91 protein-coding genes, 1 tRNA gene and 4 pseudogenes (3 of these 96 running past the window's edge) are annotated in these 115,343 nt (G+C 69.7%); 48 read left to right on the top strand and 48 right to left on the bottom strand.

Annotated features, from left to right (window positions below):
• The 4 genes from ACQPY0_RS20425 to ACQPY0_RS20410 form a co-directional block, all read right to left on the bottom strand.
• Positions 1-1,156, bottom strand: the 5' portion of a protein-coding gene (locus ACQPY0_RS20425; protein ID WP_432991145.1) for a hypothetical protein. The gene continues 83 nt to the left of window position 1, outside the view; 1,156 of the gene's 1,239 nt are visible here — the first part of the coding sequence; the start codon lies at positions 1,154-1,156; the stop codon falls past the left edge of the window.
• 140 nt (positions 1,157-1,296) lie between these two features.
• Complete coding sequence (locus ACQPY0_RS20420; RefSeq protein WP_432991142.1) at positions 1,297-2,745, bottom strand: EAL domain-containing protein; 1,449 nt, start codon at positions 2,743-2,745, stop codon at positions 1,297-1,299.
• 195 nt (positions 2,746-2,940) lie between these two features.
• Entirely contained in the window at positions 2,941-5,352 is a 2,412-nt protein-coding gene (locus ACQPY0_RS20415; protein ID WP_432991139.1) for a penicillin acylase family protein, read from the bottom strand.
• A 67-nt stretch (positions 5,353-5,419) separates the two neighbouring features.
• Entirely contained in the window at positions 5,420-6,583 is a 1,164-nt protein-coding gene (locus ACQPY0_RS20410) for a type III PLP-dependent enzyme (RefSeq protein WP_432991136.1), read from the bottom strand.
• 157 nt (positions 6,584-6,740) lie between these two features.
• On the opposite strand from ACQPY0_RS20410, the gene ACQPY0_RS20405 reads away from it, so the two are divergent.
• On the top strand, positions 6,741-7,283 hold the full coding sequence (locus ACQPY0_RS20405; protein ID WP_432991134.1) for a hypothetical protein: 543 nt from the start codon (positions 6,741-6,743) through the stop codon (positions 7,281-7,283).
• A 159-nt stretch (positions 7,284-7,442) separates the two neighbouring features.
• On the opposite strand, the gene ACQPY0_RS20400 is transcribed toward ACQPY0_RS20405, so the two are convergent.
• From ACQPY0_RS20400 to ACQPY0_RS20390, 3 genes are all read right to left on the bottom strand, one after another.
• Positions 7,443-8,057: a GNAT family N-acetyltransferase gene (locus tag ACQPY0_RS20400; RefSeq protein ID WP_432991131.1), complete on the bottom strand. Its 615-nt coding sequence runs from the start codon at positions 8,055-8,057 to the stop codon at positions 7,443-7,445.
• 66 nt (positions 8,058-8,123) lie between these two features.
• Complete coding sequence (locus ACQPY0_RS20395) at positions 8,124-9,650, bottom strand: APC family permease (RefSeq protein ID WP_432991129.1); 1,527 nt, start codon at positions 9,648-9,650, stop codon at positions 8,124-8,126.
• Positions 9,651-9,691: 41 nt separating this feature from the next.
• Complete coding sequence (locus tag ACQPY0_RS20390) at positions 9,692-10,330, bottom strand: GOLPH3/VPS74 family protein (RefSeq protein WP_432991126.1); 639 nt, start codon at positions 10,328-10,330, stop codon at positions 9,692-9,694.
• Positions 10,331-10,487: 157 nt separating this feature from the next.
• Here ACQPY0_RS20390 and ACQPY0_RS20385 point away from each other — a divergent pair, with 157 nt between their 5' ends.
• The 5 genes from ACQPY0_RS20385 (at position 10,488) to ACQPY0_RS20365 (ending at position 14,670) form a co-directional block, all read left to right on the top strand.
• Positions 10,488-11,378: a helix-turn-helix domain-containing protein gene (locus ACQPY0_RS20385; RefSeq protein WP_432991123.1), complete on the top strand. Its 891-nt coding sequence runs from the start codon at positions 10,488-10,490 to the stop codon at positions 11,376-11,378.
• Between the two features lie 38 nt (positions 11,379-11,416).
• Positions 11,417-11,629, top strand: a complete 213-nt coding sequence (locus ACQPY0_RS20380; protein WP_432991120.1) for a DUF397 domain-containing protein — start codon at positions 11,417-11,419, stop codon at positions 11,627-11,629.
• Between the two features lie 480 nt (positions 11,630-12,109).
• Positions 12,110-13,444 carry a condensation domain-containing protein gene (locus ACQPY0_RS20375; RefSeq protein WP_432991117.1) on the top strand — a complete coding sequence of 445 codons (1,335 nt, stop codon included), beginning with the start codon at positions 12,110-12,112 and terminating at the stop codon, positions 13,442-13,444.
• 123 nt (positions 13,445-13,567) lie between these two features.
• On the top strand, positions 13,568-14,320 hold the full coding sequence (locus tag ACQPY0_RS20370; RefSeq protein ID WP_432991114.1) for an SDR family NAD(P)-dependent oxidoreductase: 753 nt from the start codon (positions 13,568-13,570) through the stop codon (positions 14,318-14,320).
• A gap of 20 nt (positions 14,321-14,340) precedes the next feature.
• On the top strand, positions 14,341-14,670 hold the full coding sequence (locus ACQPY0_RS20365; RefSeq protein WP_432991112.1) for a hypothetical protein: 330 nt from the start codon (positions 14,341-14,343) through the stop codon (positions 14,668-14,670).
• Here ACQPY0_RS20365 and ACQPY0_RS20360 read toward each other — a convergent pair.
• Positions 14,660-15,157, bottom strand: a complete 498-nt coding sequence (locus ACQPY0_RS20360) for a DinB family protein (RefSeq protein WP_432991109.1) — start codon at positions 15,155-15,157, stop codon at positions 14,660-14,662. The two genes, ACQPY0_RS20365 and ACQPY0_RS20360, sit on opposite strands and share 11 nt — an antisense overlap.
• Before the next feature lie 15 nt (positions 15,158-15,172).
• Positions 15,173-15,727, bottom strand: a complete 555-nt coding sequence (locus tag ACQPY0_RS20355) for a class I SAM-dependent methyltransferase (RefSeq protein ID WP_432991107.1) — start codon at positions 15,725-15,727, stop codon at positions 15,173-15,175.
• Between the two features lie 109 nt (positions 15,728-15,836).
• On the opposite strand from ACQPY0_RS20355, the gene ACQPY0_RS20350 reads away from it, so the two are divergent.
• On the top strand, positions 15,837-16,412 hold the full coding sequence (locus ACQPY0_RS20350) for a TetR family transcriptional regulator (protein WP_432991105.1): 576 nt from the start codon (positions 15,837-15,839) through the stop codon (positions 16,410-16,412).
• Here the strand turns inward: ACQPY0_RS20350 and ACQPY0_RS20345 are convergent.
• A complete protein-coding gene (locus ACQPY0_RS20345) occupies positions 16,381-17,967 on the bottom strand; it encodes a methyl-accepting chemotaxis protein (RefSeq protein WP_432991102.1) in 1,587 nt (528 codons plus the stop codon). The genes ACQPY0_RS20350 and ACQPY0_RS20345 overlap by 32 nt on opposite strands.
• Before the next feature lie 127 nt (positions 17,968-18,094).
• Between ACQPY0_RS20345 and ACQPY0_RS20340 the strand changes: the two genes are divergently transcribed.
• The 3 genes from ACQPY0_RS20340 to ACQPY0_RS20330 all read left to right on the top strand — a co-directional run bounded on the left by ACQPY0_RS20340 (position 18,095) and on the right by ACQPY0_RS20330 (position 20,938).
• Positions 18,095-19,456: a ferredoxin reductase family protein gene (locus tag ACQPY0_RS20340; protein WP_432991099.1), complete on the top strand. Its 1,362-nt coding sequence runs from the start codon at positions 18,095-18,097 to the stop codon at positions 19,454-19,456.
• A 16-nt stretch (positions 19,457-19,472) separates the two neighbouring features.
• A complete protein-coding gene (locus tag ACQPY0_RS20335) occupies positions 19,473-19,961 on the top strand; it encodes an FMN-binding protein (RefSeq protein WP_432991097.1) in 489 nt (162 codons plus the stop codon).
• Positions 19,962-20,068: 107 nt separating this feature from the next.
• Positions 20,069-20,938: a type 1 glutamine amidotransferase gene (locus ACQPY0_RS20330; protein WP_432991095.1), complete on the top strand. Its 870-nt coding sequence runs from the start codon at positions 20,069-20,071 to the stop codon at positions 20,936-20,938.
• 103 nt (positions 20,939-21,041) lie between these two features.
• Here the strand turns inward: ACQPY0_RS20330 and ACQPY0_RS20325 are convergent, their stop codons facing one another.
• On the bottom strand, positions 21,042-23,270 hold the full coding sequence (locus ACQPY0_RS20325; protein WP_432991093.1) for an MMPL family transporter: 2,229 nt from the start codon (positions 23,268-23,270) through the stop codon (positions 21,042-21,044).
• 319 nt (positions 23,271-23,589) lie between these two features.
• Positions 23,590-24,765, bottom strand: coding sequence for an AbfB domain-containing protein (locus tag ACQPY0_RS20320; RefSeq protein ID WP_432991091.1), 1,176 nt, complete (start codon positions 24,763-24,765; stop codon positions 23,590-23,592).
• 244 nt (positions 24,766-25,009) lie between these two features.
• Here ACQPY0_RS20320 and ACQPY0_RS20315 point away from each other — a divergent pair, with 244 nt between their 5' ends.
• Positions 25,010-25,846, top strand: coding sequence for an LLM class flavin-dependent oxidoreductase (locus ACQPY0_RS20315; protein WP_432991089.1), 837 nt, complete (start codon positions 25,010-25,012; stop codon positions 25,844-25,846).
• Here ACQPY0_RS20315 and ACQPY0_RS20310 read toward each other — a convergent pair.
• Complete coding sequence (locus ACQPY0_RS20310; RefSeq protein WP_432991087.1) at positions 25,843-27,792, bottom strand: hypothetical protein; 1,950 nt, start codon at positions 27,790-27,792, stop codon at positions 25,843-25,845. The two genes, ACQPY0_RS20315 and ACQPY0_RS20310, sit on opposite strands and share 4 nt — an antisense overlap.
• A gap of 173 nt (positions 27,793-27,965) precedes the next feature.
• Here ACQPY0_RS20310 and ACQPY0_RS20305 point away from each other — a divergent pair, with 173 nt between their 5' ends.
• Entirely contained in the window at positions 27,966-29,075 is a 1,110-nt protein-coding gene (locus ACQPY0_RS20305) for an IS630 family transposase (RefSeq protein ID WP_432991084.1), read from the top strand.
• On the opposite strand, the gene ACQPY0_RS20300 is transcribed toward ACQPY0_RS20305, so the two are convergent.
• The 3 genes from ACQPY0_RS20300 to ACQPY0_RS20290 all read right to left on the bottom strand — a co-directional run bounded on the left by ACQPY0_RS20300 (position 29,072) and on the right by ACQPY0_RS20290 (position 31,608).
• The gene (locus ACQPY0_RS20300; RefSeq protein WP_432991082.1) at positions 29,072-29,269 is read right to left on the bottom strand and encodes a PfkB family carbohydrate kinase; all 198 of its coding nucleotides are present in this window, start codon (positions 29,267-29,269) and stop codon (positions 29,072-29,074) included. The two genes, ACQPY0_RS20305 and ACQPY0_RS20300, sit on opposite strands and share 4 nt — an antisense overlap.
• A gap of 60 nt (positions 29,270-29,329) precedes the next feature.
• Complete coding sequence (locus tag ACQPY0_RS20295; RefSeq protein WP_432991080.1) at positions 29,330-30,217, bottom strand: aminoglycoside phosphotransferase family protein; 888 nt, start codon at positions 30,215-30,217, stop codon at positions 29,330-29,332.
• Between the two features lie 209 nt (positions 30,218-30,426).
• Positions 30,427-31,608: an ROK family transcriptional regulator gene (locus tag ACQPY0_RS20290; protein ID WP_432991077.1), complete on the bottom strand. Its 1,182-nt coding sequence runs from the start codon at positions 31,606-31,608 to the stop codon at positions 30,427-30,429.
• A 348-nt stretch (positions 31,609-31,956) separates the two neighbouring features.
• On the opposite strand from ACQPY0_RS20290, the gene mmsA reads away from it, so the two are divergent.
• From mmsA to ACQPY0_RS20260, 6 genes are all read left to right on the top strand, one after another.
• Positions 31,957-33,504, top strand: a complete 1,548-nt coding sequence (gene mmsA, locus ACQPY0_RS20285; protein WP_432991075.1) for a multiple monosaccharide ABC transporter ATP-binding protein — start codon at positions 31,957-31,959, stop codon at positions 33,502-33,504.
• Positions 33,501-34,796 carry a multiple monosaccharide ABC transporter permease gene (gene mmsB / locus ACQPY0_RS20280; RefSeq protein WP_432991073.1) on the top strand — a complete coding sequence of 432 codons (1,296 nt, stop codon included), beginning with the start codon at positions 33,501-33,503 and terminating at the stop codon, positions 34,794-34,796. Before mmsA ends, mmsB begins: the two co-directional genes overlap by 4 nt.
• A 72-nt stretch (positions 34,797-34,868) precedes the next feature.
• Entirely contained in the window at positions 34,869-35,987 is a 1,119-nt protein-coding gene (locus tag ACQPY0_RS20275; protein ID WP_432991071.1) for a substrate-binding domain-containing protein, read from the top strand.
• Between the two features lie 77 nt (positions 35,988-36,064).
• The gene (locus ACQPY0_RS20270; protein ID WP_432991069.1) at positions 36,065-37,222 is read left to right on the top strand and encodes an ROK family protein; all 1,158 of its coding nucleotides are present in this window, start codon (positions 36,065-36,067) and stop codon (positions 37,220-37,222) included.
• A 118-nt stretch (positions 37,223-37,340) separates the two neighbouring features.
• Entirely contained in the window at positions 37,341-37,832 is a 492-nt protein-coding gene (locus tag ACQPY0_RS20265) for a SigE family RNA polymerase sigma factor (RefSeq protein ID WP_432991067.1), read from the top strand.
• Complete coding sequence (locus ACQPY0_RS20260) at positions 37,829-39,199, top strand: hypothetical protein (RefSeq protein ID WP_432991065.1); 1,371 nt, start codon at positions 37,829-37,831, stop codon at positions 39,197-39,199. Before ACQPY0_RS20265 ends, ACQPY0_RS20260 begins: the two co-directional genes overlap by 4 nt.
• Positions 39,200-39,213: 14 nt before the next feature.
• On the opposite strand, the gene ACQPY0_RS20255 is transcribed toward ACQPY0_RS20260, so the two are convergent.
• Positions 39,214-40,017, bottom strand: a complete 804-nt coding sequence (locus tag ACQPY0_RS20255) for a polysaccharide deacetylase family protein (RefSeq protein WP_432991063.1) — start codon at positions 40,015-40,017, stop codon at positions 39,214-39,216.
• 316 nt (positions 40,018-40,333) lie between these two features.
• Between ACQPY0_RS20255 and ACQPY0_RS20250 the strand changes: the two genes are divergently transcribed.
• From ACQPY0_RS20250 to ACQPY0_RS20240, 3 genes are all read left to right on the top strand, one after another.
• Positions 40,334-40,810: a Rieske (2Fe-2S) protein gene (locus ACQPY0_RS20250; RefSeq protein ID WP_432991061.1), complete on the top strand. Its 477-nt coding sequence runs from the start codon at positions 40,334-40,336 to the stop codon at positions 40,808-40,810.
• A gap of 94 nt (positions 40,811-40,904) precedes the next feature.
• On the top strand, positions 40,905-41,231 hold the full coding sequence (locus ACQPY0_RS20245; RefSeq protein WP_432995307.1) for a PadR family transcriptional regulator: 327 nt from the start codon (positions 40,905-40,907) through the stop codon (positions 41,229-41,231).
• Positions 41,231-42,313, top strand: coding sequence for a hypothetical protein (locus tag ACQPY0_RS20240; protein WP_432991059.1), 1,083 nt, complete (start codon positions 41,231-41,233; stop codon positions 42,311-42,313). Before ACQPY0_RS20245 ends, ACQPY0_RS20240 begins: the two co-directional genes overlap by 1 nt.
• Here ACQPY0_RS20240 and ACQPY0_RS20235 read toward each other — a convergent pair.
• Entirely contained in the window at positions 42,272-44,647 is a 2,376-nt protein-coding gene (locus ACQPY0_RS20235) for a putative bifunctional diguanylate cyclase/phosphodiesterase (RefSeq protein WP_432991057.1), read from the bottom strand. The two genes, ACQPY0_RS20240 and ACQPY0_RS20235, sit on opposite strands and share 42 nt — an antisense overlap.
• A 39-nt stretch (positions 44,648-44,686) precedes the next feature.
• On the opposite strand from ACQPY0_RS20235, the gene ACQPY0_RS20230 reads away from it, so the two are divergent.
• Together ACQPY0_RS20230 and ACQPY0_RS20225 are read left to right on the top strand one after the other, a co-directional pair.
• Positions 44,687-45,463 carry a hypothetical protein gene (locus ACQPY0_RS20230; protein ID WP_432991055.1) on the top strand — a complete coding sequence of 259 codons (777 nt, stop codon included), beginning with the start codon at positions 44,687-44,689 and terminating at the stop codon, positions 45,461-45,463.
• Between the two features lie 30 nt (positions 45,464-45,493).
• Positions 45,494-46,129: an acVLRF1 family peptidyl-tRNA hydrolase gene (locus ACQPY0_RS20225; RefSeq protein WP_432991053.1), complete on the top strand. Its 636-nt coding sequence runs from the start codon at positions 45,494-45,496 to the stop codon at positions 46,127-46,129.
• Positions 46,130-46,192: 63 nt separating this feature from the next.
• Here the strand turns inward: ACQPY0_RS20225 and ACQPY0_RS20220 are convergent, their stop codons facing one another.
• The 6 genes from ACQPY0_RS20220 to ACQPY0_RS20195 all read right to left on the bottom strand — a co-directional run bounded on the left by ACQPY0_RS20220 (position 46,193) and on the right by ACQPY0_RS20195 (position 53,476).
• Positions 46,193-48,823, bottom strand: a complete 2,631-nt coding sequence (locus ACQPY0_RS20220; RefSeq protein ID WP_432991051.1) for a discoidin domain-containing protein — start codon at positions 48,821-48,823, stop codon at positions 46,193-46,195.
• A 166-nt stretch (positions 48,824-48,989) separates the two neighbouring features.
• Entirely contained in the window at positions 48,990-51,203 is a 2,214-nt protein-coding gene (locus tag ACQPY0_RS20215) for a diguanylate cyclase domain-containing protein (RefSeq protein ID WP_432991049.1), read from the bottom strand.
• A 254-nt stretch (positions 51,204-51,457) separates the two neighbouring features.
• Positions 51,458-51,952, bottom strand: a complete 495-nt coding sequence (locus ACQPY0_RS20210; RefSeq protein WP_432991047.1) for a hypothetical protein — start codon at positions 51,950-51,952, stop codon at positions 51,458-51,460.
• Positions 51,943-52,758 carry a hypothetical protein gene (locus tag ACQPY0_RS20205; protein ID WP_432991045.1) on the bottom strand — a complete coding sequence of 272 codons (816 nt, stop codon included), beginning with the start codon at positions 52,756-52,758 and terminating at the stop codon, positions 51,943-51,945. The genes ACQPY0_RS20210 and ACQPY0_RS20205 overlap by 10 nt, the downstream gene beginning before the upstream one ends.
• Positions 52,755-53,015 (bottom strand): hypothetical protein, encoded by a 261-nt coding sequence (locus ACQPY0_RS20200; protein ID WP_432991043.1) that lies wholly within the window; start codon positions 53,013-53,015, stop codon positions 52,755-52,757. Before ACQPY0_RS20200 ends, ACQPY0_RS20205 begins: the two co-directional genes overlap by 4 nt.
• A gap of 65 nt (positions 53,016-53,080) precedes the next feature.
• Positions 53,081-53,476, bottom strand: coding sequence for a VOC family protein (locus ACQPY0_RS20195; protein WP_432991041.1), 396 nt, complete (start codon positions 53,474-53,476; stop codon positions 53,081-53,083).
• Between the two features lie 104 nt (positions 53,477-53,580).
• Between ACQPY0_RS20195 and ACQPY0_RS20190 the strand changes: the two genes are divergently transcribed.
• Positions 53,581-53,654: transfer RNA gene (locus ACQPY0_RS20190), tRNA-Pro, on the top strand.
• Between the two features lie 718 nt (positions 53,655-54,372).
• Here ACQPY0_RS20190 and ACQPY0_RS20185 read toward each other — a convergent pair.
• Complete coding sequence (locus ACQPY0_RS20185) at positions 54,373-55,392, bottom strand: XRE family transcriptional regulator (RefSeq protein ID WP_432991038.1); 1,020 nt, start codon at positions 55,390-55,392, stop codon at positions 54,373-54,375.
• A gap of 279 nt (positions 55,393-55,671) precedes the next feature.
• Here ACQPY0_RS20185 and ACQPY0_RS20180 point away from each other — a divergent pair, with 279 nt between their 5' ends.
• From ACQPY0_RS20180 to ACQPY0_RS20170, 3 genes are read left to right on the top strand one after another with little or no spacing between them, the layout of a single operon-like run.
• Positions 55,672-56,961, top strand: a complete 1,290-nt coding sequence (locus ACQPY0_RS20180; RefSeq protein WP_432991036.1) for a hypothetical protein — start codon at positions 55,672-55,674, stop codon at positions 56,959-56,961.
• 10 nt (positions 56,962-56,971) lie between these two features.
• Positions 56,972-59,515, top strand: a complete 2,544-nt coding sequence (locus ACQPY0_RS20175; RefSeq protein WP_432991033.1) for a ThiF family adenylyltransferase — start codon at positions 56,972-56,974, stop codon at positions 59,513-59,515.
• A complete protein-coding gene (locus ACQPY0_RS20170; RefSeq protein WP_432991031.1) occupies positions 59,512-60,588 on the top strand; it encodes a patatin-like phospholipase family protein in 1,077 nt (358 codons plus the stop codon). The genes ACQPY0_RS20175 and ACQPY0_RS20170 overlap by 4 nt, the downstream gene beginning before the upstream one ends.
• A gap of 776 nt (positions 60,589-61,364) precedes the next feature.
• Here the strand turns inward: ACQPY0_RS20170 and ACQPY0_RS20165 are convergent.
• Positions 61,365-61,601 (bottom strand): hypothetical protein, encoded by a 237-nt coding sequence (locus ACQPY0_RS20165; protein WP_432995956.1) that lies wholly within the window; start codon positions 61,599-61,601, stop codon positions 61,365-61,367.
• Here ACQPY0_RS20165 and ACQPY0_RS20160 point away from each other — a divergent pair.
• Positions 61,512-61,694 (top strand): annotated as a pseudogene (locus ACQPY0_RS20160) (IS6 family transposase); the annotation flags it as partial. The gene ACQPY0_RS20165 and the pseudogene ACQPY0_RS20160 sit on opposite strands and share 90 nt — an antisense overlap.
• 265 nt (positions 61,695-61,959) lie before the next feature.
• On the opposite strand, the gene ACQPY0_RS20155 reads toward ACQPY0_RS20160, so the two are convergent.
• On the bottom strand, positions 61,960-62,700 hold the full coding sequence (locus tag ACQPY0_RS20155) for a hypothetical protein (RefSeq protein WP_432991029.1): 741 nt from the start codon (positions 62,698-62,700) through the stop codon (positions 61,960-61,962).
• Entirely contained in the window at positions 62,688-63,041 is a 354-nt protein-coding gene (locus ACQPY0_RS20150) for a PadR family transcriptional regulator (RefSeq protein WP_432991027.1), read from the bottom strand. Before ACQPY0_RS20150 ends, ACQPY0_RS20155 begins: the two co-directional genes overlap by 13 nt.
• A gap of 265 nt (positions 63,042-63,306) precedes the next feature.
• Here ACQPY0_RS20150 and ACQPY0_RS20145 point away from each other — a divergent pair.
• The 3 genes and pseudogenes from ACQPY0_RS20145 to ACQPY0_RS20135 form a co-directional block, all read left to right on the top strand.
• A pseudogene (locus ACQPY0_RS20145) lies at positions 63,307-63,405 on the top strand (IS6 family transposase); the annotation flags it as partial.
• Between the two features lie 953 nt (positions 63,406-64,358).
• Positions 64,359-64,628, top strand: coding sequence for an integrase core domain-containing protein (locus ACQPY0_RS20140; protein WP_432991025.1), 270 nt, complete (start codon positions 64,359-64,361; stop codon positions 64,626-64,628).
• A gap of 61 nt (positions 64,629-64,689) precedes the next feature.
• A complete protein-coding gene (locus ACQPY0_RS20135; RefSeq protein WP_432991023.1) occupies positions 64,690-65,010 on the top strand; it encodes a hypothetical protein in 321 nt (106 codons plus the stop codon).
• A gap of 69 nt (positions 65,011-65,079) precedes the next feature.
• Here the strand turns inward: ACQPY0_RS20135 and ACQPY0_RS20130 are convergent, their stop codons facing one another.
• The 6 genes from ACQPY0_RS20130 to ACQPY0_RS20105 form a co-directional block, all read right to left on the bottom strand.
• Positions 65,080-65,637, bottom strand: coding sequence for a DeoR family transcriptional regulator (locus ACQPY0_RS20130; RefSeq protein WP_432991021.1), 558 nt, complete (start codon positions 65,635-65,637; stop codon positions 65,080-65,082).
• 65 nt (positions 65,638-65,702) lie between these two features.
• The gene (locus ACQPY0_RS20125) at positions 65,703-67,331 is read right to left on the bottom strand and encodes an RICIN domain-containing protein (RefSeq protein ID WP_432991019.1); all 1,629 of its coding nucleotides are present in this window, start codon (positions 67,329-67,331) and stop codon (positions 65,703-65,705) included.
• Positions 67,332-67,368: 37 nt separating this feature from the next.
• A complete protein-coding gene (locus ACQPY0_RS20120) occupies positions 67,369-68,205 on the bottom strand; it encodes a carbohydrate ABC transporter permease (RefSeq protein ID WP_432991017.1) in 837 nt (278 codons plus the stop codon).
• Positions 68,205-69,146, bottom strand: coding sequence for a carbohydrate ABC transporter permease (locus ACQPY0_RS20115; protein ID WP_432991015.1), 942 nt, complete (start codon positions 69,144-69,146; stop codon positions 68,205-68,207). The genes ACQPY0_RS20120 and ACQPY0_RS20115 overlap by 1 nt, the downstream gene beginning before the upstream one ends.
• A 68-nt stretch (positions 69,147-69,214) precedes the next feature.
• Entirely contained in the window at positions 69,215-70,546 is a 1,332-nt protein-coding gene (locus ACQPY0_RS20110; RefSeq protein ID WP_432991013.1) for an ABC transporter substrate-binding protein, read from the bottom strand.
• Between the two features lie 180 nt (positions 70,547-70,726).
• Positions 70,727-71,776 carry a LacI family DNA-binding transcriptional regulator gene (locus ACQPY0_RS20105; RefSeq protein WP_432991011.1) on the bottom strand — a complete coding sequence of 350 codons (1,050 nt, stop codon included), beginning with the start codon at positions 71,774-71,776 and terminating at the stop codon, positions 70,727-70,729.
• 133 nt (positions 71,777-71,909) lie between these two features.
• Here ACQPY0_RS20105 and ACQPY0_RS20100 point away from each other — a divergent pair, with 133 nt between their 5' ends.
• The 9 genes from ACQPY0_RS20100 to ACQPY0_RS20060 all read left to right on the top strand — a co-directional run bounded on the left by ACQPY0_RS20100 (position 71,910) and on the right by ACQPY0_RS20060 (position 80,392).
• Complete coding sequence (locus ACQPY0_RS20100) at positions 71,910-73,946, top strand: glycoside hydrolase family 2 protein (RefSeq protein ID WP_432991009.1); 2,037 nt, start codon at positions 71,910-71,912, stop codon at positions 73,944-73,946.
• Complete coding sequence (locus ACQPY0_RS20095) at positions 73,943-75,787, top strand: glycoside hydrolase family 2 protein (protein WP_432991006.1); 1,845 nt, start codon at positions 73,943-73,945, stop codon at positions 75,785-75,787. The genes ACQPY0_RS20100 and ACQPY0_RS20095 overlap by 4 nt, the downstream gene beginning before the upstream one ends.
• Positions 75,788-76,011: 224 nt before the next feature.
• Positions 76,012-76,278, top strand: a complete 267-nt coding sequence (locus tag ACQPY0_RS20090; protein WP_432991004.1) for a hypothetical protein — start codon at positions 76,012-76,014, stop codon at positions 76,276-76,278.
• A 166-nt stretch (positions 76,279-76,444) separates the two neighbouring features.
• Positions 76,445-76,900 (top strand): acyltransferase family protein, encoded by a 456-nt coding sequence (locus ACQPY0_RS20085; protein ID WP_432991002.1) that lies wholly within the window; start codon positions 76,445-76,447, stop codon positions 76,898-76,900.
• Positions 76,901-76,941: 41 nt separating this feature from the next.
• Positions 76,942-77,547: a hypothetical protein gene (locus ACQPY0_RS20080; RefSeq protein WP_432990999.1), complete on the top strand. Its 606-nt coding sequence runs from the start codon at positions 76,942-76,944 to the stop codon at positions 77,545-77,547.
• Positions 77,540-78,235: a TRM11 family SAM-dependent methyltransferase gene (locus tag ACQPY0_RS20075; RefSeq protein ID WP_432990997.1), complete on the top strand. Its 696-nt coding sequence runs from the start codon at positions 77,540-77,542 to the stop codon at positions 78,233-78,235. Before ACQPY0_RS20080 ends, ACQPY0_RS20075 begins: the two co-directional genes overlap by 8 nt.
• 23 nt (positions 78,236-78,258) lie before the next feature.
• Positions 78,259-78,555 carry a hypothetical protein gene (locus ACQPY0_RS20070; RefSeq protein WP_432990995.1) on the top strand — a complete coding sequence of 99 codons (297 nt, stop codon included), beginning with the start codon at positions 78,259-78,261 and terminating at the stop codon, positions 78,553-78,555.
• A 442-nt stretch (positions 78,556-78,997) separates the two neighbouring features.
• Positions 78,998-79,204 carry a helix-turn-helix transcriptional regulator gene (locus tag ACQPY0_RS20065; protein ID WP_432990992.1) on the top strand — a complete coding sequence of 69 codons (207 nt, stop codon included), beginning with the start codon at positions 78,998-79,000 and terminating at the stop codon, positions 79,202-79,204.
• A gap of 15 nt (positions 79,205-79,219) precedes the next feature.
• The gene (locus ACQPY0_RS20060; protein WP_432990990.1) at positions 79,220-80,392 is read left to right on the top strand and encodes a tyrosine-type recombinase/integrase; all 1,173 of its coding nucleotides are present in this window, start codon (positions 79,220-79,222) and stop codon (positions 80,390-80,392) included.
• A gap of 113 nt (positions 80,393-80,505) precedes the next feature.
• On the opposite strand, the gene ACQPY0_RS20055 is transcribed toward ACQPY0_RS20060, so the two are convergent.
• Both ACQPY0_RS20055 and ACQPY0_RS20050 read right to left on the bottom strand, forming a co-directional pair.
• A complete protein-coding gene (locus ACQPY0_RS20055) occupies positions 80,506-81,447 on the bottom strand; it encodes a hypothetical protein (RefSeq protein ID WP_432990988.1) in 942 nt (313 codons plus the stop codon).
• Positions 81,448-81,519: 72 nt separating this feature from the next.
• Positions 81,520-88,155 carry an RHS repeat-associated core domain-containing protein gene (locus ACQPY0_RS20050; protein ID WP_432990987.1) on the bottom strand — a complete coding sequence of 2,212 codons (6,636 nt, stop codon included), beginning with the start codon at positions 88,153-88,155 and terminating at the stop codon, positions 81,520-81,522.
• 501 nt (positions 88,156-88,656) lie between these two features.
• Here ACQPY0_RS20050 and ACQPY0_RS20045 point away from each other — a divergent pair.
• The 5 genes from ACQPY0_RS20045 to ACQPY0_RS20025 all read left to right on the top strand — a co-directional run bounded on the left by ACQPY0_RS20045 (position 88,657) and on the right by ACQPY0_RS20025 (position 97,611).
• Positions 88,657-92,853, top strand: a complete 4,197-nt coding sequence (locus ACQPY0_RS20045; protein ID WP_432990985.1) for a LamG-like jellyroll fold domain-containing protein — start codon at positions 88,657-88,659, stop codon at positions 92,851-92,853.
• Between the two features lie 1,265 nt (positions 92,854-94,118).
• Positions 94,119-94,379 (top strand): transposase domain-containing protein, encoded by a 261-nt coding sequence (locus ACQPY0_RS20040; protein WP_432990983.1) that lies wholly within the window; start codon positions 94,119-94,121, stop codon positions 94,377-94,379.
• On the top strand, positions 94,337-94,678 hold the full coding sequence (locus ACQPY0_RS20035; protein WP_432990981.1) for a hypothetical protein: 342 nt from the start codon (positions 94,337-94,339) through the stop codon (positions 94,676-94,678). The genes ACQPY0_RS20040 and ACQPY0_RS20035 overlap by 43 nt, the downstream gene beginning before the upstream one ends.
• Positions 94,679-94,694: 16 nt before the next feature.
• Positions 94,695-96,185: a DUF4365 domain-containing protein gene (locus ACQPY0_RS20030; RefSeq protein ID WP_432990979.1), complete on the top strand. Its 1,491-nt coding sequence runs from the start codon at positions 94,695-94,697 to the stop codon at positions 96,183-96,185.
• Positions 96,172-97,611 carry an argonaute/piwi family protein gene (locus tag ACQPY0_RS20025; protein WP_432990976.1) on the top strand — a complete coding sequence of 480 codons (1,440 nt, stop codon included), beginning with the start codon at positions 96,172-96,174 and terminating at the stop codon, positions 97,609-97,611. Before ACQPY0_RS20030 ends, ACQPY0_RS20025 begins: the two co-directional genes overlap by 14 nt.
• Before the next feature lie 104 nt (positions 97,612-97,715).
• On the opposite strand, the gene ACQPY0_RS20020 is transcribed toward ACQPY0_RS20025, so the two are convergent.
• A complete protein-coding gene (locus ACQPY0_RS20020; protein WP_432990974.1) occupies positions 97,716-98,084 on the bottom strand; it encodes a hypothetical protein in 369 nt (122 codons plus the stop codon).
• Positions 98,085-98,216: 132 nt separating this feature from the next.
• Here ACQPY0_RS20020 and ACQPY0_RS20015 point away from each other — a divergent pair, with 132 nt between their 5' ends.
• Positions 98,217-99,377: a hypothetical protein gene (locus tag ACQPY0_RS20015; protein WP_432990972.1), complete on the top strand. Its 1,161-nt coding sequence runs from the start codon at positions 98,217-98,219 to the stop codon at positions 99,375-99,377.
• Between the two features lie 96 nt (positions 99,378-99,473).
• Here ACQPY0_RS20015 and ACQPY0_RS20010 read toward each other — a convergent pair whose 3' ends face one another.
• The 6 genes and pseudogenes from ACQPY0_RS20010 to ACQPY0_RS19985 all read right to left on the bottom strand — a co-directional run bounded on the left by ACQPY0_RS20010 (position 99,474) and on the right by ACQPY0_RS19985 (position 112,795).
• On the bottom strand, positions 99,474-99,614 hold the full coding sequence (locus tag ACQPY0_RS20010; RefSeq protein ID WP_432990969.1) for a hypothetical protein: 141 nt from the start codon (positions 99,612-99,614) through the stop codon (positions 99,474-99,476).
• A gap of 58 nt (positions 99,615-99,672) precedes the next feature.
• On the bottom strand, positions 99,673-99,915 hold the full coding sequence (locus tag ACQPY0_RS20005) for a transposase (protein WP_432990967.1): 243 nt from the start codon (positions 99,913-99,915) through the stop codon (positions 99,673-99,675).
• Between the two features lie 208 nt (positions 99,916-100,123).
• Positions 100,124-101,382, bottom strand: a pseudogene (locus ACQPY0_RS20000) (ISNCY family transposase); the annotation flags it as partial.
• Positions 101,383-101,630: 248 nt separating this feature from the next.
• Positions 101,631-102,479, bottom strand: a complete 849-nt coding sequence (locus ACQPY0_RS19995; protein ID WP_432990964.1) for a hypothetical protein — start codon at positions 102,477-102,479, stop codon at positions 101,631-101,633.
• A gap of 122 nt (positions 102,480-102,601) precedes the next feature.
• Entirely contained in the window at positions 102,602-110,743 is an 8,142-nt protein-coding gene (locus ACQPY0_RS19990; RefSeq protein WP_432990962.1) for a discoidin domain-containing protein, read from the bottom strand.
• 957 nt (positions 110,744-111,700) lie between these two features.
• Positions 111,701-112,795 (bottom strand): IS630 family transposase, encoded by a 1,095-nt coding sequence (locus ACQPY0_RS19985; protein WP_432995305.1) that lies wholly within the window; start codon positions 112,793-112,795, stop codon positions 111,701-111,703.
• Between the two features lie 132 nt (positions 112,796-112,927).
• Between ACQPY0_RS19985 and ACQPY0_RS19980 the strand changes: the two genes are divergently transcribed.
• A complete protein-coding gene (locus ACQPY0_RS19980) occupies positions 112,928-113,272 on the top strand; it encodes a hypothetical protein (RefSeq protein WP_432995954.1) in 345 nt (114 codons plus the stop codon).
• Between the two features lie 97 nt (positions 113,273-113,369).
• On the opposite strand, the pseudogene ACQPY0_RS19975 reads toward ACQPY0_RS19980, so the two are convergent.
• From ACQPY0_RS19975 to ACQPY0_RS19965, 3 genes and pseudogenes are all read right to left on the bottom strand, one after another.
• Positions 113,370-113,594: pseudogene (locus ACQPY0_RS19975) on the bottom strand (site-specific integrase); the annotation flags it as partial.
• The gene (locus ACQPY0_RS19970) at positions 113,591-114,160 is read right to left on the bottom strand and encodes a hypothetical protein (protein ID WP_432990960.1); all 570 of its coding nucleotides are present in this window, start codon (positions 114,158-114,160) and stop codon (positions 113,591-113,593) included. The pseudogene ACQPY0_RS19975 and the gene ACQPY0_RS19970, both read right to left, overlap by 4 nt.
• Before the next feature lie 57 nt (positions 114,161-114,217).
• Positions 114,218-114,439: a hypothetical protein gene (locus ACQPY0_RS19965; RefSeq protein ID WP_432990958.1), complete on the bottom strand. Its 222-nt coding sequence runs from the start codon at positions 114,437-114,439 to the stop codon at positions 114,218-114,220.
• A 12-nt stretch (positions 114,440-114,451) separates the two neighbouring features.
• Between ACQPY0_RS19965 and ACQPY0_RS19960 the strand changes: the two genes are divergently transcribed.
• Positions 114,452-115,027, top strand: a complete 576-nt coding sequence (locus ACQPY0_RS19960) for a condensation domain-containing protein (RefSeq protein ID WP_432990956.1) — start codon at positions 114,452-114,454, stop codon at positions 115,025-115,027.
• A 10-nt stretch (positions 115,028-115,037) separates the two neighbouring features.
• Here ACQPY0_RS19960 and ACQPY0_RS19955 read toward each other — a convergent pair whose 3' ends face one another.
• A protein-coding gene (locus tag ACQPY0_RS19955; RefSeq protein ID WP_432990954.1) for a histidine phosphatase family protein crosses the window boundary here: on the bottom strand, positions 115,038-115,343 show its 3' portion. It continues 18 nt past the right edge of the window; the window shows 306 of its 324 coding nt (coding positions 19-324); its start codon lies beyond the right edge, outside the window; it ends in the stop codon at positions 115,038-115,040.
• On the bottom strand, positions 115,330-115,343 hold the 3' portion of the coding sequence (locus ACQPY0_RS19950) for a histidine phosphatase family protein (RefSeq protein ID WP_432990951.1). The gene runs 175 nt beyond the window's last position; the window shows 14 of its 189 coding nt (coding positions 176-189); its start codon lies beyond the right edge, outside the window; its stop codon occupies positions 115,330-115,332. Before ACQPY0_RS19950 ends, ACQPY0_RS19955 begins: the two co-directional genes overlap by 32 nt.

The raw sequence follows: 115,343 nt of genomic DNA, 5'->3' as shown, positions 1-115,343 counted from the left end.
CACCGTCCACATGGGACAGCATCCACAGCACGAGCGCGGCGAGGTCGCCCGAGTGCCAGAACGTGCGCAGCGGCAGGCCCTCGGCGGCGCGGCGCAGCGTCAGGTCGTCGGCCTGGCCGAACGCGGCCTGGCAGAACACGACCGGCGCGGCCACCCCGGCCCCGGGCAGCGCGGCCGCCACCCGCCGCAGGTCGCCCGGGTACGTGTTCTCGTACCCGTCGGAGGCCACGGCGATGACGTCGGGCGCCGCCGCGGCCGCGTCGAGCACGCCGCCGGCGAGGTCCGTGGCGCCGCCCGGGCGCCCGTCGGCGTCGCCGCCGGCCTGGACCACGACGAGCCGCGCGCAGACCCGCTCCAGCACCAGCCGCAGCGCGGCGACCTGCGACATGACGGCCCACTCGCGGTTGCCGTAGCCGCGCATCGACGCGGACGCGTCGACGACGAGCGCGACCCGCCCGTCGTAGCGCGGCATGCCGTCGACGAGCGCGCGCACGTGAGCGTCGGCGGCCGCGAGCAGTTCGGCGCTCGGCCCGCCGCGGTAGAGGTGCACGAGCGCGGCGGCGAGGTCGCCGCGGTTGGTGGCGGTGACGGTGCCGGGCCGCTCCCCGGTCAGGTCGAGGTCGAGCGCGGCGCCGGGCAGCGCGGCCGGGGCGGCGCCGCGCGGCTCGTACAGCGCGGTCGCGCCGCCGGCCGCATGCCGCCCGCGGGCGGTCGCCTTGCCCAGCGCGTGCTCGAAGCAGTCGACGGCCAGGCCGCGCCGCGCGGCGACGATCGCGGCCGCCTGCGGGTGCTCGAACAGCACGGCGAGCGTGGCGCGGGTGACGTGCTTGTGGTTGGCGCGCCGGCGCCGGGCCGCGAGCAGCACGGTGAGGACGTCGGCGGGCGGCAGCCCGAGTGCGAGGACCCGGGTGACGCGCCGCAGCGTGTCACGCACGTCCGGGGCGACGCCGGCCCACGAGGCGGTGAGCAGGCGCAGCAGGACGCGGGCACGCTGGGCCGGGCGCACGCCGGGCACGAGCGCGCACAGCGCGTAGGCGCAGGGGTCGGCGCGGTGCGCCGCGACGTGCAGCTCCTCGTCGTCCCAGACGACGGCGCCGGCCCGCGGCACCCGCAGCACCCCGTCGTGGTGCTGGAGATGATGCACGAAGGTGTTCACGCCACGACGTTAGGACCCGAAAAACCCGTGGAACGAACGCTTTTCGATGTGCTGATCTAGAGAGATTGACTCCGGTCCGTCGTGGGCACGACCATCGCTCCCGTCAGGCAGGCCAGGTCCGCCGTCCCAAGAACCACAACCTAGCGCGGCAGCTTCTGCAGGATGATGCGGGCCATCTCGGCGACGAGCGACGGATCCTGGGTGTACGCGAACTCCATGTCAGAGTGGGAGCCGCGCCCGCACACGGCGGCCCGGTAGCGCGGCGCCACGACGACGGCCGCGCACTCCTCGACCTCGGCGCCGGGTCCGAGGGCGAAGCGGACGCCGGGCGACACGGACGCCGGGTGCAGCGGCGCGACCAGCCCGACGAACGCGGCCAGCTCCGCGAGCCCGGTCAGCGACGGCAGCCACGACCGCGCCGTCGCCGCGTCGGTGCAGGAGGCGAGGACGACGGCCTCGGCGCCCGCACGCCGCAGCACGTGCTCCAGGTGCGCGCAGAACGCCTCGGGCGTGGCGGCCCGGGCCTTCCCGCGCGCGGCCGCCGCCTCGAACGCCGTGCCCGGCGGCAGGTGCAGGCCCGGCCGCGAGGCCCGCAGCAGCGCGGCCGCGTCGCCGAACGACGAGGACCCGCACTCCGCGATCGGCGCGGGTCCGCCGAAGAGCAGCCCCTGACCCCAGTGCGCGCCGAGCGCCCGCGCGTTGGCGAGGTCGTCCGGCGTCTCGATGCCCTCGGCCACGATCATCGCCCCGGTCCGCTCGGCGACGGCGCTGACGGCCGAGACCACCTCGACGGTCCGCGGCGCGTGCGGCGCCCGCAGCAGCGACAGGTCCAGCTTGACGACCTCGGGCTCCAGCAGCGGCAGGAACGCCAGGGACATCGGGTCGGCGCCGACGTCGTCGAGGGCCAGCCCGTGCCCGTGCGCCTGGACGGCGGCGGCCAGCTGCAGCAGCGCCGCCGGGCGGGCCGACAGCGCCCGCTCGGTGTACTCCAGCACGATCCGAAACGGCGGGTCGCCGCTCATCAGCTCCAGCAGCCGCGCCGACATCGCCCGGTCGACGACGGCCGGCTCGGCGTTGACGAACAGCAGCGGCGGCGGCGGTCCGGCCGCCCGCGCGGTCTCCAGGGCCCGCTCCGCGCAGAGCGCGTCGAGCTCGGCGAGCCGCCCGGCCGCGACGGCCGCCGCGAAGAGGTCCCGGGCCCGCCACAGCGGGCTGCCGGCGGGCCCGCGCGCGAGCGCCTCCAGCCCGACCGGCCGCAGCCGGCCCAGCTCCACGATCGGCTGGAACAGCGGCTCCACCGCGCGCTCGACGAGGACGCGCTCGATGCTCCAGCCCCCGCCCCGGCCCATCGATGCGAGCCTGACGGAACCGGCCTGCGCAGAGCCGAGCTCCGCGGAGCCGCCCATGACCGGGGGCAGCCCCAGCACGGCGGCGCGGGAGACGGCGGGCGAGTCGAACATCCCCAGCGGTGTCACCTCGACGGTATCGTCCTGCAGCCCGACCTCGCTCCCGGCCGGCGGCGAGGTGCGCCGGGCCCGCAGCGCCGCCCGGGTGACCCGGGACCGGAACGAGGACGGGCGCAGCGGCATGGGTATCGGCGTGGGCACGGAGGGTGAGCCATGGGCCGCGGCGGGCGGAACATTCGGCCGGTCCTGGGCCTGCATGCCAACCTCCCGGCTCGACACCGCCGCGTGCCACCTGGCGAAGACCCTAGCCCCTGACCCGCCCGGGAACCAGCCGGGCAGGTCAGGGACTCCAGATGGGCATGGATCAACCAGGTTGGATCAAGCCGTCGCGGCGACGACCTCGATCGACCTGGTGTCCGCGGAGATCGCCGAGTCCGAGTACCGGCAGTCCCGCAGCTTCTTCTGGGAGTACAGCTGCGTCTGGTCGGTGTAGTTCGACGACGCGCGGTCGCCGGACTCGCTGAAGGTGAGGATGCACTTGGCCGACGGGCCGCTGGTGGTGTAGGCGAGCGTCAGCAGGAAGCTGGTGCCGTAATTGACCACGTAGCCCTTGTCGGTCAGGTCGCTGCCGGGCACGAACGTCCCCGGGTCCATGAACGGCTCCAGCGACGAGCCGGGCAGTGGCTCGTACTGCGCCATGCTGGCGATGCCGATGTTCTCCGTGGAGCCGGGCACCGGGATCTTCTGGCCGTTCTTGACCGTGTACTGCACCTGCGACATCGCCACGTTGAGCGCCAGCCCGACGGCCCGCATCCGCTGCATGCCCCGGGCCAGGCCGGCCAGCAGCTCGCCGGGCGCGGCGGGCCCGCCGCGCGGGGTGCGGGTCGGGTCGGCCGGGTTGAACGCCACGCCGAACAGCGACCCGGCCTCGTCCAGCGCACCGGGGTTGGCCGCGACGACCGCGCCGACGGTCTCCCGCCACAGCACCGCGCCGCGGCTTGCCAGCTCGAACTGCTTGTCCCAGTTGGCCAGCACCGTGCAGCCGGGGCTGACGTCGACCGGCGTGCCGTCGACGACGACCGGTGTGGTGCCGCGGGCCCGGCAGGCGGCGACGGTGTACGCGGCCAGCTGCGCGGCGGTGTACGTGTCGCCGGACAGGATCGTGGTGCCCAGCCCCGCGAGGTCGAACTTGGCGGTGCTGTTGATGAGCTTCACGTTCTGCCTGGTCCGCACGGTCAGCGGCGTGCCCTCGGGGCCCTGCAGCGGCGTGAAGCCGGTCAGGAACTGGTTGGCGTTGGGCACCCAGTGGCTGTCGTTGGAGTTGAACACGTAGTCGCGGCGGGTCAGCTGCGGCTGCTGGGCGAAGGGCACCAGGCCCGGCGAGCGGGCGCCCGGCGCGACGACCCAGGCGTTGGCGCTGTTGCTGCCGTCGAGCAGGCCGAGCGGGTTGCCCGACCACTCGGCGATCGAGGCCGGCGAGAGGTTCGGCGTCGGCGAGGAGTCGACGTAGAAGGCGTTGCCGGAGGAGTCGGTGGCGATCGTGTTCACCCACGGGATGCCCTGGTCGCGGGCGATCGAGGCGCGCAGGCCCGACACGTCGGTGGCGCGGGCCATGTTCATCCAGACCCGCAGCAGCCGGTCGTTGTCGATGTTGGCGTCCCGGTACGTGATCGCGGAGTACTCGTTCCAGCCCAGCGACGGGTCGATGGCGGACAGGTCGAGCACCGGGCCGTAGCGCGTCGAGTACATGGTCCGGGTGACGTCGGCGAGGGACCCGTTGGCCTGCTTGACCTTGACCGTGACGACCTTGCCGCTCATCGCCTCGGGCACGCCGTCCACGTAGTACTTCGTCGGCTGGTTCGCCACCAGGTTGACCGAGTAGAACGTGTATCGCGACCCGGCCGCGATCGTGTGCGTCCACGCCACCTTGTCGGTGAAGCCGATCTGCACGCCGGGCAGGCCGCCGAGGCTCGCGCCGTAGACGTTGACGTTGCCCGGCACCGTCAGCTGGTTCTCCCAGAAGCGCAGCTCGCCCTCCCAGGGGAAGTGCGGGTTGCCCACGAGCATGCCCTTGCCGGTCTTCGACTTGTCGGCGCCGAGCGCCCAGCCGTTGCTCGACAGCGACTTGCTCTGGCCCGTCAGCTGCGCGACCCCGTCCTTGACCAGGCCGGGCGCGATGGCCGGTGCGGACGCGGCCGCGGACGGCGGGGTGGCCAGGGCGATCGGGGCGAGCAGCGCGCCGCCGCTGGCCAGCAGGGCGATGTCGCGCTGGTACGCCAGCAGGTCCACGGCGCCGATCGGCTTGACCCACGGCTGCCCGGCGCACCAGCCCGGCACCCGGGCGGCGCCCCTGGTGGCCAGGAACGCGTTGTAGCCACGCACGTAGCCGTTGACGATGTCGCGCTCGTCGGGCTGCAGCGTGGCCAGCTGGGCCTGAGCCCGCTCGACCACGCCGAGCGAGGCGTAGGCGAAGTCGGTGGCGAGGTTGGCGCCGTCGGCACCGGGCCCGAAGTAGCGGGAGCGCTCGCTGCGCACCTTGACGATCTGGTCGGCGAGGTCGCAGAAGCGGTCCTCGGCGTAGGCCCACGCCTGCCCGAAGGCGGCGGAGCCGAGGTTGGAGGCGCTGATGTGCGGCACTCCGTAGGAGGTGCGCTTGATGACGGCGGCGTATCCGCCGGCGGCGACCGCATCGGCGGCCGCGGCGGCCGGCCCGGCTGCGGTGGCGACGACGGCTGGGGTCAGAAGCGCCGCGGCGGCGAGTGCGGTGACAACCCGGCGGGTTGCGATCACGATTCCTCCGTTGGGACCTGGGCATGCGGCAGCAGACGGGGAAGCAACACCAAGGGAACTGAGCGCGTCAACCACAGTACGCAGCGTCATCACTGGTTTCAATGGCCACACCAGTAACACACCGGACCCGCGGGACATCGAAACCATTAAATCTCGATGCATAGACTGTGGTGTATGCTCCAGTGGAACCGAGGTACACCTCGTCGCCGGTGCGCAGGTCCGCCGACAGCTCGGCATCGAACATGATCGTGTCCTGGCTGTCGCACGTCGGCCCGGTCAGGCAGAACCGCTCGCGCCGGGCACTGCCCCGCGAGTCGGACACCGGAAACCGCAGCTGGTTGCCGGTCTCGAGGCTCTCCATGAGCCCGTTGAAGGCCCCGACGTCCAAGTGCGCCCAGCGCCGGCCGCCCCGCACGGCGGTGCCGATGACGGTCGCGCGCAGCCGCCCGGCCTCCGCCACGAGCGCCCGGCCGGGCTCACAGACGGCCGCCACGGGGTACGGAAGACCCGCCAGCCCGGCCGCGATCGCGGCGCCGTACTCGGCCGGCGGGGGCGTCTTCCCGGCGTACTTCGCGGGAAAACCGCCACCGAGGTTCACCATTTGCAAGAAGACATCTTCGGCGGCCAATTTGTACATGACGGTCCCGACGGCGCGTAGCGGCGCCCGCCACGCGTGCGGCAGCAGCATCTGCGAGCCGACGTGGAAGGCGGCCCCGTACGGGCGCAGGCCCCGCTCGCGCGCGGCCAGCATGAGCGTCACGGCGGTGTCGACGTCGACGCCGAACTTGCCCTCGCTGGGCACGCCGCTGCGGATCTGGTGCGCGGCCAGGCGCACCACGACGGCCGCGCCGGGGGCGGCCACGGCAAGCTTGTCCAGCTCGTCCTCGCAATCCACGGCGAAGCGCCAGACCCCGGCCGCGTGCTGGCGCACGATGTGCGCCAGCGGCTTGACCGGGTTACTGGAGAGCACCTGCGCCGGGTCGTGCCCGATCGCCGTCAGGGCGTCGAGCTCGGCGGCGGAGGCGATCTCGAACCGGCACCCGAGGGCCTGCAGCAGCGCGAGGATCTCGGGGTGCGGGTTGCATTTCATCGCATAGTGGACGGCCACGCCCGGCAGCGCACCGGTCAGCCCGCGGTAGGCGGCGGCGACGCGATCGAGGTCGATGACGAGCTCAGGGGTTGGTCCAGGGGTCGGCGACGAGGTCAGAGGAAGGCCGTCGAGGTGGTCCATGGACCCCTCCCGAGATCGCAGATGGCGACGGAATGTTGTCACCATATTGCACTCGGTGACTCTTGGACTACTCTCAATAACACCATCGATCGAGAAAAGTAGATCGACTTCTGGTAGTGCCGAACACGTGCCTAGCCGACGGCGATCGGAGTGCTGGATGAACGTCAAGATTGTCGACCAGGTGCAGGGCGAGCAGCGCGAGGAGGCGTGGACGCTCTACTCGGAGGCCTTCGCCGAACTCAACGCGCTGGCCGTGCAGCGCCACCTCATGTACCGCGACGAGTTCGACGGCGTGATGGAGGACCCCCGGGTCCACAAGTACCTGTGCATCGACGACGATGACACGGTTCGCGGCTTGTCGATCTACACCAACAACCTGCACGCGGTGCCGCTGATCTCACCGCCGTACTTCGAGCGCCGCTGGCCCGAGCACTACGCCGAACAGCGCATCTGGTACTGCGGCTTCGTGGCCACCCAGGCCGACGCCCGGGCGGCCACCGCCTTCGGCGAGCTCGTCACGGCGATGTACCTGACCGCCGCGGCACAGAACGGGCTCATCGCGCTGGACTTCTGCAACCGCACCGACGAGGTCCGCCACATGGCCCGCGTGGTCCGCCTCATGCTGCACCGCCTCTCGGGCGACGTGAAGGCGCAACGCATCGACGAACAACAGTACTGGCTCTACGAGTTTCCGCAATAACTCGCGGTCGCTTCGCCCCCTCCCCGGTGGGGGGCTCCGCCCACCCACACCCCCTGGCACACGTTGGTCGCGCTGGGAGTGCAAGGGGCCGGGTGCGTCGTGGTCGGGGCCTCGCTCGCTGTCCAGCTCCTACAACACCGGCTCGTTACAACATCGGCCCTACAGCAAGGGCTCGCGCCACATCGGCCAGACCGGCGGGCCGTCGGGCAGTAGCACCGGCGGCCTGCTTTCGTAGCCGTGGCGCAGGTACAGCTCGCGGTTGCGCGGATCGTTGGCCTCCAGATACGCCGGGAGGCCGGCGCGGTCCAGCCTGGCATGGTGCCGCGCCAGCAGCGAGCTGCCGATGCCGAGGTTCTGCCGATCGGGCCGCACCGCGACGAACGCCAGGTAGTGGTGCGGCACGAGCGGGTGCTCGGCCTCCAGCGCCGCGTCGAGCTCGCAGATGCGGTCGAACGCGGGGCCGGTGACCTCCTTGATCCGCCGGTCGTAGTCGACCGGCGGCGGGATGGCGCGCGTCAGCGGGAACCACAGCGCGACGCCGGAGAGCTTGCCGTCGATCGGGTCGACGCTGGCGTAGACCTCGCCGTGGCGCACCGCGTGCTCGGCGAAGATGGCGAAGTACTCCGGGCTGGACTCGCGGCGCAGCGCCGCGTCCGGCATCAGCCAGCGCGCGACCGCGCCGTCGCTCATCGCCGCGGTGAGCACCTCGGTGATCTCCTCGGTGCCGACCGGGTCCATGTCGCGGACGACCACGTCGGAAATGGCGTGCGTCATATGTTCCTCTCCCGAACGAGCCGCACGGGCTCCTAGCTGAGGCAACGGCCGGTGGACGGTGCCGGTTCAGGCCGCATGGTGTGCGACGTCGGCGGTGACCCGGTGCGGCCTCGTGGGCCGCCCGAAGACGCTCTCCGCCGCCACGAAGCCCTCGGTGCCGCGGCCGATCCCGGCGTAGGCATCCGGCCGCGAGCCGCGCATGATCGCGGCCCAGCCGACGCCGAAGAGGGCGCAGAGCGCGTAGACGGTGGGGAAAAGCCAGTTGAACGGCGAGTCGCCCGGCACCTGCAGCAGCTGGCCGAGGCCGATCACGGTCGCCGCGAGCACGACGGTGAGCAGCAGGAACGCGAGCATCGGGGCGATGCGGGCGCGCCAGACGTTCTCCCGGCGGCGGTTGCGCACGAAGAAGCCGACCACCGCGGCGGACGTGGCCCACATGAGGATCAGCACGCCGAGGCCGCCCACCACGGTCATCCACGCGAACAGGTGCACCAGCGGATCGGTCTTCGTCACCCAGTACACGATGAGGACCCCGAGCGCGAGCACGCTCTGGGTGATCGAACCCGCCATCGGCGCGCCGGTGCGGGGGTGCACGACGCCGTAGACGCGCGGCAGCACGCGCTCGCGCCCGAGGGCGAACTGGTAGCGGGTCACCGAGGTGTGGAAGGCCAGCATCGCCGCGAACACGCTGGTGAGGAACAGGATGTAGCCGGTGTTCACCAGCGCCTCGGGCACGTAGCCCTGGACCAGGTTGAAGACGAGGTCGGTCTGGTCGGCGCGGGCGGCGCCCACGATGTCGCCGGCGTTGACCGACATCGCCCACGCCGAGACGCCGCACAGCAGGCCCGGCAGGAACACCGCCCAGTGGGTGGCCCGGCCGATGGTCTTCTTCGGGTCCTTGGCCTCCTCGGAGAGCACGACGGTGGCCTCGAAGCCGACGAAGCCCGCGATCGCGAGCACCAGCATCGCGACCACCTCGGGCGTGGCCAGCTGCTGGGGGTTGAGCGGGCCGAAGTCGACCCGGCCGCCTGCGGGGTGGGCGAGCATCACGAAGTCGTAGATGAGCACGATGGCGATCTCGACGGTGAGCAGCACGGCGAGCACCTTGCCGCTGAGGTCGACCCAGAGCACGCCGAGGATCGCCACCAGGAACCAGCCGGCGACCGAGCAGACGAACCAGCTCACGTGGATCCCGCTGGCCGCGAGGATGCCCTTGGCCACCACCCCGAACAGGCCCAGCAGGCCGATCTGCATCGCGGCGTAGGCGGGCAGGGCGATGAACGCGGCGGCGACCCCGATCATGCGGCCCAGCCCGTGGCTGATGTAGCTGTAGAACGCCCCGGAGTTGACGATGTGCCGGCTCATGGCCACGAAGCCGACGGTGAACAGCGACAGGATGAGCGCGGCCACGAAGTAGACCAGCGGCACCGCGGTGTTGCCGACGACGGCGTAGATCGTCGAGATCGAGCCCAGGATCACCGTCAGCGGTGCGGCGCCGGCGACGCCGAAGAACACCACCGACGGCACGCCGAGCCGGTTGCTGGCCAGCCCGCGCGCGACGATGTCGGGCCCGGTCAGGGTCGAACGCGCCATGGTTTGCGTCTCTTTCTCACACGCGCAGCGAAGCGCTGGAATCAACGACGGCCGGCGGCCAGGGCGGAGCCCACCGCGGCCTCGGTGTACTGCACGAGCTGGACGAGGTCGTCCGGGAGCGAGCTGAGGATCCCCGGCATCGCCTGCATGCAGTCACGCTGCTGCTGGGGACTGAAGAACACGTAGCGCGTCAGGCCGGTCGCCACCACGAGCGCGACCAGTACCCGGTCGGAGAGGTTCATCGACCGGCGCCGACCGAGCGCCTCGGCGAGCCGGATCGACTCCCACGCCGCGGCGTTGCGCTGGTCCGGGCTGACGGGCATGTAGAGGGTCTGGGCACTCAGCAGCTTCCGCTTGGTCACCGGCTCGACCACGCCGGCCCGCAGCAGCCGCTCGCCGACCTGGTCCGCCGCCTCCTGGGAGAGGTAGGCGAGCCAGGTGCGGATCTCCTTGTGCTGGGGCTGGGCGACGAGCAGGTCGAGCAGCGTGTGGGCCAGGGAGTCGCCGGGCGGCTCGTGGCTGACGACGTAGAGGTCACCGGTCATGGCGCGCAGCCGGCCGAAGAGCATGAGCTCACCCAGCAGCCCCGCCGCGAGCCCGAGGCCGGTCGCCCTGGGGTGCAGCCGCGAACGTCCGGTCCGGTCGTCGTGCGCAATCAGGTAGTAGCTGTTGGCAAGCACCGCAAATCACGCTCCTCGGCACGGGGCGAAAGGAGATCATGAATGAATGAAGGTTCACCCTCGATGTCCCCAGCATCATGTACCAAGCACTACGCGTAGTGCAACGAGTACTAGACTCCTAGAATCAGCGAAGGGCGAATTGCATAGGATTCAGGGCGTGCAGACGGACACCACCAGGACACCCGAGGAGGCATCGGTGGCGGTCGACGAGGGGCCGACACTGCGCCGCCGCCGGCTGGCCGCCGAACTGAAGAAGTGCCGGGAGGAGGCGGGCCTGACCCAGGAGGCCGTCTCCCGCCGGTTCGAATGGCACTCGGCCAAGGTCACCCGCATCGAGAACGCGCGGGTGCCGGTCACCCCGCGGGACGTCAACGACCTCCTGACGCTCTACCGCGTGGCCGACAGCGAGTATCGCGACGCCCTGATGACCCTGGCCCGCCTGGCCCGCCAGCGTGGCTGGTGGACGGACTACAAGGACGTCATGCGGCCGGGCAACTTCGTGGGCATGGAGGCCGACGCCTCCTCTGCCAAGGTCTGGGAGCCGATCGTGCTGCCGGGGCTGCTGCAGAGCGAGCCGTACATGCGCGCCCTGTTCGGCAGCGGCCGCAGCCACGACCCGCAGGAGGCCAACGACCGCCGCGTGGAGCTGCGAAAGACCAGGCAGCGGCGGCTGAGGGGGCCGTCGCCGCTGACGCTGTGGGCGATCGTGGACGAGTCGGTGATCCGCCGGATGGTCGGCGGCCCGGACGTCATGGGCGACCAGTGGCACCGGCTCCTGGAGGTCGCCGGGCTGCCCAACGTCACGCTGCAGGTCCTGCCGTATTCGGCGGGCGAGCATGCGTTCCTCGGCGGTTCGGTCGCACTGCTGGAGTTCCCTGACGTCGCCCACTTGGACGTCGTGTACCTCGAAGGGCTTGCCGGGGACTACTACGAGGAGCAGCCTGCAGAGGTCAAGCGTTATCGGCTCGAGTTCGAGCGCCTCAGCACGCGGGCGCTCACGCCGGAGGCGTCGGCCGGGATGATCCAGGGCCTGCTCGACGGTCTCTGACGGCTGGGGAGCCCGCCAGGAAGGGAGGTGTGCTATGCATGGCAACGAGTTTCCAACATGCAGCCTGGCGTAAAAGCAGCCGCAGCAACGGTAACGGCGGCGCCAATTGTGTGGAGGTCGCGGTCACCGGCGCCAGAATCGGTGTCCGCGACAGCAAGAATCCCACCGGGCCGGTTCTGCAATTCACGACCACGGATTGGGAATCGTTCGTGGACGGCACGAAGCACGGACGCTTCGATTCCGCCCACTAACGACATGCTGGATCAGTGGCGGTGCTGCCGACACCGTCACTGAATTGTGCAGGAACATTTGCACGGGCACTTCGTCGTGCCACCTCGGGACCGATAACGCCTGACGGCGCGTTGCGGGGGGCCGGTGCGTGCAGCACCGGTCCTCCACAATGACGCCCGGTCCGGGTCGATCAGCGCGAAGCCACATCGAACCCAGGATGGGCGACGCATCGATGCTATTGCTCATCTTGGCCGATGCCCAGCACGTCGTTTCGCAGTATCTGCGATTTCTGCCGAACCCCCACCGGACCGGTCTCACAGGCCCAGACCCCCGCAGAGCCGACGACCGTGATCGATCTTCGCGCATGACGGAGCCAGTGGATCGCGGGTGCCCGGCCACCGGGTCGAACGGCGTCGTGCTCCGCCCCGGCCCGCACCCCGGATAGGTCGGCGGCCGGTATATGCCGCGTTGCCTGGCGTCGACAAGGCGCCCGCCGATCCGTGAGACTGCTCGGCGTGGAGTCGCGGATCGCCTTTGCCGGGGCCCGGTCGGGCACCGGGCCGGCCACCTGGGGTCAGAGCGCGATCTGGGACGTGGTGCGGCGGCTGGGCGACGACGCGGCGCGGTACAACGTCTCGGGCGGCCTGCCCCTGGACCCGCCGCTGCCGCTGCCGCGGTTGCACGAGGTGGTCCGGGCGCTGCTGCGGCGCCACGACTCGCTGCACACCACGCTGCGCACGCTCGACGACGGCCGCCTGGAGCAGGTCGTGCACGCCGGCGGCGAGGTCGAGCTGCACACCCGCGCCTGCGAGCCCGCCGACGTGCTCGAGACCGCGTACGCGTTCTACCACGAGCTGCAGGCGATCCCGTTCGACGCGGAGCGGCAGCTGCCCATCCGGGTCGGCGCCGTGCTCGCCGGCGGCAGCGTCGGGTACGTCATCCTGTCGCTGTCGCACACCGCCACCGACGGCTGGGGCCTGCGCGGCCTCCTCGCCGACTGCGCAGCCCTGTGCGCGGGCCGCGCCCTGCCGGACGACGAGCGCCAGCAGCCCCTGGAGGAGGCGGCGTACCAGACCTCCGACAAGGGCCGCCGCCGCGACGCCGCCGCCCGCCGCTCCTGGCTCGCCAAGCTCGCGAGCGGCCCGGCCAGCCAGTTCCCGCAGCGCGCCGGCCGCCCCGCCGCGCCCGCCTTCCCCAACGCGGTGCTCAACTCCCCCGCCCTGGCCCTGGCGCTGGACCGGGTCGCCGCCGGCCTGGAGGTCAACCAGGGCTCGGTCCTGCTCGCGGCCGCGGCCGCCGCGGCCGCGCGGCTCGGCGGCGCCCCCGACGCCGTCTTCCAGGTCGTGGTCAACAACCGCTTCCTGCCCGGCATGGCCGGCACGGTCAACACGATCGCCCAGGAGGGCCTGCTCCTGCTGCCCGACACCGCCGAGGACTTCGCCGCCCTGGTCCGCCGCACGTTCGGCGCCGCGCTGTCGGCGCAGCGGCACGCGTACTACGACAAACTCGCCCTGAACCGCGACATCGCCGGCCTGCGCGCCGCGTGCGACCACTCCTGTTTCATCAACGACACCCGCGGGCTGATGCCGGTCCTGGGCTACGCCAAGCCGGCCGACGAGCCCCTGGACTCCGCCCGCGAGCGCACCACGCTGTCGTGGCCGCTGGAGCACGCCCCGCGCCGCAACACGACGTTCGCGCTGGACGCCCAGGACGCGCCGGGCAGCCTGGAGCTGGCGATGACGGCCGACGCCGCGGTCCTGCCCCGCCCGGACATGGAGCGCTTCCTGTTCGGCATCGAGGACCTCGTCGTCACCCAGGCCCTGACCCTGCCGTGAGGCCCTGCGGGCCGTCGAGAAAAGTTCTGGAGAAGCTGACCGGGGACCGATGAGTTCCCGGGGAGGGTGGCGTTACACCTCGCGTCCACGGCACACGGCCGGGGTACCGAGGAGGAAACCACAGTGAACGTGATCATCTACGGCGGGGCGGGCAGCATCGGCAGCGCGGTCGCGGAGGCGTTCGCGCGTCAGGGCGCCACCGTGCACCTGACCGGGCGGACCCCGCAGACGCTGGAGGCGGTCGCCGCGCGGATCCGCGAGGCCAGCGGGAAGGCCGAGACCGCCGTCGTCGACGCGTTCGACGAGGCCGCGGTCGAGGCGCACGCGGACAGCGTCGGGCGGATCGACGTGTCGCTCAACCTGGTGCCGCGCGGTGACGTGCAGGGCATCCCGCTGGTCGGCATGAGCACCGAGGATCTCACCCGGGCGGTGACCCGCGGGCTGACCACGAACCACATCACCGCCAAGGCCGCGGCCAGGCGGATGGCCGGGCAGGGCGAGGGGCTCATCCTCGCGCTGGACAGCGGCTCGGCGCACAGCAGCCCGATGATGGGCAGCACCGGACCGGCCGACGCGGCGCTGGACACGTTCGTGCGCAACCTCGCGATGGAGGTCGGGCCCAGCGGGGTACGCGTGATGGGCATCTGGGTCGCCGGCATCCTGGAGACGCTGACCCTGGAGAAGCTGCGGGCCGTCAACGCCGCCATCGACGAGGGTGCCATCGCCGGCATCCACGCCAACCTCGACGCGCTGCGGATGCTGCGCCGCTCGCCGCGGCTGGCGGACCTCGCCGAGACGATCGTGTTCCTCGCCTCGCCGGCGGCGCGCGGCCTGACCGGCACATGGGTCAATGCGACGGGCATGTTCGTCAGCTGAATCCCGCTTAGAATCGGCGGATGGCGATGCGGCGCGAGGAGGGTTTCCGGACCGCGGTGTGGGTGCTGGCCGTGCTGTGGGTGGTCGTCTCGGCCGCCCTCATCGTCGGCTCGACGCTGTGGAAGGGCGCCCACCCCGTCGAGCTGCCCGGCACCGACCTGCGCCGCGTCGGGGCCCACCTGGTGCTCACGTTCGGCGTGCTGCTGCTGGCCGCCCCGCTGGCGATCGGCGTCGTCGCCGCGGCCGGCGGCCTGCACCGCGTCGCGCGCACCTATTTCGTCCTGGCGACCCTGGCGGCGCTGCCGGCGACCCTGATCGTCGAGGACAACCTGCGCATCCTCAACGGCTAGTCATCCGCCGGACGTCCATGAGGTGGTGCTCGCCCTCGTGGACGGTGTGCCGCCCGAGCCACAGCAGGGTGCGCGGGACGGGCTGCGGCCACGGGTAGAGCCCGACCCGCGCGAGCTGCTCCGGTCCCAGCGCGGCGAACGCGGCGCCGAGCACCTCGGCCGCGGCCCCGAGCGCCTCGAGCACCGCGCCGGGGTCCTGCCGGTTGTACGCCCCCGTCACCACGAGCTCCTCGCGCCCCATCGGCACGAACTGCGGCCCGTCGACGCGCAGCGCCAGGTCGAGCCGCTCCCGCTGGACCCGCAGCACGTCACGGACGTGGCAGGTGTACTCCAGCGCCGACCACACCGCCGGCGCCGGCCGCCGCCGGATGTCCGCGACCCCGGCGAGGGCCTCGGCGTATCGGGCGGCCAGCCCGCCGAGCCGCCCCGGCACCTCGCCCGCGGCGACGGCGTCGTAGCCGAATTCGCACTCCTCGCACCGATCCACGCGACAACGGTACGCCTAATAGATCAGCCTCCCCACGAGCCGGACCGGCAGCCGGCCGGTGCGCACCGCCTCCCGCCGCGACGGCACCCCGGGCACCTCCCCGCGCCGCAGCGCGACCCGGGCGTCGTAGATCCACATGCGCCCGCCGGGCCGCAGGACCCGCCGCAGCTCGTGGACCCCGGCGGCCGGGTCGGCCCAATGGTGCAGGCTCATCGTCGACACGACGAGGTCGAACGTGGCGTCCGCGAACGGCAGCGCGGCCACGTCCGCGACCGTGAACGTGACCCGGCCGGCCAGCCCGGCCGCCGCCGCGCCCCGGCGCGCCCGCTCGACCATGGCCGCGGACAGGTCCACGCCGTCGACGCGCAGCCCCGGCGCGGCCCGCGCGATCGCCAGCGGCACCAGGCCCGGCCCGGTGCCGGCGTCGAGGACCCGCGCCCCGTCGGCCAGCCCGGCCGCGGCGACGTCGGCGGCGACGCGCCCGTGCAGCTTCCCGAAGAACGGCCGGACCAGCCACTGGTACGCCCCGGCGTGGCCGGCCAGCCCGAACATGCGCTCATGCAGCGACATCAGCAACTCCTTTCCGAACACGATGTTCGGTTACGCTGGCCGGGACGGCGTTCGGTTCGGGACGGTCCGGCGAAACTGTCCGGGAAGTGGGGCGGCAATGGACCGGCGGGTGCGCCGGACGCGGCGGATCCTCGGCGAGGCGCTGCTGGAGCTGATCGTCGAGCAGGGCTACGAGCGCACGACCGTGCAGGACGTGCTCGACCGCGCCGACGTCGGCCGCTCCACCTTTTACGCACACTTCCGCGACAAGGACGCGCTGCTCATGGCCAGCTTCGAGGAGATGGCCGAGCGGCTGCGGGCCGACCTCGCCGCGATGGCGCCCGGGGTGCCGCCCGAGCCCGGGCAGCCGGTCCTGGGGCTGTTCACGCACGCGTTCCGCAACCAGCGCGTCTACACGGCCCTCTGCGGCCGCCGCGGCGGTCCCGCGTTCCGCCGGCACCTGCACGACCTCGTCGCCGGCCTGCTGCGTGAGCACCTGGCCCCGCACCTGGCGGCGGCGCGGGCGGACCTGCCGCTCGACGTCGTGGTCGAGTTCGCGACCGGCGCGGCGGTGGGGCTGCTGGTGTGGTGGGTCGACGACGACTTCCGCCTGCCGCCGCACAGGATGGCGTCGATGTACCAGCGCCTGGCCGCGCCCGGGATATCCGGTGTGCTCAGTACCGGAAGTTCGTCACCAGCGAGCTGAGCTCGGTCGACATCCGGGCCAGCTCGGCGGTGGCCTGCTGGGACTGGCTGACGCCCTCGCTGGTCAGCCGGGCCGCGTCGGCGACGCCGGTGATGGTGCCCGAGATCTCGCCGGTGCCGGTGGCGGCCTCGGCGACGCTGCGGCTCATCTCGGCCGTGGTCGCGGTCTGCTCCTCCACCGCCGAGGCGATCGTCGTCTGGTAGTCGCTGATGCGGGCGATGACCTGCGACACCTGCTCGATCGCGGCGACCGCGCCGGCGGTGTCGGCCTGGATGGCCTGGACCCGGCGGGCGATGTCCTCGGTGGCCCGCGCGGTCTCCTGGGCCAGGTCCTTGACCTCGGAGGCGACGACCGCGAAGCCCTTGCCGGCCTCCCCGGCGCGGGCCGCCTCGATGGTGGCGTTGAGGGCGAGCAGGTTGGTCTGCTCGGCGATCGAGGTGATGACCTTGACGACGTTGCCGATCTCGGCCGAGGACTCGCCGAGCTGGCTCATCGTGGCCGACGTCGCGCCGGTGAGCGCGACCGCTTCGCCGGCGACCCGGGCGGCCTCGGAGGCGTTCTGGGCGATCTCGTGGATCGAGGCGCCCATCTCCTCGCTGCCGGCGGAGACGGTGCCGACGCTGCGCGACACCTCGTCGGCGGCCGTCGCCACCGCCTGGGCCTGCGCGGAGGTCTCCTCGGCCGAGGAGGCGATCTGGGCGGCGACGCCGTTCATCTGCTCCGACGCGCCGGCGAGCGAGGTCGCGGAGTGGTCGATGGTGGACACAGCCCGCCGCAGGTTCGCCATCGCCGTGTCGAGGGCCCGGCCCATCCGGCCCGGCTCGTCGTTCGAGGCGAGCCCGGCGACGCGGGTGAGGTCGCCGGCGGCGAGGCCGTCGCAGACGTGCTGGACCCGGGCCAGCGAGCGCACGATGCCGCGGGCCACCAGCCAGCCGATGAGGAGGGACACGAGCAGCCCGACGACGAGCATCGAGACGGAGAGGGTCACGCTGCGCTGGTAGCCGCGCTTGGCGGAGGCGGCGGAGCCGGCCGCGGCGGCGGACTCGGCGGCGTAGAGCTTGTCGAGATTGTCGTTGATCTTGCTCAGCAGCGGCAGCAGCTGGGCGTCACGGACGTGCTGCCACGCGGTGAAGTCGCGCTCGCGGGCGCTGGCGATCTGCTTGTTCGTGGCGATGTCGACGTAGGAGTTCCACGAGGTCTCCAGGTCCTCGGCGATCGCCCTGGACCCGGCCGGGCTGCTGTTCTTGTACTCCTGCAGCGCGGAGCCGAACGCCCGCACGTCGCTGCTGAAGGTGTCGGCGTACTTCGCCGAGACCGCCGGATCGCTGGTGATCATCTGGTTGGCCAGGTCGAGGCGCGCCTGGACCGCCGTCACCCGCAGCCGGCCGAGGGCGTCGATGGTCGACAGGTTGCCACTGTAGATGAGCTGGGCGGAGTTGCTCGCGTCGCGCAGGGCGAGCTGCCCGGTGATCCCGATGGCCAGCGCCATCGCCGCGGCCACGATGATGGCCCCCAGGATCTTGACCCGGACACTCAGGTCGGACACCTTTGTCACCAGATCACGGTAGAACTCCTCACGTTTCGTCGGCGGATGTTTGCACACAGTCACGCAATTCCGGCTCACAGCGCTTTCCCAGGCTCCCCCCAGTGCGCCGGAAACCCGGACCCTGATAGTTGAGCGCATGACTAGCGATGCCGTGGCGGTCCGGCGTGCCGAAACGCCCTGGTGGTGGGCGGACACCGCCGGGATCGCCGCCGCCGCCAGCCTCGTCGTGGTCGCCGCGCTGTGGGTCAACGGCGGCGGGGTGAGCGAGATCGCCGGCGGCGGGTGGGCGGCGGTGACGGGCGCGGGCCGCCTGGCCGGGCTGCTCGCCGCCGACCTGATGCTGCTGCAGGTGCTGCTGCTGGCCCGGATCCCGGCGGTGGAGCGGGCATTCGGCCAGGACCGGCTGGCCCGCTGGCACCGGTGGACCGGGTTCACCTCCTTCAACCTGATGGCCGTACACATCGTGCTGATCGTGCTGGGCTACGCGGGCCAGGCGCACACCGGCGTGCCGGCGCAGCTGTGGGATCTCGTCACGCAGTACCCCGGCATGCTCCTGGCCACCGCCGGCACCGCCGCGCTGGTGCTGGTCACCGTGACGTCGCTGCGGGCGGCACGGCGGCGGCTGCGCTACGAGTCGTGGCATCTGCTGCACCTGTACGCGTACCTCGGCGTCGGCCTGGCCCTGCCGCACCAGCTGTGGACGGGCGCGGACTTCATCGGCTCCGCCGCCGCGCGCGCCTACTGGTGGACGCTCTACGCCGCGGCCGCAGGTGCCGTGCTGCTGTACCGCGTCGGGCTCCCGCTGTGGCGCAGCCACCGCCACGCGCTGAAGGTCGGCGAGGTGCGCACCGAGGGGCCGGGGCTCACGTCGGTGTACCTGCGCGGCCGCCACCTCGAGCAGTTGCCGGTCCGGGCCGGGCAGTTCTTCCTCTGGCGCTTCCTGGACGGCCCCGGCTGGTCGCGGGCCCACCCCTACTCGCTGTCCGGCCCGCCGCGCCCCGGCCTGCTGCGCATCACCGTCAAGGACCTCGGCGACGGCAGCGCCCGGGTGGCCACGCTGCGCCCCGGCACGCGCGTGCTCATCGAGGGCCCCTACGGCCGGCTCACCGGCGAGTCGTACCGCGGCGGCCCCGTCACGCTCGTGGCCTGCGGCGTCGGGGTTACCCCGCTGCTGGCGCTGCTGTGGGACCTGCCCTACCGCGACGGGGAGGCGACGCTGCTGTACCGCGCCCGCCACGAGGCCGACCTCGCCTTCCGCGACGAGCTGGCCTGGCTGGCGCGGCACCGCGGGGTCCGGGTGGTGCCGCTGCTCGGGCCGCGCGCGGAGGGCACCTGGCGGCCGCGCGCCCACGCCGGCGCGCCGCTGGCCGCGATCGTGCCCGGAATCCGGACGCATCAGGTGTACGTCTGCGGCCCGGACGACTGGACCGAGACGGTCGAGCGCGAGGCCCGCGCCGCCGGCGTCGAGCACCTGCACACCGAACGCTTCGCCTGGTGACCTGGAGGAATTTCTGATGCGCCGAATCCTGCTGTGGATGCTCTCCACGGTGGCCGCGGTGGTGCTGCTGTTCAGCTACCGGACCAGCACCATGGGCGCGAGCGGCGGCGGCAGCGCCCCGACGGCCGCCGCCGCCCCACCCGCCGCCGGCTCGGGCTCGGGTTCTTCAGGCTCGGGTTCTTCGGGCTCCGGCACCGGGGCTTCGGGCGGTGGGGCTTCGGGCGCTGGCAAGACCTACGACGGGTCGACCGCGCAGACGCGGTGGGGGCCGGTGCAGGTCCGCATCACCGTGGACGGCAGGAAGATCACCGACGTCACCGCCGTGACCTACCCGACGGCCAACCGCCGGGACCAGCAGATCAACGCGTACGCCCTGCCGCGGCTGCGCGCCGAGGTCCTCGCGGCCCAGAGCGCGAAGATCGACACGGTCTCCGGCGCGACCGTGACGAGCGAGGGGTACATCGAGTCGCTGCAGGCCGCCCTGGACGCGGCGAACATCGGGTGATCCGTTATCGGATATTTTGTGAGAACGGGCGTGCGGCGGCCGCACGATCGACAACAATCGTGCCCGACCGCTTGACACCTCACAGCTCACGGGGAGCGCTGCCCAGCATGACGGCCCACACCATCGACCACCGCACCGTCCGGCTCGCCGGCGCCCGGCGACCGCTGCACGTGCGCCAGCGGTGCCGCCTGCTCTTCCTCAACATGCAGGAGCAGGCGCCGGTGCTGCAGATGGGCCTCCCGCCGTACCGCGACTGGATCGCCGAGGTCACCCGGCTGGACCCCGACCAGATCCAGGTGCTCAACCTCGCCGACGGCGACGCGCTGCCGGACACGATCGAGGCCCACGGCATCATCGGCGGCGGCTCCGCGCACTCCTCCTACGAGCAGCTGCCGTGGGTCCGCCGGGCCAAGTCGTTCCTGGCCGAGGCCCAGCGCCGGGGCGTGCCGGAGCTGCACGTCTGCTTCTCCCACCAGGCCAAGTCCGAGGTCGCCGGCGCGGTGTGCAAGACCGGCCACCTGGGCCGCCGCTTCGGCATCGAGCGCCTCACCCTCACCCCGGCCGGCCGCCAGGACCCGCTGTTCCGCGGCCTGCCGGACTCGTTCGACACGTTCACGTCCCACGTCGACGCGGTGTACGACGTCCCGCCGGCCGGCGAGTTCGGCCCGATCACCGAACTGGCGTACGGCGCCTATCGCAACGAGTCCCTGGCCTTCGGCGCGACGGCCCGCACCCTGCAGATCCACCCGGAGATGACGGCGGGCATCACGGCCGCCCTGGCCCGGGTGAGGCGCCGGCAGCTCATCGCCGAGGGCCACCTGGGCCCGTCGGACGCGGACTACGCGGCGTTCCTGGAGTCGCTGGACTGGGCCGACCGCGACATCCGCGCGAGAATGCGAACACTGCTGGACAACTGGCTGCGCTACTACGTCGCCCCGGCCATGACGCCCCCGGTCGCCGCCGCCCTGCGCACCTGAGCAGCACACCCACCAGCCACGCCCGCCCGGGCGCGCACTACTCCCATACCCTCGCCCGGACCTCACCTCGAACGCCGCGCGGCCCCCTCGGACGCCGCGCGAACTAATCGACGGCGACCGGTTGCGGTGCGCGCGCCGGTGCCGGCTCCGGCAGCACGTATTCGCGCAGCCCGATGCGCTCGTGCAGCCGCTTCAGCGGCCCCGGAGCCCACCAGTTGAAGCGTCCGAGGAGCGTCATCGTCGCCGGTACGAGCAGGCAGCGCACCACGCTCGCGTCGATGACCACCGCGGTGAGCAGGCCGACGCCGACCTGCTCGATGGCGCCCAGGTCCGCGGCGGCGAAGCAGGCGAACACCACGATCATGAGCAGCGCCGCGGAGGTGATGATCCGCCCGGTGTGCTGCAGCCCGCGCCGCACGGCGGTGTCGGTGTCGTCGCCGCGCTCGACGTACTCCTTGATCCGCCCGAGCAGGAAGACCTCGTAGTCCATCGACAGCCCGAGCGCGAAGGCGAACACGATCACGACCACGAACGGGTCCAGCCCGCCGGCGGTCAGCGTGTGCAGCACACCCGAGCCCCAGCCGTGCTCGAACACGGCGACCATCACGCCGAACGTGGCACCGAGCGAGACGACGTTGGCCAGGACGGCTTTGACGGGTACGACCAATGAACCGGTCATGGCGAACAGCAGCAGGACCATCGCCGCCAGCGTGACGGCCACCGCCGCGGGCAGGTCGGCGGTGATGAGCCCGACGAGGTCGATGAGCGTCGCGGCGTCCCCGACGACCCAGGACTGCACGCCGGCCGGCCGGTCGGCCCGCAGCCGGTGCACCAGGTCCTGGGCGCCCTGGTCCTGGGATTCGCCGCGCAGCACCAGGTCCACGGTGGCCACGCCGTTGCCGACCGGCTTGGCCGGCTGCACGCCGGCGACGGCCGGGTCCGACGCCCACTTCGCGGCATACGCGTCCAGTGACGCGGCATCGGTACGGGCGACGACGGTCACCGCGGGCCGGTAGGCGCGCCCGTACTGCTGCGTGAGTTCGTCGGCGACCCGAGCCGCCTCGATGCTGCGCGGCACGCCCTCGAGCTTGGGCAGCTTGATCGTGGCCCCGAGCAGCGGCGCCCCGGCCCCGAGCAGCAGCGCGGCCGTCCCGGCCGCGACCAGGATCGGCCGTTTCTGGACAAATCGCGACAAACCCGCAAAGAAGCCGCGCTCGTCCCGGTCCGCGGCGTCGCCCCGGGCGTCCCCGGCGCGCCGAGCGCGTCTGGCCAGGGCCCGCTTCGACGGCCGGATCTGCTTGTGCAGCACGCCGATGAGCGCGGCGGTGAAGCTCAGCGCGGCCAGCATCGCCACGACCGCGATCGACACGCCCCCGGCCCCGAGCGCGCCGAGCTGGTGGATCGAGAACATCATGAGACCCGACAGCGCCGCGGCGACGGTGAGCGCGCTGAAGAAGATCGTCCGGCCCGCGGTCGCCCAGGCGCGGCCGATCGCCTCGGCGGGCTCGAAGCCGGCGGCGACCTCCTCGCGGTACCGCGCGACGAGCAGCAGCCCGTAGTCGATCGACAGCCTGAGGCCGAGCAGCGTGACCACGGTGACGACGTTCTGGTCGAGGTCGGTGACCCGGCTGAACACCCACAGCAGCGGCATGGCCGCGGCCACCGACACCACGGCCGCGAGCACCGGCAGGCCGGCCGCGACCAGGCCGCCGAACACGAACACGAGCACGACGAGGGTGAGCGGCAGCGAGATCAGCTCGGCGCGGCCGAGGTCGCCCTTCTGCGCGTCGCGCAGCTCGGCGTTGAGGATCGGGTTGCCGCCGACCTCGACCGTGGCCTGCGGTACGCCGGCCGCGGCCAGATCGCCGTCGACCTTGTGCAGGCGGTCGCGCAGCGTGGTGAGCACGCCGCCGCGCTCGGCGCGGTCGAGCTTGGCGAGGGTGACGACGATGAGCAGGCCGTGCCGGTCGGTGGCCAGGTACGCGGGCGCCTGGGCCGCGGGCACGGAGAACGGGGTGGCGACGCCGGTCACGCCGGCCGCGCGGCCGAGGTCGGCGGCCGCGGCCTCGACGGTGGCGCGGACCGCGGGGGCCTGCGGGTCGACGCCCGTGACGAGTCCGATGACGGTGCCGCTGGAGTCGTTGCCCGTCGCCACCGCATCCAGCCCGTCGATCGCCTCGACGTGCTTGGGGTTGCTCCCGTCCGCGATCGCTGCGAAGACGGGCCCGAACGCAAGCCCGCCGAGCACCACCACGACGAGCCAGAGCCCGATCACCGACCAGCGGTGCCGGAAGCAGAACCGGCCGATCCTCGCCACCACGCCGAGCGCCATGCCGACAGCCTCTCAAGGCCACCGGTGAAGATCCCCCGCACCCCCGAATGAAATCCGAACCGCTCGGCCCGGACCCGGCCGACGCGCGGTAGCAGGCCGTCGTCGGCGAGACGGCGGCGAAGCGGCGGGCGGCGCGCATCGGCCCGACGGTGTGCGAGGCCGACGGGCCGATGCTGCGGAAAGCCGGGACGCGGCGTCCCGGCTTTCCAGAGTCGACTCCGCGCGGCGGTATTCCGGGGAGGAGTTGCTCCTTCGGCGCCCTGACGGGACTCTCCCGACGCGCTTCGATCGGCGTATCCGGTTGTCGGGCCGACGTATCCTACGGGGCCCAGGGCGCGTTGACCGACCACGTGATGTCGGGGACCAGGCTCGCCGCGTTGTCCTGGGCCGCGGTGCCGCCGGGCGTGGCCAGCCACAGCTCGGCGTTGATGTGGCGCAGGTAGGACCCCGGGAAGTTCCACGACGCCAGCCGCACCCCGCCGGGCGCGGTCTTCGCGCACCAGGTCGCGTCGGCACGCATCAGCGCGGTGCCGTCGTCGGCGCTGATTCTCACCCGGCCGTTCTGGTGGCGCAGGTAGTAGGCCGGGTAGTTGCGCGACTGGAGGCTGTAGCAACCACCGGCCAGGCCCGCGACCACGCGCCAGGTCGCGTCCTGCTTGAGCAGCTGGTCGCTCCCGCTGGACACCACCTCGGTGTAGCCGAGACCGTTCTGATGCCGCACGTACCGCGTGGTGCAGCAGGCCGTCGTCGAGCGCAGCGAGACGTAGGAGTCGCTCGGCAGCGTGGTCGGCGCCCCGTCGTCGCCCGCCGATCCGGGCACGGCGGCCAGGGCCGAGGCCCAGCGGGCCGCCATCTTGTCGTACCCGGCCCGGCTCGGGTGCACCCCGTCGGCGAGGTCGGCCGTGGTGAGTGCGGCGTGCATGTCGACGAAGTGGACCTTGGCGCCCTTGCCGGCGACGATGCCGGGGAGGGTGGCGTTGAACGTGTTCGCGGCCGCCTCCCGCGCCGGGTCCGACAGCGGGATGATCGAGGCGACGAAGACGTCGGCGCCGGGCGCGGCCGCCCGCACGTGGTCGATCAGCGCCGACAGCCGCGTGGGGGCGCCCGCGAGGTCGTAGTTCTGGACCACGTCGTTCGTGCCCAGGTGGATCAGCACGCTGCGCGGCGCGGTTGAGGAGACCCAGCCGCTCGCGTTCGCGTCGACCTGGTCGATGCGCCAGCCCGGGTGGCCCTCGTGGTCGTGGTCGGGCAGGTCGGCGGGGCCGTTGAACTGGGAGCCGACGAAGTCGACCGGGTGGCCGGCGGCGGCGAGGGCGCGCCACAGGTTGATCCGGTACCCTCCCGGCACGTTGAACCCGTCGGTGATCGAGTCGCCGAGGGGCAGGATGCGCACGCCGCCGTTGGACTCGGCGTGCGCCGCGAGCGGGTTGATGAGTAAGAGCGCCGCGACGGTGGCGGCCGTCGCGGCGAGCGCGGTGAGCAGACGTCCTCGCATCGGTGCCTCCACCAGGTGAGCGAACGCGATGGATCTCGAAGATACGCGTTGGTTTCGCGGCTGTAAATGTTCGATCTTTGTGCGATCTTGCACCGGCGGGTGTGTGGCGTACGATCGGCGGCGGAACTCCGAATCCCCCCGCCCGGGAAACACGTCGCAGATGGGCGCGCGGGGACTCCGCAACGACCGCGGGGAGGAGGTGGCGACAGCACTGTTCGCTGCTCACCTCAGGGAGTCCTACAGCATGGAAATCGGTCTCGGCCTGCCCGTCAGCGACCCCGCGCGACTGCCCGAGTGGGCCGGACGCGCCGAGGCAGCCGGCTTCGCCACCCTCGCGCTGCTCGACCGGCTCGCCTACGACAACCCCGAGCCGCTCGTCGTCCTCGCCGCGCTGGCCGGCGCCACCACCCGCATCCGCCTGCAGACCGAGGTCCTGCTCGCGCCGCTGCGGGGCACCGCACTGCTGGCCAAGCAGGTCGCCACGCTGGACCGCCTCTGCGGCGGCCGGTTCACGCTCGGCGTCGGCGTCGGCGGGCGCGACGACGACCACGCGGCCGCGGGCGTGCCGATCGAGCGGCGCGGGGCGCTCATGGACGCGATGCTGACCGACCTGCGCTCGATCTGGAACGGGATGCCGTACCCGCGGACGCCGGTCGGCCCCGCCCCCGCCACGCCCGGCGGCCCGCCGATCCTCATCGGCGGCTTCGCCCCGGCCGCCCTGGCCCGCGTCGCCCGCTTCGGCGACGGGTTCCTGTGCGCCGCCCCGCTGCAGTGGGCCGGCGACCTGGTCGGCACGGTGCGGGAGCAGTGGGCCGCGGCCGGGCGAGCGGGCCGCCCGCGCCTGGTCTGCCAGATCAACGCCGCCGCCGGCTCCGCGGAGTCGGTCGAGCACGCGCGGCGCGCGGTCGCGGCGTACTACGCGTTCACGGGCCGTCCCGGCTGGGGCGACCCGGTCACGGACCCGATCCGGCTCGCCGACACCGTGGCCGCGTATCGCGACCTCGGCGCCGACGAGCTGGTGCTGTACTGCTACGGCGACGACCCCGCCCAGGTCGAACTTCTGGCCGAGGCCGTGCTCTAAGGCCTGTTGCAAACTCGGGTTTGGTGTCCGCGAGATGGAACAGTCCGGGTTGTGCGTCTCGTCGTTCCGGTGTGGTCCCGCATGTTGGGATGCGGGCCTGGTCCGGGGTTGTCGAGGGCGTCGTTCCGGCAGTTCGCCGAGCACGCCGGCACCAGCCATCCAGGATGGCTGGTGCTGCGCTGCGGCCGCCGCGGCCGGGCACCGGTTGGGTGCCGGTCGGGGCGGTGGTGTCCGATTGACTCGGGCAGGGCTCCTTGCAGCCCCTCACTGATGGCATCCACGCCGTGGGTGGCGAGGGTGGTCTGCGCGGCGACCCAATCCACCCGGGCGGTGCCGGGCACGGCCGGGTCGCTCAGCACGGTGTGCGCCCCGATGAGAGCCGCGACGAGGTCCCGGTCGCCGGTCAGGCCACACTGCGGGCAGGTGTGACGGCGGTGGTGGAGGTGTTTGGGGACGCGGGCGGCGCAGAGGCAGTGCTGGGTCCAGGCGGTGTGCCGGGTCCCGGCCCGGACCAACCCACCACCACCAGCCAGGGCGGCAACCTTGGCCGCTTCCCGATCGACGGCGGCCAGGAGCATGCCGGGAGTGAACGCGTGGATGCTACGGCCCCACCGCCGCGCCCACGCCCGCAGGTCACCGGCCTCGACGACCAGGTTCGGGCCGTGGGTGGCCACGATGCCGGCGGCGACGATCCGGGCGCGGGTACGCCCGGCCTGGGTACGGGCCGCGCCGTCAGCAGCCGCCTGGGCGCGCAGCCGCAGGTAGCCGGCCGAAAGCTGGTCGCGGCGGTAGGCCTGCACCGGAATACCCGCCGCGTTGGCCATGCGGGCGCCGCCCGGCACGGCGACCTGCACGGGGCGCAGGCCAGCGGTTCGGCGACGGTCGGCTCGCCGCTGCTGCCGGGCAGAGAGCCGGTATTGGCTGGGGTTGGTGGCGCGGCGGGAGCGTTGCAGGGCACGGTCACGCCGCCGCTGCCGCAACCGTTCCACCGCGAGCCGGTCCGCATCGGCGCCAGTCTTCGTGATCTGCGTGGCGCGCACCCCGCCACCACCGTCGATCGGGACGGAGACGACGGCAAGGTTGGACACGTTGACGTCCACGCCGCCGCGCCGGTGCAGGGCCGCAGCCGTCTGCCGGCGGGCCGTGACCGTGGGGGAGGTGTAGCCGGGGCCGAGGATCATCAGGTGCGCCTCGTACCGCCACCCACCCAGCGTCCCCGGGTCGCGATACCGCACGAGGTCGATCTTGTGCCAACGGCGCGGGTCGGCGAGGTAGTGCTCGAGTACCGGCTCACGGCCCGGGCCCTGCGGGAGGCGGACCGGCAGGACCAGGTCCCGGGCGCCGGTGCCGGTCAGCACGACGGCGAGGGCGCCGTCGTGGTCCCACCAGGACCGCACCGGCCGGCCACCCGCGGTGGGGGTGACGGCGGGCATCCGCCGCGGCTGCCACAACCGCCCGGCCCGGCCGAACACCGCGTCATGCCCGGCCAGGGTGCCGGCCAGGCGGAACGTCTCCCACTTCCGTGCCCTGGTATGCGACCGCGCCCGGCCCGGGATGCGGCTGAACGTCCACCAGCCGCCGACCTTCGGCCGGCCGTGCCGGCGTCCGGTCGCGTCGGGGAACAGGTGCCGATCGGCAGCCTGCCAGACACTGTCGGCGACGTGCATCGCCACCGCTTTCGTACAGTACCGGCGCAGATGCGGGGCACGATCCACATGCCGGTACGCGGCACGCTCCAACCCGGCCCGGGTCAACCTCAGCCGATCCCGGACCACAGCCGGACCGGCGACGGTACGCGCGCGATGTGCGGCCCAGTACGCGTCGACCTTGGCGCGGGCGTCACGCTGGACCGCCCGTCGTACCGCGAACACCGCCGCGAAGACCCGCTCCACATGCCGCCGCACCGCTGGGTCATGCACATCCAACGGCAGGCGCAACACCGACACCGGACCGTCGTACCGCCACGGCACCGCCTGGTTCGGTCCACGCCGCCGTATCGACCCCGCTGCCGCCACACCGACCAATATAGGGCCACACGGCCCCCGGCGCCATCGCTGTGCCGGAACTTTGCGACACGGCCTAGTGTCCTGAGTCGTTAATTCGTTGGTAGATTAGGGCTATGGGTGATGGTCGTGGTCCGAAGTTGGCGGTGCTGGAGCTGACCCAGGCCGAGCAGGACGTGCTGCAGGCGTGGGCGCGGCGAGGCAAGACCGCGCAGGCGTTGGCGGTCCGCGCTCGGATCGTGCTGGCGTGCGCCCGAGGGCTGTCCAACAGCGAGGTGTCCAGGCAGCTGGGTGTGTCATTGCCGACGGTGGGTAAGTGGCGGGCCCGGTTCGTTACCGATCGGCTGGACGGCCTGGGTGACGAGCCGCGGCCGGGGGCGCCGCGCACCGTCACCGACGAGCAGGTTGAGGCGGTGATCGTGAAGACGCTTGAGGAAGTACCGTCCAATCAGGACAGTCATTGGTCGACGCGGTCGATGGCGAGGGCCACCGGCATGTCGCAAAGCGCGATCTCGCGGATCTGGCGGGCGTTCGGTCTCAAGCCCCACCTGGTTGACACCTGGAAGTTGTCGACTGACCCGCTGTTCATTGACAAGGTCCGCGACGTGGTCGGCTTGTACCTCGACCCGCCGGACAAGGCGGTCGTTCTCGCGGTCGACGAGAAATCGCAGATACAGGCCCTCGATCGCACCGCGCCGATGCTGCCGATGATGCCCGGCGTACCGGGACGTCGCACGCACGACTACGTGCGCCACGGAACGACCAGCCTGTTCGCCGCCCTGGACATCGCTACCGGCAAGGTGATCGGCCAGCATCAGCGTCGGCACCGCCACCAGGAGTTCCTGCGCTTCCTCAAGACCATCGACAAGAACACGCCCAGTGATCTGGACCTGCACTTGATCTGTGACAACTACGCCACGCACAAGACCCCCGCGATCAAGACCTGGCTGGCCGCGCATCCCCGCTTCCACCTGCACTTCACGCCGACTTCCGGGAGCTGGCTCAACCTGGTCGAACGCTGGTTCGCCGAGCTGACCAACCGCAAGCTGCGCCGCAGCACCCACCGCAGCGTCAAAGAACTCGAAGACGACGTCAACGCCTGGATCGCGGCGTGGAACGAAGACCCGAAACCCTTTGTGTGGACCAAAACCGCCGACGAGATCCTCGACAACCTCGCCAACTACCGCACTCGAATCAATAAAGCTTTCAATGACTCAGGACACTAGCGCTGGACGCGGACGCCGGCCCCGGGCACCAGCGCGAGGGCGCCGTGGGCCGCGCCGTACTGGACCGCGGTCTTGAGGCTACCGGCCATCATCAGCCCATGGATGAGCCCCGAGGCGAAGCTGTCGCCCCCGCCGACCCGGTCCAGGATCTCCAGGCCCGGGCGGTGGGTGGCCGCGCCGCACCCGCGGGTCACCCTCCACAGTGGACGACGAGGCCGCGGCGGTGGCCGAGGCCTCGAGCGCGAGCCGCTTCCTCAAGCCGCGGACAGCACGCGCTCGAGCGCCGCCCGACCAGCCGGACCCCAGGTCCGTTTACCGCCGGGAAGACCCTGCTCCCACATCTGCCCGATCGTGATGAGGACCAGAGCACGCAGCACGGCCCATCCGCGGGCGCGCCGGATCATGGCGTCGTCCGCAATGCCATAGGCGTCGAGGAACCGTGGTGCCGTACCTGCGGGCAGCAGCACCCAGGCGGCCGCGAGGTCCGCGGCCGGATCCCCCGCGCACAGCTCGCCGAAGTCGATCACACCGCTCAGCGTCCCGTCCGCGACAACAACGTTCGCGGGATGAAGGTCGCCGTGAATCCAGGACGGCGCACGATCCCATTCCGGCGCCGCAACGGCGTCGTCCCAGACCCGTCGCGCGGCTGTGGCATGTTCATCGGAGGCGAGCACCGCCAGCCAACCCTCGATGCCGTTCGCATGCGTTTGCAGGGCGCCGCCGTGTGTCGGGTTGGCCGGGGCCTCGTCCGGCGCGGCGCGATGGAGCGCCCGAAGGAACTTCGCGAGGCTGTCGGCAGCATCCGGCCGGCTGATCGGTTCCTGGTCGGCCGGTACGCCGGCGACCCAGCTGGTGACCGTCCAGGTCTCCGGGAAGAGCGCGGACGGTTCGCCGACCCGTACCGGTGTCGGTACCGGCAGCGGTAGGTGCGGCGCCAGAGCCGGCAGCCAACGTTGTTCCGATCGCATCAGAGCCGGAGCACGCGTCAAACGGGGCAAACGCACCGCGAGCTCGTCCCCGAGACGCCACATCATGTTGTCCCAGCCGCCGTCCACCTCCCGGATCTCCAGCCCGGCAAGATCCGGATGCTGATCGTCCAGCAGCGACCGCACCAACTCCTGGTCGATCTTGATGTCATCCATGAGTACTCCACTTTACCTACCGTCCGCTACGGCGGGATCCCGTCGCAACGACGGCCGGCGCAGCCGGCAGCCCGGACGTGGTCACTGACACGGACTCGCTCGATGTCCTGACCCGCCGCGGCCGGCGTGGCGAGCGCACACCACCAACCCGGCCGCCCCAACGGCGATCAGACCGCGAGGCCCACGCCACCGCCGGCGCCTCGGGTGGCTCAGCCGGCGAGCAGGGCCGAGACCTGGGGTGAGTACGTCGCGTGCAGCACCAGCGCGGCCCCGCCGATCACCGCCGCGTCGTCGCCCAGTGGTGACAGCGCCACGTCCACCTGCCGGATTCGCCGCGCCATCGCCCGCTCCCCCAGTGCTCGGAGCACCGCCTGGCGGAACTGCGCCTCGACGTGCCGGATGCCGTGGCCGCCCAGGATGATCAACTCCACGTCGACGATGTTCACCACGTTGACGGCGACCGCGGCGAGGCGTTCGGCGGCCTCGCCGATGACCGCGCCGGCGAGGTCGTCACCCGCGGCCGCGGCCCGGCACAGGGCCGCGTGGTCCACAGTGGACGGCGCGCGCCGGAAGGCTCCGCTGAGAGCGCTCTCACCGCCGGAGGCCAGCCGGCGGTGCGCGTCGGCGACGAGCGCGGCCGGGTTGATGAGGCTTTCGAGGCAGCCGCGGTTGCCGCAGTAGCATTCGGGGCCACTGTCCGTAATCGAGGTGTGCCCGAACTCCGCGGCGTTCATGGAGCCGCCCCGGTGGACCTGGTGACCGAGCACGAGGCCGCCCCCGACGCCGGTGCCGAGGAAGAAGTACGCGAAGTTCGCCACCCCCCGGCCCGCACCTGCCCAGCGCTCCCCGATCGCCGCCGCCGTGGCGTCATTGTCCAGCGTGACCGGCAGGTTTGTGGCGTCGGCGACCATCTGCTTGAGCGGCACCCGCGTCCAGTGCGACAGCTGCGGCGGTGAGATGACCTCGCCCCGCGCCTGGTCGATCGGGCCCGGCGAGGCCAGCCCCAGGCCCAGCACCCGCTCGCGCTGCACCCCGGCCCGGGCCAGCACCTCGCCGACCAGGCCGGTCATCGCGGCCGTGACCTCGACCGGGTCCATGCCGGCCGGGGTCGGGCGGCGGGCCGTGACCAGCGGCCGGCCCAGCAGGTCGACCACCACGCAGGCGAGCTCGACCAGGTCGAAGTGCAGGCCGACGGCCCGCCCGGCGTCGGCGTTGATGCGCAGCACCGTGCGCGGCTTGCCGCCGCTGGACGAGCGCGCGCCGTCCTCGCGCACGATGCCCTCGTCGATCAGGCGGCGCACGATGCCCGAGACCGTCTGCGGCGTCAGGCCCGTGTGCTCGGCGATCTCCACGCGGCTGGTGCCGTCGGCGAGCTGGATCTGGTCAAGCACGACCGCCCGGTTGTATTGCCCAACCTTGGGGAGATTTGTCCCGACCTGCCGCACCCAGCCTCCCTCCTACGTACCGTTACCTACATGATGCCCCGTGTCGTTGACTTAGTAAAGCAATTGGATTTAGAGTCCGACACACGCAGCTAACCGGCGGGACATGAGAGAGCGCTTCCCCGGGCACTGCGGCGACCGCCCAGCCGCTAGATCATTGCCAGATTGTTACCGAGAAACGACGGCGGGGACTGGGCAGGATCGCCACACTGGAATAAGTTGGTCGTCACAACAAACCTGGCTGGCGGTAATGCCCCTCGGAGGCAACATGATGTCGGTGACAAGGCGGCTCGCGTCATGAGCAGCGCACCGATCCTGCTCGAGATGCGGTCGATCACCAAGGAGTTCCCGGGCGTCAAGGCGCTCAGCGACGTGAACCTGGTCGTACGCGAGGGCGAGATCCACGCGATCTGCGGCGAGAACGGCGCGGGCAAGTCGACGCTGATGAAGGTGCTCAGCGGCGTCTATCCCCACGGCTCCTACAGCGGCCAGATCTTCTACCAGGGTGCCGAGTGCCGCTTCGGCGACATCCGGGCCAGCGAGAAGGCCGGCATCGTGATCATCCACCAGGAGCTCGCCCTGGTGCCGCACATGTCCATCACGGAGAACCTGTTCCTCGGCAACGAGCCGACACGCAACGGGGCGTACGACTGGAAGGGCGCCAACCGCAAGGCGCTGGAGCTGCTGAACCAGGTCGGCCTGCGCGACGACCCGGACACGCTCATCAAGGACATCGGCGTCGGCAAGCAGCAGCTCGTCGAGATCGCCAAGGCGTTCGCCAAGGACGTCAAGCTGCTGATCCTCGACGAGCCCACCGCGGCGCTGAACGAGAACGACTCCAAGCACCTGCTCGAACTGCTGCGGGAGTTCAAGCGGCAGGGCATCACCTCGATCATGATCTCGCACAAGCTCAACGAGATCGGGGCGATCGCGGACTCCATCACGATCCTGCGGGACGGCAAGACGGTGGAGACCCTCGAGGTCGGCGCCGACGGCGTCAACGAGGACCGCATCGTGCGCGGCATGGTCGGCCGCGACCTGGAGAGCCGCTTCCCCGACCACACCCCGCACATCGGCGACGTGTTCTTCGAGGTGCGCGACTGGACGGTCCGCCACCCGATCTCGGCGGAGCGCCTGGTGTGCAAGAACTCGAACTTCGTCGTGCGCCGGGGCGAGATCGTCGGCTTCGCCGGCCTCATGGGCGCCGGGCGCACCGAGCTCGCGATGAGCGTCTTCGGCCGCTCCTACGGCGTGTGGCAGTCCGGCCAGATCTTCAAGGACGGCCAGGAGATCCAGCTCAAGTCGGTGGCCGAGGCGATCAAGCACGGCCTGGCGTATGTCAGCGAGGACCGCAAGTCCATCGGCCTCAACCTTCTCGACGACATCAAGACCTCGATGGTGGCCGCCAAGCTGTCGAAGATCACCCGCCACGGCGTGATCAACGAGGTCGAGGAGCACAAGGTCGCCGAGGAGTACCGCAAGGCGTTGCGGGTCAAGGCCCCCACGGTCGACGAGGGCGTCACCAAGCTCTCCGGCGGCAACCAGCAGAAGGTCGTCCTCGCCAAGTGGATGTTCACCGACCCCGACCTGCTGATCCTGGACGAGCCGACCCGCGGCATCGACGTCGGCGCGAAGTACGAGATCTACGGCATCATCCAGCGGCTCGCCGACGAGGGTAAGGGCGTCATCGTCATCTCCTCGGAGCTGCCCGAGCTGATCGGGCTGTGCGACCGCATCTACACGGTGTTCGAAGGCACCATCACCGGCGAGGTTCCCCACAGCGAGGCCAACCCGGAACTCCTCATGAAGCAGATGACCTCTACGAAGAAGATGCCCACGCGATGAGCCGATTCAAGGACCTCCAGAAGAACCTGTTCGGGGGCACGACCTCCAACGCCCGCCAGTTCACGATGATCTTCACGCTGGTGGGGATCATCGTGCTCTTCCAGATCCTCACGGACGGGCTGACCCTGCAGCCTTACAACCTGATCACGCTGACCCAGCAATACGCGTACATCTCGGTGCTGTCGGTCGGCATGCTCATGGTCATCGTGGCCGGCCACATCGATCTGTCGGTGGGCTCCGTCGCCGCGTTCGTCGGCATCGTCGTGGCGAAGGCCATCCAGGCCGGCCTGCCCTGGGAGCTCGGCATCGTCCTCGGCCTGGTGGTCGGCATGGTCATCGGTGCCTGGCAAGGCTTCTGGGTCGCCTACATCGGTGTACCCGCCTTCATCGTGACCCTGGCCGGCATGCTGCTCTTCCGCGGCGGCAACCAGTACATCGGCAACGCCGAGAGCATTCCGGTGCCGGCGGGCTTCAAGAACATCGGCGCCGGATACCTGCCCGAATGGGGCCCGCACACCGGATACAACAACTCGACGCTCGCGCTCGGCCTGATCGCCTGCCTCGCCGTGATCTGGCGGGAGATGCGGGCCCGCAAGACCCGCCGCGACATGGGCACGGATCCGATCCCGCCCTGGGTCGCCGGCGTGCGCCTGGTCATCATGGTCGGCGTCATCGTCTTCGCGACGCTGCGCTACGGCGGGGGCCCGCGCAGCACCAGCTTCCCGATCTCGGGCTGCATCCTGGTCGGGCTCGTGCTCCTGTACTCCTTCTACACCCGCAACACCCCCGGCGGCCGGCACATCTACGCCGTCGGCGGCAACGCCCGCGCCGCCGAGCTGTCCGGCGTGAAACTGCGCCGCACCAACTTCTTCGTCATGATGAACATGTCGGTCCTCGCCGCCCTGGCGGGTATGATCTTCGTGGCCCGCTCGGGCGCCTCCGGCCCGCAGGACGGCAACGGCTGGGAGCTCGACGCCATCGCGGCCGTCTTCGTCGGTGGCGCCGCGGTTTCCGGCGGCATCGGCACCGTCCTCGGCTCGATCGTCGGCGGCCTGGTGATGGCCGTGCTGAACAACGGCCTGCTGCTGATCGGCGTCAAGACCGACTGGATTCAGATCATCAAGGGCCTGTTCCTGCTGGCCGCCGTCGCGCTGGACGTCTACAACAAGAGCCAGGGACGGTTCTCGATCATCGGATCGATAATGCGACCCTTCCGCCGGCAGGCACCATCCGAGCCGGCCGCGCCGAACCAAGCCGGTCAGGATTCCATCAAGACCCCCGTCGCCGGCTGATCCACCCGCCGCAGACCGCGGCAGACGCCCCTATCCCCAGTAACATCCCCGAAAGAAAGGGCTTTCCAAGCCATGCGCAAGTTCCTCACCAGGAGCCTCGCGGTCAGCGCCGTCGCGCTGGTGGCGCTGAGCACCGCCGCGTGCGGCAGCAGCGACCGCGACGAGACCTCCAGCAGCCCGTCCGGCGCCGCCAAGGGCTTCGCCAAGGACGCGCTCATCGGCGTCGCCCTGCCGTCGAAGACCTCGGAGAACTGGGTCCTCGCCGGTGGTCTGTTCGAGTCGGGCCTCAAGGACGCCGGCTTCAAGTACGACGTGCAGTACGCGGGCGCCTCGACCACCGTCGCGGACCAGCAGTCGCAGATCTCCTCGATGGTCACCAAGGGCGCGAAGGTCATCGTCATCGGCGCGACCGACGCCGCGCAGCTGGGCACCCAGGTCAAGCAGGCCAAGGACGCCGGCGCCACGGTCATCGCCTACGACCGGCTCATCACCGGCACCGCGGACCTCGACTACTACGTCGCGTTCGACAACTTCAAGGTCGGCCAGCTGCAGGGTCAGGCCCTGCTGGACGGCATGAAGGCCAAGAAGGCGACCGGCCCGTGGACCATCGAGCTGTTCTCGGGCTCGCCGGACGACAACAACGCCGGTGTCTTCTTCAACGGCGCGATGGACGTGCTCAAGCCGCTCATCGACAAGGGTGACCTGGTCGTCGGCTCGGGCCAGAAGGACGTCAAGCAGACCGCCATCCAGGGCTGGAAGGCCGAGGGTGCGCAGTCGCGCATGGACGCCATCATGAACTCGACCTACGCCAAGGGCGACAAGACCCTCGACGGTGTCCTCTCCCCGAACGACACCCTGGCCCGCGCGATCATCACCTCGGTGAAGGCCGCCGGCAAGGCGGTTCCGGTCGTCACCGGCCAGGACTCCGAGGTTGAGTCGGTCAAGAGCATCATGAACGGCGAGCAGTACTCCACGATCAACAAGGACACCCGCAAGCTGGTTGCCCAGACGATCGAGATGGTCAAGAAGCTGCAGGCCGGCTCCGAGCCGGAGATCAACGACACCAAGTCGTACAACAACGGTGTCAAGGTCATCCCGGCGTACCTCCTCGCGCCGGTCATCGTGACCAAGGCGAACGCCGCCGAGGCCTACAAGGACGACCCGAAGCTGGCCCCGCTCACCAAGGGCTGATCAACACCGGTAACGACGTGGGTCCCCGGAGCTGTTTTCCGGGGGCCCACGCGCGTTTCGAGGCGAAGGGACCGCGCGTGTCCACCAGCCCACAGGAGTCGGTGCGCAGGCAGAACCTCGCGGCTCTGCTGCGCTACGTGCACGTCCGCGGGGCCACGTCCCGCGCCGAGCTGACCACCCGGCTCGGCCTGAACCGCAGCACCATCGGCGCGCTCACCGCCGACCTGGCCACCGCCGGGCTCATCGACGAGGGTGTACCCCACGAGACCGGCCGGGCCGGACGCCCCTCGATCGTCGTCACACCCCGCTCGTCGAGCGTCTACGGCTACGCGCTGAGCCTGGAGCTCGACCGCCTCCGAGCGGCCCGCATCGGCCTGGGCGGCAAGGTACTCGACACGCGTACGGCCGAACGCCCGCCCGGCCCCGACACCGCCCCCACCGTGCGAGCGCTGGCCGCCCTCGTCGCCGGCATGCACGCCACGGCCCCGGCCGGCGCGATGTTCGTGGGCTCGGCCATCGCCGTCTCCGCGTCCGTGCGCCACCATCTCGGCTGGACGGACGAAACGATCGCATCGCCGCTGGCCTCGGCACTCGCCCCGCACCTGGGCGCCCGCTCCCCCATCGTCGGCGGCCTGGCCGACCTCGCCGCCCTCGCCGAACACACGCGGGGCGCCGCGACCGGCGCCGACAACGTCATCTTCGTGCACGGCGACGCCGGCATCAGTGCCGGCATCATCGCCGGCGGCCGCCGCATCACCGGCTACGGCGGCCACGGCGGCGAGGTCGGCCACATGGTCGTCAACCCGGGCGGCCGGCTGTGCGGCTGCGGCTCGCGCGGCTGCTGGGAGGCCGAGATCGGCGAGCGCCCCCTGCTGCGCCTGGCCGGCCGCCCCGTGCCGACGGCCGGCGCCGCCGTGGTCACCGCCGTCCAGCACGCCCGCGGCGGCGACCCCGACGCCCTGGCCGCCGTGCTCCACGCCGCCGACTGGCTCGGTTTCGGCGTGGCCAACCTGGTCAACATCTTCAACCCGACGGTGGTCGTCTTCGGTGGCACGCTGCGGGAGCTGTACCTCATCGCTCCCGCCCCGGTTCACCGGCGCCTCGAGTCGATGGCGCTGGCGGCCTGCCGCGACCACGTCGCACTGCACACCCCGGACCTGGGCGACGACGCCCCCTTGGTCGGCGCCGCCGAACTGGCCTTCGAAAGCCTCCTGGCCGACCCCCTGTCCCGCTGACCCGGTACCGCCGGCCGGTCGCAACGCTCACCGTTGGCATCAACGATCCGCTCAACCTTTCCGGGGCGTGCGGCGTGCATGCTGTGACGGCGTCCGGAAACGGGAAGGCGGCGGCAACGTGCCGGATGAGGATTTCGAGCAGTTCGTCCGGATGCGGTACACCGAACTGCTGCACACCGCGTATCTGCTGACCGGCTCGGTCACGTCGGCCGAGGACCTGGTCCAGGCGTGCCTACTGAAGATCATGCCGCGGTTCGGGCGGATCGCCGAGCCGATGCCGTACCTGCGGCGGGCGATGGTGAACCAGCGCACCAGCTGGTGGCGGGCGCTGCGGCGCGAGCTGCTCAGCGCCTCGCCACCCGAGCGGGCCGCGCCGGACGACCCCGCCCGCGGGCTGGCGGAGCGCTCGGCGCTGGTCGCCGAGCTCGCCCGGCTGCCGGAGCGGATGCGGGCAGTGCTGGTGCTGCGGTACTGGGAGGACCTGTCCGAGGCCGAGACCGCCGAGGTCCTCGGCTGCTCGGTCGGCACGGTGAAGAGCCAGGCATCGCGCGGTCTGGCCCGGCTCCGCGACCTGCTGGAGAGCCAGAACGCACAGAGGAGCGCACGATGAGCACCCTGGAGGAGCGGCTCCGCGAGGAGATGGGGCGCTCGGTCGCCGCGGTCCGTCCCGCGCCCGACCCGTACGCGCGGCTGCTGCGCCGGCGCCGCCGGCGGGGCTGGCGGTGGGGCGGGGCGGGGGTCGTCGCGGCGGTCGTCGCCGGGCTGCTCGGCGCCCAGACGCTCGCGCTGACCAACGGGCCGTCGCCGGCGCCGAACCCCCAGCCGACGCTCACCGGGCAGCGCGCGCCGCTGAACCAGTGGACCCGCAAGATCCTGGCGGGGCCGGTGCGCGGGGAGGCGGCGGCCGACCCGGCGACGCTCAAGGCGCTCGAGTCCGCGTTGGAGCAGGGCCGCGGATTCTGGCAGATCGGGCCGGAGCTGGACCGGGCCAAGGTGCTGTTCATCGCCGACATCGACGGGGAGCGAAACTTCGGCGCGGCCTACTACAACGACACCGAGCTGGTGTACCTCTACTCGGCCGCGCCGCTCGGCACGTCCGCCACGGACCTCGTCGAGGCCAGGTACGGCGGCCAGACCGGCGGCCTCGACCCGTTCACGGTGTTCGGCAAGATGGGGCGGTACTCCATCTCGCTCGCGCCGCCCGGCTGCACCGTGGAGTCGGCCGCGACGAGCACCGTGCGTGGCGACGGGGTCCTCGAGCACACGTGGACCGGCGTGGGGGACTTCGCGGTGCTGCCGGCGGCGGTGCGGCTGTGGCGGGTCACCTGCGACGGGATCGTACGCCATGTCGAGCTCACCGACATGGTGGGCGGCGGGCGCCAGGCGGACGTGCCGGCGGCCGAACGCGGATCGGCCGACCCGGCGTCGGCCCGCGAGGCGGTGGCGAGCTGCCCCACCCTGCCGGGGCTGGATGTGCGGTCGTGGCGGGTGCTGTGGGGCGGCACCCCGCCCGGCGACGACCGGCCGGTCGTCGTCGCGCTCGGCATGCTCGACGGCGGGGCGGCGCAGGTGTGCGCGGTGACCGGCACGGGTCAATCCATGCTGGTGGACACCGCGCACGGCGTCGAGACGCCGGCGAACAGCCCGCAGTCCCCGCCGGCCCGGATGACCACGGCGGCGGCACCGTCCGATGCGCTCGTGACGGTACGGCTGCCGGCCCGGGACCGCGTCGAGCTCTCCGACCGCATGCTGGTGATCGCCCCGCCCGGCGCCACGGAGCTGCGCGTGACCGGCGGCCGGGCCACGCGGGTCCCGCTCACCGGCGGCGTCGGCGTCATCGAGGCGCCCGTGCCCGCGGTCCTGTCCATCCAGGCCGTCGACGCCGGCGGCAAGACCCTCGCCACGGCCCAGCCCGCCGAGGCGCAGGACGTCGAGCGGTCCGTGGCCGGCCAGGCGCTCGTGAACCGGTGGGAGTAGCGACGAGGGCGGGGTCAGGCGATGTAGTCCTCCAGCAGGGCCGGCGTGAGCCCCGCGTTCGCTATGGCCTGCAGGACGGCGAGGAAGTCATCGACGAACGCCGGGCGGAAGTGCATGAGCAGGATGTCGCCGGGCTTGACCGTCTGGCCCGTCTGGTAGCGCACGATGCCCTTGTCGGTCGTCTCGCGCCAGAAGAACGCCGCCTTCATCCCGCACTCGTGGACCACGCTCAGGGTCGTCGCGTCCTTGTCGCCGAACGGGGGGCGGAACAGCACGGGGCGGCGGCCGTAGAGGGTTGCCAGTTGGTCGGCGGAGCCGCAGATCTCGTGCTTCTGCACGGCGTACGACTTGCCCTTGAGCTCCGGGTGGCTGATCGTGTGCGCCTCGATGACCGCCCCGGCCTGCTCCAGCCGCGTGAAGTAGCCAGGGTCCGCCTTGATCGCGTTGATCTCCAGGAACAGGGTCACCGGCACGTGCGCGGCCTGCAGCAGCGGCAGCGCCTGCGGCACCCTGGTCCACCCGTCGTCGATGGTGATGAAGGCGACGGGCTGGTCGGTCGGGATCGCGCTGTACCACCCGGCCGAGCTCCCGGCGGGCACGGTGACCGGCTTCGGCGCGGGCCGCGCCGGGAAGTGCGGAATCCGGGCCAGCTGCGCCGCGCTGAGCCCGGATCCACCATCGGTCGTGAGCGTCCCCGAGGGCATCGCCGATGCACCCGGTCGCCCCGCCGCCGGCGCCCCCGGCTGCTTCCCGCCGCACCCGACGAGCATCGCGCAGACCAGCAGCACCCCACCAGGCGCGCGGAGTCGAGACCACATGTGCTTTCCGGCTCCGGTTCAACGCGGGGACGTTCACGACCGTCTCAGCGTGCCGCGTCCGCCCGGGGCCGCGACTCGGGGGCGCCCCGCAGCGCGGTTGCGGGTTTCCCGCAGCGGATCGGTGGTGATGGGAGTGATCTCGTGATAGCCATAGACGATCTTATATATCACGAGTACCATTGCCGAGCGCTCAACCACGGCCGCCTGCGGGGCGGCCGTCTTTCCGGCCGGAGCCGGTTCACCTTCGCGCGGCGCGCCACAGAGCGGTGGCGGAGCGTTGCGCGCCCCGGCTCGGCCGCCGTACGAAGGGAACATCGTGGCAATCGACGAAGCAACGGCGCAACCACCGGCGTGGTGCGCCCACCGGCGGGCCCTGCTGGCCGGACTCGGGGGGATCGGCGCCGCCGCCCTCCTGGCCGCCTGCGGTGACGACAGCACCACCACTCCCGCGGCCGCCGACTCCCCGGGCGCCGGCGCGTCCGGCGCCGCCTCGGGCGGCGCCGCGAAGACCCCCGTCGCCGACACCGCCCAGGTGCCCGTGGGCGGCGGGATCGTGGTCAACGGGCTGCTCGTGACCCAGCCGACCAGTGGAACTTTCATGCTGTTCGACGCCGCCTGCCCGCACAAGGGCATCCTGGTCTCGCCACCCCAGGACGGCGTCGTCACCTGCCCCGCGCACGCGTCGAAGTTCAAGCTCGCCGACGGCTCGAAGATCGACGGCCCGACCCCGACGGGCCTGAAGCTGCTCAAGAGCGCAGTGGACGGCACCGAGGTGGTCCGCCTGGAGCAATGATCCGGGGGCGGCCGTATCCGCAGCGGCCGCCCTTGGCCAACGCCCCGGTTGACCATAGCTTGATCAATTACTTATGCTCCCCGGCGTGCAGCCGATGCGGGAACCGACGTTCCTGATCCTGACCGCGCTCGCGGGGGCGCCCCGACACGGGTACGGCATCCTCCAGGAGGTCGCCGAGCTCTCCCACGGCCGGGTCAGCCTGCTCACCGGGACCCTCTACACCGCCCTGGACCGCCTCTGCGCCGAGGGCCTCGTCGAGCCCGACCGCGAGGAGATCGTCGACGGCCGGGCCCGCCGCTACTACCGCCTCACCGAGCAGGGCCTGACCGCGCTCACCCACGAGACCGGCCGGCTGCGCGAGCTCGCCACGGCCGCCGAACAGCGGCTGCGCACCGCATCCCGCCGGCCGAGGACCGCGTGATGACGGCCCTGCAGCGGCGGTACATCCGCCTCCTGCGCGCCTATCCGCCCGGCTATCCCCGCGAGGAACTGCTCGGCACCCTGCTGGCCGCCGCCCCGCCCGACCGCTCCCGGCCCCCGGCCCGCGAGGCCGCGAACCTGATCCGGCACGGTCTGCGCGCCCGGCTGGGCCGCCCGGCCAGCCGCACGGTGGTCTTCTGGGCCCTCGCCGCGACCGTCATCGGCGCACTGTTCGGCGCCGCGTTCGCCGTGCGGGCCGGCTGGGAGACCACTCCCCCGCTGCCCGGCCCCGAGCGGACCCGGGCGATGTCCATGGAGATCCTGCCGGACCTGGCGTGGACCGACGCCAGTGCGCCGCCACCCGCCCAGTTCATCATCTACGGCCAGCCGCTGGACTGGAGCATGGCCCGGGATCTGCTGCTCGGCGACGGCGGCGAGTACAGCCAGGCCGCCGTCGGCGCCTGGGTGCCCGGCGGCCCGCACGCCGAGCGGGACAAGGCGGTCGCCGACGCGCAGGCCAACCTGGAGGCGAAGGGCTGGGCCGTCTACCCGGTCAGGTACTCCGACGCCTACAGCTGCGGCGGCCCGCCCTGCGACCCCGCGAGCATCCCGCGGGACGCCACCCTGGCCGCGCGCCGCGGCGGCCTGTTCGTCACCGTCGAGGTCTTCGCCGAGTCCACAGCGGACACCACGTTCGTCGCCGCTTCCTTCCAGCGCACCACACCGGCCGCCGTCTGGCCCTGCGGCATCGCGGGCGGCCTGCTCGCCGGGCTGGCCGCGTTCGCGCTCTTCGCCTGGGCGAGCCGGCGCACCGACGGCGAGCGGCACCGGGCGCGCGGGGCGGTCAAGAAATTCTTCGGTACCGGGCTGTTGCTGTGGTGGGCGCCGACGCTGTTCGCGCTGCCGCTCATGGTCCTGCACCACATCCAGGAGCCGCACCCGTCGTGGCACCCGATGTGGGAGTGGTTCGGCCAGCCGACCTTCTCGCTGTTCTTCGTCGCCGGCGGCGGCTGCATCCTGCTCGCCCTCGCGCTGGCCGCCCTACCGCGCCGGCGCCCCGAAGCGTTCCCGGTCCCGGCCTAGCGCGGTGAGCTGCGCGGCCGGGGCCGGGCGGCCGTAGAGATAGCCCTGCGCGTAGTGGTAGCCCAGCGCGCGCAGGGCGACCGCCTGGGCCTCGGTCTCCACGCCCTCCGCGACCGCGCGCAGCTTCAGGCCGTCGGCGATGCCGATGAGCGCATCGGCGATGACCGAGTGCTCCCCGGCGGCGGTCACGTTGTCCACGAAGGACTTGTCGACCTTGAGCACGTCGACCGGGCAGGTGCGCAGCAGGCCCAGTGAGGAGTGGCCGGTGCCGAAGTCGTCCAGCGCCACCTGGACCCCGAGGCGCTTGACCTCGTGCAGTTCGTCGAGGCCCGAACCACCGTCGAAGACCGCCGTCTCGGTGACCTCGACCATGAGGCAGGCCGGGGCCAGGCCGGCCGCACGCAGCTCGTCGCGGACCCGGGTGGCGAAGCCGGTCTCGCGCAGCTGGCGCGGGGAGACGTTGACGGAGACGTAGGCGAGCGCGTCCGGCCCGAGCTCACGCCGCCACTGGGCCGCCTGCCGGCACGCCGTCGCCAGCACCCACTGCCCGAGCGGCACGATGAGCCCGGTGCGCTCGGCGGCCGGGATGAACAGGTCCGGGCGGATCATCCCGCGCTCCGGGTGCTCCCAGCGCACCAGCGCCTCGACGCCGACGACGCCGCCGTCGCCGAGGCGGACGATCGGCTGGTAGAAGACTCGCAGCTGCCCGGTGTCCAGGGCGGTGCGCAGTTCGGCGGCGATCCGGGCCTGCTCGGCGCCGCGCTGGTCCATCGCCGGGTCGTAGGCGACCTGGCGCCCCTTGCCCTGCTCCTTCGCCGCATACATCGCCACGTCCGCCCGGCGCAGCAGCTCGGCGGCGCCGAGGCCGGGCTCGCCGACGGCGATCCCGACGCTCGCCTCCACGACCAGCGCGTGCCCGGCCGCGTCGAGGGGGCGGCGCAGCCCGGCGGCGACCGCACCGAGGAAGCGCAGCGCGGCGGGCGCGTCGGCGGCCGGGAACACCAGCGCGTACTCGTCCCCGCCGAGCCGGGCCACCAGCGCCCCGCCGGCCAGCTCGCCGAGCCGCGCGGCGATCGCCGTGAGCAGCGCGTCGCCGGTGCCGTGGCCGAGGTCGTCGTTGATTTCCTTGAAGTCGTCGATGTCGACGAGCGCGACCGCGACCCGATCCCCATGTTCCAAGGCCTCCGAGGTGTACTGCGTGAGCAGCCGCCGGTTCGGGAGGTTCGTGAGCGCGTCGTGGGTGGCCTGCCAGGCGAGCGTTTCCTGGTACTCGACGACCTCGCGCAGCCGCCCGTCGAGGGAGTGCACCAGCTCCGCGTTGTCTCGCAACGCTGTCGCCTGGCGCGCGGCCACGAGCAGCACCAGCACGACGGTGCCGACGGCGACGCCGAGGATGTCGCCGCCGCTGAGGTCCGCGTCGACGAGCAGCAGCACGCAGGTGGCGGAGACGGCGACGTAGGGCACGCACCCGGGCCGCTTGCGCCGGGCCGGCACCGGCACCGGGACCCCGGCGGCGCGGCGCTGCCGGTCCGCGGCGAAGCACAGCACGAGGCAGGTGAGCGGCAGCACGATCGGGGTGCCGTTGAGCCAGGGGCGCCCGGCCAGCAGCGGCGACATCGCGCCGCCGAGGGCGCCCGCGCCGCCGGCCGAGGCGAGCAGGTACAACGCCCGCCGGTCCAGCGGCCCGGTGCCGGTGAACGCGACCTTCACGAACGCGAACGCGCACACCGCCCCGCACGTGCCCAGCGCCATCAGGGCCCGCGCGCCGGTCACGTTCCCGCCGGACCATTCGTGCCAGTTGCGCAGCACGAAGTGCCACGCGAACGTGAGGACGGCGACGACGACCGTCGCGGAGTCCAGCCCGAAGCGCAGCCACTCCCCGCGGCTGCGGCGGTGGCCGGGGATGCGCACCATGGCCCACAGCAGCATCGCGAGCCCGGCGATGTAGAAGCCGGCGGTGAGCGTGCCGATGTGCTGGGGCTTCACGATGCCGCGCCACGTGTCCACACCGTTGCTGACCGCGCCGAGGCCGATGAGGGACATGCCGAGCGCGACGTGCCACCAGAATCGGCCGGCGCCCGGGGCGATCCCCGGTGCACGGCTGGTCTGCACGCAGGCGGTCACGGCGAGCCCGATGGCGAACAGCATCGCCACCCAGCTGAGCATCGCGGGCGTCGGGCGCGCCAGCCCGACGGCGAACCACGCCTCGGCCAGCACCGCCACGAGTGATGCCCCCACGAGCAGCCGGGTCGAACGCAGGGCCCCCACCGTCTCCACGCCGCCGAGATCGGCACCGGCGCGCCGTTCATGAACCAAACGCGCGGGCTCCGTCATGATGACAGTGCACGGGGACGACCGGTGGAGGTTGTTGCCATGGGATACCTGGACCCGCAGACCGAGGGCCCGCGCCGGCCCAGCCCGCAGCAGTTGCAGCGGCCGGACGCCGGGGTGCTGTACCTGCGATCGTACCTGCTCATGCGGGCCGTCATCGGCTTCATCGGGCTCGCGCTGCCGTTCCTGCTCGTGCTGGGCGACTTCGCGCTGGAGGGCGGGAAGCTGCGCGGGTCGCTCAGCGAGTACTTCTACACCGGCCTGCGTGACGTCTTCGTCGGCGCGCTGTGCGGCACCGGGCTGTTCCTGGTGACGTACAAGGTGTTCGAGCACAACCTCGACAACCTGCTCAGCAACGTGGCCGGGGTCGCCGCGCTCGGCGTCGCGCTGTTCAGCACCGACCGGCCGAAGGGCGCCACGATCGCGCTCACCCCGCTGCAGGCGAAGCTCGGCGAGGCGCCGGTCGCCGCCGTGCACTACACCTGCGCGGCCGTGTTCATCGTCTGTCTCGGGGTCATCAGCCTGTACTTCGGCATCCGCGAGGGCAACCGCACGCAACTGCTCGGCCGGCGCTCGCCCGAGTTCTGGCGCCGCTTCCACTTCACGTGCGCGGCGGTCATCGGGGTGGCGGTCGTGTTCATCGCGGTCACCGAGATCAGCGGCTGGTTCGACGAGTACTCGCTCATCATCGGCGAGGCCCTCGCCATCTTCGGCTTCGGCACGTCCTGGCTGATGAAGGGGCTGGAGCTGCGGGTCCTGCGCGGACCCCGGCCGCCGGAGCGGGCGCTGCGGGCGCAGGAGGCCGCCACCGCCGGTTGACGCCCCGGGCGCCTGTGGCAGATTTGATCCATGGTGACGGCCAAGCCGGCCGCCGGTGGCGGGCGCTGGGTGGAGATCTCGCCGGAGCGCCTGCGCGGCTGGCTCGACGGGTTCTACGGGCGCCATCAGGGCGCCGACGAGGCCGGCCTGGTGCTGACCGGGTCGAACAACGGCGACACGGCGACCCTGCACCCGCCGCCGGGCCTCGACGGGGTCGCGGACATCGACGCGCTGCTCGCGGGGGTCGCCGCCGCACCCCGCATCGGGCTGCTGCTGGCCCGCAAGGGCGCGGTGGCGGCCGGGATCGCCGACGGCACCGCGATCACGGCCTCGAAGGTCGAGCGCTTCCACGTGCACGGCCGCACCGCGGCGGGCGGCTGGTCCCAGCAGCGCTACGCGCGCCGCCGCGACAACCAGTCCGACGCGGTCGCCGGCAAGTCCGCCGACATCGCCGAGCGGGTGCTGCTGCCGGAGGCCGGCTCACTCGCCGCGCTGGTCTGCGGCGGCGACCGCGGGCTCGTCGACGCGATCCTCGCCGACCGGCGCCTCGCGAGCCTGGCCGCGCTGCGCCATCCCCGGCTGCTGGAGGTCGCCGAGCCGCGGCTGAGCGTGCTGGAGGAGGCCGCGGTCACGGCGCGCAAGGTGCGCATTCACCTGGTGCCGTAACGGGACGGGCCGTCCGGCGTGCTGCCGGACGGCCCGCTGGTACCGGTACCGCTGAATCTGGGGTCAGGGGAAGTTGATGACGTTGTGCGGGACGACGCTGCTCGGCAGGGCCGCGTCGCCGGTGTCGTTGACGACATGGGTGATCGAACCCTTGCCCAGCGACACCGTCAGGATGTTGTGGAACTTGACGTTGGCGTTCACCGGCGTCTCGAACGAGTGGTAGGCGGCGATGGAATCGTCGCTGGTGAAGACGCAGTAGCTGCCCATGCCCCACGCTTCGTGGGAGGTGACGGTGTTGGCGACCTTGTAGGCGGCGTAGCCGGTGATGCCGTCGTGGGACCAGGCGGCGGCCGATGGCGGGTCGTAGGGTAGTTCGTTCTGGAAGAAGATGGTCTTGCCGCCGTTGCCGTTCCAGATGACGTTGTACTTCTGGAAGTGTTCGACGAACAGGCCGTAGGCGGTGACGTTCTGGCCGTTGACGATGAGGCCGGTGTCGGAGGGGTTGGAGGTCCAGCCGGCGCCGTCGCCGTGGTCAGCCCGCCAGGACCAGATGTGGTCGATGATGGTGTTGTTGTTGTTCACGACCAGGGCGTTGGTGACCTTCGCCGCTCCCGCGCCGCCGACGCGCAGGAACACGTCGGAGATGAGGTTCGGGGCGCCGGCGTGGTTGCCGGTGGCGCCGGTGGGGCCGACCTGCAGCAGGGCCGGGGAGTTCGTCGGGCCGGCGTCGAAGAGCAGGCTGGCGATCTTGACACCGTCGACGTCTCCGACGGCCATCGGCAGGGCGCCGTTGTCCGCGACGATCGTGGCGTAGCCCAGGCCGAGGACCACGGTGCCGGCCCGGTTGATGTTGACCGTCGAGTTGAGGTGGTACACACCGGGGGTGAACAACAGGTTCAGGCCCTGGGCCACCGCCTGGTTCAGCGTCGCCGCGCTCACGCCCGGCTTGGCCACGTAGAACTGGCTGATCGGGATCGACGTGCCCGGGGTCTGCCCGTTGATCCAGGTCGCGCCGCTGCTGTTCGTGCGCAGCGACGGCACGAACACCCGGTAGCCGGAGGCGTCGGCGTACAGGTACGGCTTCTCCTGCGTCACCGGCGAGGTGGCCAGGGTGGTGTACGGCGGGTTCGGGAAGCTGTTGGCCGGGGCGCCCTGCACACCCGAGAACACCATGTTCCACACGGAGCCGTTCCAGCTGCCGATCGTGGAGTCCCGGGTGAACCACTGCTGCTGCGAGCAGGGGTTGATGTTGCCGCTGACCCGCGAGTCGGCGATGTACCCGCCGGAGGCCCAGCCGCAGTTGGGTGAGGCGAGGGTCATGCCGCCGTGCACGTCGACGCGGCGGAACGGCGCGGCCTGGGCGACGGCCCACCGGTCGACACCGGAGACCGGATAGATCGACAGGTTCTCCGCCGAGCGCCAGAAGTTCTGGGTCGCGTTGCCGGCCATCCAGCCCGCGTCGACCGTGATGTCGCCGTGGATCTGCACGTCCTGCGGGTTCTGCCCCAGACCGTTGATCGACGTGTAGAACCCGATCTGCGCGTTCAGGCCACTGTACGAACCCGGCTTGAACAGCAACTGGTACCGCTCCGTGCCGAACTGGTTCTTCTCCTGCTGGGCGAAGATCTGATCCAGCCGGCCCTGGATCGTCGCCGCGGACTGGCCCGGGTCGAACACGACCACGTTCGAGCCGAGGTCACCGCCGCCCGGCAGCTGCGGGCCGGTCGGGGTCGGCGACGACGTGGTCGGGCCGGTGCCGCCGGTGTTGACGATGAGCTCCCAGATCGAGTAGCCGTAGCCGGTGCCGCGGGCGGTGCCGTAGACGCGGATCCAGCGGCCGGAGCCACTCAGGCCGCTGAGCACCTGGTTGCCGCCGGTGCCGCCGGTGACCGTCTTGATGGTCGTCCAGTTGGCGTTGTCGGTCGACGTCTGGATCTGGAAGTCCTTGCCGTACGCGGCCTCCCAGTTGATCGTCACCTGGCAGACCGACTGGACCGAGCCGAGGTCGACGCGCAGCCACTGCGGGTCGCTCGCGGCGCTGGACCAGCGGGTGCCGGTGTTGCCGTCGACGGCCGCGGAGGCCGGGGTGCCGCCGTTCTCGGTGCTGGAGGCGTCGGCCGTCCTGCCCTGCGCCGCGTTGGCGGTGGTGTCGCACGGGCCGCCGGTCGGGTTCGTGGTGCCGAACGAGCCGTACACCTGGAACTCGTACAGCGAGTAGCCGTAGCCGGTGGAGCGGACGGTGCCGTACATGCGCACGTAGCGGCCGCTGCCGGTGACGTTCAGCGTCTGCGTCCCGCCGGTGCCGGTCGCGGTCGAGTAGACGTCGGTCCAGGTGTTGGCGTCGGGCGAGGTCTGGATCTGGAAGGACTTCGCGTACGCGGCCTCCCAGTAGAGCTTGACCTGCGAGATGGTCGCCGTCTGGCCCAGGTCGACCTGGATCCACTGCGGGTCGCTGAACGCGCTGGACCAGCGGGTGCCGGTGGTGTTGCCGTCGAACGCGGCGGAGGCGGGCGTGCCCGCGTTCTCGTCCGACGACGACAGCGCCGGCTTGCCCTGCGAGATGAGGGAGTCGGCGGCCGAGGCGGTCAGGGTCGTGGTGACCACGTACGTCGCCAGAACCACGAGCGTGGCGATGGCGGCGAGGATCAGATTTCGGCGGCGGCGGTTCGCCGTTGGCGGTGCGGCGGTGTGCATGTCTGCTCCTGATTCAGGGCATGGCGGCGCCATCGCGGGGGTGCGATGGTGACAGTTGTGTTCCGGCCGACGGGGTGTCAGGTGCGATGGGAGAGCGCTCTCCCAAGGACGAGGGTCATCCCGCAAGGCCCCGGTGTCAAGAGGTCGCCGGTTCCGGAACTGAAATTTAGAGAGCGCTCTCCTGAAGCGAGCCCTCGGATCGAACCCTGTACTCGATCCCGGCATCCCCCGCGAACCGCGTCACGGCCTCCGAGAACGCCGCGTTTCGATCGCCTTCGGCGGCCCCGAACGCCGGGTCGGCGATGAGGACCGTGAACGGCAGGGCGGCGAGCAGGTCGAGCCGTATCGTGTCCGTGCCGGTGTGGTCCAGCGCGAGCCCGACCCCGGCCGCGCGCAGCTCCCCCATCGCCCGTCGCACCGCGTCGTCGTCGGCGAGCTGCGCCGCGGGCAGCGCGAGGGTGAGCCCGTCGGGCGCGACCCCGGCCTCGTCGAGCAGCCCCGCCAGCTCGGCGGCGAACCCGGGCGAGACGAGCGCGGCCCGCCCGACCTCGATGGTGCACGGCGGCCGGGCCGCAGCGATCGCCCGCCGCAGGTCCGACCCGCGCGACTCCGGCGTCATGAGCAAACCGCTCAGATCCGGGGTGTACCGCGCGTGCGTGCCCTTGCCCCGCTTCTTCGCCGCGTACATCGCGATGTCGGCGTGGCGGAGCAGGTCGAGGGCGTTCTCCCCGTCGGCGAGGGCCGCGACCCCGACGCTGGCCGTCACGGTGAGCACGTGCCCGTGACTGTGCACGGGCGCCGCCAGCTCGGCGAGAATCCGCGCCGCCACCGCGTCCAGCGGGTCGGCCACGCCCGCATCGCCGCTCTCCCACGCCCCCGCCGGCCCATCCATCGCCGCACGCTCGCGCTGCCGCGGGCTCGCACCGCCGCCCAGCCCGTCCACCGCCCCACGCTCACCCTGCCACGGACTCGCACCGCCGCCCAGCCCGTCCACCGCCCCACGCTCACCCTGCCACGGACTCGCACCGCCGCCCAGCCCGTCCACCGCCCCACGCTCACCCTGCCACGGACTCGCACCGCCGCCCAGCCCGTCCACCGCCCCACGCTCACCCTGCCACGGGCTCGCACCGCCGCCCAGCCCGTCCACCGCCGCGCCGATCAGCACCGCGAACTCGTCGCCGCCGAGGCGGGCGACCAGGTCGGCCGGGCGGACGGCGGCGCGCAGGCGGCGGCCGACCTCGGCCAGCAGGCCGTCGCCGACCGGGTGGCCCAGGGTGTCGTTGACCGCCTTGAAGTCGTCCAGGTCGACCAGGATCGCCGCGGTCGCCGTCGCCAGGCGCTCGTTGAACAGTGTCCGGTTCGGCAGCCCGGTGAGCGCGTCGTGCGTGGCCTGCTCGTGCAGCAGCCGCTGATGCTCCCGCAGCGAGCGCAGCAGCGCGTCGTTGTCGCGGAAGGCGAGCAGCTGCCGGGCGACCACCGCCCCGGTGGCCACCACGGCCCCGACGACCACCGGCAGGCTCCCGGTCCCATCCAGGACGACCGCGACGAGCAGGAGGTTGACGGCGGCGACGGCGAGGTAGGGCAGCACGGAGTACGAGCGCCGGCGCGGCAGCGGCACGGCGGGCGCCGGGCCCACCCGGCGCGACTGCAGCACCCCGGCGAGCGCGACCATCGCCGCCTCGCCCATCGTGATGATCCCGGAGACGCCGGCCAGCCGCGGGCTGGGCAGGACGGGCACCAGCGCGGACCCGATCGCCCCGACCAGGACCACGCCGCCGAGCGCCCACAGTGCCCGCACGTCGACGGCCTCGGCGCCGACGAGGATCAGCTTCACCACGGCCAGCACCGCGAGCAGGCACAGCACGCTCATCACGAGCAGGCCGAGCACCTTGGACAGCGGCGCGTCGGAGACGACCAGCGGGCGGAGCACGAAGTGCCACAGGAACGTCGCCGAGCACACCAGCACCGTGGCGGCGTCGAGCCCCAGCCGCAGCCAGTCGCCCCGGCTCCGGCTGCGCACCGGCAGGCGCAGCAGCGCCCAGAGCACCAGCAGCAGCGCCACGGCCAGCAGCAGTACGGCCGCGGTGAGCAGCGGCCCGGTCTTGCGCCCGCCGAGGCTCGCCTCGGTGAACGGGCCGGTCGCGGGTGCAATGAGCAGAGCGGCGATGGCGAGGTGGCGCCAGAACCGGCGCCCGGCGGGGGCGAGGCCGGGGGTGCGGGCGGCGTGCAGCAGGAACCCGCCGCCGATCGCGACCCCGATCGCCCCCGGCAGCCATCCGAATACGGTGAGGCCGTCGAACCCGGCGAGCCGGGCCAGCCCCCACGCGAGGGCGACGGCGAACAGCGGGGCGTACACGGCGAGGAGCCGGCCGGATCTCACCGCCAGTCATCACCGCCTTCGCCCTCGGCCGGGAGTCTCCGGCCGCCTTACCGTTGGCTGCTCCAGTGCTGAGATGAGCGGTCTCGCCCAATCTGCTGCGGGCGGTGCGGACAGGGTAGCGCCCCGTGCCCGACACGATCCAGTATGTCGGAAAAGTGGATCATTACTCAGTTTCCAGCATCATGACGTCGAGGGGCCTGCGGGAGGTCGCCGTTGTTGACGTCCTCGTCGCGCTGGTTCTCGCGCAGGTCCGGTCATGGGCGCCTCCGGTCGGGGGTGTCCCATGAAACGCCGGCATCCGAAGCAGCCGGAGTGCCCCGCGGTTGCCAGATCGTTCGTTTCAGCGCGAGGATCCGCGCGCCCTGGTCCCGCAGCAGTTCCTCCGCGGCCTCCTGCACCTTCCGCTCGGTCACGTCCCCCGCGATCTCCACCCGCCAGTCCCGCATCCCCGCCACCCGGACCGTGACCGCACCGTCCCGCGACCGTCCACACGCGACGATCGCCGCCCGCCGCCGCACGTACTCGGTGGCCCGCCACCCCATCGGCACCGGCTCGCGATCCGCCCCCGCCGCCTCCAGGAACGCCCGCGTCCGCGCCGCCCACAGCGCCCGGCCCAGCGCCTCCAGCCCGCGCGCGAGCCGCGCCCGGTCCCGCACGACGTCCGCCCGCAGCACGACCCGCACCCGCCGGTCGTCCTCGAGCGCCCCGGCGATCGCGCCGCCCAGCACCGAAGCCCGGATCATCGCCATCCGAACAGCTCCGGCCGGTCCGCCATGAGCCGCCCGGTCGTGCGCAGCGCCTCCCCCACGGCGTCGCACCGCTGCCGGACATGGCCCCGCAACTGGGCGATCGCCTCGCGTACCCGATCCACGACCTCGACGGGATCGTCGGCGCTGAACGACGTCCGCGGCGCCTCGGCCGGCCCGGTCGCCGCCATCACCTGGGCCACCGCCGCCACCGAGCCGGCCGCGAGCGACAGTCCCCCGGTCGCGGGCATCGCCGCCACGGCCGCCACCGAGGCGACGACGGTGAAGGTGACGCTCCATTCAGTACGCGTGCAGTCGCCGCAGGCCCGCACGGCGGCCAGCCCCTGCTCGGCGATCTGGTCCGCGTCCTGCCGGGCCCGCGCCCAGATCTCCTGTTGCGCCCGCAGCGCCGAGCGCAGCACCACCCCGGCGGTGTACTGGTTGCGCACCAGCGCCGGCCACGGCTCGAGGAACCCGTCCCGGAAGCGCTGCGCCGCCGGCCCCGTCCACGCCCGCAGCGCCACGCTCACGCCGGCGAACCGGGCGAGCTCGGGATTCGCCGGTACGGCCAGATCCGAGCCGTCCCCAGTGGACAGTCCACGAAGGACGTCCGTGACGCCGTCGATCCGCGCGTCGAAGCCAGCCGGGTCCGCGAACCCGGTCAGGGGCCGGAACGCGTCGGGCACGTCGGCGAACTCCCGCTCCACGGCCCGCCGTCGGCGCGGGTCCCCGTGCATCCCGGCCATGGCGACGGCGATTGCACTGCGCCGCATGTCCTCGGCGTGCTGCATCAGCTGGTCGTACGTCACCGCCGCAGCCCGTCCCGCGCCGCGGTGTCCGCCCACGCGTAGTTCGCCGTGACCGCACAGACCGCCGCGGCCGCCTCCTCGACCTGCCGCGCCGCCCCGGCGAGCACACTCACCAACTGCGCGCGAAGGGCACACCATTCGGCGTCGTCGTGCCGCACGGCATCCAGGTCCGCCACGGCCCGCGAGTACACCCCCGCGAGCGCCGGCAGCCCCACGCGCCCGGCCCGCGCCAACTCTTCCAGCTCCACACTCAACACGGCGAGGGACAGTAGGCATCCCCACGCCTTCCCGCCAGTCCGTTTTGGCGGCTTTTGTACGCTTTCTAAGCAGGTCCCAGCAGGTCCCACCGATTCCCAGCAATGTCACGGAACACCACAACCCGTCCGTACTCCTCCACACGCGGTGACCCCTCGAAGACCACACCGTGCCCGGCCATCCGCGCATAGGCAGCATCGAAGTCGTCGACCCACAGGAAGAACCCGACCCGCCCAGCCGCCTGCTCGCCAACCCCGGCCAGCTGCCGCTCCCCGTCCGCCTGAGCGAGCAGCAGCCCAGTCCCACCCCCGGGCGGCCGCACGACCACCCACCGCTTGGCCCGCCCACCGGCAGACATCACCGAGGGCGAGTCCTCGACGAGCTCGAACCCGAGCACGTCGAGGAAGAACGCGATCGCCGGGTCGTACGCCGCCACCACGATCGTGACCAGATCAAGCCGCATCGTGCGAGCTTAGGCCCCCTCACCCCGGGGTGGGGGATACTGCGTGGGCGAGGGCCGGGGGGATGCGCTACGCTGTAGCGGCTGCTCGCGGTAGTGGACAGCACCGGGACATAGCGCAGTTTGGTAGCGCACTTGACTGGGGGTCAAGGGGTCGTGGGTTCAAATCCCGCTGTCCCGACACGGAAGATGGCTTGAGCTGGAAAAACAGGCTCAAGCCATCAGTGTTTGCAGATGATCCAAGTGGGCACTCCCCATAAACCCCCCACTTTCAGTCTTACGACGGCCCGTCGATCAAGGACGGAGAGCCCGAGCAACGCCAGCAGCCTCCTAATCTGCGGGTTGTAGGTTCAAGTCCTACGCGGCGTCCCCTTCAATAAGGCCCCAACTGGAGTTATCCGGGAATCACCCACCCACCGCCAACGACAAGCGACCCTGCCGTCGAGGTGAACCGGCCAGCGCAGCGGCCAACGAGCCGGTGATCGCCAAGCACCTATGGGACTTGCCACGGCACAGACCTCGCCATTGAATCAGGGCGAGTCAGGCAGCCGCGGGCCAGGAATGCTGGATCGGGGATGCGTCGCGACCCATCCCCGGAGCGCTACGGGAGCAGCCTCCTCTTCGATACCCAGATGGCATGTCGCCACGACTCGACCTCTAGACCAACGGATTAAAAGTCCGAATTTCGAGCATTGAGCTAGTTTCGGACAGTTACGGACCGGCGTCCGTGTTCAGGTAACGATCGCCCTCACGCACCCGCCCTGGTCCGCACATTGCTAACGCTGCGTAGCGAGTCCCCGAGATGTCGCATCGGGGACTTTCCGTCCCATCCGCGTGCGTCCGTCCAGGGTGGCGAACATCCGAGCAACTATGGAGCAACCACGACCACCCCGGGAGGATTACGCGGCCGAGGCAATGCCGGCGACGATGTGGACTGGCAACTGCCTGCGCGCTTCTCGGCTTACCGAATCATCGAGGAAGTCGAGTAGCCGCTGGGGCTGTTCGGGTTCACCGAGAGGCAGCGGTTCAACGCGTCGCCAGCCGCGGGCGGAGGCCGCCTTGATGGCTGTCAGGTAGGTGTTCTCGCTCATGCGACCCAAGGTTCGCGCGCGCATGAGAAGTGCTGCAAGGGAGACCTGCCAGTACCGTTTCAGCTCGAAGAGCTTGGGCCAGTCCACGGTCGTCGGCAGTTGGTTGACGATCTCCTCGGCTGGCATCAGCAGCGCGGCGGCGAACCGGTGAGCCTGGTTCTCGACCGCCTTGACTCCCCAGATCTGCTCGCCGTGCAGCACGAGGTGCCCGAGTTCGTGGGCGCCATCGAAGCGCGACCGGGCGCGGTCGTTCTTGTCGGCGCCGAGGACCACAACCGGGTGGTCGGGGAATGGCAAGGAGAACGCGTCGACGTCGGCGCTGCCCAGCGGGAGGCGGATGACGACGACGCCGTGCTGCTCGAGGAGGTCAACGACGTTGTTGACCGGTCCGGCGGGCAGCTTCCACGTTTTGCGGGCCTGCCCGGCGATTCGCTCGATCTCGTCGATGCCAGCGTCGAGGCCGCTCACCGGGATGCGGGGCACGTCGTTGGCCGGGAATCGGCCAGCGGCAGCGGCGTAGCCGGCCAGGTCGCGCGCCACGTGGGCGATCGCGCGGGCACGGCGCCGGTCGGCAACCGCGGTACGGCGCAGGGAGCGGAAGAATCCCTCGTGCGTTTCGGTGATCGGCTCGGCGAAGAAGCCGGTCGGGACGTTGAGCGTGGTGCTGAAGCTGGCGATGGTGGCGGCGCCCGGGCGGGCCGCGCCGCTCTCGAATTGGCTGATCGCCGCCGGGGAGACGCCGACCTTGCCGGCGAGCTGGGTCTGGCTGAGCTTCGCCAACTCGCGAGCGACGCGTAGCCGCTCGCGCTCGAACGTCGCCGTGCCCATGTGCTCTCCCGACCCCGATCTTGTCCCCGCATTCTGGCCGATCCCACCGGTTTCACCGGTGTGACGCGTGGAACACTTACCCTTCGAGTGAAGAAGTACACACCGAATCACATGTCGTGATAGTAAGTGATCGTGAAAATGGCCCCTCGGGGCTCCCTGAGGGGCGCCGCGTGCGGGACGAAGCCGGGCCGTCGATCCTCCATATCGATTTACTCGGACCGATGGGCCCGAGATGCGCAGGCCACTGGTGGCCGGGAAGAAGCGGACGTGTACGAAGGCATGCCAGAGCGTGGTGTCGTGTTCTGGCCGGTCGGCACCGGCGACAGCAGCACGATCGTGGTTACCGAGGAGATCGTCGTGCAGGTGGATCTGCACGACATGGCGAAGGCGGACAATGACGACACGCCGGAGTACGCCGTAGTCGACCGGCTCGTCGAAGTCCTCCCGGTGGTGGACGGCGAGCCGTACCTCGCGGTGTTCGTGCTGACCCATGCCGACCAGGATCACTGCCGGGGTTTCGCCGATCTGCTCAGCAAGGTACGCATCGGCGAGTTGTGGGCCACGCCACGGCTGTGGCGCGAGCTCGACGACCCGGACTCGGTTCTCTGCGACGACGCGAAGGCGTTCCAGGAGGAGACCGAGCGGCGCGTGGCCGCGATCATGAAGGCGGTCGCCGACGGGGACCCCGTTGAGTCTGGTGACCGGGTGCTGGTCATCGGCTATGACACCGACCACGACAAGCATGCCTACGACGAACTGCCGGACGAGTACCTCGCTTACCCGGGGCAAGCGATCGCCCACCTCGACGGCCGCGATGTCACCGAGTTGTTCGAGGCGTTCCTACACGCGCCGTTCAAGGACGACTGCGGGAAGGCCCGCAACGAAACCTCGGTCGCGATGCAGGTGACGCTCACCGGCGAGGACGGCCAGACGGGACAGGTCCTGCTGTTCGGCGACCTCGCACACGACACAATCATGAAGATCTTCACCTACAGCGAGGACAACGAGCGGACCGAGCGGCTCGAGTGGAACGTGTTGCTCGCGCCGCACCACTGCTCGAAGAAGGTGATGTACGTCGTCAACGAGGACGGCAAGGAGGTCCTCGCGCAGGACATCCTCGACGCGTTCGAGCGGCACGCGCTCGACGGCGCGACCGTGGTGAGCAGCAGTTACCCGGTGCCCGCGAGCAACACTCCGGGGCAGAACCCGCCGCACGCGAAGGCGAAGGCCCGCTACGCCGAGATCGCCGACGAGTTCATCTGCACGATGGAGTACCCGAACACCGCGAGCCCGCAGCCGGTGGTGTTCGGCCTGACCGGCGACGGGTTCGTGCTCGTCGACCCGATCGACGTGGAGGAGTCGAAGTCGCTCGTGGAGACGTCGCGGTCCGGCAGGCGTCTAGCGCTGGTGGCCAGCGCGGCGACTCTGGCCGGCGCGGTCTACGCCGACCAGACCCAGCAGCGGGATGTCGCTGCGGCGAGCGGCCCTGCGCAGGTGCGGGAGGCGATAACGCAGGCTCGGGGGAACGAGTCGGCACCGGGCCACGTGACCGGGTTCGGCGGTCGGTGAACCGGTGAACATGACCGACGGACAGCAGTTGGCGTTGCGTCAGCTGCGCGACATGGCCGCGGCGCGGCCGGGCGCGATCGAGATCGTTGACGTCGTGGAACCGGCACGGCTCGGTGCCACGACGCGGATCGACCTGTCCCTGAACCTGGCGGGCTTCGCGCACGCTGCCGGCGGCGTGCGAGTACGTGGCCGCGAACGGTTCATCGTTGAGGTCGACGTCCGCTTCCCGTACGCGCCGCCGTCCGTGTGGGTGTCGCACCGACGGTGGGCCGGAACACCGCATGTCAACTGGGGCCGGTACCTGTGCCTGTATGCGGCACCGTCGGTCGAGTGGCAGCCCGGCGACGGGATGCGCGGCCTGCTCGAGCGGCTGCTGTTGTGGCTGGAGAAAGCGGCCATCGGTGACCTCGACCCCGACGACCGGCCGCGCCACCCCCCGGTGGCATACGTCGGCCAGGCGGACGAGTTGATAGTCGTCCGGGCGGACCTCGGCGATCGCGTGCCATGGTCGACTCCCGACCGCGGTACGGCATACCTGGTGGCCGTGTGTGAGCAACGCGGTGACCGCTTCGACGTGATCGGCTGGGAGACCGTAGAAGAGTTCGCCCAGCGCACACCGGCACTGCATCCACGACCCGGCGGTGATGACCGGGTTGTGGTCGGGGCGGCGGCGGTACTCGTCGGGGAGGAGCCGTTCTCCGAGTACCCCGATCGGGCTGAACGGCTCGTGGCGGGCCTTCGCGGCGCGGGCGTGGACCATGAGAAGTTCATGGAGCTGATCGCCGCCGTCGCCGCCACCAACGGCGTGACCGACATGACGACCGGCGGCTCGACCCCGCTCATCGTGTTGGTCGGCACCCCGAGCCGTAGCCTCGGACACGGGCCACGCCTGGCGCACCTGATCGCCTGGCGGCTCGACACGTTCACCGAGAAGGTCGCCGAGTTGCTCACCCGGGTCAACAGGCTCGACCTCCCCGACCTGCGCGCAGACGTGCTGGACCTGGGCCGGTCGTGGTTCAACCTGGCCTCGACCGACTGGCTACGGCTCTTCGAGGACCGCCCCGAGGTCACGGTCCGCCGTGACCATGCCAGCCCAGCCGCGTGGCTGGCCGGCAAACGGATCCTGATCCTCGGGTGCGGCGCAGTCGGCGGCCCAGTCGCCGACGCCTGCGTCCGCGCCCGCGCAACCTCCGTGACCGTCGTCGACAACGGCGTCGTCACCCCGGGCATCCTGGTCCGCCAGCAATACACCGACGCCGACATCGGCTCGTCCAAGGCGGTTGCGCTCACCGCCCGGCTGGAAGCCATCTCACGCACGACCACGGTGCGACCCATGGTCCGCGACGCGGTGTCGATGTTCACCGACGACGCTCTCTTATACCTCAACGTCGACCTCATCATCGACGCGACCGCCGACATCGGTGTCCGTGCGGCGATCGAGGCCGCCCGCAGCCGCAGCACCACCGCGTGGCCGACCGTCGTCACGATGCTCATCGGCCACCACGCCAGGCGCGGGCTGGTCGCCTTGGCCCGGTCGGAAGCCACCGGCGCCGGCCACGACATCTTTCGCCGGCTCGGCCTCGCGGTCACCGGCCCGCACCGCACGGCGTTCGCTGACGTGGCCGAGGACTTCTACCCGGACCCGCCCCGAACCGCGACCTTCCAGCCCGAGCCAGGCTGCTCGACGCCCACCTTCGTCGGCTCCGCCGTCGAGGTAACTGCCCTGGCCGCCGCGATGTTCAGCGCCGCCCTCGACGCCCTCGCCAACCCTCCCGTGCCGGACGCCTCGCAGCAGCCCATGGCGGTCGCCGCCGTGCGCCTCGACACCCGTGACGACCACCCGAGTGTCGGCTGCGGCGCCGCCTGGCTCGGTTGGCCCAACGACGTCGTTGTCACCGAACAGCGCGACAACCTGCAGGTCCGGATCTCCGCGACCGCGCTGGCGGAGATGCGGGCCGAGACCCGCCGCGGCGCGCGGGTCCGCGGCGACCGGATCGAGACCGGCGGCATGCTCATCGGCGCGCTCGACGAAGCCGCGATGTGCATCTACATCGACACCGCGTCCGGGCCGCCGCCCGACAGCCGCCTGTCCGACCTGCACTTCGAACACGGCACCGACGGCGCCCAGCAACTCATCGATCACCACCTCAAGCGCAGCCGCAAGGCCAGCGGCTTCATCGGCATGTGGCACACCCATCCCTACGGCGTCGCCGCACCAAGCCCGACCGACCGTGCCGGCATGGCCGGGCTCGTCACCCCGATCACTGGCGGCCCGACCCAGGCACTCATGCTCATCCTCGCCGGCGACGACACGACCTGGACGGCCTGGCGAAGCGACGCCACCCCACCACAACCTCCCAAGTTCTACGCCGCCCTCGTCCGCCGCACCAACACCGGCTCGACTCTGCCACCGATACCCGCACCGGAAGGGCTGACCTACTACCCCGGCGGATACCGCCAGTCGCTACCCGCTGCGGCCAATACGGCGCGCCGCCGATGGTGGCGGCTGTGGCACCGGCGCCCCGCATCACCGCGAAAGGTTGACCTGCGATGACCACACCACGGATCGGTCTGGCCATCTCCGGCGGCGGCTACCGCGCGACCGCGTTCGGACTCGGCTGCCTACGCGCCCTGCACGACCGCGGCATCCTCGACAACGTCACCGTCGTCTCAGGCATCAGCGGCGGCAGCCTCGCCGCAGCGCTCTGGGCCTACGGACCCGACCGCTTCGACGACTTCGACGCGCACACCGTCGGCCTCCTCCGCCGCGGCATCCAGCTCGACATCACCCGCCGCGCGTTCACCCCGGCGGCCGTCGGCCGCAACATGACCGCCCTGCTGCGGTCCTCGATGCCGACGCCGTTCAACGGTCAGCGCACCGCCAATCGGACCGACGCGCTCCGCGACACCCTCGCCGAACTCGCGTTCGGCGACACCCTCCTCGACAAGGTGACCCACCCCAGGCTCGCCACCGTCATCAGTGCCACCGACCTGCACACCACCCGAGCGGTGCGTTTCGGCAGCCAGCGGAGCTCCTGCTCCGTCCACGGCACCATTACCGACTCGATCACCGTCGCCCAAGCCGTCGCCGCCAGCGCCGCCTTCCCCCTGCTGCTGCCCGCGATCGAACGCACCTTCACATTCACGCGAAACGGCGAAACCACAGCCCATCGGGTCGCGCTCACCGACGGCGGGGTGTACGACAACCTCGGTCTCAGCGTCCTCGAACCGGGACGCTCATCCGCCTACACCGACCACGTCTACGACTTGGACTACATCATCGCCTGCGACGCCGGAGCCGGCGCCCCGAACCCCGCCCTCGGCCGTTTCCTGCCCACCCGGCTGTACCGCGCGTTCAACATCACCTACCGCAAGACCCAAGACGCCGGTCGAGCCCGCCTCCACGAAGCCGCTCGCACCGGACAACTGCGTGGTTTCGTCCACAGCTATCTCGGCATGCCCGACCACCGACTCCCCATTCCGGTACCAGACCTCATCGCCTGCGACCGCGTCCGCTCCTACGGCACCAACTTCAAGGGCATGAAGCCCGACGACCTGCACGCCATCAGCACCCGAGGAGAACAACTGACCCGAACCCTCATCGCGTACTACTGCCCTAACCTCTAGCTGGCAAGCATCCATCGATTCGGCTGTGTACCGCAGGCTCACGGAACTAAATCCGCTCCTTCTGCGTTAGTCCCAACCCTGGCGGGGCGTTCCTAATCAGCCTTTTCGCCACTGTGACGGTCGTCCGCGCATGCCGTGGTGCCAAGTGTCGCCCTGGCCACGGGCGTCGGCGAGGCGTTTCTCGTCTTGCTCGTACCGGTATTCGTGGCGCGGCTCAAGCGGGCTCCAGTTGCCGATGGATGGACGAAGGTCCTGACCTACTGCGATGGCTGGGTCGGGCTCGACGGGCAGACGGACATGTTCGCGATCGCCGAGCTGCTCGACGGGCCGGTGACTGAACAGGCATGGATCGTCCTGGAGGCTTTTGGCGAGGGCAGCGGCCGGCAGTTCCAGCTCTCCCGCGACCGGTACCTCGTCATCGGGGCAGCCGAGTCGAGTTTGAGCGTTGTCCTGCTCGACATCACAACGCCACCCCGGTCCGCTGGGTGTTGCAGGCGGGCTCAACCCGCACGCGGAAGAACGTCAAAGGCTCGACAGTCACGCAAAGTTTTTCTGCGTGCGCAAGTTGCACGAGCGAGGGGTCGCGGATCGGATCATCAGTGTGCTACAGCTGGCCACTCACGATGTTGGAGTATGCGAATGTGGCCTCGCTCCGGCATACCGGATCAGAAGGTTAGGGTTCGAGTCCCTTCGGGCGTGCAAGATTGAGAGGCGGTTTACCTGCGGAAACGCGAGCCGACCGCCTCGTTGTCTCTATCCGCTGTGGACGGTGGGTGTCACGCGGGTGCCACGGTGGTGTCGTCGGCTCCGTTGCCTTGAGCGTTGGCAAGATCGAGGCAGACTTGAGTGAAGCATCGATCCACCCACGCCCATGGCTGCCGCCGAAGTCGGCGTTCGCCGGCTTCCGGTTTCCACCGGAGGTGATCGTCGTCGCGGTGCGCTGGTATCTGCGGTACAACCTGTCCTACCGGGACGTGGAAAAACTGCTTGTCGAACGTGGCGTCGAGGTCCATCACGTCACGGTCTACCGGTGGGTGCAGCGGTTCACCCCGCTGCTGGCCGACGCCGCCCGATTCGCCCGCCGCTCCCCAGGCAATCGGTGGTGGCGCCGTTGCATTGAGCCATCGTCAAGATCAGTCGCCGCAGAAACTGTGACTTACGGACGATCATGGCCTCGCGTGGCCCGGTGGACGGTCTCATAAAGTACCGCATAGCGGTCGCCAGGGCTGTGCGATGCGGGTCAGGTGTCGACCCGTCAGCGATCTTTGTGGAGATTCTTCGGCGCTTGATCAGCGCGAAGCCTTAATGCAACAGCGCCCTTTGCCGTCAGCGACGGCTGGTGCAGCCGCAGCATTGTAATGCCAGCCTCGCTTAACTGTGTCGGGTCGCCGACGACGGCAGCCTCACCGCTGCCCGGAATGCGACGAGCGCGAACGCCAGCAGGATGACGCCGGTGACGGCGTGGTGGACGACCAGTGACCACAAGCCCGCGACGCCGTCATTGGCGGCGATGCTCAGGAAGAGTGCTGTCAGCACGGCGAACACGACGGTCAGCGGTCTGGCGACTGTGCGCCGGTGAGCGAAAGCGCCTCCGTTCCGCCTCGACAGGAACTGCACGATCGTCACCAGGCCGAGCACGGTGAGTCCGAGCGCGAGGGCGGTCAGGGTCACCGTCACCAACCCGAGCAGGACGCCGATGCTGTTGAATCCGCTCACATACACGGCGCAATCGCGATTGTCGCCGCTCAGTGGTGTGGTGCAGTCCGCGACGTACCGGCTGGACAGCGCGCGCGTGAAGGCGCCAAGGAAGCCGGCGATGCCGTAGCCGGCCAGGCTCACGCCGAGCACGGTCGCTGCCGTGGTCAATGGCCCGGTGGCACGAGCACCGGCTCGCTGGGTGACCTCGGGTGGGCCGAAGCGGGCGACCGCTTCGCGTTCGGCGGCGGTGGGGTCGAGTCCGCGGGCGCGGGCGTCGGCGGACGCGGAACGCAGATGGTCCTCGGTCTCGGTGAGCATGCGTCGTCCAGCCGCCCCGGTGCCGGCCAGGCGGTCGAACATGTCGTCCAGGTACGCGTCGACGGGTCCGGCGTCGCCCTCGTTCACAGCGCCCATCGGGGCCGCCCTTCCAAGAGTGGTGGGTCGATCGGTGCCAGGAGTGCCTGCACGCCCTTGGCGAAGCTGGCCCACTCGGCGCTCTTGCTCGCCTGTGCCGCCGCGCCGGCGGCGGTGACCCGGTAGACCCGGCGGCGCCGGGTCGAGGTCTCGTCCCAGCGGCTTTCGATGAGGCCGTCGCGCTCGAGTCGGTGCAGCGCCGGGTAGACGGTGCCCTCCGGTAGGTCGAACGCGCCGTCGGAGCCCTCGCGCAGGGCGGTGATCAGTGCGTAGCCGTGTGCGGAGCCGCTGCGGGTGAGCGCGGCGAGCAGGAGCAGGTCGAGATGTCCCCGCAGATCCATACCTAGGAGACTAGGCATAGGCACGCTAGGTGTCAACGGACTCGTGACGTCCGGCACCATGACCGCACCACCGGAGAGCCGTCGTCGGCATCGTTCCGCGCCTACGTCCAGAGCGCTTATCTCAGCAAGACCATGCATTACGCCGCTGACCATGCAGGCCCTGCTCGTCCCGAGCCCGTCCTGGCTCTGTTGCGTTCGCCGATAGGCAAGATCGAGGCAGACTTGAGCAGCGAAGTTTCCAAGCCGACGGCCGCCATCGCCATCGCAGCCCGCATTCGTCGGGTTCCGATTCTCGCCAAAGGTGATCATGGTGGCGGTCCGGTGGTACCTGCGGTACGGCCTCTCCTACCGCGATTTCGAAGAACGGCGCTGTTGCCTTGCCGGATCGATGGCCGCGTCGGGTCCGAGGTCAGATCGCCCGGGCGAGTTCGGTGAACGCAGCGTGTACCGTGCCAAAACTCGTCGCACATGGTGTGAGCTGCTGTTTCGCAACAGTAGCGCAGGATGGTAGGCGTGTTTGTTCGGCTGCTGCACCTGAGTGCGGTCCGGGTGTTCGGCTGGTTGCCGCAGGCCACGCGGAGCGAGTCCATGCTGGTCGCCGAACTGTTGGTGCTGCGCCACGAGGCGGCGGTACCGCGACGGCAGATCGGCCGGCCACGGCTGTCGTGGCCGGAACGGGCGGTGCCGTCCGCACTGGTCCGGGCTCTGCCGCGGAACTGTGGCAGCATCGGATCGTCACCCCGGCCACCCTGCTGGCCTGGCACCGCCGGCTGGCCCGCCGAAACTGGACCTACCCGAACCGGCCCGGCCGACCACCGATCAGCGCCGACATCCGTGACCTGATCCTGCGCCTGGCCAAGGAGAACCCCAGCTGGGGACACCGGCGCATCCAAGGCGAACTCGTCGGGCTCAGCCACCGCGTCAGCGCCGGCACCATCCGCCGCATCCCCGCCCGATCAAGGACGGCCCCGCCCCACGTGGGATCGACACGAGTTGGCGAACCTTCCTGCACGCACAGGCGTCCGGACTGCTGGCCACCGACTTCTTCCACATCGACACCATCACGTTGCGACGGCTGTATGTGCTGTTCGTCATGGAGATCACAACCCGGCGGGTGCACATCCTCGGCGTCACCGCCCACCCGACCGTTGCCTGGACCACCCAGCAGGCCCGCAACGGTCATGGACCTCCACGACGCCGGCACCACGGTGAAATACCTGATTCGGGACCGCGACAGCAAGTACGCGGCCCGCCTCCGACGCGGTCCTCGAGGACGAAGGCATCGCGATCACGAAGACGGGTGTCCGCGTACCGCGCATGAACGCGATCATGGAACGCTGGGTGCGCTCATGCAGAGCCGAACTCCTCGACCGGACCCTGATCGTGAATCAGGCCCACCTGCTGCACGCGCTCCACGACTACGAGACTTTCTACAACCAACATCGGACCCACCGCGCGCTGCACGCCGCAGCGCCCTTACGCCCCCTGCCCCAGCCGATCACCGAACCGGACCGGCTCGACCACCTCGACATCCGACGACGCGATCGACTCGGCGGCATCCTCCACGAGTACGAACACGCTGCCTGAGCTGCATAGACGAGGTTTTCGGCACGTACACGTCGGCGGGGAGGTCAGCATCGGCTTCTTCGTGGCCGTGCTCGTGTCGAACGTGCCCGAGAGTCTCTCGGCGACCGCCGACCTGCGCAGGACCCATTCCGCTGCCTGGATCTATCGGCTCTGGGCGGCAATCGTCGTCTGCTCCGGGCTGGCCGCCGTCCTCGGCTACGCCCTCGCGTCGCACCTTTCCAACGTGGACGGACGCTACGTGCAGGCGCTCGCCGCCGGCTCCGTGCTGACGATGCTCGCCGACTCGATGATGCCTGAGGCCTCCAGCCGGGGCGGTCGCCCGATCGCGCTGCTGACGGCGCTGGGATTCGCGGTCGCCGCCTTCCTCACGACGCTGGACTAAACGCGGCAGGCTAGTGCGGCGTTGGCGATGCGTGGCGCGCCTGGCGTCGGTGGCTTGGTGGTCGTGCGCTCACAGGAGCACGCGGCGGGCGGCGCGGCACAGGAGCGCATCGTCGGTCGCGGCGGCCAGGGCGTCGCCGGACGTCGTGGGCTCGACGAAGGCGATGTCCAGGTGCAGACCGTGCAGTGCGTCCTCGGCGAGGGGGCCCGCGTGGCTGCCGCTCGGCGTACGCACGCCGCCGATGACCACCAGGGTCGGGCCGCCGGCCCGGACCGCGCGGGCCACCGCCAGCATCGGTGTCACCACCGTCAGGTCCGGCACGTCCGCGATCAGGCCGGCCAGCGCGACGGCCCGGCGCCGCCCCGACAGACCGATCGCCATCCCGGCCTCGACGAGTGACGCGGCGGCCTGCAGTTCGGCGCCGGCCCGCCGGCCCGCCGGCGGCAAGGCCAGGGGCATGGCGCCGCCGTGGACGCGGCACAGCAGGCCGCATGCGGCCAGGACCGCCAGGTCCCGGCGGATCGTCGGGATCGAAACGCAGAAGCGGCTGCTCAGCTCCCGCAGACCGACCCCGCCGGACCGGCGGGCGATGGCCACGATCTCGGCCCGCCGCATCTCGATGACCATGTCATGACCTCCTCATGCAGGGCGGGCGCGGCCGCCCGGCGACTCCTCGCCGGGCGGCCACCGCGTCACGGCGCCGGTGTGAGGCGCCACCGCTGCGGGCGCGCCGAGTTGTCGTGGTACTGCTCGAGCGGGGTCGAGCTGGCCAGGCTGCCCCCGGTCACGTCGAGGTTCAGTCCGCTACCGGCGTTGCGGATCCGGTACAGCCCGGCACCGACGTAGTCGAAGAACCACCGCTGGCACGCGCAGCCCGTGTACGACCACTGGTCGACCTCGGCCCCGTCGGTACCGAGGTTGTTCTTGACCTCGAGGTACTTCCCGCTCTGCTGGTTGATGACGTAGTACGAGCCGTCCGGCTGCGCCGACAGCTGCCAGCTCTGCGGCGGCAGCCCGTTGGGCGGGTACTGCTGCACCACCGCACCGTCGTCGCCCGACCCGGCCCGGACGTCGACATTCTGCCCGCTGTGTTGCGCCGTGATCGTGTAGCGGCTGCCCGAGCTGATGGCCGGCGGGGCGTAGCCGGCGAAGGACCCGAACTTGACCTGGATGTTGTGGCCGCCGGTGCTGTGCAGCGGCGGGCGGCCGGCTGAGGTCACGGCGGCGATCTCGTCGATGCCGGTCTGGATCAGGGCGGGCCAAAGGTTGTCGGCGTCGGCGAGCGAGGCCCAGGGGTGCGTGTCGTCCTGATACCAGCTGGCGCCGTAGTCGCGGCTGATGGTGATCTCGTGGGTGTTGGAGGTCGCCACGAGCCGGCCGTCGCTGAGTGCGAGGATGAACGGCGCGCTGACCTGGAAGGGCAGGGTCGTGCCGAGGCCGCTGGGCCAGCTGACACCGTCGTTGGAGATCTTGTAGTGCCCGTTGCAGTTGTCGGTGCCGCACACCTCGAACACGACGATCCAGCGGCCGTCGGCCATGCGGGTCCACACCGGCATGCCCGGGCGCGCGGCCGAGTTGCCCGCGTCGCTGACGCTGTAGGACTCGCCGCCCCAGCTCGATCCGTTGTTGGTGGAAATGCGCTCGGAGATGACCTGCGCATACGACGGCGACTCGGTGACGTGCTTCTCGTTGGCGTACATGATGGCGACGCTGCCGTCGGGCAGCTGCTGCAGGTACGGCTCGTAGACGCCGCGGTCCGGGTTGCCGAGGCTGCCGGGGCTTCCCTCGTTGGCGTCGACGGCGCTCAGCCAGGTCCAGCCGGCGCCGTTGTTCGTGCTGCGGGACACCTCGATGCGGTACGACTCCTGCCAGCGCACCGAGCGGTAGGCGAGCAGCACGTCGCCGTTGGACAGCTGCAGGAGCTGTCCGTTGTCCAGGTCGCGGCCGGGATCGCTGAGCGTGCTCAGCACCGTCCAGTTCCGGCCGCTGTCGGTGCTGCGGGCGATCTGCAGCTGGTTGCCGCCGTTCGGGTCGTGCGTGTAGCCGTTGTTGGCGTAGATGGTGTAGACGACGAGCAGGTTCCCGTTCGCCAGCCGGGTCATGCGCGGGAACTGTGACCCGAAGGTGCCGGGGTGCTCGCCGCGGGCGTCGGTGCCGGCGTCGGTGAAGGGGGCGACGTTGTTGATCAATGTGGCCGAGCCCCACGACACCGCGGTGCTGTCGCCCGGTGGGTTTGCCGCTGCCGGTGCGGCGGGGCCGAGCAGGGCGGCGGCGAGCGTTGCCGGGCCCAGCCAGGCAAGCCGGCGGACGTGTCGGTTCATGTGCGTCTCCTCGAGTGGCGGACTCTTCGAGTGGCGGCTATTTGTTGCCGGTCGTGGCGATGCCCTGCACGAAGCTGCGTTGCACGAGCAGGAACATGAGGACGATCGGTGCGATGGCGAGGACCGAGCCGGTCATCAGCAGGCCGTACTCGACCGAATGCTGCCCGGTGAAGGTGGCGAGCCCGGCGGGAAGCGTGGCGTGGTCGGCGCCCTGGGTCATGATCAGCGGCCAGAGCAGGTCGTTCCAGTTGAACTGGAAATGGAACAGGGCGAGGGTGAGCAGGGCCGGTCGAGCCAGCGGCAGGATGACGCGCGCATAGATCCGCCACTCCGACGCGCCGTCGATGCGCGCCGCCTCGTCGATGTCGCGGGGCAGGGACAGGAAGAACTGCCGGAGGAAGAAGATGCCGAAGGCGTTGGTCAGCCGGGGCAGGACCAGGCCGGCGGTCGTGTTGACCAGGCCGAGATTGTTCATCAGGTCGTACAGCGGCACGAGGGTGACCTGGAACGGGATCGTCAGTCCGGCGATGATGACGCCGGCGACGATGCCCGCGCCCTTGAACCGCAGGCGGGCCAGTGCGTAGGCGGTCATCGAGTCGAACACCAGCGAGCAGACGGTGACGAGACCGGCGAAGACGATGGTGTTCCAGTAGAGGTGGGCGAACGGGATGCGCGACCACACGTCGACGTAGTGCGTCACCGTGAACGACCGGGGTAGCAGCGACGGCGGCGACATGGTGAGGTCCCGTTCCGGGCGCACGGATGCCAGGGCCATCCACACGATCGGCAGCAGGATGGACAGTCCGATGGCCAGCGCGGCGAGCGCGGTGGTGACCTTGAGCGCGAGCTGGAGCAGGCGGGTCGGTGGGCGCATCAATACTGCACCGCCCGACGGCGGAAGTAGGCGACCTGGCAGAGCGCGACCAGCAGGATCAGCCCGGTCAGCACCCACGAGATGGCGGCCGCGTAACCGAACTGCAGGTTGCTGAAGCCGCTGCGGTAGATCAGTGGCACGATCGTCTCGGTTTTGAAGAACGGGCCGCCCTGGGTCATCACGTAGATCTGGTCGAAGGCCTGGATGTTGGTGATGGTGGCGATGACGGTGATGAGCATGGTCTGGTTGGACAGCAACGGCCAGGTGATGGACCTGAAGCGCCGCAGCCGTCCCGCGCCGTCGACGCGGGCCGCCTCGTACATCTCGGCCGGGATGCCCTGCAGGCCGGCGAGATACATGAGCATGTAGAAGCCGACGTTCTTCCAGATGCCGACCGCGATCACGGCGGGCATCGCCCACTGCGGGTCGGTCAGCAGGCCCTGCTCGGTCACCAGGCCGAGGCCGTGCAGCCAGTCGCTGAGCATGCCCAGGTTCGGGTCGAGCAGGAAGCTCCACGCGATCGACACGATGCTCAGCGAGAGCACGAACGGCAGGAACACGGCCGTGCGCAGGAAGCCCCGCAATGGGATGCGGGTGTTGAGCATGACCGCAATGCCGAGCGCGAGGCCCACGCTCAGCGGCGTCGAGATGAGTGTGTAGACCGCGGTGTTGCGCAGGGCGTTGCGGGCCGCCTCGTCGTCGATCAGGCGCCGGTAGTTGGCGGTGCCGATCCAGTGGGCCGGTTGGAGCAGGGAGTAGTCCGTGAACGACAGGTACCCCGCCTGAATCATCGGCCAGAACAGAAAGACGGCCAGGACGACGAGGCTCGGCGTGAGAAACAGCCAGGCGGCGCGCTGCTCACCGCGCCGGACGTTGGATCGTCGCGATGGGCGGGTCGTCGCGGCCGGGCGGCCGGGCGGCGACTGTGTGATCGTGGACATTGCTACCTTCCGTCGGCTGGCCCGCGCCTTCGCGGCCGTCATCGGGCTGGAAGGCGCGGGCTGTCGAGTTACTGACCTTGGTCGATCAACGCCTGGGCCTGTTTGTTGGCCGCCGAGAATGTCGCGTCGATGTCGGCGCCGTTGAGCACCTTCTCGAGAGCGGGCACGAAGACCGTGTCGTTGACCTGCCCGCCGTTGGGCACGCCGGCCAGGTACACCCGGGCCGCGGAGGTGATCTTCGGGTCACCGAAGATCGCCGGGTACTTGTTGCTGCCGAGGTCGGCCGCGGACAGGTCGGTGCGGGTCGACGGGAAGCCGGTGCCCTCGGCGTAGACCTTCTGGTTGTCGCGGCCGAGCCAGAACGCGAAGAACTGGTAGGCGGCGTCCTTCTTCGCGGCGTCCGCCTTGGCGCTGAGCCCGAACGTGACCGTGTCGGCCAGCGGGGTGAGCCCGCTGGGCCCGCTGAACGGGGCCGTCACCCCGAAATTGATCTTCGCCTCTTCCGCCGTCGGCGCGATCCACGGGCCGACGAGCTCCATGGCCGCCTTGCCGCTGGTGAACATCTTGTCGGCGTCCGCACCGCCCGCGCCGAGCGGCGACACCTTCTTGTTGCGCACCGCGTTCACCCAGTACTTGATCCCGTTGAGGGTCCCCGGCGCGTCGAGGGTGGCGGTCCTACCGTCCTGGCTGACCACGCCGCCGCCGAAGTTCCACAGCTGCGGCTGCCAGATCGGCAGCGTGTCGTGGCTGGCCATGACGATGGCGTACTGCTCTGGCACGCCGTCCTTGTTGGCGTCGACGGTGAGCTTGTCCGCCATCGCGGTGAACTCGTCGAGGGTGGTCGGCGGGTGGTCGAGGCCGGCCTTGGCGAACAGGTCCTTGTTCCAGTACAGCATCTCGGTGGAGAGGTTCAGCGGCACTCCGTAGTTCTTGCCGCCGACCTTGCTGACGTCCACTGCGGGCTTCACCAGCACCGAGGTGTCCATGTACTTGGTGGACGAGTAGAAGTCGTCGGTCGGCTGCAGCGCCCCCTTCGCCGCGTACTGGGCGACGGTGATGCCGTTGAGGCTCATGATGTCCGGGCCGGTGCCGCTGGCGATGGCGGTCAGCAGCTTCTGACTCAGCACGTCCCCGGGCAGCCCGTTGCTGGTCACGTGAATCTTCGGGTGCGTGTCGTTGAACGTGGCGATCATCTTGTCGATGGTCGGCTTGTCGGATCCGGTGAGGAAGTTCCAGAACGACAGGTTCACCACGCCGTTGCTGTCGGTGCTGCCGTCGCTCTTGCTGCCCTGGCCGGCGCAGCCGCTGACGAGGCTCGCACCGGCAAGCAGTGCCAGCGACGCGGCCACGGCGCGACGGCCCGGCGGGCCGGCGGGATTCTTGGTCAAAAACTGCAGCACGGTTTCCTCCTGGGGAGACGTATGCGCCGGCGACGAGGGATCTCAGTCGTCGTGCTCGGCACCGGGGGTGTTGGCGATGCCAGGGATGACGATTTGCCTCGTTGCAAAGTAGAGCACCTTCGGTCCCGGCCCACAAGAGATCAATCAGCAACGAGGCGGAAACGTTCCGGCCATGCGGGGCTACCGGCCGCCGGTCGGCCGCTGCCGCGGGGCCGCCGACTGCGCCGCGCCCGAGCTCTCCCGCACGATGAGCTGGTAGTTCGCGCGCAGCTCGGCCGCGGGAGCGGTGTCGCCGTCGAGCCGGCGCTGCAGCATCTCGACCGCGAGCCGGGCGATCTGCCGGCGGTCCGGGCTGATCGTCGTGAGGGTGGGCCGGCTGTACCGGCCGTCCTCGATGTCGTCGAAGCCCACGACCGCCAGGTCGTCCGGGACGCGCACGCCTCGGTGCGCGGCCGCGTGCAGCACACCGAGCGCGAGCAGGTCGTTGTAGCAGAAGATGGCGTCCGGCGGCTGGGCCAGCGACATCAGCCGGTCCAGGGCCTGCACGCCGTCGGCGCGGTGCAGGTAGCGGGTGGCCACGATCAGCTCCGGGTCGACCGGCAGGCCGGCCGCGGTCAGGGCGGCGCGGTAGCCCTCCGTGCGCAGGTGCGCCGTGGTCGCGGGCCGGTTCCAGGACTCGCCGATCGCGGCGATGCGCCGGCGGCCGCTGCTGATCAGGTGCGCGGTCGCGTCGTGCGCCGCCGCGACGTTGTCGACCATCACGTGGTCGACTCCCCCGCCGGCGATGCGCTCGCCGATGAGGATCAGCGGTGCGGTGCTGCGCCGCGCCTTCAGGTCCGTGCTGGTCAACGAGACCGGGCTGGCGATCACCGCGTCGTACATGGCCGAACCCTGGCCACGGACGATGACCTCGCGTTCGCGGGCCAGCTCGCCGTCGGTCTGGTCGACCACGACGGTCAGCCCCAGGGCCCGCGCCTCGTGCAGCACCGCCCGCGACAGCTCCGCGAAGTAGGGCACGTCGAGTTCGGGAATGACCAGGCCGACCAGCCCGGACCGGCCCTGCCGCAGGCTGCGGGCCAGGGGGTTGGGCTGGTAGCCGAGCTCGTCGAGAGCCCGCTGCACGATCGCCCGCGTCTTCGGCGCGACATGCGGGTAGTCGTTGACGACGTTGGACACCGTCCGCACCGACACCCCGGCCCGCTCGGCGACCTCTCGCAACGTTGCAGCCATCCCCGCGTTCCTCTCGCCTACTTGCCACCGACGGACCGTCCGATCATACTCGTTTGCGTCGTTGCAAAGTACATTCGGAGCGGAATTGAATATCGATACGATCGAGCCCGGTCGCGGTGACCACCGCCGTGACGTGTCCTATCCGCGGCCGCACTTCGACCGCTCACACAGCTGGCGGCCGCTGGACGGCGCGTGGGAGTTTCGAGCCGACCCCACCGACGCCGGCCTGGCGAACCGATGGCAGCACGATCAGGCCCCCTGGCCGACGACCGCGGTCGTGCCCGCGCCGTGGGAGCATCCGATGTCCGGCGTCCAGGCCCACTGGCTGCCGGTCGGCTGGTACCGGCGGGAGCTCGCCGTGCCCGGCGCGTGGCACGCGGAACGGATCATCGCCCACTTCGGCGCGGTCTTCCACCGGGCCACGGTGTGGGTCAACGGGGTGCCGGTCGCCGAGCACACCGGCGGCTACGAGCCGTTCGAGGCCGACATCACCGATGCCCTCGCCGCCCGGCCGGACGCCGGCCCCGACGTGCTGTGCGTCCGGGTCGAGTCGCCGGACGACAAACGGTTCATCCCGCACGGCAAGCAGCGCAGCATTCCCGCCGACGACTACGACGGCTGCAGCTTCACCCCCTCCAGCGGCATCTGGCAGAGCGTCTGGCTCGAATCCCGGCCGCAGACCCACCTCGAACACGTCCGGCTCACCCCGGACGACGACCTGTCCGGGATCGTCGCCCGCATCACCATCGGCGGCGACCCCGCCGGCGCCGAGCTGCGGGCCACGATCCCCGGTGAACCGCCGGTGCCGGTGACCGTGACCGGCCACGTCGCCACCGTCCGCCTCCCCGTCCGCGAGCCCCGGCTGTGGTCACCGGCCGACCCGCACCTGTACTGGGTCGACATCGAGCTCGCCACCGCGAGCGGGGTCGACCGGGTGCGCTGCTACACCGGGCTGCGCCGCATCGAGTGGGGTGGCGGGCAGCTGCGGCTCAACGGCGAGCAGCTCTACCTGCGTGGGGTGCTCGACCAGGGCTACTGGCCCGAGAGCGGGCTCACGCCCCCCTCGGACGCCCACCTGCGGGCCGACATCGAACTGGCCGCCGAGGCCGGGTTCAACCTGGTCCGCAAGCACGTCAAGCTCGAAGACCCCCGCTGGCTCTACTGGGCCGACGTGCTCGGCATGCTGGTGTGGGCCGAGCCGCCGTCGCCCGGCCGATACACCGCCGAGTCGACCGCGGCGTTCCGGGCCGTCACCGAGGCGATGCTGCGACGCGACCACAACCATCCGAGCATCATCATGTGGGGCGCGTACAACGAGGAGTGGGGCCTGGACTGGCGGGTCGACCACGACGAGGCCAAGCAGGCCAGCGTCGCCGAGGCCTACGACCAGATCCGCAGCAACGACCCGAGCCGGCCGATCATCGACAACTCCGGGTGGTGCCACGTCCAGACCGACCTGCTGGACTGGCACTACTACGACCAGTCCCCCGCCGGCTTCGCCGAGGTCATCGCCGAGCTGCTCACCGGGCGCACCGACCGCCTGCCCATCGAGCTCAGCGCCGGCATCACGACACCCAAGCCGATCGCCGTGACCGCCGGCACCGACACCGGCCAGCCCATGCTCAACAGCGAGTACGGCGGCGGCTGGAACAGCCTGGAACGCGGCTGGCACCTGCGCTGGCAGACCCAGGAACTGCGCCGGTATCCGGCGAACATCGGCTACGTCTACACCGAGTTGTACGACATCGAGCACGAGACGGTGGGCATCTACACCTTCCACCGCGGGCGCAAGGACCTCGGCGGGACCGTGCCGCGCGACGTCCACGCCGACACCGTCATCATCCCCCTGCTCACGCCGCACACCCCCGGCATCGACGTCGTGGCCACCGGCGCCGACCTGCCGCTCGACGTGCAGGTCGCGCACCACGGCGGGCACCCGCTCACCGGAACGCTGCGCTGGCACTGGGACGACAGCACCGGCGGCGAGACCCACCTGGTGCCGCTCGAGCCCCACAGCGTCAGCGAGGCGCTGCACGCGGCGGTGACCATGCCCGGCGCCACGGGCCGGCACCGGCTGCACCTGAGGATCGTCGACACCGAGGGGCAGCAGCGCGCACAAACGTTCATCGATGTCTCCTACGCACCACTCCCGAGCGAGGACCAGCCATGACCACGCCGCCATCCCGGCCTCTGCCCCGCGCCGAGTACCCCCGGCCGCAACTCGTGCGGGACGAGTGGCTCAACCTCAACGGACCGTGGGAGTTCGAGATCGACCAGGGCGACAGCGGCCTGGAACGCGGCCTGGTGCACCGGCCGCTCAGCGGCACCATCGTCGTGCCGTTCGCCCCCGAGTCCGAGGCGTCCGGCGTTGCCGACACCGACTTCCTCGAGGCCGTCTGGTACCGCCGGACCGTGCCGCTGCCGCCGGAGTGGTCCGGCCACGACGTGCTGCTGCACTTCGGGGCCGTCGACTACGACACCACCGTCTGGGTCAACGGCACCGAGGTCGCCCGCCACCGCGGTGGATTCACCTCGTTCACCGCCGACCTGACCGGCGTCGTGCGGGGCGGCGAGGACGCGGTCATCGTGGTCCGCGCCCGCGACAGCCGACACGGCGTGCAGGCCCGCGGCAAGCAGGCCACCTGGTTCCACAACACCGAGGCGCTCTACACCCGCACCACCGGCATCTGGCAGACCGTCTGGCTGGAGCCGGTCCCCTCCCGCCGCATCGCCGGGCTCCGCACCCTGCCCGACGTCACGCGCGGCGAGGTCGCCAGCCACGTGACCCTGGCCGGACGCCGGGCCGGCACGCGGCTGCGCGCCACCCTCACCGCACAGGGCGACGTCGTCGCCGCCGACGAGATCACCGCCGACACGGACTTCACCCCGATGCTGCGCCTGTCCGTCCCGGCCGGGTCGCGCCGGCTCTGGAGCGTCCAGGACCCCTTCCTGTACGACCTGCGCGTCGAACTCCTCGACGCCTCGGGCACGGTCATCGACGCCGTCACCAGCTACACGGGGCTACGTTCGATCACCATCGACGGGCCGGCGGTCCTGCTCAACGGCGAACCGGTGTTCCAGCGCCTCGTGCTCGACCAGGGCTACTGGCCGCAGTCGCTGATGACCGCGCCGACGGACGCCGACCTGGTGCAGGACATCCGGCTGGCCCAGCGCGCCGGGTTCAACGGAGCCCGCCTGCACCAGCGGGTGGCCGAGGAACGGTACCTGTACCACGCCGACCGCCTCGGGTTCCTGCTGTGGGCCGAGTACGGCGACTGGGGCTGCTCCGGCACCGGACCCGCCGGCGACAACCAGCATCCGACATCGTCGTACATCGCCGAGTGGCTCGAGGCACTCGCCCGCGACATCAGCCACCCCAGCATCATCGGCTGGTGCCCGCTCAACGAGACCCACCAGCGCCTGCACGACCGCACCACCACCCTGGACGACGTCACCAAGGCCCTCTACGACGCGACCAAGGCCGCCGACCCGACCCGCCCGGTCATCGACGCCTCCGGGTACTCCCACCGGGTCCCCTACACCGACATCTGGGACGCCCACCTGTACGAGCAGGACCCCAAGACCTTCGCCGGCCAGCTCCAGGGCCTCGCCGAGGGCACCCCCTACGCCAACACCCACGCCGGAGACGACGCCGCCTTCTCCCTGCCGTACCGCGGGCAGCCTTACATGATCAGCGAGTACGGCGGCATCTGGTGGGAGTCCGCCACCACCGGCGCCGTCTCCGGCTCCGACACCGCCAACTCCTGGGGATACGGACAACGACCGCACACCGAGGACGAGTGGCACGAACGCTTCCAGGGCCTCACCGACACCCTCCTCGACAACCCCCGCATGTTCGGCTACTGCTACACCCAGCTCACCGACGTCTTCCAGGAACGCAACGGCATCTACCGGTTCGACCGCTCCGAAAAGCTCGACGTACGCCGGATACAGCAGGTGCAGCAACGACCGGCGGCGATCGAACACCCCTCGTCGCAACCGGACACCTGAACCCGTCCGCCCGCCGTGGGCGGGTGGGTGGACGGCGGCGCTGGACACTGACGTCAGCGTCGCCGTCGGACGACCGGAGCACCAGACCGGTCAGGCTCAGCAGTGGATGTCCACCCGCCTTCGGAGTTCGTGGTGACAGAGGCCAAAGGCGGTCCCGAATCGGCGGGTACGATGGCAGCGCGGAACGTGGAGCCGCGACATTCCTGATGGTCGAATGCGTCGACATGGCAGTCTCCGGGCCACACGCCGTCCCGACGCCGATGCTGCTGCTCTACGGTGCCGCGATCCACGCCCTCGTCGGCGCCGCGGCAGGCCTGATCTGGCGGCGGCACAGTGACCGGTTGCTGCGCCTGGCGGTGCACCTGCTGAAGGCTGGACCTCCCCAGCCGGCAACCACGCCGGTCTCGCCCGCCGATGACACGCTGCCGCTAGCGACCCGCTGGTTGACGGGCTGCGCCGCGGGTCGCGCTCCCCCGGCCGCGACCGCCTGACCGGATCCGCATCCCGCGCCTGACGTGCTCCGACGTCCGGTGTGACGCAACGCTGCGCCCGAACGGGCCGGTGCCGCGGACGGTCGGGTGGCCCGCCGTCCTCGCACCGCCGCGCTCGAGGCAGCACGGCGGCCCTTCCCGCGCGTCACCATCAACAGGAGCGTGCATGCCCGCGCCCACCTCGAAGGCCACCCGACATCGGTTCCGTAGCCACGGCACCCTCGACACGTACTACACCGGCCGTGACAACGGCATCGGCTTCATCCGGCTCACGCTCGCCGGCGCCGTCGTCGTGGCCCATGCCACGTCGCTTGGCTTCGGCTGGGAGGACCTCGGCCGGTCGCTCTTCCGGAAGCAGACGAACGTCGGTACCCTCGCCGTCTTCGGGTTCTTCGTGCTGTCCGGCCTGCTCATCACCCGCAGCGCGGCGCACACCCCGATCGGCCGGTTCGCCTGGCACCGCGCGTTGCGGATCCTGCCGGGCCTGTGGATGTGCCTGCTCGTCACCGCCTTCGTCGTCGCGCCCGCCGTGGCGCTGCACGAACGCGGCACCCTCGCCGGGTTCCTCGACGGGGACTGTAAATTTAACGGCGGATCTCGATCCTTGCGCTGTCCGAACTGATCGCGACCGGGGACATCGACGTCGTCCCCGGTGACCCGTCGGTGCCGATCGCAGTGTGGCGCGTCGCCGACGTCGACATCCGCTGGAGCCACCGCCGTGCCGACGCCTTGAGTCCGCGGCTGGCCGCGCTGGTGGTCGGCGTCCACACTCGCCCCGGCGACACGATCGTGTCGGTTGGCCACGACCTGGCCCTGGCCGGCGCGGCCGGCGCCGGCGGGCGCGGCTACCGCAGCGTGGCACACCCGAACCAGCTCGCCGGCCTCGACCAGGCCGCCGGCACGGTCGCGCTGATCGTGCTGCCCTGGCCCCCGGCCAACCAGCCCCGCGGGATGCGCCGGGAGAGCCTAATCGCCATCTTCGGCGCCTGCCGCCGGCTGATGAGCCCGGGTGGCTGCACCATCGTCGCCCTGGCCGGGCTACCTCCCGACCAGACGTTCGTCGAGCACAGCAGCGCACTCATCCCTGCGGCGCACCAGGCCGGCCTGGGCTGGCTGCAGCACATCGTCGCGATCACTGCCCCGATCGTCGGCCAGCGCATCACCTGGCGGACGGCACCGGCCGACCCCGCGATGCTGCGCGCCGCCGCTCACCTCAAGGTCCACCTGGATCTGTTCGTGTTCGTCGCTCGAGGTGGCCGCCGTGGCTGAGCGCACCGACCCGCATGTCGCAGCCCCCGCCATGACCGGCGCCCGCGTATCGCCCTGCTGCGGCGACACGCCGGCACCGGGCAACCCGTCACCGTTGCTGTCGGTGATCCTGGTCGGGCAGCGCAGCCTGGCCCGGCAGCGCCGCGGCCGGTTCATCGCTGGGTCCGGGGCGCATCCGGCCAGGATGGCACCGGACCTGGCCGCCGCCCTGATCCGCGACTACACCCAGCCCGGCGAGCTCGTCTTCGACCCCCTCGCCGGGACCGGCACCACCCTGGTCGAAGCCATCCACGCCGGCCGCAACGCTCTCGGCATGGAGTACGAACCCGGCTGGGCGGCCCTGGCCCGAGCCAACATCGACCTGGCCCGCCGCCAGGGCGGCACCGGCCACGCCCGGGTCCTGCACGGCGACGCCACCGGCCTGCCCCGCGGCGTGCCCGGGGAGCTGCGCGGCCAGATCAGCCTGGTGCTCACCTCACCGCCGTACGGCAAGACCATGCACGGGCGGGTCGAGCACCGCCGCGGGCCACTGACCCGCTTCCACAACACCTACACCCAGCACCCGCCCGGCACGGACCTCGAGAACACCGGCCGCACGGCGGCCGACCCGACCAACCTGGCCCATCGCGGGCGAGCCGCGCTGCTCGACGGCATCACCGCGTTCCGGCCGGTTGCGTCCCGCTGCTGAAACCCGGCGGGATCATCGCCGTGGTGGCCCGGCCCTGGCGGCGCGACCACTTCCTGGTCGACCTGCCCGGCCAGACCATCCAGGCCGGTCTGGCCGCCGGCCTGGACCTCATCGGGTGCCGCCGCGCGGTCCACGCCGCGGCCCGCGACGGCCGTCTCGTGGCCCGTCACTCGTTCTTCCAGCTGCACGTAGCCCGGGCCAGCCGCCGCAAAGGCATCCCGGTAAACCTCATCCAGCACGACGACATCGCGCTGTTCCAGACCCCGACGTCTCTGGTACCGAACGAACCACACTCCGCATTCGGGCCGGCCCTCCCATGACGGCCGCCCACCGCCCGCTGACCCATGCTGCCGGACACCAGACCGGCGTCTGCCGACACGACGACGTCCGGGCCACCGCACGCCGATGCACCCTTCGCCAATCACCAAGACCGGCCGGCGATACACCGCCATCCACAGCCATCAGCCGCCTCGCCGGCACCGCTTCCAACACAGGTCCTGGAGCCAACATGACCCAACACCTCCGCGCCGCAACGGCTCAACCCACGCAACCCTTGACTCCACCTCGGGGGACTCTGCCGAGCAACAGCCGTTGCCGCCCCACCATCCAAAGCCCGGTCTCGATCCGCTCGCCATTGCCGCGCGAGTCGCGCTACCGTCCCGCCCCGTCACAGCGCAGCAGCCAACGCGCGGACAGCCCTACACGCAACAGCACGAGGAGCCGCACGGGTGAACAGACCACGCACACACTGGCCGGGTCGCGATGACCGGCCCGCGCAGTGCTTCGCAGGAACCGGACCCGCTCTTGACCGTCGAGCAGGTCGCCCGCTGGCTCGGCAAGCCCAAAGCCACGCTGTACGCCTGGCGCAGCCGCCGACAGGGTCCCCACGCCATCCGTGTCGGCAACGTCCTGCGCTACCGGCGCAGCGAAGTCGAACGGTGGCTCGACGAACAGACCGATCCGCAGTGACCGCCCGAGGACACCATGGCTAGGCCACAACTGCCCGTCGGCACCTGGGGAACCATCCGCCGCGAACAGGTCGGTCCAAACCGGCACCGAGCCCGGGCACGCTTCCGCGACTACGACGGCGTCACCCGCGACGTGGAAGCCTGGGGAGCCAGCGGCGCCGCCGCCGAACGCGCACTGCGCGTCAAACTCCGAGACCGGTCCACCCCGAACCGCAACGAGATCAACCCCGACATGCGGATCAGCAGGCTCAGCGAACTGTGGATCGACGAACTCATCGCCGAAGCCCGCCTCGCCCCGCAAACCATCGACCGATACCGAACCTCCATCCGCGCGACCATCCTCCCAGCGGTGGGCAACCTGCGCATCCAGGAAACCACCGTCAGCCGGCTGGACCAATTCTTCAAAACCGTCGCCGCCACCCACCCCGGCAAGGCTCGCGCCGCGAAAGCCGCACTCGGACAGATGCTCGGCATGGCTGTCCGCCACGACGCACTGACCAGCAACCCGGTCTACGACGTCGCCCGCATCCGCAAACCCCGACGCGAGGTGCAAGCCCTCACCGTCACCGACCTCAACACCGTCCGCGACGCAATCCACCGCTGGCAAACCCCGACCACCAGAAAACCCGGCCCCCGCCACAACACCGATCTCGCCGACATTGTCGACCTGCTCCTCGCCACCGGCGCTCGCATCGGCGAACTCCTCGCCGTCCGATGGCAAGACCTCGACCTGTCATCCCCACGGCCAACGCTGACCATCAGCGGCACCCTCGTCAACGTCACCGGACGCGGGCTCTTCCGCCAACCATGGACCAAAAGCGAGGCCGGCTACCGCAACATATTCCTCCCCCAGTTCGCCGTCGACACATTGCTCCGACGCCAGCGCCACGCCGAACCCGACACCACCAGACCCGTCTTCCACACTCGGACGGGCACGTGGCTGTGGCCCAACAACGTCCGACGCCAGTGGCGCAACGCCCGACACGAAACCGGACTCGGCTGGGTCACCCCACACACCTTCCGCAAAACCGTCGCCACACTCCTCGACCGAGAAGCCACCACCAAAGCCGCCGCCCAACAACTCGGCCACACCAACGAATCCATCACCGAAGAGTTCTACATCGCCAAAGCCAAACAGGCGCCCGACGTCACCAACGTCCTCCAAGTCCTCGCACGCCAAGTTCCGTAGAACCGGCATGCGCTCCAAACCCGGGCCGCCGACCCTCGCACCGCAGCGTGTGGTCGAGGCCGGTGCAGCCCCACCGGCGGCAGTCCAGGACCCCAGCACGCCGTCGGCTCGAGTCAGCGCATGAACTCCGCGGGATCGCGGTCGGCCAGGACGTTCGGCGGGTACACATGCCCCCGGTCCGGTCGCCCCGGAGGCAGAGCCGGTGCGACAACCGTGAACACGCGTTCGGCGGCGGCCTGGTCGAACTCCTCGGGCGCCTGCGTCGCCCGGCACCAGTAGCCGCCACCGGCGAGGTGGTCGACCTCGACGAACGCGCCGCTGGCACGCAGCGCGTCGAGACCACCGAGCCGCTCACCGATCTCCTCCGGCAGGATCGTGACCCAGGCGTAGCTGCGCAGCGCCCACCGACCGTTCGGCAGGGTCCGCTGCGGGTACTGGTGCGTCGCCTCCTCGTAGACCGCCTGCGTGAAGGACGTACCCCAGGAAACCTCGCCGTGCACGGGGTTGCTGTGCTCAGCCACAGCCCGCAGCACACGCAGCAGGGCCGAACGTTGCGGCTCCGCGAGCGTCATATCCGCCGACCCGGCGATGTTGAACAGCAGCCACGTGCCGCCACTGTCGACCCGATCCAGCGTCAGGTTCAGCGACGGCCCGAGCACGTTCCCGGTGCTGTCGTTCTCCCGGCACTCCAGCGCCGCCAGCCAAGGCACTCGGCCCAGCGACAGCAGCCACTCCTCCCACGCCGGCTCAGAGTAGACCACGTCCGGCGTCTGGTCCTGCTCGTCAAGCATGGTCACCAGCTGGACGCTGATCGCGCCGGGCAGTTCCTGGAGGGCTCGCGTCGAGTTCGACACCACGGCCGGCAGCGGACCCGTGACCGCCCGACGGAACTGGCCCCCCATTTCCGCGAACCCCATCTCGAACCATCGCCGGGCAGCGCTCAGCGCCCGCGCGTAACCCTCGTCGACCGACACGCACAGTTGCGCGCGCAGCGACGTACGGCGCCCCCATAGCGCCTCGACCTGCGCCGGAGTGGGTCCCTGCAGTTCGTCCATAGCTCATTTCACCGTTGTCGTGCTCGAAAGCGTCGTGGCCGGTACCGATCATCGACACCGGCCACGACCGAATCATCCGACCGGAACTAGTGTCTCCGACTCCAGCCATGCTGCGACCGCGTCGGCGAGCGGGGTCAACGCCGGCTCTGCCACGACGGCGGCTTCCGCGGCACCGCCGCCCGCCGCCACGAGCGGACAGAGCACCATGCACGCAAAGACGATCCCTGCCACAAGAATTCCGCCCGTGATCGCGATGCCCCATCCGGTGACCGGGTCGTCCTTGACCGCACCCTGGGTCGACGGGTCACTGACCACACGTACGAAGTGAACGAATCTCTTCTGTTGTTTGTACAACTCGGCTTTTGCTGCCTCGGCTGCCTCGTCCCGCTTGTCGCCGCGCGGGATCCGATTGCCGGTATCGGTAACTTTGTAAAGTTCGAGTCCGGGAGTTCCCTTGGAGGATGACACGGTGACTTCCTGCCAGTCCATGAACGGTACAACCGCCGGCCCTCCATCTTCGTCGAATTTCGGGCCCGCCACGGCGTGCATGCCCCAACGTTTGACGAGTGGATCCTTGTTCAACTGATCGATGTACCCCTGCAGCTGTTTGATCTTCCTAGCGGAACCGTCCTGCGGCACCGTCGTGATCTCCCATACCCAGATCTCGGTCGGATCAGCCTTCTTGTCGCCCTGGGAAGCAGCGATTGCGGCACAGTTGTAGCAGACGAGGTCTGGCCCGCTCATGCCTCCGACACTGGCGCTGACGATCGCCCCAGGATACTTGGCCTCGATCTGCACGATACGCAGCGCAATAGCCATATCGTGCGCCTGCGGGCTGCCTCCCGTCGCCACTTCCTGTGCCTCGTCAGCGGCTTTCGAATTGCCCTGGGCCCCCGCCCAGTTGCTCAGGCAGGACCCCGTACAGTCGTCCGGCGGCGGTCGCAAGCCAGTCGGATCACTGAAACGTAGCGGGTTGTTCCGTGCGTAGCCGTAGCCGTTGACCTGCTGAGGATCCGCGCCGTCGAGAACCGGATCGACACTGATGAACTGTGCTGTGGCGGGATCGTATTCGCGCGCGCCGAGCCGAGTAAGGCCAGTGACGGTGCCGGCGGGAGCATTGAGGAATCCGTGGTTGTCCGGCCACGTGGCGGCGGTGCCGCGAGGCTCGCCGTACGGAGTGGTCTGCCGCCATGTGGCGTTTTGCAGGGTGCTGTCGAGGTAGAGGGTGGGTGTGCCGTGCTGGTCCGTGAATTCGAACTGATAATTGGTGCTGCTTCCGCTACGGATGGCGACGATGCCGCCCGGCAGCACGCAGTAGCGGGTTCCCGTGACGACGCCTGTGCTCGTGTTGAGGACGAGCTGCTCGCCTTCGAGGTAGAGCGTGGTAGATCCGGGGTCGCGTTGGATGAGCAGTTTGCCCTCGGCATCGTAGATGAAGGTGCTGGTCGATCCCGTAGTGGCGATCTTGGTGAGTCGGCCGGCGTCGTCCCACGTCAGCGTCTGGTTTCCTTGGCCTGCGTTGCGACTGACCATGTTGCCGGCAGTGTCGTAGCTGTAGCCGGTGCTGCTGCTGGCGCCACCGCTGCTGGTGGTGGACGTCAGGGTGTGGGGTTGGTGACCGCCGTTGCCGTCGTAGGTGTAGGCGGTCGTGGTGCCCGCTCCTGTGCCGAGGTTGTGCTGCGTCTGCGCCGTACGCTCGCCGAGGTCGTTGATGGTCCAGCTGGTCCAGTAGGCGCTCGTCGAGCCGAGGCTGTCGCCGACCATTGTGTGGTTGGTGTCGGAGGGGGTTGCGGCGCAGTTGTCTGTAGCGGTCCACGCCTGGGTGAGCCTGGCGAGATCGTCGTAGGTGTAACACTGGGTTTCCGTCGGCGCCGATGCACCGCGGCGGGTGGACGCCTGCCGGGTGATGTTGCCGGCCAGGTCGTATTTGTAGGACTCATCGTTGACGGTGCTGGTCGTGGTGCCGGTCGTGGTAGAGATGTTCTGTTCGAGCAGCCGGCCGGTGTGCAGATCGAAACTGTTGGTCACGGTGCCGGTGTTGCCTCCGGAGCCGAGCAGTACCTCGCCGGTGGAATGTCCCCAGGCGTCGTAGTTGAACTGCTGAGCATAGCCGCCGGCGCTGCTGCCTACGCCGGATGGCAGGTCGAGGCTGGTGTAGGTGTAAGTCCAGAATTCCGACGGCAGGCCACCGCCGGCCGGCAGCTGATCTCGCGTCGGCAGGCCGTTGTTCGGCTCGTAAACGTGCCGGAAGCTGTAGCTCGTAGTGACGCCGTCAACGCTGCCGAAGCCCTCACTTGCCGGAATCGTCATCGTTTCGCCGAGCGACTTGCCGAACGTGTTGAAGTTCAGCGCCTGGGTCACGTACGGCTTGCCGCCCCAGTACGCAGTAGCCGTGGTGAGGTGGCCTAGCGGATTCGTCATGCCCGACACGGCGTTGTTGGCGTTGTCGTACACCCATGCCGCGAGCTGGTTTCCCGCGTTCTGGCCACTTCGCACGGCGTCGTATTCGCCGGTCTTACGGTTGAGCGCATCGAACGTGTACGAGATGGTCTTGCCTCGGGAGTCCGTAACTTGCACCAGGTTTCCGGCGCCGTCGTAGACCATGCTCGCGGTGTTCGGATCCGGCTTCGCTGTGGTGCCGGCGTCCGGGTCGGTCTTCGCGATGACCTGACCAAGCAGGTTGAATGTTGCAGTCCACGTGTTCCCGGCCTGGTCGGTGACCGTATTCTCGTTGCCGTGGCTGTCGAAACCAAAATGATTGGCGACGGTCGTGCCGCCGGTCAGGTAGGCGGTGCCGGTGAACCAACTGGAAGGCGGGACGAGTACGGGTTGGCTCTTGTACTCGTCGACCTCGACTGCACGGCCCGCCGGGTCCAACACGGTCGTTGTCGTCACGCCGCCGGTGGGCGGGATGGTGGTGGTGCGGTCACCGTTGTAGATGTTGGTGGTGGTTGAGATCACCACGCCGTTCTGCTCGGAGTGGTTTAGTACAGCGCGCCCGAGTCCGTCGTAGACGTAGACATTCTGACTCGGCAGCACGTTGGCCTGGGCACACGTCTGGCTCGGCGCGACCACTGTGGTGTTGGGTGCTGTGGTGCAGTCCCACCACCCGTTGTTTGTAGAGGCTACCCATCCGCGGGAGTCGTAGAAGGTGTCGACGATGAGCCGGCCGCCCTGCGCGGTTGGCGACTGAGTCTGCCGGGCTCGCAGGAGCCCGTCGTAGATGACCGTCATTGTGTCGTAGGTTGACTGCTTGTTGAGTCTACTGGTGGTGACGGCGGTCGTTCCGCTATTGGAAAGCTGGTAGCTGTACGTGTAGTTCGCCGGACCGGTGGTCTGGCGGGATGCGAACCACACGGCTGTCCGCCGACCGAGCGCGTCGTACTGGCTCGTGGTGACGACGCCATTGAGGTCACTGTTCGTCAGTATGATGCCGCGTTGAGGATCGAGCGTCGTCGTGGCGCTCTGGTTGAGCGCGTTGCTAACGGTAATTGCGGTGGTGAGCCCGACGGCGTTGGTGGTGTAGGCGTTGGTGGTCTTGTTGCCGTTGCCGTCGTAGGTGGCGATCGCCCTACCGACGGTGTCGTACCCGGTGCGGGAACTTGTCTGGTAGACGAACGCGCCCGCGATGTAGTCGGCCGCCTTGCGGGTCATCGTCACGTCGCCCTTGGTGGGCGATGCCGGTTGCGGGAACGTCGTAGAGAACGTCGGGTCGTCGTAGAACGCACGTGCGTTGCTGACGACTTGAGCGGGTCGGTTCACGGTTGCGGGTGCGGTCAGTGTGTTGGTCGCGCCCGGAACGCTGGCTGGGCTGCCTTCGGTGAAGCCTCCGCATGCGACGCTGTCGGTTTCGGCTTCCGTTGCTAGGCCGACCAGATTGGCGGCAGTGTTGGCCGGTGCGTAGGTGGTGGTGGTGCACTGATCGTAGGCCGGGTTGGCCGGCACGGTGTGGGTGTAGACGTGCTGCACTGTTCCGAAGAGGGCATCATCGGTGTTTGCGTTGTAGCTGTTGTCCACCTCGAGGGCCTGCCATGTTGTGGTGCCGCCACTCGTCACCGCGCGGCGGGTGTAGGTCTCGACGGGTGCGACGCGGACGGCAGTCAGGGCTGGCAAACCTGTGCGGCTACGGGTCGCGGTCGGCGAGGAGACCCAGTAGGAGTTGATGGTGGAATGGTCGACCGGTCCGCCACTGCCGAGATATTCGGTGCTTTCCAGGACGCTGCCCGAGAGTTGGTCAACGTCTTCGTGTTGCCCGCCGACGGAGTCGGCGCGGTTGACTACCGTGGTGTTGTTGTTCTTGGACATGCCTTGGTAGTAGGTGGTTTCGGACTCGGTCTGCGGGTCGGTGACGGTGTCGCCGGTGAAGGTTTTGACGTCGGCGTAGCCGCGGAACTGTCCGTAGGTTCGGTATTTGGCTTGTACGACCTCGTTGTCGTCGTAGTGCCAGGCTGGCCCGCTGTAGGAGTAGCTGGTGGACTGTGCGCGGGCTCCACCAGTGGGATCGGTCTGGGTCACGCTCTTGACGACGTACTTGTTGAACCAGTCCAGGACGGGCGCGGTGTAGCCGACCGGGGTCCAGTAGATCGGATAGCAGGAGCTGGTGTTCGTTGCCGGATTGATCGTGACTGGGGTGCTGCAGGGGTTGGTCCGGTTGTAGGCGACCGAGACGACTGACCCGGTTTCGGTGGTGACCGTGGCGATGCGGTAGCGGTACAGCGGCTGGTAGGTGCTGCTGTCCACGCGGTTGGCAAGGGCTGTCGGCGTGAACGACACTGATGGCAGGGTGATGGGCGACGAGGACGGCGCCGCCGTTACATCGGATCCGGTGTGGGTGATCGACGATAGCCAGAGCGTGGGCGAGGTCTGGTCCTGCGGTGTGGGCAGGGTCTGGCTCAGGGCGTAGGTGTCGATGGTCGTGTACCCGGAGATGGCGGGTGAGTACTGCTGGGTGGCGACCGAGGTCAGCCGCACCGTGGAGAAGAACGAGGGGCTGTACGAGGTGCACGTGCTTCCTGCCGCGCAGATCAGGTCGAACGGTACGTCGGGCCAGTTGGCGCTGTTGGTTGCGTTCAAGGGCTGGCAGGTGCCGGACACGCACCGGTCGTCGGTGTTGAACTTCACCCGGTCGGGCGCGGTGCCGTAGGCGTTGCCATCGGTGAAGCCGTAATCGATGTGGTCGAGGTGGCTGTCGCGCACGTAGGAGACGTTCGTTTCGCCCTTGTTCTTGCCATAGAAGTTGGTGTCCTGCTGGTAGTAGAAGGACATGGCATTGCCGTGCACGTCCACGACGTAGTCCAGGTTCCAGCGGTACGCCATCGTGCACACCGAGGCCGAGAACCCGGCGCTGTCGTAGCAGGGGTCGCCGGCATGGGCGGAGAACACCGGTTCGCTGTCCACGGAGTTCGTGGTCGCCTTGCCGGAGCTCCAGCCGGGCAGTTGGTTGCGACCGAACATGTACAGGTTGCCGGATCGGTCGCGCACAGTCCAATAGTCGGTGTTGTAGGTTCCGCTGCCGTTGCCGGAGTTGCTGACGTGGGTGACGACGTCGCCGCCGTCATGCTCGGCCTTCCACACCTGCTTGCTGGCGTCCCACACCAGCGCAGTCGAGGACCCGTCGAGCGACAGCGTGAGGATCGGTCCGTTGTAGCACTCATCGTTAGTAGCGACCGGGGAGGCGGTGCCCTCGGGATCGTCTGAGCAGGAGGCGAAGGACTGCTCGATATATGACTGTGGGGTTGACCAGCCGTCGCCGACCCACGATGACTGTGCCCACGTCGATGCGGTCTGTCCATCGAGCCGGCCGGAGTCGTACGCCAACCCGATCGGCGGCACGAGACCGGACGGGGCGGGCGGCACCTCGATCGGGTAGTTGAAGGTGAACGAGCCGCTGCTCCCACCAGCCTGCCAGGTCCCGGATGGCGTCAGTGATGTAGCGTCGTAGCTACCGGCACCGTTGCTCGCCGTCGACCCGCTTGCACCCGCAGATGTTGTCGCAGCGAAGACCATCGTGTTGGACGCGGCGGACGTTCGTAGCGGGTTCTTCGTGCCCGCTGGGGTGGCGTCCAGGCTGACCGGTGCGGATACGGTCTGGGTTTTGGTGTCGTTTGTGGACAGTAGCGGAGTTCCGGCCCGGCAACTCGGCGCGTCCGGGGTGGACAGCGCACAGGTGGGCAGCTGGACAAGGCGCAGGCGGGACCCGTAGTTGCCGCCGTACGCTTCGGCAAATCCGGAGTAGTCGACGCCGACGTTAATGGTGCCAGAGCCATGTGCCGCTGTGCCTGGGTCGACAGTGAACAGCACGCCGGAGATGCCGGCGGCCTTCGCGGCGTTCTGGTCTAGCACCTCCACGTCGACGCCTGCCGGTCCCTGATACCGGCCGTTCCGGTCCGGGCGGCTCTGTGCCCAGACCGGGCCGCCGGCTGCATGGACGGGGCCGCTCTCGCTGGTACCGAGCGTCACGGCAGTCCGGACCGGTTTGGGCCACGTCGTGGCATGCGGGGTGAACCGGGTCGTCTTGTCGACCGGCTTGTTGAAGTGCGGCGGAACGGCAGTCACGTGACCGGTACGCCGCGGCTCGGGCGACGCCGCGGCACTGCCGGCAAAACCCGGCAACGTTTGCACGGTGGCGGCAAGCATTGACACCACGACGGCCACCGCGACGGAGCGACGGCGGTCGAACCTGACCCGGAACAACTGAGCGTGACGCATAGCTCCCCCGCATCCTCGAGCACGACAGCACCCTTTGGACGCCGAGAACGAGTACGGCGTTGATAGGGCGGCGTCACTTTGCCAGAGATCGATGAGGTGCCGCGACGATCGATTGTGACGAAAGCATAACGATGATCGTTTGAGCCCGAGCCCCCAATCGGTCAGTCCATCCGAGTCTGCGTCAAACCGGACATCGTGGGGCTGCCGGGCCGCCTGGGGCTGGTGTTCACTGTCGCGGTCTGGCGGACTGCCCGCCGGCCCTGCGAGGAGAAGTGGTTCCAGATGGCAACTCCCCCATTCCGTCGCCCACCGTCACGCTGGCGTGCCGCCGTCGCGGGTGCCGTCGGCGCGCTGCTGTCGGTGACGTATGCCAATGCCACACATGCGTCGCCGGCTCAACCTGTAGCTGAAGTCCCGTCGGCGACCTCGACGAGTGCTGTGACCGTGTCGGACGCGTTGGCACAGGCTCGTGCCGGTGGTGCAGCCGTGCAGGTGACCGGCTTGACCACACCGACGGACACGGTGACGGCGAACCCGAGCGGCACATTGACGTTGAACCGGACGCTGATGCCAGTACGCAAGCACGTCAATGGCACGTGGACGAACCTGGACGCGACGCTGCACCGCAACGCCGACGGCACCATTACGCCGACGGTGACCACAACCAACGTGGTCCTGGCCGGTGGCGGCACCGGCCCCTTCGTCACGCTCGGCTCCACCGGCAGGTCGCTGGCGTTGTCACCACCCATGGCGCTGCCGACACCGACCCTGAACGGAGCGACGGCCACCTACACGGCCGTGCTGCCCGGGGTGGATCTGCAGGTAAGCGTCGACGCGCAGGGCGGATTCCGCGAGGTTCTAGTCGTGCAGTCGGCGACGGCAGCAGCAAACCCTGCTCTGTCGAAGTTGGAGTTCGCCGCCCAGACAACCGGCCTGCACCTGGTGGCCGATACGGCGGGCAACATCAGCGCGAACGACACCGCGGGACGCGCCGTGTTCACCGCCCCAGCCCCGCAGATGTGGGACTCGCGTCCCGCCGCTCAGGCGAATTCAGCCACCGCAGGTTCGGCAGGTTCGGAGGTCGACCCGGCTACCGGCCAGCAGGTAAACTCCACCGCGTCCGGTCCTGGCATGAACGCCCAGGTCGCCGGCATGGCCGTCACCGCGTCGGACACCGCGATCACGATCACGCCGTCGGCCAACCTCCTCACCGGTCCCAGCACAACGTACCCGGTCTACCTCGACCCGGGCTGGAGCAACACCAAGAGCGGTTGGGCGAGCATTTCCGAGTACTACCCGTCGACGAAGTACTGGAACACCACACCCGATCCGCAGGGGATGATGCAGGTCGGCAACTCCGGCACGATGTGGTCACACTCACTGGTCAACTTCAACGTATCGGCACTGGCCGGCGCCACGATCCAGTCTGCCGACCTGTACCTGACCGAGGTCTGGTCGTACTCGTGCACGCCGTCCACGGTGAACGTCTACGCACCGTCAACCACGCTGACGTCATCGAACGCCGACTGGAACGACTGGAAGAACGTCAACGTGGGCGGCGTCGTCGCCTCAGCGAACGTGGCCCACGGCTACAACTCCAGCTGCGCGGCCGCCGCCGTGCATTTCAACGTGCAGTCCACGGTCCAGACCGCAGCCAGCACCTCCCGCGGCACGCAGACGTTCCTGTTCACGGGCGTAAACGAGTCCAGCGACCACAACAGCTGGAAAGAGTTCGATCCGGCCAGCGCCAACCTGTCAGTGACCTACGACCGGCCGCCAGCGACACCGTCAAACCTCACCACCTCACCGGCAACGGTATGCGCCGGCAACCCTCCGAGCACCGTCGGCGACGCACAAGTCAGCCTATATGCGCCAGTATCCGACCCAGACGGCGGCAACCTCACCGCGACGTACACCACCTCCGTGACGGCCACCGGTCAGGTCGTGGACTCCACGGCAGTCACCTACCCGTCAGGGTCCACCGCCGTCCGGGTCCTGCCAGAGGCAACACTGGCCAGCTACGCCAAGAACAGCAGCGGTACACCAACCGTCACCCAGTTCTCGTGGAAGGTCCAGGTCTCCGACGGGACGCTTTCCAGTGGTGTCTCGGGCACCTGCACGTTCAACTTCGATCCCACCCGGCCCGGCGCTCCAGCCGTTACACCGGTCACGACCGGCACCCCGACCATCGGCCAGAACGTGCAGTACCACCTCAGCCCGGGTAAGAACCAGACCACGCCGACCAGCTACATCTATCAGCTCAACGGCGCCGCGCCGCAGACCGCCCCAGCGGACGCCCAAGGCGAGGCCACCATCACGGTCAGCCCACACCGGTACACCAACTCGCTCGTCATCCAGGCCGTCTCCGCTGGAGGGAACGTCAGCGCAGACTCCACGAACGTCCTCTTCAACGCCAATCCGGCCGCCCCGCAAGCCGACCAGGACCTCACCGGCGACAACGTGCCTGACCTGCTGACCGTTGGCGGTACCGGCAGCCTCAGCGGGCGCGTATCCGGTGTGTGGCTAGCCCAAGGACAAGCCAGTTATCAACGGTCCGTGGGCAACGGCCAGATCGTCACCTCGGCCAGCAACATCGGCGTCGCCGGCGTACTCGCCAGTGGCGGTACACCGGGAGACTTCGACGGCTTCCGAACGGTCACCGGTCACTTCTACAGCAGCGCGGGCACCAGCCTGCAAGACGTGCTGATGTATAAGCCGTCGACAACCATCAGCTACTTCTTCAAGGGCAACGGCGACGGTACACCACTCAGCCCGACCTCGAACCAGATGGTCGCGTCGAACTTCATGACCGAATACGGCACCACCGACGTCCCGCTGCAACTCGCCAACGCCGGCGACAGCTCCGCCGGTGGCAGCTTCCCGGACCTGATCGGCATCGACGGTGATGCCACGTCCGGGTTCGCGCTGTCGTACTACATCACCGGCGGCACCGTCGGCTCGTACAACGGCCAACAGCTCACCACGCCGCCACCCAGCGGCGCCTGGAACGACTGGACGATCACCACGGCACAGGTTGCCGGCAAGACCAACATGTTTCTGTGGAACAAGAGCACCGGAGCGCTGTACCTGTGGTCAGACCTGACCTACAACCTCGGTGACCTGACCATCGGCTACAGCTCCTCCTACGCCGTGGCCTCGGCCTGGAACACCAACCAGACCCTCGGCCTGCAGGCCGCTGACATCAACGGCGACGGCACGGCGGACCTGCGCACCACCGATCCAACGGGGAAGGTCACCACGTACCTGCTGACCAACCTGAATCCCACTGCGCACACCGCCTCCATCAACGCCCGTCCCACTCAGACGCTGATCACCGAAGCGCACACCTGGCTGCTCAACGACAGCGCCACCGGCAACGTCACCACCGCCAAGGACACGTCCGGCGGCCTCAACGCGACCGGCACCAGCGGCGCCGCCTGGCACACCACGGACATGTTCAGCCCCGATGCCCAGTTCAACGGCACCGCTCCCATCTCCACCCCCACCAAAGCCCTCGACACCGCCGCCGACTTCACCGTCAGCGCCTGGGTGAAACCGACCTCAATGAACGGCACCCTGCTGTCGCAGAACGGCTCCGCCGGCCCCGGTTTGCGCCTCTACATCGACCCCGGCCTACAGCAATGGGCAGTCAGCATGTCCACCAACGACTCGACCAGCCCCACCTATGACGTGTCGACCACCTACTCCAACCCAGTCCAGCTCAACGCCTGGACCCACCTCACCGTCACCTACAACAAGGCCAGCGGGACCCTGGCCACCTACAGCAACGGCAATCCAGTCGGCGCCATCTCGCACACCACGACCTGGACAGCCGCTGGCAAGTTCGAAATCGGCAGCGACCTGACCAACAACCACTTCAACGGCCAGATCGCCAACGTCCAGGTCTGGAACCAGACCCTCGCCCCGCCACAGATCTCGGACCTGTCCGGCACACCCGGCTACAAGATGGCAATGTCCGACGACACGACATACACGAGCGGCACGACCTGGACCGCGCACTGCGGCGCCATGACATTCTCCCAAGGTCTGCTGACCATCACCACCACCTGCGCCCGCCATACCAGCACCACCTACGGCGCCACCGGCTACCCCAACGCAGTGCTCACACTGCAAACTGACGGCAACCTTGTCATCTACCCCACCGCCGCCCACACCAACAAGCTCTGGGCATCGGCCACCGACGGCCACGGCGGCGACACGCTGTACCTCCAGGAGGACGGCAACCTCGCCATCTACGGCGCCGACGGCGCCACCCTGTGGCAGTCCAACACGTCGAACTACCTGCACGGCTCCGCGCTCATCGCACACGCCAACACCAAGTACGTCTGCGCGGAATCCGCTGGATCCAGCTCCCTCATCGCCAACCGCACCGCCGTCGGGCTCTGGGAATCCTTCGACATCCTGGACCTCGGCAACGGCAAGGTCGCGCTGCTGTCCCACGCCAACAACTTGTACGTCACCGCAGAGAACGGCGGCGCCGCCGCCCTCATCGCCAACCGCACCACGGTCGGCTCCTGGGAAACCTTCACCCTCATCCACAACAGCGACGGCAGCGTCAGCTTCCTCGCCAACGCCAACAACATGTACGTCACCGCCGACAACGGCGGTGCCAACCCCCTCATCGCCAACCGCACAGCCATCGGCCCATGGGAAGAGTTCGACCTCATGACCGCATAGGCTCCCAACCACAGCAGACACAGCAGCCCGGGCATTTGCCCGGGCCGCTGCCATCTCCAGCCACCTGACATCCTTCCGCCCTCAAAGCAAGGCACTGAGCCGGCACCACAACGCCGAACACGCCAGGGCTCGCAAGGCATCGTGCACTTCGCCGACACAGAAGCGACACGCCATCAGGGCTGGCCCGGCACCGCCGCTTCGGTTGGCTGTCGGTGCAACGCCGGAGGCCCGCTGCGACTCGGCCTCCCTCAGGGCTAGTCCAGGGCCACGCTCCCGCCTGGCTGGCCGTCGTCAAGCCCAGCTTGGGCCGCGGCGCCAGCGTCGGCGCCAAATTCTCCTGGGCCCGGCGGCGCTGGCGCCTGGCTTCACCCTCGCCTGGGCTGTGACGTCAGCTACGCGCAGGGCGGGCGGCGGTCCGCGTACCAGCCCCCGCAGGAGCCCCGGGAATCGCTGTCCAGCCCGGACCGGATCGGGGCGCCTCTGGCGCCGGCTGCGCTGATCCGCGGGCTGGGCGGCGCGCCGATTCCCCCGGACTTCGTTGAGGAGTGTGCTGATGTCCGCACCGAATGTTGCCGTGTCCGAGTCCCGGAATCTGCAGCTTGGTCAGCTCGTCGCGCTGTTGCGGGACCAGTCCACGCGCCGGCTGGATGTGAAGGCAGGCTCGGGGGCGATATGAGCTGCCGGTGGCCGGTTCGTGCTGGACGGCAAGGGGTCGTGGGTTCAAATCCCGCTGTCCCGACACGGAAGATGGCTTGAGCTGGGAAAACAGGCTCAAGCCATCAGTGTTTGTAGATGATCCAAGGGGGCACCCCCCATAAACCCCCCGCTTTGGGTTTCCACGACGGCCGGTCGACCGCGAACCGGGAGCCCGATCAACGCCCAGCAGACTCTTATCCGGGAATCAGGGCCTTCATGTTTTGCGCGGATGGCTGGTTGGGTGCTCGGCGGGTGCTCGCTCGGACCAACCATTCGGTCCGCAATCAGCTGGCCCTGTGACCCTCAGTTCCAACCTGCAAATACGCCTGGTCCGCGACCCGATGACCGCAGCGGGCGGAGCGTAAGCCGCCATGCAACTCTCTGGACGGCAGAGAACACTGCCTGCATGCAGGCTTTCCGACAGATAGCCACCCACGCGGTGATTTAACGATCAACAACACGGGTCGCACCGCCGACGGCCAACGTAGCATGCCATCAGGACCGGGCGCCTTCATTCGCTCGCCGCACCCGAACGTACGACGGATCAGGCGGGAGGAGTACCCGCGTACGTGCGCTCAGCACCGCCACCGGTACGCCGACTGCGTCGAGACCATCCCTCGGACGTCGGCACGCTGGTGCGTCCTGATCAGGTCACGCTGGGCGTACTGATCTCGCAGGTGCCGCGGGATGCGGTGGATGACGCTGTGGCGGTGTGCGGGGTGCGGGAGCAGCGCTCGGACGGCAAGCTCCCGGCACATGCGACCGCGTATCTGACGCTTGCCTTGGCGTGTTCCCTGACGATGACTACGAAGAGGTCGCCGCGAAGGTGACCGGCTCGTTGGACCTGTTCGGGGTCTGGGATGCGGGCTGGAACCGGCCGATCCACCACCACGGAGGTCATGACCCGCGATCCAAACCGGCACCGCATCAATGTCACCACACCACGCCGAACACCAACAAGATCATTTTAAGCTACGTGGCATTGCCCCAGGACGCCCCGTCGGTGCTCGTCGAAGATCTGGCGCCCACGCGGCTCGCGGAGAAACCGCGATCGGACCGAGAAAAACTGTCGTACCCCACGGGCATACTGCGGATACCGCGTTTCGTCGTGGCGAGATTGGTTTCGTAGCGGAAGGGCACAGCTCGTGTCTCGAGGGAAGACAGTCATCCAGCAGACGCTGGTCGGGGAGGCCGGCATCGCGTTGATCCACAAGCGGGTCACCCAAATGGGTTACCTCTTCCACCCGCGTCGGGTTGATCATGGTATCGACGGCCACATCGATCTGGTGGATCCGCGTAGCCACCAGGTGCTCAACCTCGTGCTGTTGGTGCAGAGCAAGGCCAGCGGCCTGCCGTTCGCGTATGAGACGGAGGCAAGTTTCCAGTACACCTGCGCCGAGGTCGACCTCAACTACTGGCTGAGCGGCAACGCCCCGGTGATCCTGATCTTGTCGCACCCTGACCGGGACGAGGCGTGGTGGGTGGACATCAAGGCCGAGTTTCCCGACGCGCGCCGCCGAGCCGAGCGCACCGTGGTCGTCGACAAGCGCCGGCAGGTGTTCGATGCCACGGCCGCGGAGTACTTACTGCGAGTGGCCGTGCCGAAGGACTCCGGCGTGTTCCTGGCCTCGCCGCCGAAACGAGAGACGCTCACCAGCAACCTGCTGCCGATCGTCGGGATGCCGGAGGTCATCTACGTGGCACCAGCATCAGCCCGGACCTACCCGGCCGCAGGCGAACTCCTGGCCGGCCGGCCGGGCCCGATCCGCGGCAGCTGGATCCTCCGCGACGGTCTGGTGATCAGCTTCGCCGACCTGACCGACGGTCCGCTGCGCGCGTTGTGCGCCGGCGACGTCGAGCGCCACGAGACCGCAGAATGGACCGGCAGCGACGACACCGACGTGCTGTACCAGTTCATGGACCTGCTGGCCCGCGCCTTGGCCGCCGACCATCGGGGTGACCTGCGCTGGCACAACGACCGGAAGCACTTACACTTCTGCCCGACGCCGACGCTGGACCCGCGCCGGGAAGGCAAGGCGCCCGGCCGCCGCGGACACACGGTCTTCGGACCGTACCGCTCCAAGCAAGATCCGGACACTATCAGCTTCTACCGGCACGCCGCCCTGACGACCAGATTCCGCCGCTTCGGAGGCACCTGGTACTGCCAGCTCGGGACGGACTACTGCTTCACCAGCGACGGCCGCGACGAGTACCGGCACGCCGACACACTCCTGGCGGGCATCAAACGTCTGGACCGCCACGCCGCGGTAGCCGGTTGGACCCGCACCTGGGCCACCTATCTCACTCAGCAGCCCGACCTGTTCACGCCGGACAAGGCCCTGGTCTTCGACGGACTCGCCACGTTCGAGGTCGAACGCGGTATCGATGACCGGCTGTGGGGTCCGGCACCGGAACCGACCAGCGATGACGATACCGACAAGCCCAGCGCCAGCATGGACGTCGACGCGGCGCTGGCCGCCGCCGGACTCGGGCAGGCGGATCTGTTCGCACTCGACGAGGAGGACGGCGACGAGGACGACGAGTCGCCCACCACAGCCGTCGCACCGCCACCCAAGCGGAGGAATCGGAGCGGTGCACCAACTCGGCCAGCGGAGCGAGGTCATGATGCAGGCTGAAGTGCTTGACGAGCCGCAGCTGGAGTTTGGCGGCGGCAGCGGCCACATCGATCCGCGGTTCGGGCTGACCGCCTACGGCCCGGCCGACCTCGGCGCCTCGGACGCTCCTACCGCGATCCGCGTCGGCATGGTCGGCCCCGCCGACCAGCTCGACGGCCTGCGCCGATGGCTGGAACGCTGCCGCGAACCGATCGCGGCCAAGGACGAGCGCTACCCCCACCTGTTCCCGTCGTTCCCCGGCTGCGACCTCGACCGCGGCTTGTACACCACGCTCGTGTTCTCCGACCGCAACACCCGTCAGGTGCCCGACCGGGCTCTACGTGGCCTGGACAAGCTGTCCCGGATCGACGCGATCGACGCCAGCGTCGGCCTGTACGCCGACGAACTCACGGCTCTAGCCGAGGAGAACCGCGTCGACCTCATGATCGTCGCTCGGCCGGAGCAGCTCAAAGACACCCGAACCCGACGCCAGATGCGCTCCGCCAACCGCCAGCGCGGGGGGAAAGACCGGCCGAACACCGGGTACGAGAACTTCCACGACCTACTCAAAGCCCGGATGCTGCACGTACGGCAGCCTCTGCAGATCGTTCGGCGCAGCACCTGGGACGAGACCACTCCACCGTCACCCGGCCGGGGCCGACAAGACGAGGCGAGCCGGGCCTGGAACCTGCACATCGCCATGTACTACAAGGCCGGCGGTGTGCCCTGGCGGCTACGCCGACAGGCGACCGACCTGACCACCTGCTTCGTCGGCATCTCCTTCTACCACGGGCACGACGGCACCAGCCTGGACACCGCGGTCGCCCACGTGTTCAACGAACGCGGCGACGGCGTCATCGTCCGAGGCGGCGCCGCCCACATCAGCAAAGAAGATAACCAGCCCCACCTCAACGCCGCCGACGCGCACACTCTGCTGCAGACCGCACTGGACACCTACCGCCGTGAACACCACACCCTGCCGGCCCGCGTCGTGATCCACAAATCGTCGAGGTTCGTCGCCGACGAGATCGCCGGGTTCGACTCCGCCGCCGACGCCCGCGACCTCGACGCCCTCGACTTGATCTGGATCACCGACAGCGAAGACGTCCAGCTGTTCCGTCCGGGCGCGGCACCGCCACTGCGGGGCACACTGCTCACCCTCAGCCCGGACGAGCACGCCCTCTACACCGGTGGCAGCATCGAGTTCTACTCCACCTATCCAGGCATGTACGTCCCGCACCCGATCGGCATCCGCGCGGCGCAGCTCACCCGCAGCCCCCGCGAGGTGGCCATCGAGCTGTTGGCCCTGAGCAAGATGAACTGGAACCAAGCCCGGCTCGACGGACGGTACCCAATCACCCTGCACACCGCCGAGAAGGTCAAGCGCGTGCTGCGGTTCTGCCAACCTGGCCAGGCCATTGCCACGCGATACGCCCAATACATGTAGCCCCACGAGGGTGCCTAGCCCACGCGGCGAGGCGACGACCTCGCGCAGGCTCGCGCACTCACGCTTTGGCGGTCAGGCCCTCGACCACCAAGCCGGAGAAGGGGTCAGACCGCGTTCGACCAACGAACATGGGTCCACAGCCAGTCCGGCATCCCGACCGGTTCCAAGCCAAGGGTGGCCATCGCATCGAGTAGAACCCCGTCCCAGTCCAGGCTCGGGTCTTCGATGAAGGTCTCCTCCGTGTTGGGGAAGTACTCGCCGCCTTCACGGTGCATCGCGTGGTTCTCTTCGTCGAGGTCGACGAGCGAGTCAGCGACGATCAGGGCGTAGCGGGCGGCGGCGACGTGGTCCGGCGAGAGCAACTCTGAGCCGGCCGGCAGCGCGCTGCCGAGCGGCGGTGGAGCGCTGGATTCCCGGCTCCAACCGGGCGGCGAGAGCTTGAGGGCCTCCAGGACCGTGGCCGGCAGGTCCAACTCGTCGTCTCGGAAGATACCGCACGCGGGCGATGCATACCGCCGACCAGCTTGTTGATCACAGCTACACGTCTTACCTGGCGTTGTTTGTCAGCCATCAACTCGTCGAGCCTGGCCGCGTACCATCCAACCATGCTAGAGACCTTTGACGAAAGTGCAAGGGACAGGGCGGGCGGCCGAATTACGCTGGGGCGCCGACTAATTTCAAACGCATTTCTCTTTGCCGCGTCTGGGGTTAAAGAAACCCGCTTCCTGAAGGACCTAAAGCACGACGCCGACCTAGTCCCGCGCGTGACGGAACAGCTCAATCTACTGCTGGACTCGCTCCAGCGCGACAGCGCCATCGCCTATGACATACAAGGCCGGTCCGATTATGGGTGCGACGTTCTCGTTAGGCTTACAACGGGAACTGCCGTGACATTCGTCGGTGTACAGATTAAGAGCCACAGCGAGGTAGCGGAGAAAGGCATTTCCACACTCCTCAGAGATCAGCACTCCAGAGTCGTTGACCTCTATGCTCCGCATCATAGATTCTACATTTTCCTAGCCGCCGACATATCCACTCACCGATCACGCCAGCAGGAATCGGTTATGGCGATTCAGCAGGCATTTGCCAAGAAGCAGGACGTCGAAATCGTCGGTCCGCAGTACGCTGCCACCTTTCTCCGGCTACCACGGACCGCGATGGACGGCCTCCTTACTCGCACCGCCCGAGAAGGAGATCCCGTCCTGTCGACCGCGCGGCGCGACCTGTCTAGAAATCCACTGGACGCCGCCGTCGTGCTATATCTGCTGGTCGCGTCATTGGAAGGCAGGGCTCCGACGCCTCTTCGCGAGCTCGTGACCGATCCATGGCTCAACGCGGTTTCACGGCAGTTGCCGTCAGACGAAGCCACCGCGCTTGAACTTTCCAGCATCCTAAATGACCCTGAAGTACGAGATCGCCTTGTCTGCGAAGGCTTTGAAGGCGGAGAGGAGGACTTCGAGTTTTACGGGAATAAGATCAACTTCCTGCCGCCCTGGTTGATTGCGCGCCTCCTTAAGCCTGACTGGAATGGACGCGAGCATCGGGACGGTCTAGCCTCCAGGATTCCTAAATTGCTGGAAAGCCTCGATGAGGAAGTTGAGATTAGCGGTACAACGACGAATCCTCGCGTGGTTTTGAGATTGGATCAGTACCCGGCTCTGGTCTGCTTAGCGGCAGAAGCTCGCGTTAAGCACGATCTCGACGGAGCCGATCTGGTCTCCTACCTGGTCGACGCCATCCTCAGCCCGACGCAGGAGGAGGAATAGATGCCCCCGTGCCGTATCCAATGCTGACTCGCAAATCGCCGCCGTTAAACTGCGCCGCGCCAACGATGGCGGCCTCGTCACCGACCGAGCACCGCCTCACCGTTGAAGGACGATGGCGATGATCGCGACGACGACGGCCGCGACGGCCAGAAGAGTGTTCGCCACAGTCAGCCAATAGGTCCGACGCGACAGACGGTCAGCCGCGTCGATTGCCGCCTGCTGCGCACGACGGTCCAACTCGGTCAGATAATATCCGGTTCCGGGGACCGTGTTGACGGCTACAGATCTTGAAAGGTTAGCTTGAGTCGAGGTCCAGGCCGGTGTGGGCGAGGAAGCCGTCGAGCAGGTCGGTGCGGTACTGGACGCGCTTGAGTCGGTTCTTGACGATGGCCTGCAGGTGGTCGACGCCGCGGACGGCGAGGTTGCCGATGCTGCGTTTGAGATGTGACCACACGGCCTCGGTCGGGTTGAGGTCCGGGGCGTAGGCCGGCAGGCGGATGACGTGGAGCCAGTCCCGGGCCGCGATCAGTTGGCGCATGGCGGCGCTGACATGCGTGTGAAGGTCGGCCCGAAGCGCGGTGCTGGTCTTTCGACCGGTCCGTTTCTTCGGGCCGCTTCCCGCACCCGGCGTGCCACTTTCCCGTCTATCCAGAGTCTGGATAGACCGGAAACGCGCACGTCGGGTGCGGCGGGCGGGCCGGGGAAACCCACCGTGAGCAATCACGGCAGGGCGCCCCGGTCCGACCCAACCGGCCTTCGCAGCCGGTTCGCCATTTGACCAGGCGTCGGAAGCCGGGTTGTCGCTCGTGGGCCTGGCGGGCAGTGCCTGGTCTGCCTTTGCGGGGTATCGCCACGGTTTTGACGCCGGCGTCGTGCAGGTCGGTCTCGACTCCGGCCTCGCCGTAGCCGCGGTCCGCGGCCACCGCACCCGGCACTCGCCGGTGCGGTCGGTGATCCGTCCGACCGCAGGTGCCAGCTGCGGGGCGTCCGGTGGGTTGCCTTCCTCGACGGTGTGGTCCAGCACGATGCCGTCTTCGTTGTCGACGACCTGAGCCTTTGTAGCCGAACTCGATGGGTTTGCCGAGGCGGCCCTTGGCGATCGGGCGGGCGTCGGGGTCGTGCAGGCTGACCAGACGGTCGCCGAGCCGGGCGTACCGCCGGCCAGCCGGATCCGGGCCTGGTCGATCACCCGGTCGGTGCGGTTGATGATGACCGCCAGTTCGTTGACGGCGCGACGCAGCCGTCCTCTGGCCCGGCCGGTCACCCGCGGCACGGCGCGGCGGGCGTTGCGCAGCACGACGCGTGCCTCGGTGCTGCTGCGGCGGGCGAGCCCGGCCAGCTCCGCGGTGATCCGCGCGACGGTGGCCTGCGCTTCCTCGCGGGCCTGCGCGCCGCGCAGTCGTGGGTGCGCCCCGATCGAGCGGACCCGCCGCCCGGCCGCGCGGGTACGGTCCCGGAACGGGGTGCGTGGCGCGGCTCCGAGCCCGGATACGGCGCGCGAGACCGGACATGCGTCGCACCGCCCGCGCGAGGAGTCCGCTGTCGGTGGGGTAGTCAACCTTCGCACCACGGTAGTGTCGGCGCGGACTTTTCCCGTCTTCACCACCCTTGCTTCGACCCCTGTAGCGAGGAGTTGCTCGTTGAGGGCAGCCACCGCCTGTTCCCCGCACCGGGTGGTGGTCTTCATCAGGGTGGTAGGGTGCGGGACCCGGCCGTCGATGTCGATGCGGCACAACCGCCGCCACGAGATCGAGTCAGACACCTCCGCGCACAGCGCCTCGTAACCGAGGCGGTAGCGGTGCTTGAGGAACATCAACCGCAGGTAGGTCTCCATCGGCACGCTCGGCTGGCCCATCCGTGGCGAGAAGTGCGGCACGAACGGGGCGAAGAACCACTCGTCGTCCAGCCACGCATCGACCCGTTCCAGCTCCTACGGCAGCCGCAGGCACACCTCCGGCAGCACCGACTCCCACAACGACGACTGCACGTTCCGCGTCCGTAGCATGACCGCAATCTCTTGCGTGCCAACGACTTCCTATCGTCCGTCATTATGGCAAACAGCCCGTGTCCGGCATCGCCGGACACGGGGACAACCGTCGATCTACTTTTCTAGGTCGAAGTAGTTAGGTTGTGCCAGGTCCTTTCCCCCGCCGGACGGCGCGAACGATTGGACCATGACGGTTCTGACGTACCACGGCAAACCGGCAAGGTCGACGTCGACAGCGGATGGCTGCCGTGGTCCGATGCCACCATTCAGTCGCTGGCGGTGAAGGTGAGGAAGCGGTTGACGTTCGGCTCGTCCACGCCGTCGTCGGATCTCCAGCACCACAGCGGATACGCCAGGTCGTTGCGGTCCGGCTGCGGGCGCTTTTCCCAAGGGACGAACTGTGTGCCGAAGCCTGGGCAGCGCGCCGACTGCAGCACCCCGCAGATGCCGAGGATCTCCAGGAACGCGATCCGCTCATCGCGGTTGCCGGGCAGCATCGTCAGCTTGGCGGGGACCTTCGAGGCTCTCGTACCCGGTGGCAGCAGCCGGATCGTCTCCAGGATCTCGTCGAGCAGGTCGAAGTCCGCCTGCTCCGGCACAGGAAGCGGTGCCCGGGCGAACTGTCCCAGGTCCAGGGCGCAGTACTCCAGGTCGTCGTGGCGTACCCCGCCGACACCGAACCGCTCGAAGTTCAACAGGATCGGGTTTTCGAGCTGGAACGTGTCCGAGGTACCGCAGACGGCGCACGGACCGGTCCATCCTGCCGGCGGCTGGAACGTGTGCTCCGGAAGGTGCCGCACGTACACGTACGAGCTGAGCGCCGACCTGAGGTCCAGCCTGCGGTGCCGCAAGCTCGTCACGAACGCTGCCCGCACCTCGGCAACGTCGATCCCGGCAACGGCCTGCCGCGCCGCCGCCACCGCCTCGTCATGGGTGCTGTCCCGGATCACCGGCTCGATCCACAGCCCCGCGGCGGTGAGCCGGGCGACGGTCGCGTCGTCGGGTCTGGGCCTCGCCCGCCACCCGGACGGCCCCCAGTAGATCGACTTCAGCAGCTTCAACGCGTCAGTATCGAACGTGTACGGCTCGGCCGGAATCGCATGCAGCGTCGTCAACGCCCCTCCCGAATTCGCTGATCCACAGTGTACAGCTCGGCGTGGTTACCCATAGCGGGATGCAACCGCGCCGGACGGCGCCGGTGATACCGGTGAGCCGTCCGGCGCGGTTGCCGGGGGTATCAGTCCCGTCCACCTCGCCGCAGATAGCCACGTGCCGACTTCAGGTACTCTGCACGTTTCCACTTCTTCTTGAACCGGTTGATCGCCCGTTCCTTGTCCAGCAGCGGGGTGTACCGCCGCTGCACCATTTCCTCGAGGCCGCGCCGGGTCTTATAGTTGTTCGAGTGGTATACGACCTTCATTGTGAGTCCGGGATACTGGTTCTTGTGCCTGTTCATCCGCTTGGTGAGGTTGCTGGTGTGCCCTGAGCGGTAGACTCTGCCGCTCTCGCCGACCAGGACGTAGACCCCACCTTTGCACGCGGCGTTGTGGACGACGACGTCCTCGCCGTCGGCGTTCACCACGTAGGTGTGGATGTCACCGATGTTGAGGTTGAACACCCTCTGGTCCGCCACGAGTCCGTGGTCGACGACAGATACGACCGTCGCACGGCTGCCACTCGGCCCCGCTACCACGTCACCGGCTTTGACGTTTTCCGCGGTTGTCCAGCCCTTGCCCACAACCCAGATCGGGTGGTTGGCGGTCGCGGTCAGCAAGTCGGACGTGTCACCATCGAGGTCGAGCCCGACCAGGTGCTTGGTGCCCTGCCCGACAATGATGTCGAGCACCGGCTTCGCCGTCTCGATGCCGGTCTCCGGGTCGACCGCCAGCACCCAGTCACCCACGGCGATGTCCGCGATGGCGAGGTACTGACCGTTGGCCAGCCGGACAGGGGTGTCCGGTGTGAATGAGTTGCCGCACGAGGCGGCCCGCTGGGCCTTGCGTGCGGCGGCTGCCACTTTCACCGCTCGCGCTGCCTTGACCCCCTTGACGGCGAGCTGTGCGCCCTTGACCGCCGCCCCGGCTCCGACGGTGGCTGCGAGCGCGCCGGCCGCCGCCCACGCGGCTGCCTTCCAGTTGCCGGTGGCGACGTAAGCGACCGCTGATACGACGCCGGCGATGGTGCCGATCGGGCCGGGGATCATCGAGGCGTACGAGGCGACGACCGCCACCGTGTTGAGGGCCTTCTTGATGCTGCCCCAGCCCCACTTGCCGTCCAGGTCGGTGCAGTTGACACCGTCTCCGGAGCAGTAGTCGTAGGCGTTGGAGTTGGCGCCCGGTATCGGGTCGACCTGCAGGAACCTGCCGAGTTCCGGAGAGTACAGCCGGACGCCCATCAGGATGATGTCGCCCAGCGCGTCACCGGAGCGCTGCTTGCCACCGAGCCAGCCGTAGCGGCGGTCCGACGAACCCGTCTGCGGGACGCCGAACTCGTCGTAGCTGTACACCTCAGGCGAGGTCAGCGCCGTGTCGATCGTCATCGCCACATCGCCGTGCAGGTTCGTCAACTGCAGGCGGATGTCACCGGTGGCACTGGTCGTGGCAACCAGGTCCGTGTCCGGGCCGGACACGTTGCGGGTCAGGGTGCCGGAGCTGTTCTCTACGATCCAACGGGGCTCGTCGGAGTCGTCGCCGTAGTGGTTCAGCTTCGACGAGGCGTTGGTCCAGGTGCCGCCGACCAGGGTCGAGGTCGTGAAGCCGCGGAAGCGGTGGGACGGGTCGAGGGTCCAGTTCTGTTTGGTGGTGCCGAGGACCTGCTGGGCCACGAGGTCGTTGGCGTAGTAGGTGTTGGTCGGGCCACCTGGTGTGGTGGTGATCCGCCCGAACGCGTCGTGGATGTAACCCGCGTCCATGATGCGGTCGGCGGTGTCGTAGGTGTGGATCTCCTCTGTGGTCGCCGCCTCGGCTTGGCAGTTGGCGTACAGCTTCTTCGAGGTGCGGTTGGTCCGTGTGTCGTACGCGTAGGTCCGCTTGTCGCAGATCGAGCCCGTCGTCTGGTTGGTGCTCGTCAGCCTGCCGAGGGTGTCGTAGCCGTACGTCTTGGCGCCGCCAGTGTAGGTGTGGTTCACCCACTGACCGGCGGTGTTCTCGACGACGGATTCCGAGTAGATGGTCGTGCCGTCGCTGTCCCGTGAGTACCGCCGTGACTCGGGCTGGAAGTTTGCGTCCAGAGTGTCTTTGCGGGTGATACCGCCGGGGTACTTGACCTCGACCAGCTGACCGTCGGGCGAGTACTTCGCGTTGAACGTCCCTGCCACCGAGTCCGTCAGCGAGGTCAGCATGCCCCGCGGTTCGAGGTTGCGATCGTACGTGTATGTCGTCCAACCCGTGTTGTCGCTGACCCGGGTCGCTTTGCCGTACCGGTCGTACTGGCTCTGCGTCACCCCGCCGTCCGCGTCGGTGTACGTGACCACGCGGCCGAGCTGGTCGTACTCCCGGGTGATGACCGCCGTCCCGGCCGTGGTTTTCCACACGTTGCCGGTTGCCGTGTCGTACTCGGTGAGCACCGGCTCCTGCGCGATCGACCCGTCGTTCGTCGTGATCGCCACGCTCGTGATCCGGTCCGCCGTGTTATACACGGTTATGGTCTGGCGGGTATAGCCGTTCGACGTCTCCGAGACCTTCGACGGGTCGCCGAAGCGGCTGTACTCCTCGACCCGCTTCACCGGTAGGTTCGTCGTCGCCCGCAGCGGGTCGTGCCCGATCACCGCACCCACCGCGCGGGTCACGCACGGCGCGCCAGCCCACTCCGGCCGGTTCCCGCACGCGACATCCGAAGGGTGAGCGCCGGCCGTGTAGTACAAGGTCTCGGTCGCGCGGGCGTCGGTACCGGTGGAGCCGATGCCCCACGACTTGAGCACCCGGCCGGACGTGTCGTAGACGGTGTACGCGGTGCCCGCGTCCGTGGTTGTGGACGTGTCCTTCTTGAGCACCCAGCCGGAGGCTCCGCCCGCGACCGGCGCGTAGCCGGTATGGACCTCGCGCACGTCGGCATCCGGGTAGCCCGCGACGGCGCCGCCCGCACGTTCGGTGGTCGCCAGGTGGTAGGTGGCGCCGTCCGGCTTGCCCTCGTCGTAGACGTACGTGGTGTGCCCGCGGGCGACCACCAGCGCTCCCGGTGCGAGCGTCGGCAGGATGCTCTTCGGATCGGCGAGCGGCCGTTCCAAGGCGACCTTCACCACTGGGCCATACGTCTCCAGCAGGTCCAGGCCGTCGGGACTGTACATGCTGACGGTGGACAGCAGCGCCGCCCGACCCGCAGAGTCGGCCGGCAGGTTGAGCTTGGCGACTCGGTCCGCGGTGTCCGGCAGCAGGCCGAGGGCCAGGTCGCGGTTGGTGGCCTCCAGGGACCACACCACGTTGCCGAACTCGTCGTAGGACTGGCTGTCGATGAAGTTGCCCGGGACGGCCGTGTTCACCGTCTGGCCCGAGGCGTTGAGGTACGTGATGTTCGCCTCACCGTAACCCGCGGTACCGGGCACGGTGGAGTTGGCGAGGTTGACCGTCGGTACCGACTCCGGCGAGAAGATCGCGGTGGCGTCGGTGGCGAAGTCTTTCTGGCCCCACGTGCTCGCCGTCGTGGCGTCGAGGTTGTGCGGGCCGCCGGTGGTCTTGGTGAGTGGAACCCCGTAGACGACGGTCGTGGCGACCTCGCCGTCCAGGGTGCTCTTGGTGCCGGCGACGAGCGCGGCCCGGCGAACCTTGAGCAGGCGCCCGGCGTTGCTGTCACCGGCGATCGTGCCGTAGTCGAAGTTCCACGGCAGCTGTCCGGCCGTGCCGATCTTGGTGACCCGGCCCGCAGCGTCGTAATCGTAGGTCGTCTTCAGCGGCGTGGTGGCCCGCGGGTCCCACACCTCCCGCAGCCGGCCCAGGTTGTCGTAGGCGTAGTTCGTGACCTCGACCGCGGTCTCGCTGCTCGTCACCGGGTCCCATGACCACACCTTGACGGCGCGGACCTGGTCGATGACGTTGCCGAAGGTGGTGCTGGTCGCGGTCGTGGCGGTGGCGTACTCGTACTCCATGACTTCGCAGCCACGCGCCGGGACGGCCGTGGTGCACACGTCGACGCCGGGCTCACGGGCGTTGATGACCCGCTTGACCAGCGTGCGGCTGTCGGTCGAGTCGTAGGTATACTGCGTGGTGGAGTTCTGGTCGGCGGTCCACGAGGTCGAGATCAGGAACGTCTCGTTCTGCTTGACGAACTCCGACGTCGTGCCGTCGAGTTCTTTCAGCTGGTACACCGTGTCGCTGATCTTGACCAGCGACAGGTCCTCTGCTCCAGGTTCCGGGAAGAACTGCCCGGAGACGCTGCGGCCGAAGGTGAACGAGTCGCCGCCCGAGTTGGTGATCTTCGCGACGTCCGCGGACGGGAAGGTCAGCGACTCGTAGTCGACGTCGGCGACACCGCCGTCCGCACCACCGCGCCACTGCGGGCCGAACGGCGCGACGATCTCCTTGAGCGACAGGTTGTCCCAGTAGACAGCCTTACTTGAGCCGTACCCGTAGCCGTTGTAGAGCCGGAAGAACGCCTCCGTCGCCCCGGCCGGGATGGCCAGGTCGAGCTTGAGCTCCTGCCAGCCGTCGACCCACGCGGCTTTCGCCGAGCGGAACTCCTGATAGTTACCGGCGCTGTCCCGGTAGAACCCGACCAGGCGCAGCGCGCGGGCATCGGTGGTGCCCAGACCGGTCGCCGCCGGCACATAGATCCATCCGGTGGCCCGGTACCGCTTGCCGGGCTTCATCGCGTACCGCAAGTCGCCCTGATCGTCGCCGAGCGCGACGAACGTATCCGTCGGGCCCATCCCCCCGCCCGGCATGGTGGCCTTCGGCACGACCATCAGCGAGTCGGTCGAGGAGCCCTGGCCGCGGTCGGTGGCCCGGGTCGCGTCGCTGGTCCCGCCGGTGTTCACCGCGGGCGGGCTGACCGTGATCTGCTGGAGCGCGGTAGGCAGGCGCTCGCCCTGCGGGACCCAGCCGTCCTCCGGTCGGCGCGAGGACGCGGACCGCCCGACGCCCATGCCGAACTCGTCGGCGTCGGACGAGGAGAGCGCGTAGTCACCGGTGAGCAGGTTCACCGAACCGGGGCCGACCTCGTCGGACGCGGCGCCGTCACCGTCAGGGTCGACGCTGACCGTGATCCACTGGGTGTTGATGCCCGGCTGCCCGTCGGCGGCCGGGTAGAGCACCGCCCGAACCTGGACAACGCCGCCGACCGTACCGAGGGTGTCGACCGCGTCCCAGATCCCGTTGGCGCCAAGGCTCGCGAGCGGGGTCGGCTTCACGGTGACCGCGGAGCCGTCCGCGTTGTGCAGGTTGCCCAGCGGGATGTCGTACTCGGTGGCACCTGGGCCGCGTCGGTACTGGAAGACCGCGCGGGTCAGGGTGCTGTCGCCGTCGACGGCGAGCTTGGTGCGCTTGATGACGTTCGCGCCCGGCTGCGGCATCTTCAGGCCGGCGCGGCCGACGTTGAAGACGTACACGTTCGGGTCGGAGAGCTGCCCGGCACGATCCTTCGCCCGGACGGTCAGCGTGCGACGCCCCTCCTCGGTCGGCGTGATCTGCACCGTCGTGGGGTTGCCCGCGGCGATCGTGGTGGCTGAGACCGCATTGTCGAGCTGATACGTGTATTCGACGATGTCGGAGATCTCGACCGTACCGTACGCCTGGATCTCCATAATCCGGACGGTGTTCTCGGTGGTCTGGGTCGGCGTGACGACGATCAGCTTGAGGTAGCGGGCGGACACCGCGGACGGGAACCGAGAGTTGACGCTCCCTGCGGTGTTGCCGCGGACCTGCATCGCCGTGGTCCAGTTCGTACCGTCGGACGACGTCTGGATGTCGTAGTCCTTGGTGTTGAACGCCGAACTTTCACCGTTCTCGGAAGCGTTGCGCACGACCAGGTTCGACACGTTCTGCACGCTGCCGAGGTCCAGCTGCGCCCACTTCTGGGCCGGGTCGCCCGAGCACCACTTCGTCGTGATGTTGCCGTCGACGGCTTTGTCCACCGTCTCGGTCGCCGCGCAGGTCGCGTTCGGCGAGGTCGCGGTGGCGCTCAGTCGTGTACCGGTGTACGCCTCGACCTCGTAAATGCGCGCGACGTTGTTGGCGTCGCTCGTCGGCGCCAACACGTTGACCTTGATGTACTTGGCGTTGCCCGGCGCAGCGAGGTCGTGCGTGGTCACCGACGCGGTGTTGCCGCGCACCTGCAGCGCCGTCCAGTAGGTCACGTCGTCGCTGGACAGCTGGATGTCATAGTCCTTGGTGTTCCACGCGACATTCTCACCACCGGCACCCGCATGGCGCAGCACGACCTGCGTGACCATCTGCGTCGTCGGCAGGGTCACCTTCAGCCACTTGCTGGTGTCGCCGGAGCACCACTTGGTGGTGTTGCTGCCGTCGACCGCCTGTGGTGCGCTCTCCGTCGGCGAGCAGGCCGCCGAGCTGACCGCGGTGGTACCGGCGAGCGGCGGGTTCGTACCGGTACCGGTGAACGTGAAGGTGCCGGCCTGCCCCGCACCGCCGTGGCCCCACGTGTTCTGGGTGGCGATCGACGGGTACAGCGCGGAGGTCACCGTCGGCACGCCCGGCTTGACCGTGTCGACGCTGAACTCACACCACGGCGAGACGGTGTTGCGAACACCGTCGCTGGATGTGACCCGCCACTGGTAGCTGCCGCCCTCGAGAAACGCGCCTGCGGGCACGGTCACCGACGGCGAGGTGTTCTGCGGTACCCCGCTGACGGTCTGGCTGCCGATGTTGGTACTCGAACCGGCGATGCCCCACTCGAACGTCACCGGCAGCGCGGCCGTGTCGGCGTCGCTGACCAGCGCCTGCAGGGTCGGCGTCTTCGAGGCGATCCACGGCCGGTTGGTGCCGGTAGCACACCCGACCGTCGACGGCGAGGTGCTCATGTTGCTGATGATCGGCGCGGCGTCGTAGTCGACATCGATGTGCGGGAGCTGACTGCTGGACGCCGCCTGCAGCGAACGGACCTGCTTCCACCCATTGGTGGTGGTCTCGTTGTACGCGGTGAGCCCCATGTACCCCGTGGGGGCACGATTGTTGGCGTAGTACTGGACGAACTGCTTGACGTCCATGCCGATCCAGTTGTCGTCACACGCCGTCGAGTAGCCCTTGGTCTCCGTGGAGTATCCGCCCTCGGCGATGATCGCCGGCTGGGTCGACCAGGTCAGCGGAATGCTGAACGGCTGCACCATGTAGGCGTCCCAACCGTTCTGGCTGCAGTTCCCGGAGTACCAGTTCCAGAGATACATCCTGGCGGTCTTGATGTTCGCCCCGGCGAACTGCGCCATCGGCCACTGGACGTAGCCGTGCGCGGTATACGAGGTGGACTTGCCGATCTCGATCTCGTCCGAGCCCGAACGGTCGGCGTCGTTGTCGGAACGCACGAACGTGTCCTCGATCGGGCTGATCGTGATCGCCGGGTCGATGGTCACCGGGTAGACCGTGGCCGGGTCGTCCAGCCATGCCTTGTCCGCGTCGATATCGAGCAGCACGGTGCCGGTACCACCGGACGCGTCGGTGCCGGCCTTCGCAGCGAAACCCTTGGCGACCAGGGCCGGGCGAGCCTTCGCATCCAGCGTCTTCTCGCGCGTGACCTGGCCCTCCGGCCCACGCTGGGCATCCCACATCTGCGGCGTGGGCAGCCGGCCCAACGTCTTGCCGCTCGCGTTGCGGATGGCGTACGACCCGGGTCCATCACCGACGAACTTGAGCCCCTTGCTGCGCAGCGGCAGCGTCACCGACGCGACCCGCGCAGCGGCGGCCCGGTCCTTGGCGACGAACGACTGCTCGAATCCGGTACGCGTCGCGGTCAGCACCAGATCGACACCCGGTAACACCTCGGCGTACGTGGCGGTGTTTTCCTTGAGCACGGGCTTGGGCAGTGCACCCGTCCACGCCATGCCGAGCGTGTCACCGTCGACGCCGACGCTCGCGATGATGTGCTCACCGGCACTCACGGCACCTGTCAACTTCAGCCCATACGGGTGGCCGACCGGTGCGACGGACCCGTCCTGGCTCTCGCCCAGCGCCAGGTCGACGGGCTTCCATACATCACCCTGCTTGAACCGCACCGGACCCGTGTAGACCTGGCTGGTGAACCCACCCTCGGGCTTTGCCCACACCTGCGTCGTCTCGGTCCGCGCGTCCGCAACCTCGACCTTCTTCCCGCACAGCCGCGCCTCTACGGACGCCGAGGCCGCATCGGCCCGCTCGTCCGGACACGTCGGCGCCGGCGGCTTCGGCGGCGCCTCCGCCTGCGCCACCTCCGGCAGCGTCACCAGCGTCCCGAGCACCATCACGGCACTCGTAACCCAAATCCCAACCCTGGTGGCTCGGTGCCTCCCAAGCCGTATGAACACCCGCGAACGCCACGCGCCCGGCATAGCAACTCCCCGCTGTCACTTGATCTCCAGTCACTGCGGCGGCGACCGTACGGACAGCCCGACCCTGAACACAACTCATCCGTCCGGCCAAATCTGCCCCCTCCCAGCTCAGTGCCAGCGACCGTGACGCACGTCATAGCTGTGAATATGCTTAGAACGCCCACCAGCCGGAATGCATCACATGCATATGTAACCGAGAGTCCCAGCATTCAGTATGTCCGATTAGAGCCATTTGTTGATCGTGGTGATGGTGACAGGGGCCTGGTAGCGCCCGGCGAGTAGATGTGCGGTCGAGCCAGCTTCGCCTTCCTATCTACTGCGACCTGAAAAGTAGATTGATGATTGTCGGCGTGTCCGGCTATGTCGGACACGCCGGGTGTCAACGGACATTGAGTTTTGGCCTGACCGTTGACAACCGTAGATCTGCAAAATCGCAGCGTGATCGGTCGACGACTGCGCGTCGAGGCGACGTTCGCCCTGCCGTAGCACGGCGATAGGCCAGCGTCTGTTTTGAACATGGGGTGGATGTCGCAGCATCACCCCCATGGCATGCGACGCGGCTATGACTCGTCCTGCTGTACCGGCCGACCGTCGGGGTGTAGGTCGTTCTCCGGGGTGGCATCGACTGATGCCATACTCCTGGTCGAACCACGCTAGGAAGCCGGCCACGCCACCCCATCGAGCGGTGATCCTTTTGTAGACAGCACGCTGGTCGTGGCCCGGTTGGAACATTCGGGTGCCGGTTACCTCTTCGCCACACCCGCAGGCGCAGCGGCGGGCAAGTTCAGCCGGGTGGTCGACGTAGGTAACCGGGTTGCGGAAGGCGTCGAGGACGGGCTGGCCAACTAGTGTCGCGTGATCCTGGTGTCGTTACCTCGTGTTGTTGTTGACGAGTTGTTTGGCGCTGGTCTGGACCCAGCGGACCTTGGCGAGGATCTCGTCGGCGGTGGCGGTCCAGATGAAAGGTTTGGCGTCGGTGTTCCAGTGCTGCACGTAGTCGCGGATGCGCACGATGAGGGCGTTGACCGAGGTGAACGTGCCGCGGCGGATGGACTGGCGGGTGATCAACCCGAACCAGATTTCGATCATGTTCAACCAGCTGCCGCCGGTCGGGGTGAAGTGGAACGTGACGTTCGGGTTCGCGGCCAGCCAGGCCTGGACGTCGGGGGTGTTGTGGGTGGACAGGTTGTCCAGGACCACGTGGATCTCTTTGCCCGCGTGGGGTTTCACGGCTTTACGCAAGAACGCCAGGAACCGGGCGCCGTCGCGGACCGGCTGGCAGTCGGCGACAACCTGACCGGTGGCAACGTCCAGGGCAGCGAAGAGCCTGGCGATGCCGTGGCGTTTGTAGTCGTGGGTGCGTTGCTCGGTGACCCCGAAGTCCATAGGCAGCAACGGTTGGGTGCGATCGAGGGCCTGGACTTGGGTCTTTTCGTCGATCGAGAGCACGACCGCACCGCCGGGCGGGTCGAGGTACAAGCCGACGATGTCGGCGACCTTCTCGGCGAACCGCGGGTCTTTGGACAGCTTGAAGGTACCCTGCCGGTGTGGCTTGAGATCGTTGTCCCGCCACAGTTTCGCCACGTAGTGCCAGGACACCGACACGCCCTCGGTGCGTTTCAGATATGCGGCCAGCTGCCGGCTCGACCAGTGCGACAGACCCGTCTCCACCGGCGGCGTGGCCCTGGTCAACGCCAGGATCCGAGCCCGGACGGCGGCCGGGACCTGCTCGCGAGGCGCGGCGTGGGATCCGTCTTCCAGGCCGGCCAGTCCGTTGCCTGCGTACCTGTCGACCCAACGGTCCACAGTGGGCAGTGACACCCCGGCCAGTGCCGCAACATCCTTGCGGCGCTTGCCCTCCGCCATCCACAGCACGATCCGCGCCCGGGTCGCCACCACCGCCGGCACGCCCCGGCTGTTGATCACCGTCCGCAGCTCTGCGATCTGGGTCTCGGTCAGCATCACACCAGGATCAACGATCGACCGACATAACGCAACCAGAATCACGCGACACTAGCCCGCTTGCGAGTGATGGCCACCGCCTGACGGCTGGCGGCCCGGGCGAATGCGATTGCCCAGCATCCCTATTGTGGGTCAGTGGTCGCCAGTCTGTCACTCGACGACGCGGACAAGATCGCCTCAGTCTTCGGCGCGCTGTTCGGTTTCGCGGGGGTCGTCTTCGCTGCGCTCGGACTCAAGCACCAGCAACGCCCGCCTGCCGAACGGTCGGCGGGCGATCGGCGTCGGCGCCGCGCCCGGCGGGTGCAGCTTTTCGGCGCCTCCGCCGCATTCCTGTGGTGCGGCCTCTATTTGGCCGGCGCCACCGACCGGCTCGTTTCGGGCCGGTCGGCCGACCGGGTGACCGTCGGGCTGATGACACTTGCGGCCGCCGTTGTCGTGGCCCAGACCGTGCGCTGGTCACGAGCTCCCGATGCCGCTTGAACCGGCCGTTAACGAGCTGCTGCGCTGGCAGCAGGGTGACGGCGGCCAGGGCCTGGTTGATGCTGGACGGGCTGGCCTTGGCCTGCAGCAGGTGGTGCCGCCAGGCGGTGACGGCGGCCTCGGCGCCCACGAGGCCGGTGAACGCGTCCGGGTGCTCGGCGGCGTGTTCGGCCAGCCAGGTGACGTAGGTGCGGACCTGCCGCTTGTATGCCGTAACGGTGTGCGGGCTGAGCTTGCACCGGTCCAGGTAGCGCCCGACGGCGACCAGGGCGGCGAGCCCGGCGTCGCGGCCCGCGCGCAGCGGGACGACGGCGGCGCTCACCGGTCGGTCTCGCCGGCGTTGTCGAGCAGCGCCCGCAGCTCGGCGTCGAACCGTGCGGTCTCGCGCTCGCGGTCCCACCGCTGCCGTTGCTGGGTGTGCAGCTCGTGCACGTGCTCCCAGCTGGCTTCGGGGCGGGTGCCGTAGGCGTGGTGGCCGGCGTCGTCGCAGGCCGGCGAGATGGTGGCGACGCCCCCGATGGCGCTGCCGGTGCCGCAGCGGTGGCAGAACGGCTTCGCGGGGGGCTCGTCGGGGTCTGGGAAGGTCCGCTGGAAGATGTCGGTGCCGGCCGCGGCGAGCACGACGGCGCGCTGCAGTGCCGGCAGCAGGGTGCGTGCGGCCGCGGCGGTGAGCATCGGCGGCAGCGACTCTGCCCCGACCCGCCCGGGCGCCGGCTCGAGCCCGAGCGCGAGCTCGGTCACCGCCTCGAGGAGCGCGCCGATCTGCGGGCCGGGGAACGTGGCCTCCCACTCGTTCTGGTCCTCGTGGACGGCCCGCAGGACGAGCTCCCCATAGCGGGGGTTGTCGACGTCGAGCTCCCAGTGCTGCGGGTACCAGCTCACGCTCACCGCGGGCCGCCTTCTTATCCGCTGAGTTCGGTGCCCCGTTTCAGCGGATAAGACAGATTATCCACTCAGTTCCTCGGGCTCCAGCGACGCTGCCGGCCGCCCGTCATCGGTCACGCCGAACCGGCGTATGCGGGCCGCGCCGGTCAGGTCGCCAGCCGTTTCTCGCAGTCCGGCTAACTCCGCCAGCGCCGAGGGGTCGCCGTACTCCGCTGCCTGCCGCAGCAGGGTCTCCGCACCGGCGGCATCCCCGGCCTCCTCCCGCCGCCGGGCCAACGCCACCAGCGCGAAGGAGTGGCCGCGGTCAGCGGCCTGCCGCAGCAGCGTCTCCGCGCCGGCACCGACCTGCCGATCGGCACCGCCGTCGCGGGACGCACGGAGGAGACGTTCGACCTCGTCGGCTGTTTCGTCAACACCCTCGTGCTGCGCACCGACACGGCCGGCGACCCGACGTTCGCCGAGTTACTCGACCGCGTCCGCGCTGTCGACCTGGCCGTATACGACCACCAGGATCTCCCGTTCGACCAGGTCGTCCAGGACGTCAACCCGCCGCGTGCCGGCAACCGCAATCCGCTGTTCCAGGTCGGGTTGTCGCTGACGGACCGGCCGGGGCAACTGCTGGACCTTCCGGGTCTGACCGCCGCCGTCGAGTTCACCGACACCGACACCAGCCGGTGCGACCTGTGGTTCGTCGGCAACGAGCGACGCGACGCAGCCGGCGCACCGGCCGGGATCCACGGCTACTTCGAATACAGCGCGGACCTGTTCGAGGAGGAGACGGTGCGACGGTTCGGCCGGATCCTGTGCGACCTGCTGCGGTCGGTCGCACAGGATCCGCACCGGAGGATCGGCCCGGTGGAGCCGATGTAGGCGTGTGGCGTCAGGCCGTCATCCGGTACTCCCACCCTTCCCTCCACCCGAAGTCAGCGGTGATCAGCTCCTCGAGGGGTACACCCTCGACGAGGTGATCCAGTGCCCAGCGGGTCGACACGTGGTCGATGATGAGCACCCGCTGCCCGCCCCAGCGATCCGCCGCGTCGCGGAGAGCACCGCCCACCCGCCGCACGGCCTGCCGCCAGCTTTCACCGTTCGGATACGGCTCGTCCAGGTACCGCTCGCGATGTTCGTGCAGTTGCGCGGCCGGCATGCCGTTGCAGTCACCGTAGTCGCACTCACGCAGCCGCCA

The organism is Dactylosporangium sp. CA-233914 (genome assembly GCF_050942935.1).
Taxonomy (GTDB): Bacteria; Actinomycetota; Actinomycetes; order Mycobacteriales; family Micromonosporaceae; genus Dactylosporangium.
The sequence above is the reverse complement of the archived record's forward strand: the minus strand, read 5'-3'. Positions and strand labels throughout refer to the sequence as shown.

Excerpts from the sequence above, each read along its gene's own strand:
- ACQPY0_RS20420 (WP_432991142.1), bottom strand. The coding sequence starts at position 2,745 with ATGCCGCTGCGCCCGTCCTCGTTCCGGTCCCGGGTCACCCGGGCGGCG.
- ACQPY0_RS20410 (WP_432991136.1), bottom strand. The coding sequence starts at position 6,583 with ATGGACCACCTCGACGGCCTTCCTCTGACCTCGTCGCCGACCCCTGGA.
- ACQPY0_RS20405 (WP_432991134.1), top strand. The coding sequence starts at position 6,741 with ATGAACGTCAAGATTGTCGACCAGGTGCAGGGCGAGCAGCGCGAGGAG.
- ACQPY0_RS20400 (WP_432991131.1), bottom strand. The coding sequence starts at position 8,057 with ATGACGCACGCCATTTCCGACGTGGTCGTCCGCGACATGGACCCGGTC.
- ACQPY0_RS20395 (WP_432991129.1), bottom strand. The coding sequence starts at position 9,650 with ATGGCGCGTTCGACCCTGACCGGGCCCGACATCGTCGCGCGCGGGCTG.
- ACQPY0_RS20380 (WP_432991120.1), top strand. The coding sequence starts at position 11,417 with ATGGCAACGAGTTTCCAACATGCAGCCTGGCGTAAAAGCAGCCGCAGC.
- ACQPY0_RS20365 (WP_432991112.1), top strand. The coding sequence starts at position 14,341 with ATGGCGATGCGGCGCGAGGAGGGTTTCCGGACCGCGGTGTGGGTGCTG.
- ACQPY0_RS20355 (WP_432991107.1), bottom strand. The coding sequence starts at position 15,727 with ATGTCGCTGCATGAGCGCATGTTCGGGCTGGCCGGCCACGCCGGGGCG.
- ACQPY0_RS20340 (WP_432991099.1), top strand. The coding sequence starts at position 18,095 with ATGACTAGCGATGCCGTGGCGGTCCGGCGTGCCGAAACGCCCTGGTGG.
- ACQPY0_RS20335 (WP_432991097.1), top strand. The coding sequence starts at position 19,473 with ATGCGCCGAATCCTGCTGTGGATGCTCTCCACGGTGGCCGCGGTGGTG.
- ACQPY0_RS20330 (WP_432991095.1), top strand. The coding sequence starts at position 20,069 with ATGACGGCCCACACCATCGACCACCGCACCGTCCGGCTCGCCGGCGCC.
- ACQPY0_RS20325 (WP_432991093.1), bottom strand. The coding sequence starts at position 23,270 with ATGGCGCTCGGCGTGGTGGCGAGGATCGGCCGGTTCTGCTTCCGGCAC.
- ACQPY0_RS20320 (WP_432991091.1), bottom strand. The coding sequence starts at position 24,765 with ATGCGAGGACGTCTGCTCACCGCGCTCGCCGCGACGGCCGCCACCGTC.
- ACQPY0_RS20315 (WP_432991089.1), top strand. The coding sequence starts at position 25,010 with ATGGAAATCGGTCTCGGCCTGCCCGTCAGCGACCCCGCGCGACTGCCC.
- ACQPY0_RS20305 (WP_432991084.1), top strand. The coding sequence starts at position 27,966 with ATGGGTGATGGTCGTGGTCCGAAGTTGGCGGTGCTGGAGCTGACCCAG.
- ACQPY0_RS20295 (WP_432991080.1), bottom strand. The coding sequence starts at position 30,217 with ATGGATGACATCAAGATCGACCAGGAGTTGGTGCGGTCGCTGCTGGAC.
- mmsA (WP_432991075.1), top strand. The coding sequence starts at position 31,957 with ATGAGCAGCGCACCGATCCTGCTCGAGATGCGGTCGATCACCAAGGAG.
- mmsB (WP_432991073.1), top strand. The coding sequence starts at position 33,501 with ATGAGCCGATTCAAGGACCTCCAGAAGAACCTGTTCGGGGGCACGACC.
- ACQPY0_RS20275 (WP_432991071.1), top strand. The coding sequence starts at position 34,869 with ATGCGCAAGTTCCTCACCAGGAGCCTCGCGGTCAGCGCCGTCGCGCTG.
- ACQPY0_RS20260 (WP_432991065.1), top strand. The coding sequence starts at position 37,829 with ATGAGCACCCTGGAGGAGCGGCTCCGCGAGGAGATGGGGCGCTCGGTC.
- ACQPY0_RS20255 (WP_432991063.1), bottom strand. The coding sequence starts at position 40,017 with ATGTGGTCTCGACTCCGCGCGCCTGGTGGGGTGCTGCTGGTCTGCGCG.
- ACQPY0_RS20245 (WP_432995307.1), top strand. The coding sequence starts at position 40,905 with ATGCGGGAACCGACGTTCCTGATCCTGACCGCGCTCGCGGGGGCGCCC.
- ACQPY0_RS20240 (WP_432991059.1), top strand. The coding sequence starts at position 41,231 with ATGACGGCCCTGCAGCGGCGGTACATCCGCCTCCTGCGCGCCTATCCG.
- ACQPY0_RS20235 (WP_432991057.1), bottom strand. The coding sequence starts at position 44,647 with ATGACGGAGCCCGCGCGTTTGGTTCATGAACGGCGCGCCGGTGCCGAT.
- ACQPY0_RS20230 (WP_432991055.1), top strand. The coding sequence starts at position 44,687 with ATGGGATACCTGGACCCGCAGACCGAGGGCCCGCGCCGGCCCAGCCCG.
- ACQPY0_RS20225 (WP_432991053.1), top strand. The coding sequence starts at position 45,494 with ATGGTGACGGCCAAGCCGGCCGCCGGTGGCGGGCGCTGGGTGGAGATC.
- ACQPY0_RS20220 (WP_432991051.1), bottom strand. The coding sequence starts at position 48,823 with ATGCACACCGCCGCACCGCCAACGGCGAACCGCCGCCGCCGAAATCTG.
- ACQPY0_RS20210 (WP_432991047.1), bottom strand. The coding sequence starts at position 51,952 with ATGGCGATGATCCGGGCTTCGGTGCTGGGCGGCGCGATCGCCGGGGCG.
- ACQPY0_RS20195 (WP_432991041.1), bottom strand. The coding sequence starts at position 53,476 with ATGCGGCTTGATCTGGTCACGATCGTGGTGGCGGCGTACGACCCGGCG.
- ACQPY0_RS20185 (WP_432991038.1), bottom strand. The coding sequence starts at position 55,392 with ATGGGCACGGCGACGTTCGAGCGCGAGCGGCTACGCGTCGCTCGCGAG.
- ACQPY0_RS20180 (WP_432991036.1), top strand. The coding sequence starts at position 55,672 with ATGCCAGAGCGTGGTGTCGTGTTCTGGCCGGTCGGCACCGGCGACAGC.
- ACQPY0_RS20175 (WP_432991033.1), top strand. The coding sequence starts at position 56,972 with ATGACCGACGGACAGCAGTTGGCGTTGCGTCAGCTGCGCGACATGGCC.
- ACQPY0_RS20170 (WP_432991031.1), top strand. The coding sequence starts at position 59,512 with ATGACCACACCACGGATCGGTCTGGCCATCTCCGGCGGCGGCTACCGC.
- ACQPY0_RS20165 (WP_432995956.1), bottom strand. The coding sequence starts at position 61,601 with ATGGACCTCGACGCCACGTTCGACAAGCAGTTTTTCCACGTCCCGGTA.
- ACQPY0_RS20155 (WP_432991029.1), bottom strand. The coding sequence starts at position 62,700 with ATGGGCGCTGTGAACGAGGGCGACGCCGGACCCGTCGACGCGTACCTG.
- ACQPY0_RS20150 (WP_432991027.1), bottom strand. The coding sequence starts at position 63,041 with ATGGATCTGCGGGGACATCTCGACCTGCTCCTGCTCGCCGCGCTCACC.
- ACQPY0_RS20140 (WP_432991025.1), top strand. The coding sequence starts at position 64,359 with ATGAACGCGATCATGGAACGCTGGGTGCGCTCATGCAGAGCCGAACTC.
- ACQPY0_RS20130 (WP_432991021.1), bottom strand. The coding sequence starts at position 65,637 with ATGGTCATCGAGATGCGGCGGGCCGAGATCGTGGCCATCGCCCGCCGG.
- ACQPY0_RS20125 (WP_432991019.1), bottom strand. The coding sequence starts at position 67,331 with ATGAACCGACACGTCCGCCGGCTTGCCTGGCTGGGCCCGGCAACGCTC.
- ACQPY0_RS20120 (WP_432991017.1), bottom strand. The coding sequence starts at position 68,205 with ATGCGCCCACCGACCCGCCTGCTCCAGCTCGCGCTCAAGGTCACCACC.
- ACQPY0_RS20115 (WP_432991015.1), bottom strand. The coding sequence starts at position 69,146 with ATGTCCACGATCACACAGTCGCCGCCCGGCCGCCCGGCCGCGACGACC.
- ACQPY0_RS20105 (WP_432991011.1), bottom strand. The coding sequence starts at position 71,776 with ATGGCTGCAACGTTGCGAGAGGTCGCCGAGCGGGCCGGGGTGTCGGTG.
- ACQPY0_RS20095 (WP_432991006.1), top strand. The coding sequence starts at position 73,943 with ATGACCACGCCGCCATCCCGGCCTCTGCCCCGCGCCGAGTACCCCCGG.
- ACQPY0_RS20090 (WP_432991004.1), top strand. The coding sequence starts at position 76,012 with ATGGCAGTCTCCGGGCCACACGCCGTCCCGACGCCGATGCTGCTGCTC.
- ACQPY0_RS20085 (WP_432991002.1), top strand. The coding sequence starts at position 76,445 with ATGCCCGCGCCCACCTCGAAGGCCACCCGACATCGGTTCCGTAGCCAC.
- ACQPY0_RS20065 (WP_432990992.1), top strand. The coding sequence starts at position 78,998 with ATGACCGGCCCGCGCAGTGCTTCGCAGGAACCGGACCCGCTCTTGACC.
- ACQPY0_RS20060 (WP_432990990.1), top strand. The coding sequence starts at position 79,220 with ATGGCTAGGCCACAACTGCCCGTCGGCACCTGGGGAACCATCCGCCGC.
- ACQPY0_RS20055 (WP_432990988.1), bottom strand. The coding sequence starts at position 81,447 with ATGGACGAACTGCAGGGACCCACTCCGGCGCAGGTCGAGGCGCTATGG.
- ACQPY0_RS20050 (WP_432990987.1), bottom strand. The coding sequence starts at position 88,155 with ATGCGTCACGCTCAGTTGTTCCGGGTCAGGTTCGACCGCCGTCGCTCC.
- ACQPY0_RS20025 (WP_432990976.1), top strand. The coding sequence starts at position 96,172 with ATGATGCAGGCTGAAGTGCTTGACGAGCCGCAGCTGGAGTTTGGCGGC.
- ACQPY0_RS20015 (WP_432990972.1), top strand. The coding sequence starts at position 98,217 with ATGCTAGAGACCTTTGACGAAAGTGCAAGGGACAGGGCGGGCGGCCGA.
- ACQPY0_RS20005 (WP_432990967.1), bottom strand. The coding sequence starts at position 99,915 with ATGCGCCAACTGATCGCGGCCCGGGACTGGCTCCACGTCATCCGCCTG.
- ACQPY0_RS19990 (WP_432990962.1), bottom strand. The coding sequence starts at position 110,743 with ATGGTGCTCGGGACGCTGGTGACGCTGCCGGAGGTGGCGCAGGCGGAG.